Annotated in this window: 88 protein-coding genes, 2 pseudogenes and 1 riboswitch (2 of these 91 running past the window's edge); of the genes and pseudogenes, 23 read left to right on the forward strand and 67 right to left on the reverse strand. The window is 46.8% G+C overall.

From position 1 onward, the window contains the following. Positions 1-255, reverse strand: partial view of a 2,3-diphosphoglycerate-dependent phosphoglycerate mutase gene (gene gpmA, locus NST33_RS26770; RefSeq protein ID WP_339179506.1) — the beginning only. The gene continues 489 nt to the left of window position 1, outside the view; only the first 255 of its 744 coding nucleotides appear in the window; it begins with the start codon at positions 253-255; its stop codon lies off the left edge, out of view. Between the two features lie 73 nt (positions 256-328). Further along, on the reverse strand, positions 329-901 hold the full coding sequence (locus NST33_RS26775; protein WP_017692198.1) for a DUF420 domain-containing protein: 573 nt from the start codon (positions 899-901) through the stop codon (positions 329-331). A gap of 376 nt (positions 902-1277) precedes the next feature. Between NST33_RS26775 and NST33_RS26780 the strand changes: the two genes are divergently transcribed. Both NST33_RS26780 and NST33_RS26785 read left to right on the forward strand, forming a co-directional pair. Next, the gene (locus NST33_RS26780) at positions 1278-2468 is read left to right on the forward strand and encodes a cation:proton antiporter (RefSeq protein ID WP_221820726.1); all 1191 of its coding nucleotides are present in this window, start codon (positions 1278-1280) and stop codon (positions 2466-2468) included. A 153-nt stretch (positions 2469-2621) separates the two neighbouring features. After that, positions 2622-3284, forward strand: a pseudogene (locus NST33_RS26785) (transcriptional regulator). Between the two features lie 107 nt (positions 3285-3391). Here NST33_RS26785 and NST33_RS26790 read toward each other — a convergent pair. From NST33_RS26790 to NST33_RS26835, 10 genes are all read right to left on the reverse strand, one after another. Beyond that, positions 3392-3877: a DedA family protein gene (locus tag NST33_RS26790; protein ID WP_221820722.1), complete on the reverse strand. Its 486-nt coding sequence runs from the start codon at positions 3875-3877 to the stop codon at positions 3392-3394. A 13-nt stretch (positions 3878-3890) separates the two neighbouring features. Beyond that, complete coding sequence (gene pssA / locus NST33_RS26795; protein ID WP_221820721.1) at positions 3891-4436, reverse strand: CDP-diacylglycerol--serine O-phosphatidyltransferase; 546 nt, start codon at positions 4434-4436, stop codon at positions 3891-3893. A 21-nt stretch (positions 4437-4457) separates the two neighbouring features. Continuing rightward, a complete protein-coding gene (locus NST33_RS26800; protein ID WP_339298161.1) occupies positions 4458-6206 on the reverse strand; it encodes a HAMP domain-containing sensor histidine kinase in 1749 nt (582 codons plus the stop codon). After that, positions 6203-6883, reverse strand: a complete 681-nt coding sequence (locus NST33_RS26805; RefSeq protein ID WP_221820719.1) for a response regulator transcription factor — start codon at positions 6881-6883, stop codon at positions 6203-6205. The genes NST33_RS26800 and NST33_RS26805 overlap by 4 nt, the downstream gene beginning before the upstream one ends. A gap of 250 nt (positions 6884-7133) precedes the next feature. Further along, a complete protein-coding gene (gene thiD / locus NST33_RS26810) occupies positions 7134-7946 on the reverse strand; it encodes a bifunctional hydroxymethylpyrimidine kinase/phosphomethylpyrimidine kinase (RefSeq protein WP_221820716.1) in 813 nt (270 codons plus the stop codon). Positions 7947-8051: 105 nt separating this feature from the next. After that, a complete protein-coding gene (locus NST33_RS26815; protein ID WP_339305678.1) occupies positions 8052-8750 on the reverse strand; it encodes an ABC transporter permease in 699 nt (232 codons plus the stop codon). Further along, positions 8743-9666 carry an ABC transporter ATP-binding protein gene (locus tag NST33_RS26820; RefSeq protein WP_221820711.1) on the reverse strand — a complete coding sequence of 308 codons (924 nt, stop codon included), beginning with the start codon at positions 9664-9666 and terminating at the stop codon, positions 8743-8745. The genes NST33_RS26815 and NST33_RS26820 overlap by 8 nt, the downstream gene beginning before the upstream one ends. Positions 9667-9792: 126 nt before the next feature. Then, positions 9793-10725, reverse strand: a complete 933-nt coding sequence (locus NST33_RS26825) for a sensor histidine kinase (RefSeq protein WP_339305680.1) — start codon at positions 10723-10725, stop codon at positions 9793-9795. Continuing rightward, positions 10722-11438: a response regulator transcription factor gene (locus tag NST33_RS26830; RefSeq protein WP_339305682.1), complete on the reverse strand. Its 717-nt coding sequence runs from the start codon at positions 11436-11438 to the stop codon at positions 10722-10724. The genes NST33_RS26825 and NST33_RS26830 overlap by 4 nt, the downstream gene beginning before the upstream one ends. 152 nt (positions 11439-11590) lie before the next feature. Continuing rightward, positions 11591-12442: a DegV family protein gene (locus NST33_RS26835; RefSeq protein ID WP_076212843.1), complete on the reverse strand. Its 852-nt coding sequence runs from the start codon at positions 12440-12442 to the stop codon at positions 11591-11593. Positions 12443-12746: 304 nt separating this feature from the next. On the opposite strand from NST33_RS26835, the pseudogene NST33_RS26840 reads away from it, so the two are divergent. The 4 genes and pseudogenes from NST33_RS26840 to NST33_RS26855 all read left to right on the forward strand — a co-directional run bounded on the left by NST33_RS26840 (position 12747) and on the right by NST33_RS26855 (position 16084). Continuing rightward, a pseudogene (locus NST33_RS26840) lies at positions 12747-13522 on the forward strand (ABC-2 family transporter protein). Then, a complete protein-coding gene (locus NST33_RS26845; RefSeq protein WP_339305684.1) occupies positions 13519-14319 on the forward strand; it encodes an ABC-2 family transporter protein in 801 nt (266 codons plus the stop codon). The pseudogene NST33_RS26840 and the gene NST33_RS26845 overlap by 4 nt, the downstream one beginning before the upstream one ends. A gap of 22 nt (positions 14320-14341) precedes the next feature. After that, a complete protein-coding gene (locus NST33_RS26850; protein ID WP_339308777.1) occupies positions 14342-15310 on the forward strand; it encodes an ATP-binding cassette domain-containing protein in 969 nt (322 codons plus the stop codon). A 96-nt stretch (positions 15311-15406) separates the two neighbouring features. After that, positions 15407-16084, forward strand: coding sequence for a succinylglutamate desuccinylase/aspartoacylase family protein (locus NST33_RS26855; RefSeq protein ID WP_076212848.1), 678 nt, complete (start codon positions 15407-15409; stop codon positions 16082-16084). A gap of 88 nt (positions 16085-16172) precedes the next feature. Here NST33_RS26855 and NST33_RS26860 read toward each other — a convergent pair whose 3' ends face one another. The 7 genes from NST33_RS26860 to NST33_RS26890 all read right to left on the reverse strand — a co-directional run bounded on the left by NST33_RS26860 (position 16173) and on the right by NST33_RS26890 (position 22204). Next, on the reverse strand, positions 16173-17264 hold the full coding sequence (locus NST33_RS26860; RefSeq protein ID WP_339305687.1) for a serine hydrolase domain-containing protein: 1092 nt from the start codon (positions 17262-17264) through the stop codon (positions 16173-16175). Between the two features lie 122 nt (positions 17265-17386). Further along, the gene (locus NST33_RS26865; RefSeq protein ID WP_221820703.1) at positions 17387-17788 is read right to left on the reverse strand and encodes a MerR family transcriptional regulator; all 402 of its coding nucleotides are present in this window, start codon (positions 17786-17788) and stop codon (positions 17387-17389) included. A gap of 26 nt (positions 17789-17814) precedes the next feature. Beyond that, the gene (locus NST33_RS26870; RefSeq protein WP_339308779.1) at positions 17815-18357 is read right to left on the reverse strand and encodes a prolyl oligopeptidase family serine peptidase; all 543 of its coding nucleotides are present in this window, start codon (positions 18355-18357) and stop codon (positions 17815-17817) included. A 21-nt stretch (positions 18358-18378) separates the two neighbouring features. Next, entirely contained in the window at positions 18379-19302 is a 924-nt protein-coding gene (locus NST33_RS26875; RefSeq protein WP_339305689.1) for a hypothetical protein, read from the reverse strand. Between the two features lie 170 nt (positions 19303-19472). Beyond that, positions 19473-19916, reverse strand: coding sequence for a FixH family protein (locus NST33_RS26880; RefSeq protein WP_221820699.1), 444 nt, complete (start codon positions 19914-19916; stop codon positions 19473-19475). Positions 19917-19935: 19 nt separating this feature from the next. Next, positions 19936-20385 (reverse strand): disulfide oxidoreductase, encoded by a 450-nt coding sequence (locus NST33_RS26885; RefSeq protein ID WP_124118173.1) that lies wholly within the window; start codon positions 20383-20385, stop codon positions 19936-19938. A gap of 190 nt (positions 20386-20575) precedes the next feature. Next, positions 20576-22204, reverse strand: coding sequence for a copper amine oxidase N-terminal domain-containing protein (locus NST33_RS26890; RefSeq protein WP_313771438.1), 1629 nt, complete (start codon positions 22202-22204; stop codon positions 20576-20578). A 330-nt stretch (positions 22205-22534) separates the two neighbouring features. Between NST33_RS26890 and NST33_RS26895 the strand changes: the two genes are divergently transcribed. Both NST33_RS26895 and NST33_RS26900 read left to right on the forward strand, forming a co-directional pair. Next, positions 22535-22741, forward strand: a complete 207-nt coding sequence (locus NST33_RS26895; protein ID WP_017692174.1) for a hypothetical protein — start codon at positions 22535-22537, stop codon at positions 22739-22741. Between the two features lie 199 nt (positions 22742-22940). Beyond that, entirely contained in the window at positions 22941-24050 is a 1110-nt protein-coding gene (locus tag NST33_RS26900) for a hypothetical protein (RefSeq protein WP_339305692.1), read from the forward strand. Between the two features lie 120 nt (positions 24051-24170). On the opposite strand, the gene NST33_RS26905 is transcribed toward NST33_RS26900, so the two are convergent. The 3 genes from NST33_RS26905 to NST33_RS26915 all read right to left on the reverse strand — a co-directional run bounded on the left by NST33_RS26905 (position 24171) and on the right by NST33_RS26915 (position 27716). After that, positions 24171-24827: a hypothetical protein gene (locus tag NST33_RS26905; protein ID WP_221820697.1), complete on the reverse strand. Its 657-nt coding sequence runs from the start codon at positions 24825-24827 to the stop codon at positions 24171-24173. Positions 24828-24862: 35 nt separating this feature from the next. Then, positions 24863-25915 (reverse strand): hypothetical protein, encoded by a 1053-nt coding sequence (locus NST33_RS26910; RefSeq protein ID WP_339305694.1) that lies wholly within the window; start codon positions 25913-25915, stop codon positions 24863-24865. 85 nt (positions 25916-26000) lie between these two features. Further along, on the reverse strand, positions 26001-27716 hold the full coding sequence (locus NST33_RS26915; RefSeq protein WP_339305696.1) for a DUF6138 family protein: 1716 nt from the start codon (positions 27714-27716) through the stop codon (positions 26001-26003). 293 nt (positions 27717-28009) lie between these two features. On the opposite strand from NST33_RS26915, the gene NST33_RS26920 reads away from it, so the two are divergent. After that, positions 28010-28255, forward strand: a complete 246-nt coding sequence (locus tag NST33_RS26920) for a hypothetical protein (RefSeq protein WP_339305698.1) — start codon at positions 28010-28012, stop codon at positions 28253-28255. 219 nt (positions 28256-28474) lie between these two features. Here NST33_RS26920 and NST33_RS26925 read toward each other — a convergent pair whose 3' ends face one another. From NST33_RS26925 to NST33_RS26935, 3 genes are all read right to left on the reverse strand, one after another. After that, positions 28475-30127 (reverse strand): extracellular solute-binding protein, encoded by a 1653-nt coding sequence (locus NST33_RS26925; protein WP_339305700.1) that lies wholly within the window; start codon positions 30125-30127, stop codon positions 28475-28477. A 120-nt stretch (positions 30128-30247) separates the two neighbouring features. Continuing rightward, positions 30248-31840 carry a response regulator gene (locus tag NST33_RS26930; RefSeq protein WP_339305701.1) on the reverse strand — a complete coding sequence of 531 codons (1593 nt, stop codon included), beginning with the start codon at positions 31838-31840 and terminating at the stop codon, positions 30248-30250. Next, entirely contained in the window at positions 31815-33575 is a 1761-nt protein-coding gene (locus NST33_RS26935) for a histidine kinase (RefSeq protein ID WP_339305703.1), read from the reverse strand. Before NST33_RS26935 ends, NST33_RS26930 begins: the two co-directional genes overlap by 26 nt. Positions 33576-33878: 303 nt before the next feature. Between NST33_RS26935 and NST33_RS26940 the strand changes: the two genes are divergently transcribed. Both NST33_RS26940 and NST33_RS26945 read left to right on the forward strand, forming a co-directional pair. Then, complete coding sequence (locus NST33_RS26940; RefSeq protein ID WP_260632716.1) at positions 33879-34814, forward strand: ABC transporter permease subunit; 936 nt, start codon at positions 33879-33881, stop codon at positions 34812-34814. A gap of 12 nt (positions 34815-34826) precedes the next feature. Continuing rightward, positions 34827-35705 carry a carbohydrate ABC transporter permease gene (locus NST33_RS26945; protein WP_339305705.1) on the forward strand — a complete coding sequence of 293 codons (879 nt, stop codon included), beginning with the start codon at positions 34827-34829 and terminating at the stop codon, positions 35703-35705. A 45-nt stretch (positions 35706-35750) separates the two neighbouring features. On the opposite strand, the gene NST33_RS26950 is transcribed toward NST33_RS26945, so the two are convergent. The 6 genes from NST33_RS26950 to NST33_RS26975 form a co-directional block, all read right to left on the reverse strand. After that, positions 35751-35942: an aspartyl-phosphate phosphatase Spo0E family protein gene (locus tag NST33_RS26950; RefSeq protein WP_221820680.1), complete on the reverse strand. Its 192-nt coding sequence runs from the start codon at positions 35940-35942 to the stop codon at positions 35751-35753. Positions 35943-36189: 247 nt separating this feature from the next. Next, positions 36190-37209 carry a hypothetical protein gene (locus tag NST33_RS26955; protein ID WP_339305707.1) on the reverse strand — a complete coding sequence of 340 codons (1020 nt, stop codon included), beginning with the start codon at positions 37207-37209 and terminating at the stop codon, positions 36190-36192. A gap of 23 nt (positions 37210-37232) precedes the next feature. Further along, positions 37233-38231 (reverse strand): hypothetical protein, encoded by a 999-nt coding sequence (locus NST33_RS26960; protein WP_339305709.1) that lies wholly within the window; start codon positions 38229-38231, stop codon positions 37233-37235. A gap of 28 nt (positions 38232-38259) precedes the next feature. Next, on the reverse strand, positions 38260-39180 hold the full coding sequence (locus tag NST33_RS26965) for a WYL domain-containing protein (protein WP_339305711.1): 921 nt from the start codon (positions 39178-39180) through the stop codon (positions 38260-38262). A gap of 83 nt (positions 39181-39263) precedes the next feature. Further along, entirely contained in the window at positions 39264-39452 is a 189-nt protein-coding gene (locus tag NST33_RS26970) for a hypothetical protein (RefSeq protein WP_074096524.1), read from the reverse strand. Positions 39453-39768: 316 nt separating this feature from the next. Beyond that, positions 39769-40092 (reverse strand): helix-turn-helix transcriptional regulator, encoded by a 324-nt coding sequence (locus NST33_RS26975; RefSeq protein ID WP_036606795.1) that lies wholly within the window; start codon positions 40090-40092, stop codon positions 39769-39771. A gap of 205 nt (positions 40093-40297) precedes the next feature. Here NST33_RS26975 and NST33_RS26980 point away from each other — a divergent pair, with 205 nt between their 5' ends. After that, positions 40298-41665 carry an MFS transporter gene (locus NST33_RS26980; protein ID WP_221820672.1) on the forward strand — a complete coding sequence of 456 codons (1368 nt, stop codon included), beginning with the start codon at positions 40298-40300 and terminating at the stop codon, positions 41663-41665. An 82-nt stretch (positions 41666-41747) separates the two neighbouring features. Here the strand turns inward: NST33_RS26980 and NST33_RS26985 are convergent, their stop codons facing one another. From NST33_RS26985 to NST33_RS27095, 23 genes are all read right to left on the reverse strand, one after another. Further along, complete coding sequence (locus tag NST33_RS26985; RefSeq protein WP_339305714.1) at positions 41748-42770, reverse strand: BtrH N-terminal domain-containing protein; 1023 nt, start codon at positions 42768-42770, stop codon at positions 41748-41750. Beyond that, positions 42767-43330, reverse strand: coding sequence for a hypothetical protein (locus NST33_RS26990; RefSeq protein ID WP_339298192.1), 564 nt, complete (start codon positions 43328-43330; stop codon positions 42767-42769). The genes NST33_RS26985 and NST33_RS26990 overlap by 4 nt, the downstream gene beginning before the upstream one ends. Positions 43331-43362: 32 nt before the next feature. Continuing rightward, positions 43363-45129 (reverse strand): ABC transporter ATP-binding protein, encoded by a 1767-nt coding sequence (locus NST33_RS26995; RefSeq protein WP_339305716.1) that lies wholly within the window; start codon positions 45127-45129, stop codon positions 43363-43365. Then, complete coding sequence (locus NST33_RS27000) at positions 45126-46871, reverse strand: ABC transporter ATP-binding protein (protein ID WP_339305718.1); 1746 nt, start codon at positions 46869-46871, stop codon at positions 45126-45128. The genes NST33_RS26995 and NST33_RS27000 overlap by 4 nt, the downstream gene beginning before the upstream one ends. Positions 46872-46882: 11 nt before the next feature. Next, a complete protein-coding gene (locus NST33_RS27005; protein ID WP_339305720.1) occupies positions 46883-47356 on the reverse strand; it encodes a hypothetical protein in 474 nt (157 codons plus the stop codon). Further along, entirely contained in the window at positions 47343-47612 is a 270-nt protein-coding gene (locus NST33_RS27010; protein WP_221820660.1) for a phosphopantetheine-binding protein, read from the reverse strand. The genes NST33_RS27005 and NST33_RS27010 overlap by 14 nt, the downstream gene beginning before the upstream one ends. Beyond that, entirely contained in the window at positions 47613-51245 is a 3633-nt protein-coding gene (locus tag NST33_RS27015) for an amino acid adenylation domain-containing protein (RefSeq protein ID WP_339305722.1), read from the reverse strand. 109 nt (positions 51246-51354) lie between these two features. Further along, on the reverse strand, positions 51355-52614 hold the full coding sequence (gene fabD / locus NST33_RS27020; RefSeq protein WP_339305724.1) for an ACP S-malonyltransferase: 1260 nt from the start codon (positions 52612-52614) through the stop codon (positions 51355-51357). Between the two features lie 30 nt (positions 52615-52644). After that, complete coding sequence (locus NST33_RS27025; RefSeq protein ID WP_339305726.1) at positions 52645-53670, reverse strand: HAD-IIIC family phosphatase; 1026 nt, start codon at positions 53668-53670, stop codon at positions 52645-52647. Then, on the reverse strand, positions 53667-54824 hold the full coding sequence (locus tag NST33_RS27030; protein ID WP_260632714.1) for an acyl-CoA dehydrogenase family protein: 1158 nt from the start codon (positions 54822-54824) through the stop codon (positions 53667-53669). The genes NST33_RS27025 and NST33_RS27030 overlap by 4 nt, the downstream gene beginning before the upstream one ends. A gap of 80 nt (positions 54825-54904) precedes the next feature. Continuing rightward, the gene (locus NST33_RS27035; protein ID WP_076212934.1) at positions 54905-55147 is read right to left on the reverse strand and encodes an acyl carrier protein; all 243 of its coding nucleotides are present in this window, start codon (positions 55145-55147) and stop codon (positions 54905-54907) included. An 83-nt stretch (positions 55148-55230) separates the two neighbouring features. Continuing rightward, on the reverse strand, positions 55231-56076 hold the full coding sequence (locus tag NST33_RS27040; protein ID WP_221820648.1) for a 3-hydroxyacyl-CoA dehydrogenase NAD-binding domain-containing protein: 846 nt from the start codon (positions 56074-56076) through the stop codon (positions 55231-55233). Between the two features lie 47 nt (positions 56077-56123). After that, positions 56124-65231, reverse strand: a complete 9108-nt coding sequence (locus NST33_RS27045) for an SDR family NAD(P)-dependent oxidoreductase (protein WP_339305728.1) — start codon at positions 65229-65231, stop codon at positions 56124-56126. Positions 65232-65245: 14 nt separating this feature from the next. Then, positions 65246-69274 carry an SDR family NAD(P)-dependent oxidoreductase gene (locus tag NST33_RS27050; RefSeq protein ID WP_339305730.1) on the reverse strand — a complete coding sequence of 1343 codons (4029 nt, stop codon included), beginning with the start codon at positions 69272-69274 and terminating at the stop codon, positions 65246-65248. Between the two features lie 13 nt (positions 69275-69287). Then, complete coding sequence (locus NST33_RS27055) at positions 69288-76994, reverse strand: SDR family NAD(P)-dependent oxidoreductase (RefSeq protein WP_339305732.1); 7707 nt, start codon at positions 76992-76994, stop codon at positions 69288-69290. A gap of 19 nt (positions 76995-77013) precedes the next feature. Continuing rightward, positions 77014-80820 (reverse strand): SDR family NAD(P)-dependent oxidoreductase, encoded by a 3807-nt coding sequence (locus NST33_RS27060; RefSeq protein WP_221820641.1) that lies wholly within the window; start codon positions 80818-80820, stop codon positions 77014-77016. Between the two features lie 4 nt (positions 80821-80824). Next, a complete protein-coding gene (locus NST33_RS27065; protein ID WP_339179603.1) occupies positions 80825-81694 on the reverse strand; it encodes a phosphopantetheine-binding protein in 870 nt (289 codons plus the stop codon). Between the two features lie 25 nt (positions 81695-81719). Continuing rightward, on the reverse strand, positions 81720-82436 hold the full coding sequence (locus NST33_RS27070) for a thioesterase (protein ID WP_179088547.1): 717 nt from the start codon (positions 82434-82436) through the stop codon (positions 81720-81722). Between the two features lie 14 nt (positions 82437-82450). Further along, a complete protein-coding gene (locus NST33_RS27075; RefSeq protein WP_221820636.1) occupies positions 82451-83446 on the reverse strand; it encodes a ketoacyl-ACP synthase III in 996 nt (331 codons plus the stop codon). Positions 83447-83741: 295 nt separating this feature from the next. Further along, positions 83742-84260: an antiterminator LoaP gene (gene loaP / locus NST33_RS27080; RefSeq protein ID WP_221820635.1), complete on the reverse strand. Its 519-nt coding sequence runs from the start codon at positions 84258-84260 to the stop codon at positions 83742-83744. Positions 84261-84560: 300 nt separating this feature from the next. After that, positions 84561-85010, reverse strand: coding sequence for a nuclear transport factor 2 family protein (locus tag NST33_RS27085; protein ID WP_074096526.1), 450 nt, complete (start codon positions 85008-85010; stop codon positions 84561-84563). A gap of 212 nt (positions 85011-85222) precedes the next feature. Next, positions 85223-85630, reverse strand: coding sequence for an Rrf2 family transcriptional regulator (locus NST33_RS27090; protein ID WP_017692155.1), 408 nt, complete (start codon positions 85628-85630; stop codon positions 85223-85225). Positions 85631-85736: 106 nt separating this feature from the next. Next, entirely contained in the window at positions 85737-86576 is an 840-nt protein-coding gene (locus NST33_RS27095) for a helix-turn-helix domain-containing protein (protein WP_339179614.1), read from the reverse strand. Positions 86577-86694: 118 nt separating this feature from the next. On the opposite strand from NST33_RS27095, the gene NST33_RS27100 reads away from it, so the two are divergent. Next, positions 86695-87699, forward strand: a complete 1005-nt coding sequence (locus NST33_RS27100) for a Gfo/Idh/MocA family oxidoreductase (RefSeq protein WP_339305735.1) — start codon at positions 86695-86697, stop codon at positions 87697-87699. Positions 87700-87719: 20 nt separating this feature from the next. Next, positions 87720-88667 (forward strand): aldo/keto reductase, encoded by a 948-nt coding sequence (locus tag NST33_RS27105; protein ID WP_339305737.1) that lies wholly within the window; start codon positions 87720-87722, stop codon positions 88665-88667. Between the two features lie 126 nt (positions 88668-88793). On the opposite strand, the gene NST33_RS27110 is transcribed toward NST33_RS27105, so the two are convergent. Next, positions 88794-89813 carry a Gfo/Idh/MocA family oxidoreductase gene (locus NST33_RS27110; RefSeq protein ID WP_062836369.1) on the reverse strand — a complete coding sequence of 340 codons (1020 nt, stop codon included), beginning with the start codon at positions 89811-89813 and terminating at the stop codon, positions 88794-88796. A 55-nt stretch (positions 89814-89868) separates the two neighbouring features. Further along, entirely contained in the window at positions 89869-90645 is a 777-nt protein-coding gene (locus NST33_RS27115) for a sugar phosphate isomerase/epimerase (protein WP_339305739.1), read from the reverse strand. 375 nt (positions 90646-91020) lie between these two features. On the opposite strand from NST33_RS27115, the gene NST33_RS27120 reads away from it, so the two are divergent. From NST33_RS27120 to NST33_RS27140, 5 genes are all read left to right on the forward strand, one after another. Continuing rightward, positions 91021-91851: an AraC family transcriptional regulator gene (locus tag NST33_RS27120; RefSeq protein WP_221820625.1), complete on the forward strand. Its 831-nt coding sequence runs from the start codon at positions 91021-91023 to the stop codon at positions 91849-91851. A 236-nt stretch (positions 91852-92087) separates the two neighbouring features. Next, a complete protein-coding gene (locus tag NST33_RS27125; protein WP_339179622.1) occupies positions 92088-92789 on the forward strand; it encodes a response regulator transcription factor in 702 nt (233 codons plus the stop codon). A 20-nt stretch (positions 92790-92809) separates the two neighbouring features. After that, on the forward strand, positions 92810-94252 hold the full coding sequence (locus NST33_RS27130) for an ATP-binding protein (RefSeq protein WP_339179625.1): 1443 nt from the start codon (positions 92810-92812) through the stop codon (positions 94250-94252). 103 nt (positions 94253-94355) lie between these two features. Further along, positions 94356-95114 carry an ABC transporter ATP-binding protein gene (locus NST33_RS27135; RefSeq protein WP_221820619.1) on the forward strand — a complete coding sequence of 253 codons (759 nt, stop codon included), beginning with the start codon at positions 94356-94358 and terminating at the stop codon, positions 95112-95114. A gap of 11 nt (positions 95115-95125) precedes the next feature. Next, complete coding sequence (locus NST33_RS27140; RefSeq protein ID WP_339305742.1) at positions 95126-97519, forward strand: FtsX-like permease family protein; 2394 nt, start codon at positions 95126-95128, stop codon at positions 97517-97519. Between the two features lie 85 nt (positions 97520-97604). On the opposite strand, the gene mmuM is transcribed toward NST33_RS27140, so the two are convergent. The 8 genes from mmuM to NST33_RS27180 form a co-directional block, all read right to left on the reverse strand. Then, positions 97605-98672, reverse strand: a complete 1068-nt coding sequence (gene mmuM / locus NST33_RS27145; protein WP_221820616.1) for a homocysteine S-methyltransferase — start codon at positions 98670-98672, stop codon at positions 97605-97607. After that, positions 98650-100062 carry an S-methylmethionine permease gene (mmuP, locus tag NST33_RS27150; protein ID WP_339179634.1) on the reverse strand — a complete coding sequence of 471 codons (1413 nt, stop codon included), beginning with the start codon at positions 100060-100062 and terminating at the stop codon, positions 98650-98652. Before mmuP ends, mmuM begins: the two co-directional genes overlap by 23 nt. Positions 100063-100154: 92 nt before the next feature. Next, positions 100155-100256: riboswitch (SAM riboswitch) on the reverse strand. 70 nt (positions 100257-100326) lie between these two features. Further along, a complete protein-coding gene (locus NST33_RS27155) occupies positions 100327-101535 on the reverse strand; it encodes a Ger(x)C family spore germination protein (protein WP_221820611.1) in 1209 nt (402 codons plus the stop codon). Further along, positions 101532-102632: a GerAB/ArcD/ProY family transporter gene (locus NST33_RS27160; protein WP_339179636.1), complete on the reverse strand. Its 1101-nt coding sequence runs from the start codon at positions 102630-102632 to the stop codon at positions 101532-101534. The genes NST33_RS27155 and NST33_RS27160 overlap by 4 nt, the downstream gene beginning before the upstream one ends. 34 nt (positions 102633-102666) lie before the next feature. Then, positions 102667-104379 (reverse strand): spore germination protein, encoded by a 1713-nt coding sequence (locus tag NST33_RS27165; protein WP_221820608.1) that lies wholly within the window; start codon positions 104377-104379, stop codon positions 102667-102669. Positions 104380-104528: 149 nt separating this feature from the next. Then, entirely contained in the window at positions 104529-105449 is a 921-nt protein-coding gene (locus tag NST33_RS27170) for a PAS domain-containing methyl-accepting chemotaxis protein (RefSeq protein ID WP_339305744.1), read from the reverse strand. Positions 105450-105526: 77 nt separating this feature from the next. Continuing rightward, positions 105527-105751: a hypothetical protein gene (locus NST33_RS27175; protein ID WP_221820602.1), complete on the reverse strand. Its 225-nt coding sequence runs from the start codon at positions 105749-105751 to the stop codon at positions 105527-105529. 300 nt (positions 105752-106051) lie between these two features. Then, complete coding sequence (locus tag NST33_RS27180) at positions 106052-106495, reverse strand: VOC family protein (RefSeq protein WP_076213007.1); 444 nt, start codon at positions 106493-106495, stop codon at positions 106052-106054. A gap of 87 nt (positions 106496-106582) precedes the next feature. Here NST33_RS27180 and NST33_RS27185 point away from each other — a divergent pair, with 87 nt between their 5' ends. Beyond that, positions 106583-107548, forward strand: coding sequence for a YafY family protein (locus tag NST33_RS27185; RefSeq protein ID WP_339305747.1), 966 nt, complete (start codon positions 106583-106585; stop codon positions 107546-107548). A gap of 38 nt (positions 107549-107586) precedes the next feature. Here the strand turns inward: NST33_RS27185 and NST33_RS27190 are convergent, their stop codons facing one another. Further along, on the reverse strand, positions 107587-108768 hold the full coding sequence (locus NST33_RS27190) for an MFS transporter (RefSeq protein WP_339305749.1): 1182 nt from the start codon (positions 108766-108768) through the stop codon (positions 107587-107589). 151 nt (positions 108769-108919) lie between these two features. On the opposite strand from NST33_RS27190, the gene NST33_RS27195 reads away from it, so the two are divergent. Both NST33_RS27195 and NST33_RS27200 read left to right on the forward strand, forming a co-directional pair. Next, the gene (locus NST33_RS27195) at positions 108920-109819 is read left to right on the forward strand and encodes a LysR family transcriptional regulator (protein ID WP_339305751.1); all 900 of its coding nucleotides are present in this window, start codon (positions 108920-108922) and stop codon (positions 109817-109819) included. 21 nt (positions 109820-109840) lie between these two features. Further along, positions 109841-110515, forward strand: coding sequence for a hypothetical protein (locus NST33_RS27200; RefSeq protein WP_339305753.1), 675 nt, complete (start codon positions 109841-109843; stop codon positions 110513-110515). A 43-nt stretch (positions 110516-110558) separates the two neighbouring features. On the opposite strand, the gene NST33_RS27205 is transcribed toward NST33_RS27200, so the two are convergent. Then, the gene (locus NST33_RS27205; protein ID WP_221820591.1) at positions 110559-110924 is read right to left on the reverse strand and encodes a MerR family transcriptional regulator; all 366 of its coding nucleotides are present in this window, start codon (positions 110922-110924) and stop codon (positions 110559-110561) included. Positions 110925-111053: 129 nt separating this feature from the next. Between NST33_RS27205 and NST33_RS27210 the strand changes: the two genes are divergently transcribed. Beyond that, positions 111054-111704 carry a nitroreductase family protein gene (locus tag NST33_RS27210; protein WP_221820590.1) on the forward strand — a complete coding sequence of 217 codons (651 nt, stop codon included), beginning with the start codon at positions 111054-111056 and terminating at the stop codon, positions 111702-111704. Between the two features lie 396 nt (positions 111705-112100). Here NST33_RS27210 and NST33_RS27215 read toward each other — a convergent pair whose 3' ends face one another. Continuing rightward, positions 112101-115343 carry the final stretch of a non-ribosomal peptide synthase/polyketide synthase gene (locus NST33_RS27215; protein ID WP_339305756.1) on the reverse strand. 15732 nt of this gene lie beyond the right edge of the window, so the window shows 3243 of its 18975 coding nt (coding positions 15733-18975); the start codon falls outside the window, past its right edge; the stop codon is at positions 112101-112103.

Consider the following 115343-nt stretch of genomic DNA (forward strand, 5'->3'; position numbering starts at 1 on the left):
CAGCTTCCAAGTCTTCGTAATGGGAATCCACATGAGGTCCATTTCATCCAGCGCAATATCGAGTGTTCGGATAGAACGTTTCAGCACGGATGCATAGGCGTAATCAAAATCAAATCCCTGTTCCTTCATGATCTTCCCTGCTTTGCGAGCTTCTCCGTAACCATCCGTCGTCAGATCCACATCTGTCCATCCGGTAAAACGATTCTCTACATTCCACATGCTCTGTCCATGGCGAATCAAAACGACTCTGTACATAAACGTGAACCCTCCTTCCATGGAAACATTACCCGCAAGTCAAACTAATTAGCACAGTGAAACGTTCATTACATTAATAATATGGTGCCATCATGAGATATACCACAACACCTGTAGAACTGACGTACAGCCAGATTGGCATCGTCCAACGTGCAATTTTGCGGTGTTTTTTCAATTGATTCGTCCAACCCCAGACAAGTGTGAACAATGCCAATGGAACAATCAGGGCTGCCAGTATACTATGGGTAATCAGAATGAAGAAATAGATCGAACGAATGATGCCCTCGCCGCCGTATTTGGACGTCTCTGGTGAGAGGTAATGAAACGTCAGATAGGTCACAAGGAATAACAGTGTCGTTGAGAATGCAGCAAGAATAAATCGTTTGTGCAGCTTCACATTCCGCTTGATAATAGCAATAAGCGCTGCGAGCAGGAAGATGAAGGTAAAGCTGTTAAACACGGCATTAAACCGCGGCAACACCGTAATATCAAAGGTTACATCACCTTTGTAACCAATCGACGGTGCGAAGAACAATAATAAAATAATGACATTAGCGAGAATGGAAATGGTGATAATGATGCCTGCGAAATTTTTATTACTCGTCGGGGATGGAATGTTCGGCTCCCCTTTGTTATTTTTGCCCAATGCAAAATCCTCCTCATATCCTAACTTCTATGTTCTATATCATTATATCTCGGCAATTCCGGGCTGTTAAGTGACAACACTCTGAACAAAAACCTTAGTACTACATGATAAAATGCCCCTTTACGGCTATTTTCAATCAAATCCAAACCAGCTCCCATTTACCCAAGTCCATATTTGTGGTATAATTATTGCAATTAATCACATACGCGTTGAAACTGGAGGAGCCTGTCACCAAGGGCCCCTCTTTGTCTTTTTTAGGCACAGAACGGCACTTTTCCTAATGCCTTTCTGTGCCTTTTTGTCTTTTTTAAGCTGAGAATGGATCGCCCTTGGGCTGGTTAACCTATAGACGCTACTACTGGAGGGGAGTAAACCTATGGAATTTATTTTGGTTCTTGCACTTATTTTAATCTTTACCAAACTTGCTGGTGATCTATCCGTAAGATTGGGTCAACCATCGGTTTTAGGAAAGCTGATTGTGGGTGTCGTCCTCGGGCCTGCAATTCTCGGTTGGGTTCAGCAAAGTGATTTCGTGCATTATATGGCTGAGATCGGGGTATTGCTGTTAATGTTCATTGCCGGACTTGAAACCGATCTGGAGCAATTAAAGAAAAACTGGAAGGCGGCCTTTGCCGTAGCAGTCGGTGGTATTATTTTGCCTTTTATCGGAGGGTACGGTTCCGCCATGGCCTTTGGTATGTCACAGACACACGCGCTGTTCTTTGGACTTTTATTCTGTGCCACTTCCGTCAGCATTTCGGTTCAGACACTGAAAGACATGGATCAACTCAGCTCTCGTGAGGGTACAACAATCCTTGGAGCAGCTGTAGTTGATGATGTCCTGGTCGTTGTCATTCTTGCCGTTATGATGAGCTTGCTGGGTACTGGTGGAGGAGACACTTCGATCTCCTTGCTTATTGGTAAAAAGCTGTTGTTCTTTGTGATCATCATCGCTGCCAGCTGGTTCCTTGTTCCACGCATCATGAAGTGGATGGCACCACTGAAAGTAACCGAGACCGTCATTACTGCGGGATTAATTATTTGTTTTGGCTTCTCGTACTTTGCAGAGTGGATGGGTGTTGCTGGAATCATTGGAGCATTTGCCGCGGGTATCGCCATCTCCCAAACCAACTTCAAACATGAAGTCGAAACCAAACTGGAACCGATCGCCTACGGAATTTTTGTTCCAGTGTTCTTTGTAAGTATTGGCTTAAATGTCACCTTTGATGGTGTGGGTTCACAAATTTGGTTTATTGTTGTTATCAGTCTTATCGCTATTATTACCAAACTTGTCGGTGGTGGAGCTGGTGCACGACTGACCGGATTTAATATGACATCTTCACTGGCCATTGGTTCAGGAATGATATCAAGAGGTGAAGTTGCTCTCATTATCGCTTCAACGGGACTTGCTTCCGGATTACTTGATCCGGAATACTTCACGAGCGTCGTGATCATGGTCATTGTGACTACACTGGTTACTCCACCACTCCTCAAAATCACCTTTGCACGCAAAAAAGGGGAAAAACAAGTCGAACGAGGAATTGAAGAATCTCATTTAAGTGGTTAAGGGCATGTCACCGTTCAAAACTTAACAGTCCGCTTTGATCCATTTTCCCTTCAACGCGAAGGTTGGAAATGGTCGGAGCGGCTTTTTGTATTTTCACATGACGACCTGAAGCCCTGTTCACGTGCTATTTTATTTTTAGAGGAGATGAAAACGATGAGCATTGATTTTGATGAGGCTTACGAATTCTGGATGCACTCCCTTTTGGAGGAAGAAACGAACCCTAGAGTGCTGTCCAGACTAGAAAATGGACTTGAACATGGCACATTGGAATTTTTGCGTTCAGTCAGGTTTCCCGTGATGAAAAACTTTAACCATTTGCAACCCCGAATGGGAAGTTCGAGACTTTCATAACGGCTTATTGTATCTGGTTCTTGCTTACATGCCAGGTAAAGGCGTTAAAGGAGGTATTGAGATTCAAGGATACGGACCACATGCCCGTGATCTGGATGTAAGGCGTTTTAAAGATTTATGCTGGCGGCATTGTCTGCTAACGCTGGATGATTGGATTTTCTGCCGATCGCGTATCTCTCCATTAAAGACGAACCGAAATGGTGCCAACAGCTTGTGCTCTCTTTTATGGGGAAATTCATTGCTACGAACGTTCCCACATCCTTAAATTGGCTTGAAGCCGAGACTGTACGTTATGCCAGACGCATCATCCGTCCATTTGCCCCCTCGGAACTAGCAACACACCTGCGAATCACGGATCAGCATGCTCGAAGAGTTCTTCACAGCCTGATTGATCAACAAGTATTACTTGAAATAGCTTGCGGGCTAGTTTACAGCTCCAAGGGTAAGTTGCTTGTAGTCGATTAAATTACTTAGAATGAGGTCTCCTACCATATATAGAAAAACAAAAAAAGACCACCTTACACTCAAGAGGTCTTCGATCTTTGCCTGTTGTTGCAACAGGCTGTCCCATTTTAAGTTAGTACACCGACATAAAAACCAATGGAGATAAAGGCAACACACCATACAAAAGCACCAATGCCCGATACGAGGACGTACCTGCCGATGGCCATCTTGCTAATTCCGGAGAAACAACACATCAGATGACGAATGCCTGGAATGAAGTAACCCAGGATGATGGACCAATATCCATATTTGAGAAACCACGACTCCACCCTGCTGAATCGTTTGGCGTTGACGCCGACCCACTTGCCGTATTTTTCAACCAGCGGCCTGCCCGCCTTCTTGCCGATCATGTAGCTGAGCAATCCGCCGGTAAATGCCCCACCGAAACTGACGGCGATGGATACGGAGTAATTCAATACCGAGATGGAGGCGAGATATCCGACAAAAGTCATCATCACCTCATCCGGAATCGGCATGCCAATAACGCCAAGAGCCAGTAGTCCGTATATTGCGAAATAACCATATTGACCAATAAATTCTTTTGCAAATTCCATACTGACTCGCTCCTTATTTCGGTTCCACAATATCCTTCTCATGTGAGGCTAACACTTGTTTTAGAGACGGGAATCGGATTTGGCTCACCATGAGACCGGATAATACAATAATGACAAGATAGGCTACACCCTGTGTGAAATAAGGACTCCAGAGTGCGAAAAAGGACATCAGACCTCCGGCAAATGTAATCGGCATCCCTACAAAACCACTGCTTCCTGTCTTCTGACAGTTATAACGGGCCAGACGCAAAGCACCACAAACCGGAAACAATGCAGTCAGGGCCATCCCCAGCACACTCACTTCAAGCATGGAATTCAGGTACAGAATCAGCACGGGTGCTGTTCCGAATGAAACTACATCCGCAAGTGAGTCCAGGGACTTGCCGAACTCACCCTCACAATGCAATTTACGAGCCGCATACCCGTCAAACAGATCAAAGAACATCGCTACCCATATCATCATCACAGCCAGGGCAAATTCACCATGAATAGCCATAATAACTGCCAACATGCCTGAACTCAGATTCCCCAAGGTTAAAATCGATGGTAAAGACTTCATAAGATTTGACTCCCTTTCGTACTAGGCTTTAGGAAAAATAATATAAAAACGGACTCCATCCGGTGTATTCTCCACTCCATAACTGCACCCATGCAGATCAAGAATCTGCTTCGCAATGGCCAGACCAAGCCCGGTCCCCCCCATTTTACGATTACGTGAGCGCTCTACCCGATAGAACCTCTCCCATATATACTGCCGCTCAGCTTCAGCTATCTGCTCGCCCTTGTTCTCAATGGAAATATGGACAAAACCTTCACGCCTGCTAATCTCAATAGTTATATCGGTATGTGGTATCGCATGACGTATAGCATTCATCATGATATTGAAAATAACTTGCTCCAGCTTGCTTCGGTCACCCTCAACCGTCTGTTCTGTTGTGGATACAAGCACCACATCCAATCCTTTGTCCTTCAGTTGCGGACCCAGACGGCCGGCGATATCTTCAATCATGTCAGCAAGTGCAACAGCATCCGTATTCAATTGAACTGCTGAGGATTCCAGTCGCACCAGATCCAGCATCTCTTCAACCATCGTTTCCATTTTGATCGCCTCATCGGCAATGATCTCAATGTAACGCTCCCGTTTGCTCTCACTCACGCCATCCTTCAGCCCTTCAGAATATCCCTTAATAATGCTGATTGGTGTCTTAAGTTCATGTGATGCATCGGCAAAAAACTTGCGCTGACGCTGTTCAATCTCCTGTTTCATTTCCATATCTGTACGCATCTGCGTGTTGGCCTGCCTCAGTTCTTCCAGTGTCTGACCCAAAGTTCCCGACAAGGCATTGAGGCTGTTAGACAGACTGCCGATTTCATCATTGCGCCGGATGGGTGATTTCACCGTGAAATCCAGTGTAGACATTTTCTTGGCGACATGGTTCAAGGCCAAGAGCGGCTTCGTTACAATTCGGGACAGGAGTAACGCCAGCAACAGAATCAATATAAATGCCCCTATGCCGAAATACGCATAGAACAAACGGGTTGCCTCATTCGCTTCCCTCATCTCCTGTAGAGAGGTGAGCGAGAAGATCAGTTGTTGCTCAGGTCCGGAACGATGCACTGGAGCAATGGTGATGACATTGCGAACACCGCTCCAGCTATCCATCCACTCTTCATTGAGCATTTTGCCATTCGCCAAGGCCAGTTGGTCTTCGGTGGACAAAGGGAACCGGCTATCCAGTGCTTGCACCAGCAGGCCCTGCCTCTGACTCCACGTTGCCAGATTGGGAAGAACTACTTCGGTCAATACGCCTGACCATTCCTTTACCGGTTCAATTGATTCCTGAAAGCTTTCTGTTCCCCATGCGGCAGAAGTGGCATCCTGGATTTTGAATGGATAGACCATGGACTCGCTGGCCGGACCTCTCACCGTCAGTTCTTGCCCATATTTCAGATGGGATGTAATCCAGCCAGCATTCTCACTATTGATAAACAAGGACAAGGACACCTTCACGTGACTTCCATCTTCCTGAAGCAACGTAATGTGGAACGGGTCATTAACCAGTCTTCCGGTATTCGTCAGAATGACCAGATGTGACTGATTCTGACGCATGAATTTCCCGGTCTCCTTGGCTAGCTGTAAATCACTCCAATGTCCATTGGAATATTGCTGTTCGAACTTGGACAGCTTTTTCTTCATACTGCTGACCTTTTGATGCTGATAGAAGTCGGGGAACCAGACCAACTGGGCAAAAACCGTCGTACCATATAGAAGAACCAGACATCCTGCCATGACCAGGAAAAGCTTCATCGTTACGCCATTTCTTCTCATGCTTCTGCCTCGAAACGATATCCAGTGCCAATCACCGTCCGGATACACTTGGCTTCATCACCCAATTTGCTGCGCAACTTCTTGATGTGAGTATCCACAACACGTGAGTCACCTTCAAAATCAAATCCCCAGATCCGATTCAAAATGGCATCCCGGGACAACACAATGCCTGCATTACGTACCAAATAAAGCAACAGATCATATTCCTTTGGTGCAAGTTCCACTTCAATTCCGTCCTTCTCCAGGCGTCTGGCCCATGGATCAAGGGTTACCTGTCCGAAGCGAATCACACCCTGCTCTCGTCCAATTGCACCTTCAACACGCTTCATTAATGTCTCTGCACGTGCAACCAGCACACGTGGACTAAACGGCTTGGTAACGTAATCGTCTACGCCCAGCTGAAATCCATGAATTTTATCGTCATCCTCGGACCGTGCAGTCAGCATGATAATAGGTACGGTGGATTGGGATCGAATATGCCCACATAACGTCCATCCATCCATTTCAGGCATCAAAACATCCAGAATAACCAGATCCACCTCATGCAGAGCCAACAGTTCCAGTGCCTGTACTCCATGTTCTGCTTCTATGACGTTCCATTGTTCTTTTATGAAATAATCGGCCACAATCTCACGAATGCGGCTTTCATCTTCCACCAGAAGCACTGTTCTGATCATGGCCGACTCTCCTTTTTAGATTTCTGATGTTAACATACCTATTCCATGTGTCGTTCATGTGTCCATACATGTTTTGGAATGCTCCCATGATATATACGATTAATATAAGCCAAAAGTTACTAATTTTTATAAAAATTCGCATGAAAAAGAAGCCATCAACGAGCAAGTTCCTGCTCATTGACAGCTACTTGAATGAAATCGAAGTGTGTTATCCAGAATTGATGCGCTACTGCGCGCTCCCTGGTAACACTTAGCGTTGTTGCTCCAGACGGTGTGCCACATGCAGTGTCGGACCAACAAAACGGTTCAGCGGGAATCCGCCAGCAATCGCTTTGGTCACAAAGGCTTTACCTTCACGAACAGCCTCTTTCACTGAAAGACCACGAGCCAATCCAGCGGTAATCGCCGCAGACGTCGTGCAGCCCGCACCATGCGTATATCCGGAGCCGACAACATCGGCTTCAAACCATTCGTAGTTGGTTCCATCATAGAGTAGATCCATTGCTTTACCAGGGCTAATGACACCTCTGTCCTTGATCAGGACATGTTTCGAGCCATGGGCATGAATTGCTGCTGCCGCTGCTTCCATCTGTTCCTTGGAGCGAATCGGTCCACTCTTCGCCAGTTGGGATGCTTCGAACAGATTAGGGGTAACCAGATCAGCACCTGGCAACAGGAATTCGATCATCGCTTCCGTATTTTCCGGTTGCAGCACTTCGTCTGTACCTTTGCAAACCATTACCGGATCGATAACGATCTGTGGCAGACCGCTGCGGCGAATATGTTTTGCTACCAGTTCAATAATATCTACAGAACCGAGCATACCTGTCTTCATGGCATCGAAACCGATACCGTCCAGAACAGTGCGAAGCTGCGCTTCAACTACATTTAAATCAACAGGAAAGACCTGGTGATCCCATGTTTCGGGCTCCATTGCCACAACCGTAGTCAGTACGGTCATGCCATACACACCCAGCTCCTGAAAAGTTTTCAAATCAGCTTGAATACCTGCACCGCCGCTCGTGTCCGAACCAGCTATTGTTAATGTTTTTGGAATCGTCATGGTAGTTGCATTCTCCTTCGTGTCTCAGTTGACATTATCCTATCCCTTGTACGAGCGGATGTCAATGGCATCTGAAGCCATACAGAGCATGGTTTTCCGAATGTTTCAGTTCACATCTTTTGTCTCCAGACGAACCATGGACATTGAAGCAATCCATATCCCTACTGCTCCAAGGGTCAGAGGGATAATAATAAGCGAATGAATGGAAACTTCCGACCCGTTGAAGCCAGAGCAGACAATCAAAACCAGCAAAATGGACGAGACCATCGTAGTGGTAACAGAATGCTTACGCATACCGAAGAATAGGGGAATGAGTGCCATACATGCAGCCGATAGAGAACTCATACTGTACTTCACCAGAAGTCCCAATATATCCTGATTTGTCAATGATCCGGGAATGAAGGAGTAGAAATGATTAACAATCAACAACAGTGAACCCATCAACAGATCGGTAACCATAATCATCACAAATGTAAAACCAAACACGATAATCAATTTTGCAGCAATGATTTTATGACGCTGGATGGGATAGGTGAACATGACGTTCATCGTTTTATTTCTATACTCACTGATCACCAGCTTGGATATTAAAGCTCCGGCAAATATGATAAAGGTCGCTCTCACAAATGTATCGATAATCATAAAGGCGGTCTGGTAATCGGCATAGGCATAATCTTCTGCTCCCACATCCACGAATCCAATCATGATCAGGAAAAGAAGAATGGCTAAACTGGCAATACCTGCACCTGCAAAATTACGTGCAAAGCGGTGCTTCCGCATCTCAAGTCTGATGAGTTTAAGCAACGTCTTCATCCCCTTTCACAAGCTTCATGAAGTGTTCTTCCAGGGAATGAGCCCGTTTGGATATCGATTCGATCTCAATACCATGCTGAATCAGCTTGGTGGTTAATTCCGATGGAATAATTCCCGGATCATAGATGCGTAACGTTTGGTCATCAACCAGTTTATAATTACTCAAACCAAGCTGATGTTCAATGACATAGGTCGCTTTGCGGATATCTACTGCCTGTAACTCGATGTACTCATTTTGACTTCCACGAATGCTCTCCATCGATACCTCTTCCACCAAACGACCGCCGCGAATGACACCAACCGTGTCCGCAATCTGCTCTATCTCACCAAGAATGTGACTGGAGACCAACAGGGTGATCCGATACTCATTACTAAGTCGCTTGAACAAATCTCGCATTTCCCGGATCCCTACCGGATCCAATCCATTAATCGGTTCATCCAGAATGAGCAGTTCAGGTGTGGTTATGAGTGCACGAGCCAATCCCAGCCTTTGCTTCATGCCCAAGGAGAAGTCTTTGATCGGTTTCTTGCCCGTATCCTTCAGCCCTACCATTTCCATCGTGTTGTCGATGATCTTTTTGTTGTAGAATCCCATGTATTCACAGTGAAGCTCCAGATTCTCGCGAGCAGACAACCTATCGTAGAAAAAAGGATATTCAATAATACTGCCCATTCGCTTCAGCACTTCATAGGAGGTCGGCGTAAGCTTCTCCCCAAACAGTTCAATCTCTCCTGTGGTTGGTTTGACGAGATTGGTGAGCATCTTCATGATGGTTGTTTTACCTGCACCATTCGGACCGAGGAATCCATAGATCTCACCTTGCTTAATATTCATATTGACGTTGGATACAACCTCCACCCCTTCATATACTTTGGTCACATCTATTGTTCTTGCGATATAATTCATCGTCTTGTTCTCCTTTACGTCCCCTGTCCGGGTTCCTATATCTATATTGTAAAGAGAAAAGTCTTCTTTTTTATTAATCAAATCTTACAAAAACCTTAAGTCTGACCGGACACGCCAACGCAGGGTCTACCGAGCCTTTAAATTAACCGAAAATACAGTCCGTTGATGTGGCACACTATGCAAGTGAATACTTCCACCCATCCGCTCAATTAGCCGTTTCGTAATGGTCAGACCCAGGCCGCTGCCTTGATAGAGTCGATTGCGGGAATCCTCCAGTGTATACATGCGTTCAAACACACGACTATGCTCGCTCTCCGGAATCCCTTTTCCCTGGTCCCAGATCTGTACCGTCACAGGTCCACCTATCGAATGATCCAGTGAAAGCCCCAGTACCTTACCCTCTGCCCCGTATTTCATTCCATTGGTGATGAGATTATCCAGCACACGGTCCAATGCTTCTTCATTCGCTTGCACGAAGATATCCCCATCAGGTATCTCCAGCTCCACGTGCAACCCGAGATTCGTCAACATTTCATAAAAGGAAAGCATCTTCAACCGGCATAATTCGCTGATATTCACTCGACTAAGTATCAGTTCCGTATCTCCAGATTCCAGCTTCGCCAGATCAAAAAAGGAATGGATCAAACGCAGCACTTCCTGCGCCTTATCCTGTATTTTCTCCGTCATCATCTTCCGTTCCTGATCGGTCAATGATGGGCTGTGCAGCAAGGTCTCACTATAACCCAGCACTACCGTGAGTGGCGTTTTCAGATCATGCGAAATGTTGGAGAGCATATTACGCATCTCCTTCTCCTGGTTTGCATACCCTGCTTTGGCGCGGTGCGCATGATCCAGCAGCTGGTTCATGTCTTTCAGAAGCTGACTGACTTGGTCATCACTATTGAATACAAGCAAACGCTCAAAGGTGCCTTGATCCAGAATAGCGGATATTTTCTGATGAATATAGGACAGGTGTTGGGTGCGTTTCTGCAATCTCATCCACAATCCAATGACGGCAATGGCCAAAATAGCTGTTGTACTGGCAAAAATCAGTGTCATCCCTGCTCCGCCTCCAGCTTATACCCGATGCCCCAGAGTGTCTTGATATACTGGGGAGCCGAAGGATCTGCCTCCAGTTTCTCACGCAGACGACGCATATGTACGTTAATGATATTTTCGTCTCCATAATAATGATCGTTCCAGACGGAAGCGTAGATCTGAGCCTTGGTGAACACTTTGCCAGGATGGGTAACCAACAGCTTCAGAATTCCAAATTCCTTGGATGTCAGCTTGACGGGTGTACCTTCACGCTCCACCTCGTACGTCTCCATATCAACTACGAGTCCTCCAATGTGAATACGCTGATCTGTAGCCACTTCAGCCACAGACGGAGTTGTATAATTGGCGCGGCGAATCGCAGCTTTGATGCGGGCAGTCAGTTCGATTAATGAGAACGGTTTGCTCAAGTAATCATCTGCGCCGAAGCCCAGGCCTAACGCTTTGTCCACCTCCCCATCCTTTGCAGACAGAATGAGCACAGGTACCAGACTGACTGCCCGAATGGTTTGCAGCACATCCATCCCACTTTTGAGGGGCAGCATCAGATCCAGAATAACCAAATCATACCCGGGTTGGGACTGGCTGAACTGACGTTCTGCCTCTAAGCCGTCATATGCATAAGTGACGTCGTAGCCCTCTTTTTCCAAGTATGGCCCGACCATCTCACTAATTGAACGATCATCTTCAACAAGCAACAAGCGGTGACTTAACACATGTTTCCCTCCAACAAGAACAGTTTTCTTTATTACCTCACAGTTTGTTTGAATTGGCAATGACATACGAAAAAACCTGACAGGATCAACACTTTGACATCAAGTGTGTTTCCTGCCAGGTCTATGAGAGTCTATAGATGAATGCTGTGCGTCTAATCTCTGTATCCGTTCTCGCTGTGTATCCAGCACAGTCCAATGGTTCCTGCACCTGCATGGATACTTACCACAGGGATAAACGGCATGATTTCGGTCTTTAATCTAGGCAGCAGAGCTGCAATCTGTTTTTTGATTGTAACAGCTTCTTCCTGATTGTTGGCATGCATAATGCACACATGCTTTACTTTCTCCATATCCAGCTTGAGCATATCGAGCATGCGCTCTTTTGTCCGCTTGAACGTGCGGATCTTCTCATTCACAACCACTTTGCCCTCTTCAAATCGAAGCAGCAGATGGATCTTGAGCAGTTGACTGATGATCAGCTGTGTACCCGACACCCGTCCACTGCGATGAAGATGCTGAAGACTGGCAGGTATGAGGTAAAAGGACATGTTATCAATCATCTGTTCAATGTTTACTTTGATCTCGGCAGCTGAACATCCCTGCTTCTGCCATTCCAGTCCTTGCATAATCATCTCACGGTGAGGATAGGCACCTGCCTTTGAATCAATTGCGGTCACCGTCACTCCTGCAATCTCTGCAGCCTGCATGGACGTATGCAGCGTTCCGCTAAGCTCTGTAGAGCAATGAATCGTAATAATCTCATCGTACTTGTCTTTGAGCGACTCATACAGTTCAATGAATTCGCCAATGGGTGGCTGCGAACTGCTCGCACGTGAAGCCTCCGCAAGTTTCTCATAGAACATTTCAGATGTAATGTCATCGGTCTCCCGGTAACATTCCTCTCCAAATACGATGCGCAGCGGTACGATATAGATATGATTTTGCTCCGCAAAAACGGGATCCAGTGTACTGGTACTATCGGTGACCCATGCAATTTTCTTCATGACATCCTTCTCTCTTGCCGGATTGTTCATTCTGTATCCTAATCGTCAAGCACAAGCCCGGCGGTTTATTTAAAATTTGAATATTTCACATTGTAAACGTTTGCGATATTACCTCTCAATTATAAAGGAACGGACAGACCGTTGTCTTGTGGCGCAATCATGAACACCCCTGTTAATACCATTATTAGCTAAAAAAATGTCTTGCCTGTGAAGGAATAAATTGGTATGCTGTTGTCCTTCTCTCTTTTTCGCCTTGACTGAAGTGAACGGAAACGCCGTTCAATCCACTTATCGGAGGTGTCACATGCTTTATTTCACTCTGGCTTCCAAAGCCTACTCCCGGAATCTGCAATACCGCGGGGCACACATGGTACATAACCTGGCAAGCGCCATGTTTGGTTACATGTATGCCTGCCTCTGGATCGGCATCGGGGCCGACCATACTCTCGGAGAATACGGGACACAGGGGATGATCAGTTACATTGCGTTCACGCAATCCTCTCTCTGGATCTCGGGTTTTCTCACGAACGGATTGGGTATTCCTTATCCGTCAGGACAGGGCAGATCGCACTGGATCTGATGAGGCCTGTTCATCTATTCACCCACCTGATGGCACGCGAATGGGGGCAGATTGCCTACCAGTTTGTGTACAAAAGCATTCCGATCTACCTGCTCTTCTCCATTGTCTTTTCCCTGCATTGGCCCTCAGACGTTTCAACACTATTCTATGCCGCACTTGGTCTAGCCGGCGCTGCATACCTATCCATCTGCATGAACTACATCATTGGTGCCACGTCGATGTGGACCACGGAGTCCTCCTGGCTTCACTGGGGCAATCACGCGATGATGAATCTGCTGGCTGGTTTTTTCATTCCGCTGGAGTGGCTACCGAACTGGCTTGAACAACTTGCCTGGATATCACCCTACCCTTTCCTGCTCTATGTACCAACCCGAATCTATCTTGGTTTCGAAGATGGCTCCTTGTTATGGGGAACCTTGCTTTGGTGTGTCTTCATGACGTTGATCTGTCTTGCGATCACTCAAGTGTTACGTCGTAAAGTGGAGGTGCAGGGCGGATGAAACGGACTTCCTGGTTCAATTTATATAAAATGCTCATTCGAACAAGCATCCGCAGCCGGATGCAATACAAGTTTAATTTCATCATGGCATCCGTACTCGCCGCTTTAATTCAAATCTCCGAGTTTCTGATGGTCGCTCTCGTGCTGCACAAATTCGGAGCAATTAAAGGCTGGTCCCTCCATGAGATCGGTTATCTCTTTGCCATCATGACGTTATCCAAAACACTGTACCGCACATTCGGCAATGAGGTTCACCATCTGGAAAAATATCTGGTTAATGGCGAGCTTGACCAACTGTTAACTCGTCCCATGCCCGTATTGCTCGCACTGCTGCCGCAAAACTTCCGCATCATGACTGGGGAAGTCCTGCAAGGCGGGTTCATTCTCTGCTGGTCTTTGGCAGGCATGATGCATAGCGGACAGATTGGCTGGATAGCCATTCCCTTCTCCCTGCTCATTATCCTGACGGGCGCAGTCATTCTCTTCTCCATCGGACTTGCTACCGCCACACTCGGATTCTGGACCACACGTATTGAGGAATTACAGACGATCACTGAAGATGCCGCACGAACGGCTGCCCAATATCCGCTAACGTTATATCCCAAATGGATGTCTGGCATTCTGCTAACGGTCATTCCGGTAGGATTCGTCAACTACATTCCATCACTTTACCTGCTACGGGGTGAAGGAGGAGCGTGGACTCTTGTTGCTGTTGCGGCGGTTGCCGCACTGAGCTTGGCTGCAAGTCTGCGTTTCTGGCAATTCGGCATGACCAAATATCAAAGTACAGGTAGCTAAGGAGGCGGTACGAATCATGAACATGATCACAGCAAGGCATCTGCAAAAGGAATTCAAAACTCCTGTTATTCGCGAAGGACGTTTCTCCGGTCTACGTACGTTATTTTCACGTGAATATGTGTCCAAGGAAGCGGTACGTGATATCAGTTTTGATATCGGCCCAGGGGAATTTGTGGGCTATATCGGTCCGAACGGAGCTGGCAAGTCTACCACGATCAAAATGCTGACAGGTATCCTTCACCCAACCTCGGGTGAGGTACGACTTGGTGGTATGAACCCGCATCAGGACAGACGCAGAACAGTTGGTCGACTGGGCGTTGTGTTTGGACAGCGCAGTCAGCTCTGGTGGGATCTGCCTGTGAAAGATTCATATGATATTCTGGCCGAGATGTACGGCGTCCGTGCCGAGGACAAAAAGAGACGGCTGTCCCAGTTCGCTGAGCTGCTGGACCTTGAATCGTTCTGGGCCACGCCTGTCCGCAAGCTCTCGCTTGGACAACGCATGCGTGCAGATCTCGCAGCTTCCATGCTGCATGATCCCGAACTGCTTTTTCTCGATGAACCAACAATTGGACTGGATGTGAACGCAAAGCGGAATATTCGTCAATTTCTACGTACACTAAATGAAACGTTTGGCAAAACGATTTTGCTGATCACCCATGACATGGACGACATTGAACAGTTATGCAGCCGGGTCATGGTAATTAACCATGGTCAACTAACATATGACGGCACGATCTCGTCACTTCGCGAAACCATCGGACTACCTACGCTGATTCGGGTAACATTCCGGGGAGCGTTTCATATCCCGGATGTTGTGTCGTCCGCGATACATATTACTGGAGTGGAAGGACAGATTGTCACCGTCGAAGTGAACCGGAAGGAATGGAGCACAATGGACATTCTGAAACAGTTGGAGCACTGGGGTCAGATCGAAGATGTAGAGATGAAAGAACCGGATTTCGAAGATATCATTCATCGGGTGTATTAGTCGGCCCATTTTGTGAGGAAATAGGATGAAGACCTGTTCTTACGCCGTTACATGAAAGAGGGACATGGCGTACTGTAATAACGGAGGTGAAGTGTCATGCTTGTAACCAAACATGTCCTTGCAGCATCCAGCGCACACGCTACTCCCTACTTCATCGTACGTGGCATGATGCCGGGACCCGTGATGTTCATTACATCCGGGGTTCACGGGAATGAAACGGCGAGTATGGCCGCTGCGCAAAAACTCGCAGATGATATTGCGACAGGTCGTCACGCCATTCAGCGAGGGCTGTTAATTATCGTGCCACGCGTGAACCAGCAAGCCTACGCTAAGAAAATCAGAGGCAAGCCAGATTTGAATCGTACGTTTCCACGTCGTATGTCAGGCAAGGCCAAGCATCCGCTCGCTGCGGCAGTTTTTCAGCTGGCGCGTGAACATCGGGCCGACTGGTGGCTTGATCTGCATGAAGCCAACGGCCTGTCTCAACTGAGTTCACGAGTGCTTGGACAGACGTTGATCACCAATCCCGGCAGTCGGACAATTCCAGCTTGCAGAAGAGTTATCGAACGGATGAATCGGTCGATTGCCATTCGTAATCGTCATTTTAACCTCAAACAGCATGAATTGCCGGGATCTGCCCGTACAGCGGCTTCAAGACTATTACAAGCCCGTTCCGTCACGGTGGAGACCTGTTGGAGTCTGAAACGCTCAACCCGTATCAAGTATCAGACGAAGATTGTGCACCATTTTCTGCGTGAAGCGGGTATGTCATGATCAAGACGATTAAGATAGAACTAAAAGAAACCTCGAACAGAAAGCGCCCGAAGTACATCCCCAGGTGTTCTCTGTTCGAGGTGTTTTTTTATCTCTGCATCATGGCTTCCAGTATTTTATTACCCACAGGGTCTAGCGGCATGAGTGGATAAAGGTCTTTTTTAGTTATAAACTTGAATATCGTATCCAGATACTCATCCACAATAGAGGCTGATCCAAAACAATAATTGGACAATAATACGACCCCTATACTCTGTTCCTTATTTATAGCCAAATAACTGGAGAAACCAAATGTGCCACCGTTATGCCAGAGAATATTCTGATCTAACAGCTTCTCCTTATGCCATCCTAAATATAAGTCCGAGTCTCCAATCATTATAGGAACATGACTTTTTTGTATTGCAGAGGCTATCGGATGATCATCATTAAGGTTGGCCTGAACAAATAAACTCATATCGTGAACCGATGACTTGATCGCCCCAGCCCCTGCATGTACACTAAGATCCCAGTGAGGGACTTTTTTCCCCGTTGACGTATGTCCATCCACAAATCTGTCATTCTGTTCTGCATTCAGCATAACAGCTGTCTCCGTCATGTTTAATGGACCTGTGATATATTTTTTCAGCAGATCTTCATATGTACTTCCTGATACTTTACATAGGATATAACCCAGTAAGCCCACGCCGGTATTAGAATACTCAAATGAACCCATCTGATCCGTAAAGTCAGCATCCGCTAAAAAAGCAAGTAAATCATCCTCGGTATAATCTGAATACGGATTCAATCGGTTTTTCGTGGGGTTGAGATTTGTGGCAAGTCTAGGTAATCCAGAGGTATGCGTCGCAAGACTTTTTAAGGTAACCTTATTCAAATAATCGTTTTTACCATTGTGTATGTACCTGCCAACCGTGTCATCCGTGGAAAGCTGCTGTTGACGTTCCAATTCTAATAGAAGGATAGATGTAAAAAGTTTGGTGACAGAGCCGATTTCGAACAACCTATGTTCAGCAGTAGCAACGCTCTTCTTTTTGGGATTGCCCAATGAATGATATTCGATATCTTCCTTTGTAATAACGCCAATCTCAAGATGCAGATGTTTCTTTCCTTTGATGTAATCGGATACAAAACCTTGTAAATCCCTCATAGAAAATGTTACTCCTTTTGTTGGTGTGAATTTCATTATTGAAACCACGTTAACCACCATTATGTATTGGCAAACTACACTATGTATTCTTTCTAAATCTCCGATTCCCTGCTCAATAGTCCACGCCTGTTTTCTCTTAAACAGGAAAAGAGCCGCGATTACGGCTCTTTCTTCTGCACCCTGAACGATTGAATATAATTATCGATATCGTCCTCCGGTGTATGCAACAGTCGTGCCAGATGAATCTGCATCTGTTCCAGATGGTCAATATGTGTCTGAATGTCAGCGATGCGTTCGCGTACAAGGGTTTTTAACGTATCCTTTTCCATGTCTTCCTGGCTGAGCAGTTGCAGGGTCTCTTGTATCTCCTTTAAGGAGTAACCCAGCAACTGGGCATCCTTAATGAACTTAATTTTGACCAGATAATCCTCGGTATACACCCGATATCCGTTGGAGGAACGACGGGGAGCAGGCAGAATTCCACTATCTTCGTAATAACGGAGGGTTGCCATACTTACACCGGTACGCTTAGCCAGCTCTCCTCTTGTCATGGTTTCCATGCCTACGCCTCCATTCTTCTGCAGATTTATTGTGTTTCTTCGTTGCGTATCTTAGTATATGTGGCATCATAGGTGGCCTCGGGAAATTGCACTGAAGATTCTTGCAGCACTGGCTGCTCTTCCCCTTTCAGATAACGGTCAAAGAATGCCAGCGCATAGGATCTTGTTATATCCACATTATGTTCTGGCGTCATGCCTCTGGCAAACATTTTTGGTGAAATTAACGAAATATCCGTAAAGCTTTGATGAAATAAATTCTCCACTGTCAGATAATAGGTATCATTAAGACTGTTTGACATCACCCGATCCAAATCAGGCTCAAACTCGGGATAAAATACTTTATCCTTGGCAGTGGCGTCCGGGTCCAGACTTTTGGCTGTCCCACCCGACATGATATACATAAACGGCTGTTTCAAGTCTGTTGTGGATACTTTACCCCAGAAACCGCCTTCCAGGCTAAGTCCTGCTTTGAAACGGTCATCTTGTGCCAAGGCTTCCGCTGTCGTAGCTCCACCATAAGAGTGACCCATGATGCCGACGTGATCGAGATCAAGCTTGCCTTGCAGCAGTTGATTCGGATCATGTGAATTTCACTGAGTAAGCGTATTGAGAACAAAGCTTGCATCATCTGCACGTATGCCTATGCCTTCTACATTATATTGATATAATTCCGCTGACGTTGCAAATTCAGGATCAGCCTGATAGGAAACTGCACGTCCATCGGGAAATGTCACTTGTGCTGACGTATAAGGGTGATCTATCCCCACGACAATGTAACCGTGGCTAACCAGCTCCTCAATCATCGTCATGCTCTGAAAACGGGCTGAGCGGATACCCGGCGAGAATAGCAAAACCGGATACTTGCTTTGGTCGGCGGACATCTCAGCTCCTTGCGCCACATGTGTTGGAATGGTATCCAGATAACTGAACACCTGAGACGGAATGCCAAACACCAGACTGATCGCTTCTCCCAGTTCACTAGGGTAATGCTCCAGCGGCAACCCTTGGGCGGCCTTCTGATCTACCGGGTACCACACATTAATCATAAGTTCACGCTTGTCTCCGGCCTCGGGTGTTTTGGTCTCTTCACGAGATTCATCCACCAGGTGTTGAGAGAACGTGCCAATGGCAAAGGTACCGGTTGGTTCAGGCATCGTAAAAGCAGGTAACAGCCAGGTTAGAATGATTGAACCTGCACTGAAGGCCGGAACCAGAATCGATATCAGCGTCATCTTTATTCTTGAAAGACGGTTGGGTCTCCGCACGCTCTGAACATAACGATCACCGCGGTATGATTTCATGAGTTGAATGATTAACGTAATGAATAATACAAGTGTAACGATATAGGTTGGTATCATCTGCACGCGAAATGAATTGATCAAGCCATGCAGAAGTACTGACAGAACCAGAGCTGTGAGTATGCCCACTGTTATTGCCCGGCGCTTCGGAAACACTAGCATGAGTACCGTAGCAGCTACGGTTACCAATACTAAAACCCATTCTAAAATTCTCATTATTCAGCCTCCAATATTTCTTGATAAAAAAAGAATAAACCTTGAAGTATACTTCAAGGTCAAGGCTGAATATATGACGAAAAATCGTAGACACACTGAAACACCCGGTAAATATGCCATACCGGCTTGGAAGAGCTTGCACGGTATATTCATCGGGTGAACTACAACGATTACTCCACGGTTACCTTTGTTCTAGGCATGGTATGCATCGCTCCTGAGGTTACATGCGCCTGAACGACATACACTCCGGATTCCTGAAATGCATGTTTTACTTCATATATACCATCGCCTATAGATACAGCTTTCGTCGCTCCCCGAGATTCAAGTTCTTCGGCACTCATCATTCCTTGATCGAATGAAGGAGCTTCAGGCTCATCCTGCTCATTCCATACCTGAAACTGTACATGATCCGCATCATTTACAGGCTGTTCTCCCTGTGTCAGCTTGATCTGCAAAGCGACTTCTTCCTTGGCAGATACCTTATCCGGAATCATAAGTTTCACTTTGATCATCTCTGGCATCTCGCCCGATTGTGACTGTTCCTCATAAGAGCATCCCACCGTCAGGAGGAGCAGAATAATGAAGGGCATGAACCACCGAGCTTGTCCGCTCATCACCATCTATCCTTTCTTATTAAGAAGATTTTGGTGTTTTGCCGATGCCCCACAGCATCACGATGATGATAATAAAGGCGATCAGTGCCAGTAATGGAATCGTGATGAAACCAAACCAGTTCAAATAGTCGGTATAACATGGAACCTTACCGCACGCGACGGCATTACCTGTAGCCGAAAAAATACGCTGGATCGTTACATGATACAACGAAATGCCGCCACCGACGAAACTAAGTGGGAGTACGTATTTGGTGATGCCCACGTCATCCTTGAAGTAGGCAATGCCCAGCAAGATGGTTAGTGGATACATGAATATACGCTGGTACCAGCATAGATCACATGGAAGATATCCCTTAATCTCACTGAAATAGAGACTCCCCCCTGTTGCAATAACGGAAACGGCCCAAGCAACAAATAACCGGGTATCCACATTTCTCGCTGGACGCTCCGATTTTGATGATGTACTCATTCCTCTGTCCCCCTCTTCATTTTGCTTATACCAAATTATCATACATCATTCTAGACTCCATCGGCTATTCAAGCTGTTATGTAGGTCATTACTCTCGATAATTATACCAAATATTTGAACTTTTGGGTGAATACAAAAAAGCTGCCGTATGGGGCAGCCCTTTTGTTTGATTCATATATAAAACGTTGGATTACATCGATTTAGTCAGCGTAATGGAACCATCTTTTTGTGCCCATTTCACGTCCCAGTTCAGAAGTTCAGCAATGAAGCGCAGAGGTACTTGCGTACGTCCATCTTTGTTTACAAATACAGTAGCACCCACATTTTTCTTCACGCCGTTTACTTCCATAACGTTGTTGTTCACCCAGAATTCAAGAGTATCATCGCCAGCCATTACCGTTACTTGTTGTGCTTTTTTGTCCCATTTAACCGTTGCACCAATACCTTCACTCAGGAAACGCAATGGAATGTAGGTTGTGTTTTTCCAAAGCACTGGTGTAGTATCCATGTTGGTTGTTTTGTCGTTAATTTTCAGCATTTTGCTGTTCAGTTGCATCCACACCGTTGTCATTTCTGGCGCTGGTGCAGGTGTTGCTGGCTCTTGGAATTTGTCGTTGAATTGAGTCACGATGGCATTACCAAGGGCTTGACCTACACCAAACATCACTTTGAAACCTTCACGATTTGTTGTGTAAGAAGCATCATAGTTACCTGCTGCATATTGATTCAATACGTTTTGCACTTGATTTTCATGTGTTGTCAGCGCTTGTTGTCCTGCTGCTTTTGGCAGATTGCCAGCTGTTGCTGAATCCAGGAATGTAGCGAATTCTGTTGTAAATCCATCAATACGTTTCTCTACTGCCGCTCGAGCCGCAGCATCGTTGTTTTTAACAGCTTTTACATAATCGCTTTGTGCATTAACATGGTTCGTTACCCAAATTTTCTCGAAAGCATTGGCACCATCGTTACCGTAAACGGAAGCAATCGCTGCTTTGAAGTCAGCTGTGTTTCCAGCTTCAGCTGTAATCAGTGCGTTGGAAGCTGCTGTACGTCCATCAAATTCCTCTTGCATTTGCAGAGCCGAAAGTGCAAAGTGCTCGGAAGCCAAGTGGTTGAGTGCAGATCTCAGATCAGCTGCTTTTGTATCCGCTTTGGTATTTTCGAATTTCTCAGGCATTTGTGTCGTAATTGCTGTGGAGAGTGCTTTACTTACGTCGAACATTTCTTTGAAACCTTCACGGTAAGCCTTGTATGCATCAGCGTAATCTCCAGCTACATACTCATCAAATACTTTTTGCACGAGATCTTCATGTACTTTCAACGCCTGTTTGGCTGCTGCTTTTGGCAATTTGCCTTCGGTTGCTGTGCTCAGGAATGTGGAGAACTCATCCACGAAACCGTTGATGTTTGCCTGTGCTTGTTTGATTCCAGCCTGGTTGCCCATTTTGGTTGCTTTCACCAGATCATCTGTATATTTGTTATGAGAGCGGAAGATGCGTTCGAATTCTTTGGCACCTGCGTCACCATATAGGGAGGCGATTGCCGGTTGCATATCCAGTGCATTCTGGTCGAGTGCTTTGTAGGCTGCGTCTGCGTCTTTTGCTCCGTCATATGCTTTGGCCATTGCGGTTACTGCGAGTGCAAAGTGCTCGGACAGCAGGTGATCCAGGTTCGCTCTCAGGTCAGCCGCCGGTGTGTTCACGGATGCTTTCATCATGGTCATTGGTGTTTGTGGTGCGGAAGCTGCTCCAGCGATCCCCGGCATCAACAGTGTTAAGCTAAGTACAGGTGCGATAAACTTCTTCATCTTCATTTTCATTACGTGTTCACTCCTCGATTATGTTTTGTGTATAATTTCTTTCCTCGTCGTCGTCTTCATAGGGTGTAACGCAGGGTTCTCTCTTCTGGATCACTCTGTGGGCAAAAAAAATTCACAGCCTTCAGTAAAGAAAGCTGCGAATGCCTGTTGTATCAAGGTTTTTTTGAATTAAAAAAATATAAAATTGTAGTGATCTTTCCGATCCAAGATCACATACATACTGTAATATAGATACTTCGTTTTCCTTTATTTCTCAACTAAAGCTTACATCAAAGGTTATCCTGAAGTACAATAAGGACATATCATATTATTCGCGAAGGAGGTCCATTCATGACCTGGTTGCCTTATGTTTTAATTGTGGGTATCGCCTTGTTTGGAGGTATTGCTACCATGATCATCGGAAATTCCAAAGCCAATCAGACCAGCAACCCCGAATATGACCGCCGCACAAAGCAAAACCTAAGCAAACTTTCCTATGTATACGTTGGTGCGATTGTCCTTGGTTTTGGCGGACTCATCCTCTATCTTTTTAACTAAAATGTTACGATTCGGCAAAGAATACGTTCAACACACCAAGCAGTTTCAGTGTTCGTTCTACATTCTCCGTATATATACACATGTTTACAAGTTGGAGATAATTCAGAATTATTCTGGATATGTTCGGGGTTTAATATAAAGCCATAAGGGACAGCGAGCCCATTAAATAAAACTAACCCCCAACTTGAAGGAGAGATATATGATGAAAAAAAACATGAAGAAATCCGTAGCATCGATGATGGTACTGGGCATGACATTAACAGGAGCAACGGGTGTATTTGCCGGAACACAACTGGAGAAAATCTCCGCATACCTTAACCATGGAATCAGCTTTAATGTCGATGGCGCGGCTTACTCACCAACGGATGGCAATGGCAACAAACTTGCGCCAATTACTTATAACAACTCTACTTATCTGCCTGTACGTGCGCTTGCCGATGCACTGCATGTACCCGTATCCTATGACGGCAAAAAAGGACAGGTCATGATCGGCCAAGCAACAAGCAATCCATCAGCTTTGACAAATGTAACGTATAGCGCAGCACAAAAAGAGGCGATTCAAAAAGCTTTTGCACAATTCGATGGGTTCGAGACCGCTTATGCCCCTCAGCAGATGATCGCAGGTGACACGTTCAAAAGTGTAGGTGCGGGTGGCGACGGCGTCAGTTTTGTCTTCAACCATATGAAAGTGGATGTGTCTCCAAGAGATTATTCGGACGGTTATACGAGCAAAGACGTGAAACTGTCCAATGGCGTGATCGCCAAATGGTACACACCAGATCAAACGGGCATGCTCACGTTCCAACTGGATGATCGCTACGTTACCCTTAGCTCCCTGGATCATAAGCTGAGCCAAGCTCAGTTGCAACAAGTCGCTGTCTCTGTTCAGAAGGCAACTGGCAACAACGATCAAGGGACCACTGCATTTGCTGACGTGAACTATAGCAAACAACAATTGGATAATATTCGCAAAGCATTTGCGAAGTTTGACGGTTTCACAACAGCCTATGCCCCACAACATATGGTTGCTGGAGATACGTTCAAAAGCGTAGGTGCAGGCGGTGATGGTGTAAACTTTGTTTTCAATCGTATGAATGTAACGGTATCCCCTAAAGATTACTCGTTCAGCTATGATGGCAAAACAGTAAAACTGCCTAATGGCGTATCAGCCAAATGGTACACACCAGATCAAACGGATATGCTCACGTTCAAGCTGGATGATCGTTATGTAACTGTCAGTTCACCGAATAACCAATTGACTCACACTCAACTGGAGCAAATGGCGGTATCTGTACAAAAAGTGAAATAAACAAAATAAACACACATCATTTCGGTCCCACTCTATGAGTTGGGGCTGATTTGATGTGTGTAACGTATGCTCAAACTCTGCACAAAGACCTCTTCCTGTTCGTCCCTCCCTATCCTGCAATTAACTCTCTGCCTTGTTCATGACCTGGCGAAGCCAGTAATACCGATGCAAGTCCATGATAAAATGAAATACCACAAAAGCCAGCATAATGTATACACACATTAGCACAACAGCCACAGTTTGCTGTGTAACAAAGGCCAGTGAAATATTGGCCAGAAGATATGCTCCGCTCGTAATCATCGTTATTGTGGCAACAGGCACACCCGTGCTTTTATCCCCTTTTTTACGCTGAGGGGGCTGCTTCAGCTTACGCAAATGAAACTTCATGTACTGGAACAAGGCAAAACCATATACCACAAATGATCCAATGCCGTACCAAGGTGTCGACAGACCAAGTGTCCCGTAGGCAAACTTCTGAACAATCACCATAAATCCCACAGAACAAACGATGCCAAATACGCCTCGGAACAATACATAATTCAGTTGAAGTCTGCGCGGGGCCGCAATCAGGGCAATAGCCCATATATTCATAAAGCCCAGCGGTGGCACGAGAATATACGCATACAGCGATTGGAACGGGACACTGAACACGGGAATAAGCAGAAATACGTTAAGAAAAAACAGGACAAGTATGCCTGCACTCAGCCGAATACCATCTACCGCATAGACGACATAAGGTGAATCTTCATAAGGTTTTGAACGTTTATTATTCACCATTATAACTCTTCCTTGATAGATTCATTTTGTCATGACTACAATGCCATTTCCGTTAAACGAATAACCCTGCGATAGACCATCGCATCCATCACATCCTCCCAGTCGAGTTCACTGGCATTAACGTCTCGATAATACACGGCAGCAGCAGGCAAGGAACCAACCAACTGGCCTGTTCCACCACATATCAGGCTACCGCCGTCTCCGCCTTTGGGCATCACATCTCCACCCGAATCGAGTGTAAGCTCATACTTGTAGGGGTCTCCGGCAAATTGCACTCCGAAGAAATTTGGCATTTCCAGATCATAAGGACGATCATCCTTTTCTTCACCCCGTGAAGAGGCCATCTCTGCCGATCCACCCACAATCTCATCCACGCCTTCCAAACTTCCAAAGTGCTTTAATCTCATCGTATAGTCGAAGCTGTCACCCCAGGGAAATAACGTGCGACAACCGCCGCCATAGATATACTCCCATTCGTCTTCGGTTAGTAAACCAAAACCCGCTGCAGCTTCCTCCCTCACAACATCTTCCAACTCTATTCCTTCGTTGAACCACAGGATTCGGACTTCATTCTCACTTTGGCGAATCAGACGAAATTGTTGATGCAATTCATATTCACGGATCTCCGATTGCTTAAACTGCTCCAGTGCTGAGGGAAAATCAGGATCTTCTTGCGCGTGTGCTTCCTCCTCAGACACTTCAATCCAGCCAAGTGAGATCAGTTCGCATTCAACAAGCATCGGCGCAATGTTGACCGTTCTTACAGGTGACATTTGACTCGCCAGAAAAGAATCCACGTCCTCCACACCATACTCACTGACCGTTTCATGCAGGTCGGCTGAGGTCTCTTCGTTCATACCATGCTGCCAACGATCCCAGCCGAGCGTTACCCGATCCCCAGGCACAAACAAAAATCTTAGCCCTTCCTCCGTAAATACACCTGTCTCCATCCGCTGACCAAATCGTTCAAATGTCTCGAGACCCTTATATACCATACCGTCTGGTAACTGACGAACAAGCTTACGCATCGAAGCCTCTTTGTCCTGAGCATTCAACGCCTGCCACATGTCTCGACTCCATGTTTCCATAACTCTCCCCACCCTTCCTTATACACTCTCACTTCTCTAAAATGCTTTACTGGATGACACAGTACAATCTAACTTGTTCACATTTTTATTTCCCTGCGGCCTGCAACAGTTCCAGCAATAATTCCTTCCGTCTTCCCTCCGCTTTGCGAGCGAGCGTTGAGAGCTTCTCCACCTTGCCAAAGATCGGATAGATTACACGTTCCGCTTCATAATGCTCAAGTTTTTGAATCTGTCTAACCAACAGTTCGAGTATTTCCTCATTCTCCAGTTCGGGCTGAATCTTTAGCTTCAAACTATCGGTGGAACGACGCAAGCTGGCGACTAACGCAGGTATGGATTGAGCCTGTACACCCTGTTTTTCTACTAACGCCGCAATGAACTTATCCTGGATCAACTGATGCTCATCATCCACTTCGCCCATGTAATATTCAACCAGCGGGAAATACTGCTCATCCACAAGCCCCAGTCCAAAGGTTGCATAACTGCCCGGCATACAGCTTTTCTCTCCCTCGGTATCCTCGTAGAACTCAAACTCCTGGATAGCCTCACGCGCATACTCTTCCAGAAGTGGATGCAGCTCCGGGTACTCCAGTGCATTGGCAAAGAATCGGTGGGTATCCGACTTCGCGAGTCCTTTGATCGGCAAATACTGCTTTACGGCAGATTTTAGCTTGACCTTATAACCTTTCGGAAAGCCCTGTTTCAATAAATGAGTGATAAAGGTAAGTGCCTGCTGATAGGCACTTCGCTCTTCCTTACGAATGTGAATGGTCATCAGTGCAAATACATCATTTGCTTTGCATTCTACTTCTTCCGTTTTCACATGAATATCGTCCTTCGCATACGTTCCGCTACCTTCTGTCATCATCCGTGCCGCACGTTTGCTACCAAGCTGCTTCGCGAGTTCCAGAAAAGTCACACCTTTGGGTTTGCTATAACTCGGCTCAAAACGTAGAATCATGACCGCTGCGTATAACAGCAGATCGATTGGTTGAGTCTCGGATGTTTGCTGCTTCCCGTGCTCGTCCGAATGATGGCCTGTCTGTGTTTTAATGTTCGATTGAAGCGTTGCTCCGGGCTTAAGTGAATATTCATTGGTACGATAAGGCGAAGACTGAACATCATAATACTGTGGCAAAAACTGATTCTCCGCCCATGTCGTCACCGCACGAGTAATCTCACCACGATGTTCCGCAAGTGACTCTGGACGACCCTGATTCAACGCTTGAATCCGGTCATACTGCCTGATCGTCCATGCTACATCCAACTCCGGGAACAGCTTTGGATCGAGCAGATGACTCGTCAAAAAGAAGGATTCCAATGGCTTCGTTGGGTATGTACCGTGTTCCAGCTTCTTTTCTACGTAGGTATGAATACGCTCAAGGAGCAGCTGTCTTTTCTCTTCGTTTATCCATTCCAATAAAGTCAATTGCAGCTTGCCTTCGGTTGTTGGAAATTTCCCGCGGAAAGTGAAGCGGTAGTCAATCAACGGAGTATCTGCCAGCTTGTCCAATCTGCCCTGAACAACCTCAACAAGCTTAGGCCCGATCTCGTTCCGTACCTGTTCCTCGGTAAAGGCTCCTGCCTGCTTTGATTTCACATCATCATCCAACCCCAGATCCAGGCTGTCTATCGTGGTCCGTCCAGGTCTGTAATCAAGCACAATATCATTAAAAACACCCATTTGCAGTGTAGTTCGCTTCACAACACTTTCCAAGTCATCCCGCTTGTCCTGTTCATCAAACCATTCATGAATCGTCGTTATCATCTCTTCCATCGCCTGATCATAAAGTGTACTCATCTAATCTCCTGCCTTCCCATGCATCTTAAGATGTTCATCAACCACACTTGAACTTCTATGAATCCCGGACCAGTCCGAGGTATCTATGTTATACATACGTATTGATGTTCGTATATTACCTATTATTTTACTCTCTCAAGTACAATCGGAACAATAAGGCTTACGCACGGTTGTTCGCTAGTCAAAGAGATCTACGGATTCCTTTCATAACTATGTACGCTCTTGGCATGCCCTCGCTATCATCATCCCTACGTTGTATAATCATTGTATTCCTTTTCAGGAGGTCTGACGAAATGAGCTACAGCAAATACTTCCCCTTGGAAAACTATTTGAATCAAGTTTCAATCACCCTTACATATGCAGAGCTTGAGGAGATTCTCGGATTTACTTTACCCCCTACAGCGTATAATCGCGAACAATGGTGGGTGAATAATTCCAATAATCATACACAGGCACTATCCTGGTTAAATGCCGGATGGAAGGTTGAGAATGTGATTCTAGGAAAACAAGTAACTTTTGTGCGCTGCGAGTCTAATTGATTATGTACTTACTTGCACTGATGGTACTCGTCATTTCAGGTTCAGTGTGCTTAATAGATATTTTGTTCGGTATAAAAGATTCGGGTGAAGGAATCCGATTATTGGTTACGACTTCAAAGGCTCTATTTTTCTTATCCTTGTTGTTTTTTATCATTAAAATGCCTAATAAAAAAGCAGGGTAGATCCGATGAATTCATCAGTTCTCCCCTGCTTTATTGATTAATTAACTGTCTTATACCACTCGTTCACTTCGGCGGTAATATCATCCCCGCCCATGGATTTCCACTTAGTCACAAACGCATCAAATTCCTCAATGCCCACCTGACCATAGATGATCTTGCTGAACGTATCCTTCTCCAGCTTGTCGATCGCGTCCTTCTTCATTTTCATCGTCTCGGTTGGTGCCCCGGTGAACTTGTTTTTGATCGCATTATCTTTATTTGCAACGACGACTTCAGCGGCGACAAATACTTCCGGTTTGTTGGCAATTTTCGTATTTTTCTCAAAAGGGGTTTCCGGCTCTTTGCCCTTCGCAAGTTCCGCCAACGTATCCATCATGAGGTTCGGAATCCGTGCACCGTCATACGTAATCGTATATTTGAGTGGGGATACGCCATCTTTCACTTCAGCTTCACCAACCACTTTGCCGTCCACGATGTCATAGTCGTATCCTTGAGCGAAGCCATGTTCGAACTCGCTGCCCACTTCCGGATTAGCAAAGTTGTCAAACAGATAATTTTGATACGTGAAGAAAATCTCCGGGTTCGCCATATCCTTATTAATCAGCACCACCCCGTTACTTGCACCAGAACCATGTTGATGGCTCTCGCCTGTTGGCCCTGTAGGTAAGGCAATGGCCTTGTACGTGGCACCGTCCACATTTTTCTTCACATCATCAATCGGCCAGTTTGGCATCCAGTGTGGTCCCACAATAATGCCTGCTTTACCTGCGGTGAACAATTCTGCTGCCTTGATCTCGTCATAGACACCCGCTTCTTTGGGTAGATAACCTTTGGACAACCAATCTTTCATCGTTGCAAGACCTTCCTTCACACCTGGCTGAAGGGAGCCATATTGCAGTGTTCCGTCTCCGGCATCATTCCACTGTCCAGGCATCGTGTTGTACATACCGAAGATCCAACCGGATTCCGTCATCCAGGTATTGAGCGCATTTTTCATGCCCACGGTCAGACCATACGTATCTTTCTTACCGTTCCCATCGGGGTCCTGATTCGTAAAAGCATCCATGACCGTAACCAGTTCATCCATGGTTTTTGGTTCTTCCAGTCCCAACTTCTTCAGCCAGTCTTCCCGAATAAACATGACCGAATCGCCGTTGTAGGCATAATCGAAGATTGGAATGCCATAACGCTCGCCCTCATACATGTACGGATACCATTCCTCCGGTGCTGATTCAGAAGCCTGTTTCCATGTGTCCGAAGCATACTTGTCAAACAACTCACCTGCATTCGCAAATTTGCCGGACTCAATTAATTCCCGGACCAGATTGTAGTCTCCCCGAATGGAGACGATATCCGGCAGTTCTTCGTTAGCGGACAGGGACAAGCGTAATTTCGTGTAAAATGCATCATTGGTCACTGATACGGCCCACGGTGTGGTCAGATCGATGCCAAGTCGTTCCTTGGCCCATTTGGTATGCACATTGTTCTGTGCCGTTTCCCCGTTCTTGAATTTCGTATCATCATTCCAGGCCCGCAAATAACTCATCTGTACCGCCGGTTCATACTTCCCGTCTTGCAGAGCAAGTGGTGCAGCGGCTTCCTTCGCCGGTTCTTCCTTGGCCCCCGAACTACATGCCGTTACAGCAACCATCGTGATTGCGAGCAATGTTGTCATCATTTTTCTATACATAGACTAACCCCTCCTCAGGTAACTTGGATACCCTTATGTGCCAAATGCACCTTACATGAAAAGGATAGTGCAGCCAGGGAGGCAAACATATATCACAATTTCAATGTTCATATTGATTTGTTAACCGTTCCGAAAATCCTGCGGGGTCAGTCCATAATGTTTGCGGAACACCTGAATGAAATAAGGCGTGTTATTGTACCCCACTTCCTGACCGACTTCATAGATCTTCATCGCCGTATGCTTGAGCAAATGAACCGCACGTTCCATTCTGGAACGGATAATATAATCACTAATGCCTTCACCTGTGGATTGTTTGTACATTTTCGACAGATACACGGGATGCAAATGCACCTCTCCGGCAATGACTTGCAACGATAGATCCTCGCCTAGATGATGGTCAATCCATTGCTGCACCTGCCGAATCAGCGTTGATCCGGCATCCTGCCCCGCATCGCTTGTGCTCTCTTCCCACTGCTGCATCACAGACCGAGTCCACGTTTCCAGACTACGCAGCGAGATGCCATAACCATCCTTGAGCAACTGCTGGTACTGCTCGCCAAGCACTTCGGCTAACTGTCTTCCTTCCCGGTGAGCCATATAGGAGAATGCCGCCGCCAAATAATGAAAAGCCACATATACATGTTCCGGAAACACACTGTTCGACAGTTCGGCAAAGATCTGATCAATCTTACGGTGTGCATCCTCCATGCGCCCGGCTTCCAGTAACATCGTCAGACCTGGCGGTTCATACAGCGCTGCAAGTGATTTCAAGGTAGCCCCATTGGTTCCTGCCGCCGCATTCAGATGTAATCCTTTGCCAGCCTCGGCTTGCTTGCGAAGCGCACTCACAGCTTGATGATATAGTTGCGGCACCTGATCTGGGAAACGCCCCATACGACTAACAGACAGGGAAATGGTCGCGTTCAGATATTGCCTCACACTGTGGATTAACCGTTCTCCAAGCCGTCCCATTAGCATTTCCGGTTCAGCTTGGGTTTGTTTGGGACTGGCCATGAAGACCAGATCATCATAGGCGTCATCCGTATGACAGAGATGATAAGTACTGCCGTAGATCTCTTCCACCACATTGGAGATGGCATACTTCATCAGTCGAAACGCTTTATGTGTGGGTTGATGGTCATCATACCGGATGAGCAACAGTTGCATTTTATCCTGTGGACGGAACCCGATCTCCAGTTGCTCCAGCTTGCCTTGGAGTTCTGCATCCGCAAATTTATGCCCTAATAATACATCCTTCATCAGCTCCGCCCGCTTCTCGGGCAGATGTTCCCTCACCGAATACATGGCCCGCTGATGCAGCATTTGTTTCTCACCCTCTAGACGAATCTGCACGGCGGCCTGCTGCACGGATTCGATCAGTTCCTCATCTCGGACCGGCTTGAGCAGATAACTAACCGTCCCGTGTTTGAGCGCCTGCTTCGCATAATCGAAGGAGGCATGACCCGATAAAATAATACATTTCGTCTGTTCCCACTTTTGCCTGATGTGACTGACCAGATCCAGACCGGACAGACCCGGCATGCGGATATCCGTGATAATAATATGGACCTGATGTGATGCCATATGTTCCAAGGCTTCTTTGACCGAATAGGCTTTGAATACCTGACCAATCCCGTGTTCTCTCCACGGTATGGAGACAGCGATCGACTCTACTGCCGAATGTTCATCATCCACGACCATCAGATTCATCATGCGGTTGTTCCTCCTCAAACCATCGAATTTCTACACTAAGTCCACCATAGGGAATCGCTCCAAAATGAAGCCCCGACGACAGCCCATATCGCGTAACGAGACGCTGGTGCACATTCCACGTGCCTGTTCCAATCTCTTCACCCATTGGTTCATTGATCTCCCGTTCCAATTCGGCAATCTCTTCCGCTGTCAGCGTGACACCATCGTTATCAACAAACAGGCTATATCTTGTATATTTCCGACCCTCTATATGTTCGGGTACCGCCATCCCCGTTACGACGACATGCCCACTGCCCTCCATCGGCTCAATGCCGTGGATCACCGCATTCTCTACGATCGGTTGAATAAGCAGTCGCGGTATATGAAGCAACATCAGTTGCTGCGGTACGGCAATCTCGTAGGTCAGCCGGTTGGTCCGCATCTGTTGAATGGACAGATAATGGTCCAGCAGCCGAATCTCTTCTTCCACTGTTGTCATGTCATTCTCGCCTCGCGTAATGTAGCGATAGTAGTCACCCAGGCTTAGCGACATGGCAATAACCGCTTCACGGTTGCCGAGCTGGGTCATATTTTTAATATAAAACAGGCAGTTGTACAGGAAATGTGGATTGATCTGTGATTGCAGATGTTTCAATGTCGCTTCCCGTGAACGGATCCGTTCCTCGTATACCTTCTCGATCAGTTCCTGAATCTGCTCTGCCATATGGTTGAAGCTCTGGGTGAGATACGCGAATTCATCACGGGAGTGATCGACCGGAATCCGTGTGGACAGCTGCCCTTTGCGAATCTGTTGCAGCCCTCTCATCAAACGATGGATGGGCACCTGAACTTTTCGATACAAAAGCAGTGCAGCCCCGATACTCAACACGAGCAGTAACAAAATGGAGGTAATAAACATATTTCGACTCTTGTCCATCGGGGTTAACAAATCATCCAATACCACCGGGTTCACGTATACCGCTTGCAGTTGTTTGGAGTGCACGTAACTGACCAGATATTGTTTACCGCCCACCTCCAATTGATGATTGCCTTCCCTCTCCGGCCCGTTAAAAGGCATATCACGCATAATCGCTTCGACCAGTTCGGGGTCCGCCGTACGGTTCAGCAACGGATCGTTACCTGGTACCAGCAAGAAGGGATCTCCGCCCTGCGTTTCTTTAAAATCATCCAACATGGCAACCACGTTCATCGGGTCAAAATTAATCTCCATCACCGTTCGTACACCTGTGTTTACCGGTTTTTCATTCCACTCGTAGTTGTCCGTGAAAAAGTAGGTGAAACCCCCCTGCTCCAGCTGCCATTGACCCGGTTGCGGAAACGTCAACATCTTCTCATCGTAGACCGTCCGGCTGGACATGGTGGATAACACAAGTTCCGCTTGTGGCAGCACAATGGTAATATCGTTCTTCCAGCGGCTGGTGGACTGGTACAACGATAATTTGTCGAGAATATCCAGATAGATACTGTTCTTCTCATATTGGCTGGTTGAGTCCGTCATGTAACGGTAATGCAGGATACTCGGATCTCGCAGCAATGTCAGGCCATATAGTGAGAGCTGCTCGATATTTTTATCCACCTGGGAACTGAAATAATTGAACTGGTTCAGACTCGACTGCTGTTTCTCCTCCACCACCATGTCCACATTTGCCTGGTTCGCGTATGTATACAGCAGCAGAATGGGTACGAGCAGGCAAATTAAGAGAATGACCGTCTTCGCAAATACTGTGAATTTCATCGTTTCACCCTGTTCCTGAATTTGAAGTCGTTCTACACCGAAGTCCTATTTTATATTGAAAACCCTTACATTTCTATATGATTTTATGTTCTCCGGCTTTCCTGTGACTTGAAATCCTATGTTTCCATCAACAAGTTAATATTTCAACATCCGCATTGAAATGTTGTTCTATAGTCCACCCTTTTCCGTTGCTATAATTCAGTTGCTCCACTCTGTGCAGAGGTTTGCTCGCCTCATGTTGCCCGGGCTGGACGAGATAAAGGAGGGACCCTGATGGCTATGGAACAACCGTTAACAACCAATATGCCGGTGCGAAAAATGACACCCCATCCACGCAAACGTACCCGCTGGAATTTCAAACGCACATGGCCGCTGCATCTAATGCTGCTGCCTGCTGTACTGCTCACATTACTGTTCGCCTATGTGCCCATGGGCGGCATTATTATTGCTTTTCAAGACTTCAAACCGTGGCTGGGATTCACTGGCTCCAAGTGGGTGGGCTGGGACAACTTCCGGTTCATGTTCGAATATCCCGACAGCGTTCAGGTCATCTGGAACACGGTGCTGATTGCTTCGATGAAAATTGTGGCCGGACTTGTGGCCCCTGTGGTGTTTGCCATTTTGCTGAATGAGGTTCGGAACTCCACGTTCAAACGTTTCTCACAGACCTTGGTGTATCTGCCCCATTTCCTGTCCTGGGTTGTCCTTGGTGGAATTCTGCTCGACATGTTATCACCGGAAGGTGGGCTGGTAAACCAGGTGTTAGCCGCGGCTGGCGTTGAACCGATCTTCTTTCTGGGAGATGGCGACTGGTTCCGTGTAACGGTGGTTGTCAGTGATGTGTGGAAGGAATTTGGATTCGGGACAATTGTATTTCTGGCAGCACTTGCGGGCATTAACCCGGCATTGTACGAGGCTTCGGAGGTAGATGGGGCAACGCGACTTAGACAGACATTGCACATTACCCTGCCTGCACTCGTGCCGATGATTATCGTGGTAGGTACGTTATCGCTGGGCAATATCCTGAATGCAGGCTTTGACCAGATCTTCAACCTGTACAATCCGCTGGTATATGAGAAAGGTGATATTATCGATACCTTTGTCTACCGGATGGGGATTCTGAATGGCAAAATGAGCTTTGCAACCGCCGTTGGACTATTCAAATCATTTGTCGCGATGTTCCTCGTCATCTCTGCGTACCGGATGGCGTACAAAATCGCCAATTACCGTATTTTCTGAGGAGGAATCAAGGTGTATCACAAAACAACCGGGTACCGTATATTCAATGGTTTCAACCTGCTATTCATCGCGGCCGTCTCGATCCTGTGCATCCTGCCGCTGGTCCATATTCTGGCGGTTTCCTTCAGTGGTAAAGCGGCAGCATCCGCCAATCTGGTGACACTATGGCCCATAGATTTTACGGTGGACGCCTATACCAAAACATTTGGTAACAGTAACTTTCTGAGTGCACTCTGGATTTCAGTCCAACGTACGATTCTGGGCACACTGCTCAGTATGACACTTGTCTTCCTGACGGCTTATCCGTTATCCAAGGAGAGTCTGCATTTCAAGGGACGCTCGTTATATGCGTGGTTTTTCATCTTCACGATGCTATTTAGCGGGGGATTAATTCCATCCTATATTTTGATCCAGAAGCTTGGATTGATGAATACGATGTGGGCTCTCATTTTGCCAGGCGCGGTGGCTGTCTGGAACCTGATTCTCATGATGAACTTTTTCCGCAACGTGCCAAAAGAGCTGGAAGAAGCCGCATTCATTGATGGAGCCAACCATATCACAACTCTGTTCAAAATCTATCTGCCTGTATCCATGCCCGCCATTGCCACGATCTCTTTATTCACCATGGTAGGTCAATGGAATTCCTGGTTTGACGGTTTGATCTATATGAATGATGCTTCCAAATATCCACTCGCCACGTTAATGCAGACTATAATCGTACAGCAGGATTTCTCCAACATGAACGTGGATGCAACGCAGCTCCAGAATATGTCTCAACGTACGGTGAACGCGGCCCAGATCTTTATTGGCGCTCTGCCGATTCTGCTCGTATATCCGTTCTTGCAGCGTTTCTTCGTTAAGGGAATTGTGCTCGGGGCGGTAAAAGAGTAAGGCAAACACACGGAATTCCTTCTTGGAATTCTTTGTTCAGAAAGGTTATGATTTCAGCTGATTCGTGATCGTTCTCCCACGAGTTGCGTTGTTATATTCATTAATTAACTCATCCAATACCATGGATTGGCGAATAACCTCCGGATGCCATAGTTCCGGGTATTGAGCTGCAACCTGGTAGAGCCTTTGCCGTGCATGTTCGATACATTCCTGAATGGTTTCCGGATTATGTACCATACTCCCGCCCCCTGTTGTCCTTGAATATCATCATCCAAAAAAGACCATCTAATATAATATTCGGAACAAGAGGGGATTTGGATTACCCCAAAATTAAAAATTTTGTTTATTTTTTCTTGTAAAAGTTATGATTAGCGTGGATCACATGGGCTGATGTGTATATGTTCAATATAAATAAACCGGATGGGCTGTAGCCTGTCCGGTTTTATTCCTGCTGAGTTTTTCAATTTTCTCTGTCATGCTCCAATTATCTTAATCCAACATCCTTAAAACGATTGCCTATCGTCTCTGGAAAGACACGTTTAATGGCATCAATGGCACGTTGTTCCGTAGCCCCTGCCTTCCCTATAAGCTTAATTATCCTTTGTACACAATCTGGTTCCTTCGTATTCCATGAGATTGAATCATTAACTACATCAACAATCTCCGAATACAGTTCTGCGAGCAATGCATACTCACGCATGACATGAACCATCCGAGCTGATAGGTACTCCAGCCCTGCAACATAAGAGGCAATGTCCAGTCTTGATCTGGCATAATAGCGCAGTACAGTTGCCGCTTGTTCTGTGTCATATGTTCCAGACTGCAAAGTAGCTGCCATAACCGTATACGCAGCCGATCCACAGGCATAATCCTGGGACGGCAGCATGTAGTCATGGGTTTCCCATTTGTATACGGCCTGAATTAATGATTCCTTGCAAACTTCCCATAGATCCACAGATTCATGAGATTCCAGCACCTGATAGTACCAGTATGGCGTACTGTTCCTGCCAAATGAATCATAGGGCAGACGAATGGCTTCATGTCCTTCACTTTCTCCAATAAACAGCACCTGCTCCTCATCATCATATCCGGCAGCAATGACAAATTGATCATGCCAGAGAATCGCACCTATTCCCCGGTCAATGGACGCCTTGATGTCAAGCACTGACTGCTTCTGATAGAGCGGAAAAGTCGGTTCAAATGAAAATCCACCATGTTGTCCCGTTGTTACGCCAAGGAAATCAGCCGCCACAAAGTTCTCTGCCATCCAGTTGTATGCCGAGATTGATTCTGCGGTCAGACGCCGATCCACCACTAATCGGAATGCACTTGCCGTCATACCTGCAATCATGTGACGCGGGAAATCCATCCACTGTGTGTGCAATAAAATGCGGTACATCGCATCTGTATACGAACCCACACCGTTCCGTGATAGGTGTGCATCAGCAGAGGTTGGGGCTCGCGGGAAGCGAATCAAATCCTGCAATACTTTGGCTGCCATCATCCGTCACTCCTTCCTCCCTCATTCTATCGTGCGGAGTGTGCTCCCCACCTTGGTATAGTGGACCTTTTACGGTCAGGATACTTCCTGGATATCACTCGAAAATAATCAATAGCCTGATCCTCCAGTGCTTTTGCCTTCACTAATACCTGTGCTAGATCTTCTGTGGTGTCTGGTCGCAAGACACGTCTATTCTCCTGCTGAACCATATATCCTTTCATTTGGTCAATTAACGTCCCAAGCTGTTCATAGCATGCACAAGCGTGGTCCAGTTCGTTCCATATCCCTCGAACACCCTGCAAATACATTCGTATTTCGGATCGCGAATGGCAGAAGGATTCCAAAATATAACCTGCACCGGATTCATCGAAATCCCCACTCCGCAGGGCCTCCACCCACACATCATATGCCTTTTTACCTGAAGCAATATTCTGATCAGGTAACAGACGATAGGGAATATCCCAATCCTCAATCGCCAGTCGCAGGGATTCCAGCAGCATCTGTTGTTCAGGGATGCGAACCTGATCACCAAACACCTGACAATACCAAAATCCGGTAAAGTTTAAGCCGAAATTGTCATACAACAAAATCTGCGGTTCCTCGCTCCATCCGTCTTGCACATAAAAGATGCGATCACTGTCATCATATCCATGAATAACACCGAACTCAGGAATCCAGTAAATTACACCAGTGCCTTCATCAATACTCCGTCTCACCCAGTTCACTGCATCCTGTTGGTAATAACCGAACGTGGAATGACGTGTACGTCCCCCATCCCAGATCGTGAATATCCCCAGGTTATCGACTCCCGGACGATGTGCTTCCCCCCACTGTCCATACGCTGTAACCGACATGGGAAGTAGTCTGCGATGCACCGACAGCTTGAAAGCCATGCCCGTATATCCGGCAAGTACAACCTTGGAACCTTGAAACTGGCCCGTATGGGTTAGTATCGCATGCAGACTATCGACGTACGATTTGGACTCCCGCTTCATGATGAGGTTATCTAAAATATTCTCAGCCAAGGACGGATCTTCTCCTCTCTATGCTGCTTTATTCCACGTTTTGCTTACGTTGTATCGAGAGCCTGTCCATTAATCCTTCCGCGCTTTGCTGAAGCTTGCGCCTAAGCCACCCAGGAGACAATAGTTCCTCCCATTCGCTAATAAACAAATGCTGCAAGAAAGCATCCGTGTCATAAAATTCAATTGAATAGATCTGATCTTGCCTAGACTGGATACGATACCCTTGCCATAGGTCCATTTGCTGTAATTCTTTCAAGCGAATCTCAGCTACAAACGGTTTACGCACAGGCAGTGGTTCTTCCCATACACCTAGGAGGGTATCTGACCTGTACTCAAATCTCTCATCCAAGATTGATACATGAACAATGCCCTCCAAGCGAATGGCCACTTGCTGTACAGGGTCTGCTTCATAACCCACCACGTAATCGGCGTTAAACTGGGATATCATCTTTAATGGACAAAAGGAAAACTGCCGTTCTCCATCGTGATCCCTGTAATGAATATGTACTCTGCGCAAGTCAGTTATGGCATGGGACAATAATTCAAAGAATTGCAGTTGCTTCGGTTGCGCCGAAAATACCGGAAGCTCGCTACTTCCCACCTGCTGTTCCTCCAACGTAAAACGCTCCAGCAAATGTGCTACACGTTTCACCGCGTCCGATTGATCATAATCGTAATGTCGATAGCGATGCGCCAGATATTTCAGCACACGCTGCTCTTCTTCGGTCATATACAAATGGGGCAATCGAAAAGTCTGATCCTCATAACAATAGCCCCGATATTTTGCCATATACACCAAAGGGGCTCGCAGGGAACTTGCCATATATTCAATATCACGCTGAGCTTGACGACGGGAGATTTCAAACTCACGGGCAAGCCAGCTGCTATTCGGAAAACGTCCACCCCGAATCTGTTCGTCAAACCAGTGAATTCGATGCATGTTACTCATCTTCCCGCCCCCATCTCATCCATTCCTAATATATTCGATTATATCAAAAGACATGGCCCGTTCCGAAGAACAGGCCAGTTATGTTATACATGTGCCTTATCCACTCTGGATTGCACGGCTTTGAAGCATTTCTTGCATACTTTAAGACTTGTACCGTCTGTTTTTGTTTGCGTATACAACAATTTAATTCGGGTACTGCTGCACACCGGGCATGTTCCCCGGCCTCTGGAAGGAAGACTCCACAAAACGCGTCCTCTTTTAGTTTTTGCCAATGGTTGTGAACCTCTTTTCGATATGGTTTGTGTGTTCACCGTTATTATATAGGGCAAGGTACGACACAGAATGTCGCATCAGTTTTAAAGGTTGTTCAAAAAGTCCCCAATTGATCACGAAGTAGCCCAAGAAGCGAACTCGACATCGAATCTTGCGTTCACCTTCGGAGTCCGGTGCTCATGTAGGTTTGCCTACACTTCGCTCCTCCTCCTTCAGGTTCTCGCAACCTTCTCGGTGCTGAATCGTTAACTTTTTGAACATGCAGTAGCAGAAAATAAAAAATGTCCCCTCTTCGACCTGAAGAAAGGACAACATTTAGGAAGGATCTGTGCTCGACTGAGCTGCGGCCTGCAGTAACGGTTGCAGAAGTCCTGGAAAGCGCGTTTCCAGATCATCGGACCGCAGGGTGAGAAAATGCTGTGTGCCCTGTACTCTGACCCGAATAACTCCGGCTTCCCGCAGAGTGCGAATGTGGTGCGACATCGTTGACTTCACAACAGGTGCATGAAAATGACTGCACGGCTGCTCCCCACTTCTGGCTGCTTCCGCAACAATCCCAAGACGGGTCGGGTCGCTTAACGCATACAATACGGAGGAAAGTTCAATATCTGACACCTGTGGATGATGTAAAATTTTCATACTGTAGTCTCCTTTTCTCAGACTATCCATTGTATTTTAACACAGATCCATGATATATTTCTAATGTTCGACACCAATCGAACTTTAATGATTTCGTTATGTAACCCCTGCTGTTAGGCACGGGATTGACATCATATTACATTTTGCAAATGTTACACACCGTTTCTGAAATGTTGCGAAATACACATCACTTTAGGAGGTTTTTATGAACAACACCGCAACCGCATCATCAGGGGAACGGACCGGAATACAGGAAGGATTAATTGTAAGCTTGCTTGGCTTCACCGTTGTACTCGTTGTTATGAATACAATGATGTTTAATCTGGCCCTGCCCAAAATTGCTGCCGAATTTATGCTTACATCCGTCGCTTCCTCATGGATTGTTACAGGATATTCCATTGTATTTGCCATTTCCTCGATTACGTTCTCACGTCTATCGGATTTCATACCTATTCGTACATTATTCACGACCGGGCTTACGTTACTTGGTGCGGCATCCGTTCTCGGGTTCTTCAGTAATCATTTCATCATTTTGCTCATTGCACGTCTGATCCAGGCTGCGGGTGCTGCTTCGGTTCCCGGGCTCGCTATTGTACTGATTACCCGATATATTCCCAATGATCGCCGGGGTAAATCGATGGCTGTCATCATGTCCGCGAGTTCACTGGGGCTTGGACTTGGTCCCGTCATCGGCGGAAGTATTACTCAGTTTTTGGGATGGCATGATCTGTTTATCGTTACGGGATTAACGTTATTCTTGATTCCTGTATTCTTTAAACTGCTTCCTCGGGAAACACCGCAAAAAGGTTCATTTGACCTGCTCGGTGCCGTGCTTCTTGCCATCGGTACTACAGGTGTGTTGTTATTCCTGACTTCCCGTCAGTGGTACACGCTTGTTATCGGTGCTGCGGCACTGCTTCTGTTCTGGCTCCGAATTCGGCGCGCGGCAGACCCGTTTGTTCAACCTGCTTTGTTCAAAGACAAAAAATATATGATGCTCAGCTCGTTGGGGATTGTATCGTACATTAATAACTTCTCAACGTTGTTTCTGTTACCGCAAATTTTGGCACATCTATATGGACTCACACCTGCTCAATCGGGACTTGTCATCTTCCCGGGTGCAGTCGTGTCCATGCTGCTGTCCAACCGAATCGGCCGCATGATTGACCGACATGGCAATACGTTGCTGCTGAAGTTTGCACCATGGCTGCTACTGGCAGCTGCCGGGTTATTCGCCTTATTTGCAGACAATAACATCTACGCCATTATGGCTGTCTATGTCCTGCTCAGCGTAGGCTTCTCTTCCCTAACCACCAGCGTGTCCAATGAATTGTCTGGCAATCTGACCATGGATCAGGTTGGTGCAGGTATGGGATTGTTCCAACTTAGTCAGTTCTTCAGCGGTGCTTTCAGCGTTGCTGTCACTGGTGTAGCGTTGACTGCGATGCAAAACATGCCGCTATCCTCAGCGTATACTAATATTTTCTGGGGCATGACTGTAGTCGCAATCGCATCGGTTATTTTCTCTCAAGTGTATCTAAGAATGCAGTCACGAAAAAAAGTTGCTGCTTAATATGAAGCAAATCATCAAAAAGGCCCGTAAAGCGACGTTTGCTTTACGGGCCTTTTTGATTTTCGTAAGATTAGTGATACCCTTAACTGGCAACAAGATGTTTGACCAAGTCATGGGCCTCTTGTTCCAGAGCTATAATTTCTCCGATTTTACCCAGCACTCGATCTAACATATGATATCTACGATCCAGATCCAGGTATTGACTTTTCAATGTCATATTAGCCGCGAGATTCCATCGTTGCGCAGCATATTCATACGTCTCCACCAGTTGAGAAATATCAGGATTGTACGGTATTCCTTCTCTTAGGAAATGGCCATACAAATATCTGTTATTACTTATGCCCGCCAAGTCGCCATACATATTGTCCAGATATTCTTCCGTCAATGCGGATGAATCTTGCATATGCTGACGTGTAGCGTCGATATACCTTTCAATGGCAGGCAAACCAACATACGGATTAACCAATTCATACCACTCAACCTGTTTGGTTAGCTGCCCGGATATTCCATCCATGATTTCATGATTTTGTTGAAGCATTTCGTAGAACTCTCTCTCTTTCACCTGCTCAACGGCATTCCCAACATCTAATGTAGCATAACGATAACGCGTACCCTCACGAATTAATGGCGTCTGACCTAGATCAAGCGCTTCAAATAACGTCTGTTCATCCATATTACCTTTCAAATGATAAAAATCATCAATAAACTCAAACTGTCCATCTGCATAGTCGGACAAGACAATACAATGCGACGAATGAAGTAATTGATAAAGTGAATTGTACTTCATGTAATATACATCAACCCATACAATGACTGCTTCGTTTTGCTGAAGCAACGTCATGATTTCCTGGATAACCTCGATCCGTTCGTTTGTTCTGACGATATTCAAATCAATATGATGAATGCGTTGAAACTCATTTTCAACAGTCATATAAGTAGGGACAAGTTTCGGGGTGCCTCTCTCCGGGTCTTCATGGTACATCATCCCGCATTGCTTCCATACCGCCAGGAAGTTCGTGATTTCTTTATAGTTGAGAATGCTGCTTACACATAGGGTAAAGCAATCTTCACCTTCTGTATGTGCTTCTCTTGACTGAATATTCATATATTCCACTCCTTCCCTAAGGTTAGTGCAAAGATATGCATGCATGGATTGTCTGGCAATAGGATCTTGTCAAATGAAATGGGTTCTTCCAGCGTAATCTGCTGGAACCAAATAATAGGCTGTTTGGATGTCAGTAAGATACCCTTTTGTGTACACATCCCGCTACATTGAAACATAATTTCTTCATTATAATGTGGGCTCGTCTCGGTCCAGTTTGTCAGATCCAATGACGCTCTTCCCATCCGCTCTCCGGCTCGTTCAAAATCAATGAATTCATGGTATGAACCATTATCTGCCGCACCCAGAATATATAATGTCGAATATAGATCCAATGGTACCGGAATGCGCTGCCTATCCAGTTCTATATTATTAAATGCCTGTCTGCGTAAAGGAAAATGAAACGGAACATCCCGCCATTGCACATTCTCCTGATCAGGAAGTTCGTCTCCAGGGTATGAGGAACCAAAGGTCGTGAAATTCCCTATCTGGTTTGTATCCAGATAGCTAAAACCATTGTTGTTATAGTGCTCTTCCAAAGGTAGTGGACAATAGATGGTCATGTCATTAACCTCCTAGAATCATTCTATTTACGTCAGGTGACAGTTGACCCGACACCTTGCCGCTGCTCCTTGAACAACGTGTCATACACCTCATGCCGCCCGGCCAGTTCCAGATGAGTGCCCGTAGCAACAATCTCTCCCTGATCGAGCACAATGACTTGCTCGGCATCCTGAATAGCTGAATACCGGTGGGCGATCACAAGCACCGTCATATGCTGTGCGATCCTACGGATCACCTCATTTATTTTCCGTTCCGAGTCATTATCCAGTGCAGAGGTTGCTTCATCCAGAATAAGCATTCGGGGTCTTGTTAACAGCACCCTCGCAAGCGCCAAACGCTGCTTCTGGCCTCCGGACAGCTTAATACTTGACTCACCCAGAACCGTATTATACTTGTCAGGCAATTCTTCAATGAAGTCATCCAGCAAAGCCATGCGGCAAACCTCTCGTATCTCTTCTTCTGTAGCCCGTGGCTGTACGAGTCTGAGATTATCCATGATGGACATACTGAACAAGGTATTCTCCTGCATAACCACCCCTATATGTTGATAAAGGTAGTCTGATCCCAAGTCACCAATGGGCTGCCCGTCAACGAGAATAGCCCCTTGCTGTGTTTCATTCTGCCCTAGAATAAGTTTGATTAACGTGCTCTTACCCGAACCACTTCTGCCTACGATCGCTGTATAATCACCAGGCTGGATGTTCAGATTAATCTCATGCAAGACATCACTTTGATTCTCCTGATAACGAAAGGAGACATCCTTGAATTCGAGATGCCCTTGGAACTCTGGCTGTAGTCCGAGCTTTCTCTGTGGTACAACGGGTAGTTCCAGCAATTCAACGATCCGTTCAATGGAAGGTGTCACATCATGAAGTTGAACATTGGAGGCATTAATTTCATTAATGTTGTTAATCATCTGTTGATAGTATGTCAGAAAAACAAGCAGTCCCCCGATTGTTAATTCTCCCTGAAAAATCAGCAACCCGCCGATAAAATAAAGATTCATCTTATTAATAAAGTCATCCTGAAAGGTGTAGTACAGCTCATTGGCATACGTATATGCCAGATGTCGGAATTTGATTTTGCCAAAACGTTTCCAATATCCCACAAACTTGATGGATTCTTTGCGTTGCATATTCAGCGCCTTGATTTCCTTCCAGTGTCTGAAGCTGTTCGATATCCATGTCTCATATTCTCCGGTAGTCTGGCGGAATTCAGAGACCAGTACTTTGGCTTTTTTGCCCAATCGGGAACTGATGACAAAGGAAATGGGAAGCATAACAAAACCCAGCAAAGCCATCTTCCAATTCAGCGATAACAGAATAACCACATACGCCCCTACGCTGATCCATTTGAACGTATAATCAATCAAATGCAAAAAGATAAAGTCTTTAACCAGTGTGACGTCTCCATCCAGCCTATTCTTCAGATCTCCCGCACTATAGCGCTCATATAAAGTTGGCTTCATGCGCACTAATTTTTTCCACATGTTCAGCTGCAAATCGAGCTTGGTCCGACCTAATAACCGGTTACTGAACAGCGTTTGTAAACCCAGAGCGGTTGTCTCCAACGCAAATAAGCCCAGGTATCCAGCAAGGATATAGGGTAACATTCCAAGCTCCCGTCCAACCATGACATGATCAATGAGCAGCTTGTACAGATAAGGGATCATGAGCGCAATAGCAGTCAAGGCCAATTTCAGTGTACCTAGAATGAAGATTTGACGGTTCGCATTTTTGATAAACGGCTTAATCTGTTTAAAGAGTGCATACCGGGAAGTTGACGGTGTCTTCGTCACGACATCAGTCCCTCCTTCCGGATGAAATCTTCTGCAAATAACTCACGGTAGTGCTCGCTATTCTCCAGCAGATATCCATGCGTGCCTGTAGCCACAATGCGTCCCTGATGTACAACAGCAACCCGATCAGCATTCAGGATGGAGGATAAACGATGGGCGATGACAATCGAAGCACGATCCTTGCTCAATTTCTGCCAGGAATGCTGGACCGCTTGTTCAGCTTCATAGTCCAAAGCGGAAGTGGCTTCGTCGAATATAATTAATTTGGGTTGCTTCAGAAAAATGCGGGCGATAGACAGACGCTGCTTTTGTCCACCGGAGAACTCCATTTCCCCTGCACCAATAACGGTGTCCAGACCCTGAGGAAGAGAACGGATAAAGTCTCCAATATAGGCCTGATCACATGCCTCCAGCAATTGATCATCATCCGCGTGAGCGCTGCCAAGCATCAGATTGTAACGGATGGTTTCATGGAACAGAATGGCCTCCTGCTGCACAATTCCTACTCTCTTGCGCAGTCGAGACAGAGAATAGTCATCTATATGCCTGCCACCAATTCGAATCTCCCCTTCCTCCGGGGTGTAGAAACCGAGCAGCATGTTCACAATCGTTGTTTTGCCCGAGCCACTCTTACCTACAAGCGCAACAGATTCATGAGCACCGATCTCCAACGTGAGACCGTCCAGCACATAGGGACCCTGTTCATCATACCGAAATCTCACTTGCTCGAATGACGTCTCCCCATTTTCCATCTCAACTTCAGATTGACCACCGCTCCTCTCCGTCTCTTCATCCAGAAGATCAAAGACTTTGCGGGACTGTACCGTCAGCTTGGGCAGATTCACAACCGCCTCGTAGATCATCATCATGGATTGATTATTCTTGGTCAGATACGACATAATGGCAACAAAGGCTCCTGCCGTAAGCTGTCCCTGAACAATAAGCACACCCGCAATGGCATAGATACACAGATCTGATAGCAAAAAAATAAATGCATTAGAGCGGGTAGACATCCATTTCATGACTTCTGTCTGATTGTCGAGACGAATAACGTCTGCGCTCTGTCCCGTGAACAGTGTAGTGACCCTTCTGCCACTCCCCAACAAACGAATATCTCTCATGCCTTGAAGCATCTCCAGCATCCAGCTGACAAAATGGCCGTATTTCCCACGCAAAATGGTCTGCTGCTTGGTCATCTTACGATTAAAATACTGTGATACCCAGACCGAAACCGGAACCAGCACCATCATGGCCAGGGCGATATACGGATTGAGATAAAATAAAAAAACAAACGAAACCAGCAATTTCGTAAATGGAGCTGCCATCTGAAAAATGATTAACTCTATTAACTGCATGACAGAATCCGTGTCTCTTGTTAGACGTGTGACCAGATCACCGGTCTGGGCTTTTTGAAAATAAGATGCTTTAAAATGAAGAATGCGATCAAATAAACTTTTTCGAATATCAAATAAAAATTTAACATTCAGGTAGATCCAGATGGATTTAATGATCCAACTTAGAGCCCTTACACCTACATACAAAGCAATATAAGTCAAAATAACATAGCCGAAGAAATGAAGATTACGGTGATAGAATACTTCGTCGATCAAGATGGCAAAAATAAGCGGTCCAATCAGATCCACCACCACCATGATTAGCTCGCAGAACAACATGGTAATCAAGCTGATTCGGTAGGGTTTGGCGAATGTACGGATTCGTTTGCTCAGTGAAATATTCTCCATGCCATCCTCCTCTAGGATATCCAGCTCTCAAGTACGGTCTGGCTCTGGGATTGTACCTCGGTAACAATCGAGAACTCGGTTGTATGGGATAACTTCATCCGCTCCGCCAGCTTTTCATTCCATACACCTTCAGCTGTAATTCGAGTCGTAGATGATGTGGGGTCCTGGTTAACCTCAAGGATCTGGGCAGCGTAACGTTTACCTTGTTCCTCTGTGTACCAGATCAAGGAGTCACCCTTCTGAAACCCCGTAATAGGCTCTTCTGTAAATTCAGCTATAATGTGTACTTTGACATCCTCCCCTTGCAGTGATTCAGACCCTGCAGTTGCCGTTGCCGTCTCACTGCGCAGATAGGAGGTCGTATGGAATTGCATGGCTAACGTCACTAATGCTGTCACAGTTAATCCAATAATGATAAGTGCAGCCACGGGTAATTGAATCGAAAGCCGGAACCAGATCTGTCCTATTCGTTTAGTCCGGCTCATGTTCCGAATCTCCTTCAATGAGGCTGACCAGGTAATCCCTGAAATCGGCTATGGTGTCGGTTTGCACAAATGCCAATTGATCATCGTCTATCTCAATGTTGAATACTTTCTCCATCTCCACCACAATTTTAATGTAATCGAGTGAATTCGTTCCAAGTTCCCCCCAGGCTTGATCCATCTGAATATCCGTTCCATACTCCATAACCTTGTCGATGACCTGTATTATTTGAGTCTCCAATGTCATGATTTCACTCATTCAGATCCTCCCCATCATGTGAGATTTAACCAACTCATCGTAATACTCCCGTTCAAGCACACTTATATTTCTGTATATCTCAGGGAGTTTATGAAATGATGTTGGTTTATATGAAGAAGTAAGCACATACTTGGCCAGAACTGCGCGAATGTCACTCCACTCCATGACAATGCGCTCACGAATATGTGTCAATCTGGAATCCGCGCCAGTTAGATTGGCACAACGATACACCTCGGCCTTTTTGGCACTAATCAATTTATGAAGCGAAATGACCCAATCCTCCGCTATGGAAGACACCACATGTTGATCCTGAACAACGGCCTCAAACTGTGGCACACTCTCCTCCAGTCTTGCCAGACTGTTCTCTATCCGCTCCTGTTGCTCTTCAATATGATCCACATAGATCTTCCAGTAAGCCTCCAACTGTTTCGAACTGGCATCTCTTTGATGTATCACCGGATAATGCTTATTGTAGAACGTATAGAAGGTGTGATTTTCCATATTAAAATGCTCGATATAGCCATGATAGCTATCCGACAGATCCTGGTAACTAACAATTCGTTCTTCATACGACAAGTTATCATGATGCTTATGCTCCATCACGGTAAACGTCTGGTTGATCGGATCAGCACCGTATACAAGCCAGGTATGTGGAATATGCTTTTTGAGATACGTATCATTGCGTATGGATGTGTAGTAGACGTCAGCCCAGACAATAACCGGTTTGGCATTCAGAACCGCTCGACTGACATCCTGTATAATGTCCTCGCTAGCTTTTACCATTTCATAACCAATGCCCAGATCGCCCAGAATGTCTGTATCCTTGCGACAGGAGAAGAAACCATTCACAAGAAATTGCTTATTCTCAGACCATAGATACTCATCCACATGATGGATGAAAAACGGATGTATGCTTTTGTTCTGTTGCAATACAATGGGAAATAGAGAGTTATAGAAGCATAATTTGAAAAAGACTTCGTTAAAAGGCTGATATCCACCGGAATGGGCTAGCTGTGAATGCTCCATACCCAATGATGAAGACGTCTTGTTAATCTTTACCACGCCAGATGGCTGTCCGTTATTTTCACTTTCATATGAATCGGCAAGCCCGGGATTCTCTTCCAGAACTGCTGCAAGCATCCTTATGGTGGGATTGTCATACAAAATGGAAGGCAGGACCCGAATACCGAGATTCTCCAGTTCAACCTCCATTCGGATCACAAGCAGGGAGTGCCCGCCAAGCTGAAAGAAGTCGTCGTCAATACCGATCCGTTCCATCTCCAGCAATGTACGCCAAACTTGCACCAGTTGGTGCTCCAGCTCATTCGTAGACGGTGCATAGTTCATGCCAAAATGTAATGACTGCCTCTGGTTCAATAACTCTCGTGTATCTATCTTCCCATGGATCGTTCGCGGCATATGTGATATTTGAATATATCTTGAAGGCAGCATATATTCGGGCAACAATGACATCAGGTATTGGCGAATATCCATGACATACAGTTCCGTATCGGCCACAATATAAGCGGTCAGCACCTTCTCACCTTCGACTCCGGTCGTCAGTACAACACATTCGTCAATTGGACCGTAACGGTTCAGATGTCGCTCTACTTCTGCCAATTCAATCCGATGACCCCTGACCTTAACCTGCTTGTCCATCCTTCCCAGAAACAACATGCGGCCTTCCGCTGTCCACATTCCTATATCCTCTGTGCGAAACATCCGCTCTCCTTCAACAAACGGTGACTCGACAAACTTCTGATCTGTCAATTCCTGCAATCCTATGTACCCGCGAGACACCCCGTTGCCCGAAATACATATTTCTCCGGGTACGCCTACGGGCAACATTCGTCCATGACGATCTCCAATGTACACAAAATAACCTTGAATAGGGCGCCCCACTGGAATCGGATCAACAGTCTCTGATGACAGCTTCTCATAGAGTGCACATACCGTCGTCTCGGTGGGGCCGTACGTATTGTATACATTGGTATAGGTGAGCAGATGTCCAATATCCGCTATCTTCAATACATCTCCACCGCTGATAATGGTGCGAACACTCGCAAGATTGGGCATCCGGTTAAGTTCCCTCAGGATATGAGGTGTAGTGCTGACAAGGGTGACCTTGTGTCTGTCCAGTAACTGCACCAGTCCGTGGATATCCAGCAGTTGTTCTCGTTGAACTATAACCAGTGTTGCCCCGGCAGTTAATGCAGGAAACACTTCTTCCATATAAGTATCAAAGGTACTCGCTGCTTGTTGAAGCACCTTGTCTGTTGAATTTAGTTGAAACTCGGCTTGAAAAGCGTTCACGTATGCACTCAGATTTCGTTGCTCTACTCCGACCCCTTTGGGCTCACCCGTTGAGCCGGACGTATACAGAATGTAGGCTAGACCATTCATGTCGGGTACGAAACTTAAACCACTTCCATCTTCTATTCTCCATGGGGCAGCATCCAGCTCAATCATTTCTATGCCTGAGCCTGAAGGCATAGCCAATGTCATCTCCTCTAAAGCTCGATGTACATTCGTTTCCAACAGTCCCGTAAGAATAATGCGGGCATCCAATTCCATTAAAATATGGCGTATACGCTCCATGGGATATTCAGGATGAAGAGGAATATAGGTTCCTCCTGCTTTGAACACCGCCAGGATTGTAATGATTAACTCCATGGAGCCTGCCATCATAACGGGGACTGGACTCTTCGCAGTCACCCCAGAAGCAATCAGGAGACGGGCAAGCTGATTGGATTGCTCCTCCAGAGACTGATACGAAATCTGGCGATCTCCCTCTATAACCGCAGTCTGGTTGGGTATTCTGTTTACTTGTTCAAGAAATAGAGCACAGACAGAACGTGCCTCCGGCAGGAACAAACGTGGACTCCTGTTCCATCTTTCCATGATTTCATTCTCCTCTTCCAGAGAAAGGAGCTGACTCATGGATAGCGGTTGGTCTGGTAAGGCTGTTGTCTGTTCCAGCAATCGTATGTAGTGGGAACATAAACGCTCAGGTTGGCTGGATTCAAGGGATATGGCACCATAACGGAGAGTCATCTGAAGTCGTTGATCTACCCGGTCAAACGCCAGTGAACAATGGGCTCCTTCATCCAGAATAGGTTCCTCATGGATTCCTTTCATATACAGGACCGTCTTCAACTCGCACTCCTCGGGAAGCCGCCCCAGCTTCTCTGCCATCTTATCGTAAGGAAAATGCCAGTACGTTCGGGCGGACATGACTTCAGATTTGGTATGTAATACCAATTGTCTGAACGATGCTGTCTCGTCTACTTTTCCACGAATTGCGAGCAAGTGGGAACTTCGAAAATCTTCGACTTGTTCTGGAGTCAGGGGCATACCCAGCAACATATCTTGATGTCCATAATAACGATACAACAGATGTTGAAATCCCGATAAGAGCAATATATACAACGCCAAATTTGACCCCCCACTCATGCGGATCAATCTTGCGGACAATTCATCTGGAAAGGATAAGGAAAGGATCTGTACGTTGGGTTCTCCAGTCTGTATCGAAGGTTGCAGAATTCCATCAAACAACGTTCCAATATGAATATCGCCATCTAGTTGTTTCTGCCAATACGCTCGTTCTTCCTTAAATTTATCACTCGACATCATAACATTAAGTAGATGGATATCCATGATCTCACCCCGAATACATAGTAAACCGGCACAACAAGTGTTGATCACACCTGTCCTGCCGGTTGATTGTTGTACACGTGCTTGTTTATGCCGTAGTAACTTTCAGGTCACTCCACAAATAATACTGCCCCGTCTCGTCCAGGATCTGGTGGAACCAGTCATCCCGTTCTTCCTGCTCTACTTGTTTGGTTTCGAATATCGTTCCGAGCCATTCCAGCGACTGTTTCATCTGCTCCGTAGTCGGGGCCTGATCCGCCGCCTCAAGCTCCTCTTGAAGCTGTTGAATCTGTTTATATGGCTCAACGACTCCTTTTTGATATTCCTCCTGATCCCAATTCCGATTAGGTGTAGCTACAGCCGCAGCCATACATTTCGTTACTACCGTTGGTCTCGGTCTGGATACAACAGCCTGATCCAGTAACTCTTTCAGTGCTTTACGATCCTCTTTCTGTCCGTAGGCAAAAGACTTCATACCGAGCTTATCCATTTCTACCAGTCCGCTCAGGACATTTTTGGGTCCAAGTTCAATCGTCAGCGTAACTCCATGCTTCTTGAGATATTGCATCGTCTGTGCCCACTTGACCGGCTGGGACAGCTGCCTTTGGAGAAGTCCCGTAATTCGCCCGGCTTCGGTGTATGGCGTGGCGGTAACATTGGATACGACAGGCCACTTGAATGGATGGAAACGATAATTGGCAAGTTCCACCCCAAGCTGTTCACCAGCCGACTCCATCAAGCGGCTATGGAACGGCGCACTCATCATCAACGGGGTTGTCTGGGCATCCTGGTCCAGCAGGATGGATTCCACTTGTTCAATCGAATCCTGATGACCGGATATGGCATACTGGCTCGAAGCATTGTAACAGGAAATCGCAGACCAAGCCGTATCGGTTGACACTTGCTCGCAGGCTCTGCGGATCATCTCCTCATCGGCACCATCAATGATGGTCATGGCTCCATCTGCTTCATCTGTGATAAGTTCCGTCAATTCTCCGCGTCGCTTGGTGATCCGCACAGCATCACCAAATGTCATAGCACCGGAGCACGCTAGAGCTGCATACTCACCCAGGCTGTGGCCTGCGCAGAATTGCGGGTTGATCCCGATCTCCTCCATGTAGACACGATAGGCAACCACACTCGCTGTCAACAATGCCGGCTGCATATTGGAAGGTTTGTTCAGATCAAAAAGGCTGCCTTCAAAACTCAATTTGGCCAAATCAAAGCCCAGAATATGGTTGGCTTCTTCATACGTTTGTCTTGCAATCTCGTACTGATCATAGAAGTTTTTCATCATCCCTACATATTGAGAACCTTGCCCTGGAAACAGAAATGCTATTTTTTCCATTGATTAAACACCTCGCCTCTTAGATTGGAGTTACGCGATAACTTCCATGGACACATATGCAGGCTGATCCTGGATCATGCTTAGATCACTCTCAAACAAATAAAAATCTCCGTTCTGCTCAATCTCACGGAATCCGGCAAATTTGTAAGTGATCATCATCGTACGATTGCGATCTGTTGATACAAACTCGGCCTGCAAACGGACATTCGCTTCTTTAGCCATACGCATCACATGATGCAGCAGCAATGTACCTGCTCCTCTGGACATGACGCGGCAGGACACCAGCAGCAGTTTCAGTGTCCACACTTCGTCATTTAATTCGAGCAACGCCAGGCCGATTTTGCCATACGTACCGTACTTGTCTTCCAGTCCTGCAATCAGCAGTTTGTGGCGTGGAGAATACCTGAATTGATCGAGTTCCTCGTAAGAGTAGGTATAGCCTGTGGCGTTCAGTTGATGTGTTCTGACCGTCAGTTCTTCTGCACGCTGTAGATCCCCTTCCTTCACTTCAGAGATCGTGAAGATCATGCCAAGGGAGGCCAGGAATTCATCCTGAGTACCTCCGAACTCCTCCTCCTTCTCATTGCGGGCAATATCATTCATATACATCTTTCTGCGTAAGGCAGAATCCTCGGTAATGAAACGTGGCTTCATCTCATCCATATCTGTTAATTCAAGATAGGCCATCGCATCGATACAGAGGACGTCGGGGTGAGTGAATAATACTTCCTCACGTTCGAAAGGCTGATCATCGATAAAAGCAATCGTGTCCATTCCGATATTGATGGATTCCACGATGGTTTTCACCGATCGGGATTTGGCATTCCAATTGATTTGTGGATAGATAAAATATTCGCGTAGACCGAATTCTTCCAACTTGGCCATCGCCAGTTCATGATCGTTACGGCTGGCAATCGATTGCAGAATTCCTCGTTCATCCAGAGTACAGATAACTTCCACAATATTTTCTTTCAGCGTGACCTGTTCATCCTCCAGCAAAATTCCGTTCCAAATCGTATGGTCCAAGTCCCAGATTACACATTTTATTTTTTTCATGACAGAACAGCCTCCTCTTGTACGGATTCATAGGTACTCGCAGCATATGAAGCAATAACCATTTCATGCATTTGTGTGGTGCCCTCGATAATCTCATTCACACGAGCATCCCGGTAAAATCGCTCCACCGGATACTCCGCACTACAGCCCTTGGCTCCATGAATCTGTACCGCACGGTGCGCTACCTTGTTGACCATATCTGCCGCATAGTATTTCGCCGTCCAGGTTTCCATAATGGAATCCGGGTCCATCACTTCTTTCAGATATCCGGATTGATAACATAAAAGCCGCGCCGCTTTCACATCCACTATGATCTCCGTCAGCATTTTCTGAATTAACTGATTTTCCTGCAGGAGGACTCCGAACTGATGGCGGCTGCCTGCATAACTCAGCGAAGCATCCAGACAGGCTTGTCCCAGTCCAACACAGCCCCAAGCTACGGTATAACGACCATAATCCAAGCAATGCAAGGCCACCATAGAGACACCTATACCTGAACTCCCCACCATACGATCGGATTCAACGTAAACATGCTCCAGATGCAGTTCCGCCAGCATCGAGCCTTTAACCCCCAACATCCCATTGATCGGCTGTATCTTCAATCCTGGGTTGTTCCGTTCCACCAGGAACGCGGTTGGTTTATCATTCACCTGGGCAAAGATGAGAAATAGGTCAGCAAGCTGACCCATCGTGATCCACTTTTTCTTCCCGTTCAACACATATCCTTCGCCATTGAATTCGGCTACGCTCTCGATGCTTTTGGCATCACTACCAACTCCGGGTTCGCTCAAACCAAAGGCTCCAATGACTTCACCCGAGGCCAGACGTGGCAACCAATAGGAACGCATCTCTTCAGAACCAAACTTCTGAATGGCTATGGCAACCATACCGTGAACCGTAAGCAGACTTCGTACGGATGAACATCCTCTTCCGATCTCCTCGTTCAGCACCCCAACCGATATCGGATCAAGCCCCATACCTCCATATTCCCGAGGAATCATAGAACCCAGATAACCTGAGGATTTCAGCGAGTCGATCACCTCTGGATGAAGCCTTTCTTCTCTATCGTGCAAGCCTGCGTACGGGACGATATATTGATTGGTAAATGATGCAGCATCCTGCTTGCAGTGTAACTGCTGTTCGCTCAATTCCATTTTCAACACGTTAACCTCCTATAATGGGACCGGATGAATGCACATTTTTCACACTGTACTGGGGAGAGAATCGGCGGCTTTTAGGAACTGACCGTCTTGCTCTCAATAAGCTCAACGATGGCATTAATGGACTTGAAGTTCTGCAAATCCAGATCTTTATTGTCGACACGAATGGAGAATTCCTTCTCCAGAAACATAACCAGCTGCATCGCAAACAACGAATTCACAAAACCAAGGGCAAAGATGTCCTCGTCGTCCTGAAGCTCATGCTTTTTGAAAAAACGACCCAAAAACTTGCGAACTCTACCTTTAACTTCTTCCATGTGTATAACTCCCTTTCCCTCATTAAAATGGTTTTGAATACGCAATAAAGCTTGTTTATGCCATGAATTATTCATGTCGTTGATTAGTAACTATAGAAACCTTCCCCTGATTTTCTTCCGGTCTGTCCTGCGTGCACCATCTTTCTCAGTAAAGGACAACAACGGAATTTTGGGTCCTGGTAGCTCTCATACAGCACATCAAGAGAATCCACAACGGTATCCAAGCCAATTAAATCCGCAGTTTCCAAAGGTCCCATCGTATGGCCGTAACATTTAACAAAAATATCATCCACCTCACGTGCTGTAGCCACCTGATCCTGAAGAACAAAAGCAGCTTCATTCATAAACAGATGGGAAATGCGGTTTGAGACAAATCCGGGATAGTCGTTAACCAGAATCGTCTCTTTACCGATCGATGACAATAGTTCAGTTACTTCTTCAATGGTACGTTCCGAGGTATGCATCCCCTTAATCACTTCAACGGCTGATTTCAAGGGAACCGGATTCATAAAATGGGTACCAATGACCCGATCAGGCCGTTTAGTTAATGCCGCAATTTTGGTAATCGAGATACATGAAGTGTTCACCAGAAATATGCATGCCTCATGACAAATCGAGTCGATCCGGCCGTACACTTCCTTTTTGATGTCCCACTGTTCATTCACATTTTCAACGATGATATCCGCTTCACGAAGCATCTCCAGTTCCGTCGTCATATGGATGCGCTCCATAATAATCTCCGGGTCTTCCAGTCCCTCTACTTTCTTGAATAACTTCAGCATTCGGATATTGTTATAGATCTCTTCTCCGGCGATCTCCAGCACTTCATCCTTGATGTCCACCAAGACAACTTCATGACCTGTCTGTGCAAAACTCTGGGCTACACCGCGGCCCATCACCCCTGCTCCAATTACCCCGATCTTCTTCATCGTCCCTGTTCCTCCTGTTTGTGGGGGAGAAGCCGTGCTCTCCCTGATCAGAAATTAAAATCAAGATCTTCTGCGGCTGAATCGTAAGAAACCAGCATATGCTTGCTGCTTTCCAGTTCAATCTCACCAAGCTTCTGTTCCGGATGAAGCAATAACTGTTGCAGCAGCGCTACATAATCGTGAAGCATCTTCTCCGCCGTTTCCCGTTTGAAGAGCTTGGTCCGATACTCCAGATTAAATCGCAGCTTGTCATGTTTCTCGATGATTTCGAGATACACGTCATAACGGCTTTCCGCAGCTCCAAACTCATACGGAGTTGTGGTGAATTTGCCGACTGTAACGTCCACTGTACCTACATTCTGAAGTGCAAACATCGCATCAAATAAAAGATTGCGGTGTCTGTCTCTGTTCAGGTTAAGCTTCCGCACCAGATCCTCGAACTGAAACTGTTGATTCTCGTAAGATTTCAAGGCAGCTTCCCTAACTTCAGCCAGCAGTTCCAGGAATGTTTTCCCGGATTTTGGTTTGGTACGAATCGTGATGATGTTAATAAACACACCAACAACATCCTCCAGATCGGCGTGAGATCTGCCCGCAATGGGAGAGCCTACAACGATATCATCCTGATCTGCATATTTAGAAAGCAACACGTTGTACGCTGCAAGCAGCAACATAAACAAGGTTGTTCCTGTCTTGGCAGCCATGCGATCCAGATCCATAGTCAATGTTTCATTGCCGATAAATACAACCTGATCTCCTTCGAATTCATTAGCCAAAGGACGAGGATAATCGGTAGGCAATTTGAGCTGCGGGATAGAATCCTCATACAGATTCAGCCAATACTCTTCCTGTTTGAGCAGAGCACCGGAAGAGAGCAAGGCATTATGCCACACCGCATAATCTTTGTACTGGATGGTGAGTGGTTTCAGCTCACGCCCTTCATACAGATCTATGATCTCCTGCATAATGATGTCCATCGACATGCCATCCGTAATAATGTGGTGCATGTCAAAAAATACGGCGTGTACACGATCATCAAGCTTAACCACCTCAAAGCGGAACAAAGGCGCCTGATCCAGCTCAAAAGGTTTCACGAAACCAAGGAGCTTCTCGGTGAGTTGTTCCCGAGTGGACTCCGAGTAACCGACGTTGAAGTCGACCTGGTCCCACACCTTCTGATATGGAATTCCGTCCAGAAATTCAAAGGAAGTCCGGAAAGATTCATGACGTTGAATCAGCTTGCGAATGATCTGTTCAAATGCCCCGTGCTCAAAATCTCCCTCCATGATGGAGGCTCTTGGGATGTTTGCATTGGTATTTTGACCCTCAAGCCGGTCCAGAACTACGAATCTCTTCTGCGCAGAAGAAACCGGGTAATACGGTTGGGGCTCCACACGAGTCAGCACAGGCAGTGCTCCCTCGGAATCTCCGCTGATGGAGACACCATAAGACTCTTCCAGATAAGCAGCCGATTCCGCAATGGTTGGATACATCAGGATCTCTGCTGTATTCACCAGGATCGACAACTCTTTGGTGAGACCATTGGCGATCTTGAGACCCAAGATGGAGTCTCCACCCAGCTCATAGAAATCATCATAAATACTGAGTTCATTGACCCCAAGTGACTTACTCCATAATCGACCTAAGGCGCTCTCAATGATGGAATAATCTTCGTCTGTCCTGCCCAACAACTTCATGTCGCCCGATTCTTCCTGTGCACGACTGGCATTCCCCTTGCGTCCGGTTTCAATAGCTTCGCTAATGTCAGAAGAGAACAGCATGAGCGGCATGTCATCAGAGACATGCTGATAGATTCCCTCCCGGTTAAGTTCCCCGATCAGAACCTGGGTTACATCCTTGCCCATGGCTTCTTGCAGTCCCTGTATACCTCTGGCCGTCGTAATCGCCTTGAATCCCCCATCTGAATTGGCATGAAAATCCCGGGCCATGCCGGTTTCTTTCCACGCGGTCCAGTTCACGGCAAGGGTGGACAGACCTGCCTGCCTGCGATGTGCCGCAAACGAATCCATATAGGCATTGGCAGCAGTATAGTCTCCTTGTCCAGGTTCACTAAAGAACGTTGTAGCCGTTGAGAACATGACAAAGAAGTCCGGATGGTCCGCACGTGTCAGTTGATCCAAACTCCATGTCCCCAGCACTTTAGGCCGCATGACACGTTCAAAGGCTTCACGTTCTTTGTTCATCAGGAAACCTTCTCCAGCCACACCAGCACCGTGAATGATACCAGACACGGGTCCGTGCTGCTGTCTGATCTTGCTTAGCACCGATGCGAGCTGAAGAGGATCAGCAATATCTACGCTGTATAGATGTACTTCTGCGCCCCGAGCTTCCATCTCTTTGATCCGCCCAATCTGAGCAGTTAACTTGATTTCCTCACCTGAGGACAGCACATCTTCCCATGTTGCCCGTTCTGGAAACGGTGAACGATTCATCAACACAAGTTTGATTTTCTCCGGCGCTAAAGATAATGCACTCGCCGTCTCCAGTCCAATCCCGCCTGTCCCTCCAGTGATGAGGTACACACCACCTTCACGCATGTGTATCGGTTGGTCGGGCAGCAAGGAAATTGGGATTTCACCCAGCTCCTGGACATATCGACGCCCCTTACGATAAGCGGCAAGATATAACGTGTCAGGATCACGAATTTCCTGCAACCATTGATCTAGTGGTGTCTCGTCATCGATATCAATGCTTCGACAGCGGAATTGATTCATCTCATGGCAGATAGTCTTGCCAAGCCCAACCATGGGTGCATGCTCTGGACGAATGTACGGCTCACTGCCTGTAACGCTTTGTGTACAAGATGTCACCAGTACCAGATCGACTGGTCGTTTGAAATGAATCTTGGACATCGCTTTGGACAGATAAAACAGACTATACACGCCGCGATCAAGCGACTCCTCCAATTCGCCCACAGTACCTTCATCCGCATGCTGCTCCAGTGCAAAGAAATGAAGGAGCTGCGAGATTTTATAAGGCTCTACCGCTCGAATGAACCGTTCATAATCTTCTTCACATGATCGAATGGTAAATTCGGCGTTGGCTTGATTGGTATAGGACTCTCCGCGGTAAACCTTGATCACGAGCCGCCCTTCCGCTTCCAGTTTCCCGGCTACGGATGAGGCAATACCACTTCTATCCATCAATATCACAACCGGCTCTGTATTGCCTCCATGCTGATCCATTGATATTCGATTCATTTCTTTCCACATAGCCGCATAATGCAGTGGAGCCGCGGCCTCTTCTATAGAGACCTCACGCAGCTGTGGACGTTCGGGAATATGGATCCAGCAGCGCTTCCGTTCCAGCGGATACGCGGGCAAGCTGACTTTGCGAGCATGTTCACCTGCGTACAGTTCTTCCCAGTCCGCATCTGCTCCCTGTACATACAGATGGGCAATCTGCTTTAACAAATACTCCGACTCGCGTCCATCCTGTACAAAGCTCTGAATGGCCGAACGCATTAATTGGCTCAGACCCAATTTTTCCGATTCGGTCATTTCACCAGCTGCCCTATCCTTCTTACTCTTGGGAACAGTACGATGTTCACCGAACTCAACTCCCGGCAGTGCAATGGATTGGAATGATCTGTTCTCCAGCTGTCTCAGCGTATTCAGCAAACCTTCCGTATCCCGTACCATAAGTGATAACCGGAACGGGTAATGCCCCCGTCCTGTGCTTGCTGTACTGCACATATCTACGAGTTCATATCGCTCGTTTCGGTCCAGCAGACGAACATATTCAGCAACCAGCCGCTGAAGTGCCTCTTCGGATCGAGCAGACAATACCAGCAAATGAGGACGTGCTGGTGCAGATACAGGTTTAATCACTGGTGGTTCTTCCAGGATGACATGACAATTCGTTCCACTGATGCCAAATGCGCTGACACCGCAGCGACGAGGTCCGTCCTTCACCTTCCACGGTCGTAATCGTGTATTCACATATACAGGCGAAGCATGAAAATCAATATTTCGGTTTGGACGGTTAAAATGAAGATTCGGCGGAATCACACCATGCCTGACAGCAAGTGCCGCCTTGATCAGGCTGATCATACCTGCTGCCTCAGAGGTATGACCCAGATTGGTTTTAATGGAACCGACCGCACAGAATTGACGTCGATCCGTGAATTGTCGGAACGCATTTTGGATGCCTTTAATTTCAATTGGGTCACCCAGTGCGGTTCCTGTGCCATGCGTTTCCATGTACGTGATCGTTTCGGGATGAATACCTGCCTGTTTCCAGGCCTTCGTAATGACTTCCTGTTGAGCCGCTGGATTGGGAGCCGTAATGCCGGCTGAACTGCCATCCTGATTCATGGCAGTGCCTTTGAGAACAGCGTACACCTGATCCCCATCCCTAAGCGCGTCCTCCAGTCTTTTTAGCATGACTACTCCGATGCCTTCACCAAGCCCGGCACCATCAGAGTCATCATCAAATGCTCTGGTCTTTCCGTCACCAGACTCCAGACCCTGGAGCATGTTTTCGTTCTTTTTGGTGATCGGCATGGTTGAGATTTTGATTCCACCCACTGCGGCCATGCTGCACTCTCCGCTTAACAGGGCACGCGAAGCAATATGCACCGCTGTAAGGGATGAAGAACAGGCCGTATCCACCAACATGCTTGGCCCTTTCAAGTTCAGTAAATACGATATGCGAGCAGGAATAATGGATGGTGTGTTACCCACCACGGCATCCGGCAGAGCGCCCAAATCCGTCTCATATATAAATCGTGAATACATATCAACCGTGTTTGTTGAATAACCCAAATAGACCCCGGTATCCGAACCGGCCAGTTTCCCGCCGCCGTAACCCGCGTCCTCAATGGCCCTCCACACGGTCTCCAGGAAGAGACGCTGATTGGGATCTGTCAGACTCGCTTCTTTCGGTGATAATTTAAAGAATGAATAATCGAATAAGTCAATGTCTTCTATAAAAGCTCCCGCTTTGGAATCCAGTTCCGGGAGGTCCAGCCTTGTATTTTGCAAATACCAGTCCAGATCTTGTTGTCGTCGTTCCGGGAGAGGACGGATATGATCCACCTTGCCTTGAATATGCTCCCAGAATTCGAATACATCGGTTGTGGAAGCCACATTCAGAGCCATCCCTACAATGGCTAAATCCCCGGACAATGGCCCGGAAGCCGTCTGCCCTGTATGCTGCTGATCTTGAGGACACGTCTCTGCTTGCTTCGCATTTTCCGGTGATGTCTGTTCTTCACTGGTTGCAGAAGCATCCATGTCGCCCAGTACAGTAACCGTATCTTCTTCCGATTCACCATGTTCCTTGAATATATATTCAGCCAGCTTGTGAATCGTCGAAAATTCAAACAAGTCCGTTACGGCAAGAACGCCAGGGTATCTTTTGGAAAGTCCCGCGTGAATTTTCAACAGCAGAATGGAATCAGCACCAAGCTCGAAAAAGTTCTCATAGATATCGATCTCGTCAAATCCCAGAACTTCTTTGCATACGCTGGCGACATGCCGTTCAGTAGCCGTATATCCTCCCTCGATCTTGCCTGATAATTTCACTTCACCGCTTGAAGTACTTCCAGCCTTCTTGGTCGACCTCGTTTTGGAAGCAGCACTTTGCAGATATTCAGCCACTTTGCCACTGAGTTCTGTGGACAATCGAACCTGCATTTTATCCAGCAAACGAACGCCGCCGCCACTGAAGTTCAGTTGCCCGATCAGCACCCTTCGAATGGAGGAGTTCATGGCTTGTTCCAAACCTCTTATCGCCTGGGCTGTAAGGACTGTTTTGAAGATGGTATCTGCGGTGAAACCAGCATCTACCGACATGCCCGTCTCTTTCCATGTTGTCCAGTTCACGGTGAGTGTTCGTTTTCCTCTCAAGGAACGTTCATCGGCGAAGGCATCCAGGTAGGCATTAGCCGCCACGTAGTCTGCTTGCGTTACGCCACTGAACATCGTCGCTACAGAAGAATACATCACAAAGAAATCCAGATCGTCACTGTGAGTCAGTTCGTCCAGATTCCAGGTACCATATATTTTGGATGCCAGCACTTCGCTGAATCGTTCTTCACTTCGATCTACCAGAAGTTGATCTCCACCGACACCCGCACCATGAATGATTCCATGAATAGCACCATAACGTGTACGCATATCCCGAATTACCCGATCCATCGCTTCCCGGTCAGCCACATCCGCACTGTACCAGGAGACTTCCGAACCTGCGGCCTCCAGCTCCGTAACAGCTGTAATGAAACGGCAAAGCTTGGCTTGACCGGGCTGATTCATCAGGTTATCCCAATGTACACGCTCCGGTATCGGGGTGCGATTGATCAGAGCCAGACGCACGGGAGCTTTGGAAGCCAGGAAACGCGCTGTTTCCAGACCAATACCACCGCCACCACCTGTAATCAGGTACACGCCCTGAGGGCGTACAGATATTGGCGTATCCCCTGCAACCTGCACACGCGTAAATTCTTCAACGTAACGTTGTCCACCACGATACGCGATCAGATAGTCCCCCTGATCTTCTGTCCCCAGTGCTTCCTCGATCCAGACATCTGCAGGGGTATCAGCATCTATGTCAAAGGAGCGGAAAGAAATGGACGGATGCTCACGGTTCAACACCTTGCTTAAGCTCAGGAATGGCGCATGTTCTGGCCGCTGAGCGTATTCATCTCCCGTAATATGGTGAGCATTCATTGCAATCAGTGTCATACCAGCAATCTCGGCAAAGTCACTTCTCATCAGAGCACGTACCAAATAATACACACTGTACACACCTCGGCGCTGACTGTTCTGCAATTCATTCAGACTTTGAATACCCGACTGCCCGGTATCCAGAGAACAGCCAACATGAATGATGTGATCCACCGACTTGCCCCGAAGGCTTGCAAAGAGAAGGTCATAATCTGACTCCTGATCACCAAGTGTATATCGATTATCACTCAAGTCTGCATAAACAGAGCCCAGGGCTGCCCGAATCACCTTCACTCCAGTACGTGCAAGCACATGGGCTACAGAATCAGCTGCACCGGACCTGCCTTCCATCAACAATACCGTTCCCGGTAAAACGGAGATCCCGCTACCTGTACGTTTCCACTCAGCAGTTCTCCATTGCATCGTATAATGAAATTCTTCTGTGTCTTGTTCAGACACTGCCGCGCCTCTGTCGATACGACTGGATACCAATTCGTCAGGGAGATCAATCCAGCAGCGATGAGATTCGAAAGGGTACACAGGTAGACTGACCCTACGCACCTCCGTACCTTTGTACAGTTCCACCCAATCCACATCGGCCCCTTGGACGTATAACGAACCAAGTTCGGATACGCCTGCCTCATCATTCCACTCGGAAAGGTTAATGCCTTGTGTAATCTCCTGTACCCGTCGATCGAGCTTCTTCCGTGACGCTGCTGTCATGTCACCAGGTTCCAGCTGTGATTTGCTGGCAGGTACAATCTTGTGCTCCCCATAGCTGAACCATGACTCAGGTTCATTCCACGTTTCCGCCAAGGATAGCACTTGCAGCTTCAGTCCCAGATCCGCAAGATTCGCTGCCACTATAGCCAATCTGAAGTTATAGTGTCCTCTGCCAACACTCGCGGTATAACACAGATCCTGCAGATGGCAGGCGGGCGGTTTTTCCTGTATTAAACGGCTATATGTTGTGACAAGGTCCCGCAGAGCTGGCTCAGACTTGGCGGACAACACGACCAGACCTATTTTCGCATAAGAAGCGTCAGCAACCGTGGCAACCGGTGCTTCTTCCAGCACCAGATGGCAGTTCGTTCCGCTAAAACCAAAACTACTGACCGCACAGCGCATCGGAGATTCTTTTCCTTCCCATTTGCGGAGCCTGGTGTTGACATACACGGGCGATGTCTTGAAATCGATCTGTCCATTGGGCCTGTCAAAATGAAGTGACGGCGGGATTTCACGGTTTTTGATAACCAGTGCCGCCTTGATCAGACTGACCAGACCTGCCGCTTCATAGGGATGACCCATATTCGATTTCACAGTACCAATCGGACAAAACTGCTTCTTATCCGTGTACTTCTGAAAAGCAAGCTCCAAGCCTTCAAGTTCCAGCGGATCTCCCAGTTTAGTACCCGTTCCATGGGTCTCAATGTAGGACAAGGTCTCGGGGTGAATTCCCGCCTGATCCCACGCTCTAGATATCACATCAGCCTGGGCCTCCGGATTGGGAGCAGTGATTCCAATGGAAGCTCCGTCCTGATTAATGGCGCTGCCTTTGATGACTGCATAGATCTGGTCCTTGTCCTTGAGCGCTTTACTCAACGGTTTCAGTAATACGGTAGCAACCCCTTCGCTGATTCCAGCCCCATCCGATGAATGATCAAAGGCTCTGGTCCGTCCATCCGATGCTTCAAGTCCCCCGCGGTAATATTCCGTATCCAGAGGCATCAGGTTCACACGCAATCCACCAGCAAGTGCCATATCACAGTCACCATTCCGAATGGACTGGCAGGCAAGATGCACGGCCACCAATGAGGATGAACAGGCGGTGTCCACCACCATCGAAGGGCCTTTCAGATCCAGAAGATACGAGATTCGTGCAGGCATCATGGCAGAAATATTGCCCACAGCCGCATCCGAAGTTAACTGGATATCAATATCCTGGATCATTCGCAAGTAGCTGTCCTTAATATTGCTGGCAAATCCCAGGTACACACCTGTCCGGCTGCCAGCCAGGCTTTTCCCACCATATCCCGCATCCTCAAAAGCACTCCAGGCCGTTCGCAGGAACAGCCTCTGAAAAGGATCCATTAGTGCCGCGTCCCGTGGGGGTATCCGAAATAATTTGTAATCAAATTGATCGATGTCTTTCAGATAGGAACCATCACTATATTTGATGTCCTCTCCATAGCCCGCATATCGGAGGTACGCATCAATATTTTGACGACGAGAGTCTGGAAAATTGGCAATGGAATCACAGCGATCACGGATGTTGTCCCAAAACTCGCCGATATTATCCGCAGACGGAAGCATGGCCGATATGCCAACAATGGCGATTCCCTCAGAGTCGCTTCGCTTCCCCTCCGATTTCAATCCTTTGAGCAGTTGGGCGGCAACTTGCTTATCAATCTTGCCCGCAGCTGCATTCTCAATAATGATTCTCAGCATCTGGCTTGTTTGGTTCATCGGGTTCTCCTTCCTCAACGATCCTCGAAGCTCTTGACTGCATCGTCAATGCTCAGGTTACCAGCTTCAATATCCTTAAACAGTTGTTCAAAATCATCCACCGGTGGGGCTGGCTCAGCAGCCGGTTTTATATCCAGCTTGGTCATGACAAATTGGGATAGTGCATGTACACTGGTGTACGAAAACAGATGGATTAGTTTCATTTTGCCTGGATAGACTTCTTCGAGCAGAGAGAATAACCGATTTAACAGAATAGAATCTCCGCCCAGATCAAAAAAGCTATCGTGGATATCCAGCTCTTCAAAACCAAGCACTTCGTTATACATGCCTGCAATCTGCCTTTCGATGCTGTTGTAATCCTCGCCGTCTTTTCCTTTGAGTTCAACATGTGCATTCGCCGATTTGTTTCGTTTAGCTGCAGCAGGAGCCACCTGACGCGACTCTTCCAACTTCTCGGCTTCTTTCAGTCTGTTCGTCATCTCTTCGGAGAATCGGAATGGAAATTTGGTCAACAGTGCTTTGGCAAACCGTGGGTGGTATGTAAATTCCCCGATCAACACACGCGGCACCTCTTTGTTCAATGCTGCAAAAAATCCGGCCGTTGCCTGTTCGGTCGGAAGGGCTTTTGTAATGGCGTCCACATTAAAACCATAATCCACAGACATGCCCGCTTCTTTCCACGAAGACCAGTTAATAGACAAGGTCTTCAGGCCGCTTTTGCTGCGCGAGTAAGACAAAGCATCCAGATATGCATTGGCCGCTGAATAATCTCCTTGTCCAACCTCACTTGACAGCGACAGACCGGAAGAGAAAAAGACCAGGAAATCAAGCTCATCCTGACGGGTCAGTTGGTCCAGTATCCAGGCTCCCTGCACTTTTGGATGAAGGACTTCGTCAAACGTTTCCTGCGTTTTGCGGATCAAATATCCAACCGCCGGTACACCTGCACCGTGGATCACTCCTGTGATGGACCCATGCTTTTCCCTGACATCGGCCAGTACATCCTGCATCGCTTCATAATCCGATACATCCGCTGCATAACAGGATACTTCTGAACCCTGTTGTTCAATCTCCAGGAAATTGCGGAGACGAGCAGCCGTCTTGGATTCAAGCTCAGGGTCATTAAGCAGTGTCTCCCATTCCGATCTTGCAGGCACTGGGGTACGCCCAATTAACACAAGTTTGACCTCTGCTTGGGAAGCGAAAAATTTTGCCATTTCCTGACCAATCCCGCCTGTACCTCCAGTAATGACATACACACCACCCTGTTGAATATGGACAGGAGAATCTGTCAGCTCATCGGCTTGAACCTCACCCAATTCCTCGATATAACGGACCCCACTACGATAGGCAGAGGTATAACTCTGATCTTGGGAACCCATTTCCTGAAACAGTTCATCTGCCCCTGCGCTTTCGTCCAGATCAATGCTTCGACAGGTAATATGCGGATATTCCAAGGCGAGCACTTTACCCAAACCGTATAACGAGGCCGCTTCAGGAGAAAGTCGACTCTCATCCGTTGTAACTTCGTAGACCTGTTCGGAGACCAGCATCATATTCAGTGCGTTGTCACTTCCGTGTTCAATGAGTGCACGAATCAGATAAAACAGGCTATATACGCCCTTTTGCTGACTATGTTCCAAGTCCTGAAGTGTATGAATTTCCGCAGAACTCGGCACCGCAAAGAGATGTACAATGTCACTTATGGATGTATTCCCCAGCGCTGCAAATAGCTCCGCAAAGTTGCTTTCCGAACCATTCACCGTGAACGAACCGTCAGGTTCATGCTTGAAAGATTCTCCGTAACGCACCTCAATTACTTGGCGCCCTGACTGCTTAAGGCGTTCAATCAATGCGCTTCCCCGTTTACCCTCATCCTTCAAAATCAGAACTGCACCTGTTCCCTGAATCGGTTCTGGCTCTGTTAGATCAGCTTTCCTCCAGTTCATCCGATAGAATCGGGCTGGCGTCGGTTCTTCCGAGACCGCACTGCTGCAATTTGCGGTAGCGGCAGTACGAGCGCCCTCGGGAACTTCAAACCAGCAGCGAGTCCGGGTAAATGGATAGGTTGGCAGACTTGTTTTGCGCAGTCCGTCTCCTGTGTATAGAAGCTCCCAGTTCAGTTCAGCACCTTGTACATAATGCAGTCCAATCTGGTCCAGTATGTCCTGTACAGCATGCTGACCCTTACCCATCTTCGCCAGTTCCGGATTCAGACTCATAGTCCGATGGCCCTTATGGCCATCTTCGCCACCTGTAGCTGGTGAATCTGGACGATTTTGATCGTTGCTAACCTTGTGATAACCGTAATATATCCCTGGACTTCGATGTCCACTGGGTCCACTACTTTTGCTTAAATTCTCATCGGCTCCGATCATTCGTCCAGCTTCATTTAATCGAAGCAAGAGCTCTTCCGCATCCTGCCCGGTGACCAGTAAACGGTAGGCGTAGTGCCCCCTCCCTGTGTTGGCGGTATAACACAGAGAAGGTACATTCTGAGTTTCAACTTGAGAGAGAACGTAAGTATATTCCGTAATCAGCGTCTGGAGCGCTGCCTGCGTTTTGGCCGATACGGTTAGAAGATGTTCTCCGCGTATTTCCAGCTCTTTAACCGTAGTGGTCGGCGCTTCTTCCAGCACAATGTGACAATTGGTCCCACTGATGCCAAATGCACTAACACCGCTACGTCGTGGCGTGGCCGCGTTATCCCACTCCCGCAACCGGGCATTCACATAGACCGGGGATGCCGCAAAATCGATGGCCCGATTCGGTCTGTGAAAATGTTTGGAGGCAGGAATCTGTTTATGTTTCAGTGACAAGGCCGATTTGATCAAACCCACGACACCAGCCGCCTCTGACAGGTGACCGATATTCGTTTTGACCGAGCCGATTCCGCAAAATTGACTTTTACCCGTGTGACGCCGGAATGCCTGCTCAATCCCTTGTACCTCAAGCGGATCGCCCAGCATGGTGCCACTGCCATGAGTCTCAATATAAGAGACCGTCTCGGGATCGATACCCGCATCCGCCCAGGCTTGAAGAATCGCTTCCGTCTGTGCCTCCGGGTTCGGGGCAGCGATACTGATGGATTTACCGTCCTGGTTTACGCCATACCCTTTGATAACAGCGTAGATCTGATCCCGGTCTTCCAACGCTTTATCCAATGGTTTGAGCATCACCACCCCTGCGCCTTCACCAATACCCGATCCGTCCGAATCGTCATCAAACGCTTTGGTTCTCCAATCGGTGGACTCAATCCCAATTTTGATATGATCACTCTTTAGCGGAACCAGATTAATCTTGATTCCCCCAACGAGCGCCTGATCGCATTGCCCTTCCTTGATCGCCTGACACGCCAGTGTAATGGCCACCAGAGAGGATGAACAAGACGTATCCACTACCAAGCTCGGCCCTTTTAAATCCAGTAAGAAGGATAACCGACCAGCCGCTACAGAAGCCAGATTACCCACAAGCGAGTACGCAAAGGATTCCGGTTCCGCATCGTAGATAAAACGTGAGTAAAGATCCCGAATATTGTTGGAAAGGCCTAGGTATACCCCCGTGCGGCTGCCAACCAGTTTCCCTCCCCCATACCCTGCGTCCTCGATCGCTTTCCATGCCGTTTCCAGAAACAGCCTGTGATTGGGGTCCGTCAGACTGGCTTCTTTGGGTGACATTTTAAAATAGGCATAATCAAATTTATCAATCTCATCCAGATAGGCATTTTCGTTGAATTGAATCTCGTCTGGCGACATACCTAGATATTGCAGATACGAATGAATGTCCGGCACTCTGGATGCCGGAAAGGAACGAATGCTGTCCGTACCACTGACGATATTGTCCCAGAATTCTTCGGGAGAATCAGCTTGCGGCAATTTCAAAGCCATGCCCACAATGGCAATATCTTTGGAAGTATTGGTTGACCCGGACGCAGTATAGGCGTCCTCCTCCGATTTGAGTTTTTTGAGCAGCTGCACGGCCACTGTTTTGTCCAAGCTTCCGTCTTGCAGATGTTCCATGACAAACTTGTATACACTCTCCACCACAGTTCCTCCTTTACAGGTTAATCAGGTTATTCAAAGCCTGCTGCAGCGTAACGTCGCCACTTTCCATCTGGTCGATTACACGCTTCAGATCCTGCTCCATGTCTTGTGGCTTCGAAGTAGCCTTCTCATCCATAAACCGAGCCAATCTGCTAATATTGGAGTTCGCAAACAAATCCGTGACTTTGGTCAAACCAGGAAACTGCTGATCAATCCGGGCCTGAACCTGTATAAGCACAATGGAATCAGCACCCATCTCGAAGAAACTGTCCCCTACATTAATCTCATGAAAACCAAGCATCGTTCGACAGATGGAAGCGAGTGCCTTTTCAGTTGGTGTATAGGATGCGTCTGATTTACCTGTCAAAACCACTTCTCCGTCACGTTCCTCTGATGAGGATACCCGGAGACGCTTGTTGGCCATTTGCTTCATCCGTTGGTCCAGTTGAACGCGAATAGCGGAAGAGAGATCAAACGGACTTTTGGCCAGTGCCGATATCAATTGACCCTCATAATGAATCTGACCAATAAGTACTCGGCGAACCGATGATTGCCGCATCACAAGAGATAATTGATTCATCGCTTGTTCCGTAGGCATGGCTTTGAACAACGTATCCACAGCAAACCCGTGCTCTGCTGACATACCCGTTTCCTTCCAGGTAGACCATTGCACAGTCAGCGTGCGCTTGCCCATCATTGATCTGAAGTCAGCATATGCATCTAGGTAGGCATTGGCAGCAATGTAATCCGCCTGTCCCGGGGCGCTGAATACCGAAGCGATCGATGAATATAGCACCATAAAATCGAGATGATCCTGTTCGGTAAGTTGATCCAATACCCAAGTACCATGTACTTTGGGAGAGAATACCTCGGTGAATCCCGCCTGTGAACGGCTTGTGATCATTTCCGAGCTTCCAACCCCTGCGCCATGGACAACCCCTTTAATTTTCCCGAACGTTGCCCGAAGCTGATCCAGAACTACACGCATGGCATCCAGATCCGACACATCTGCAGCATGGCAACTAACCTGATGTCCCCGGCTCTCCAGTTCACGAATAACTGTAATTTGATGAATCACCTTGAATCTCGATTGTTCTGCAACAATGGCATTCCATTCCTCACGTGCAGGCATCGGTGTACGGCTGATTAATGCTAGGTTCACTGGAGCGTCGGAAGCCAGATATCGCGCGGTTTCCAAGCCAATTCCACCGGTACCACCAGTAATGATGTACACACCATCGTTGTCAAAAATAAAGGCATCTTCAGCAGGTGCAGATTCATTCAATGCTCTGAACTCCTGAACATACCGTGTTCCATTACGATAGGCCACCTCATAATAGGAAGATGTTGTACCGATCTCTTGCAACAACTGCTCCAGAGAAGAGTTCTCATCCATATCTATACAACGGCAATGAACCTGTATGTTCTCCTTGCCTACCACTCTGCCCATTCCAAAGGCAGAAGCCAGATGAGGCTTTATCCGTTCCGTACCGGTAATGCAATTGACCTCACGGGACACCAGAACTAACTCCATGGGCTGGCTCAGAGAACTGGACAACAGCGCTCGAATAAACCGGAAGAACCCATATACACGTTCATCTAGAACAGACTCTAATGATTCCATGTCACTAGATACACTTGCTGCATGTTCATCACTACCCACACCGTTTAGATACACCACTCTGGAAAGTTGGTCTAGGCCCGCCTGTTGCAGCACACGCTGATAGACTTCCACCTGTTCCAGATTTCGACTGTCCGGGTCAGATTGCAGAACATCCGCCTGAAGTACGGTATATACCTGCATCCCCGACTGTTCGATACGTGCTGCTATCTCAGCTGCATAATCGGACCCATCCAGAAGTACCAGTGTAGTACCATGGCTCGCTTCGATCGGCTGATCGGAATCCTCTTTCGCTATCTCTTTCTGCTGCCATACAAGCTCGTAGGCTTGCGGTACCGATCTGGTGCTCGCTTGTGCATACACTGAAGACTGCTCGGGAAGATCCACCCAGCAGCGTGTATTATCGTATGGATACAATGGAAGACTGATTTTACGAATTTCCTCTTCCCTGTACATCAGGCTCCAATCCACGTCACTGCCTGTAGTGTACAGTCTGCATAATTCATGTAATAAACCCGGATCTGAAGACTCCATGTATCGGGATAGGCAATCTCTGCCCTCCTGCTTCAAGATGGACTTCTCCTGCCCCGTCAATTCGTGGTCTTTCCCTTTGATCTTCTCTGTGACTACTTTATGCACGCCATAATAGAGCTGATGCTCACCTGTGGATTCGAGACCTGATGTAGCGAGTAGCCGCAACTTCATGAGCAGATCGGATGTGTCCGTCACTCCAAAGGCAATCCGATATACATGATGCCAGCGCCCCGTATTCGCGGTATAACATATGTTTTTGAGCGAAAGTTCCTGCTGACGTTCCGAGATAAAACGGATATAGTTATCAACCAGCGCAAGTAATGACTTGCGGCTCTTGGCACTTAGCGTGAACACTTCCACATCTCTGGTAATCTTCCGTTCCTGGATCACAGGCGGCTCTTCCAGTACGAGATGGCAGTTGGTTCCGCTAAATCCAAAGGCACTGACTCCGCAGCGAAGCGGCTCGCCGTTCCCGTCCCATGGTCTCGATTTCGTGTTGACATACAACGGCGAATCCTGGAATGAAATGGATGAGTTAGGCTTATCAAAATGAAGCGTAGGTGGTAATACCCGATGCTTCAAGGCCATAGCCGCTTTAACCAGACTGCCTACACCAGCTGCTTCAAACAAATGGCCTATATTGGACTTGACCGAGCCTATAGCAACAAACTGATGCTTGTCTGTATATCGGCGCAGCGCTGTGGTAAGTCCATCCATTTCAATTGGATCGCCGAGCTTCGTCGCTGTACCATGCGTCTCCACGTAACCAATGGTCGAAGGATCAATACCGGCATCCTGCCATGCCTTCACAATGACATCCGTCTGTGCTTCAGGATTCGGAGCGGTAATGCCAATCGAAGCTCCATCCTGATTAATGGCACTTCCTTTGATCACCGCATAAATATTGTCTTTATCCGCAATCGCCTTGCTTAGTGACTTCAATACTACGGCGGCTCCACCTTCACCAAGCCCCGAACCATCTGCTTCTTGATCAAATGGCTTGGTTAATCCATCCGAAGATTCAATGCCGACTTTCAAATAATCATGATCCAACGGACTGAGGCTGATCCGTGCACCTGCGACAATCGCCATCTCGCAATCACCATTACGAATGGCCCGGCAGGCCAGATGGGTAGCGACAAGTGATGCAGAACATGCCGTGTCGATCACCATCGTAGGCCCCTTGAGATCCAGTGGATAGGCAATACGAGTCGGCATCATGGCTGTGATGTTCCCGACAATGGACATCGGATATTGATAGGGGTCCAGATCACAGATCATTTTGAGATAAGAATCGTTCAGGCTACTTGCAAAACCCATATAGACACCTGTATTTGTTCCTTCGATGCGCCCTCCGTAACCTGCATCCTCTACCGCATGCCATGACGTCTTCATGAATAACCGCTGAATCGGGTCCGTTAATCCGGCCTCCTTCGGAGACAAACGGAAATACTTATAATCAAACTGATCAATATCATCCAGAAATGCACCCTGAAGGTACTGCACTTCTTTGTCCGCACCCAGCTTGGCATTCATCCATTGATGATAGGCATCCATGTCTTTTTTGCGTCCCTCTGGAAAATCCGTTGTACAGTCCACACCGTTCAAGATGTTGTCCCAATACTGCTCTGCCGTATCAGCCATTGGCATTTCCGCAGCAATCCCAATAATGGCGATGGCCTCATCCTGTTCAACGATTGGTTTCTTTTGCTCCAGAGGAGCAGCCGCTTTTGCTTTTACAGCCGTGCCGTTACCCTGGTTCACATGCAGAGCCAGCTTATGGATAGACGTATGTGCAAATAAATGAGCAATCTTCACTTTACCCGGAAACTCCTCGTTCAGCCTCTCATGCATACGGATCAGCATAATGGAGTTGCCCCCGAGATCGAAGAAATTATCATAGATATTGATCTCCTGATAACCCAGAATCTCACTGTATATGCGTGCTACCTGCTGCTCGGTTTCCGAATAGAGTCCCCCTTCATTCCCTGAAAGATCTACGGGCCCCGTATGCTTCTCCTGTGGTACGGTCCGGTTGGAACGATTCGATGCTCCCTGGTCAGCGATTTCCTTGCTCCGCTTCACTCCAGCTTCCAACTTATCCGACAAACGGAACGGGAACTGCCCGAGTGCAGCGAGATGTTTGCTTCCATAATTCATCGCACCGATGAATACTCGGGAGAGTCGTCTGCTCATGGCTGCTTCCATCGCTGCAATGCCATCCGTTGTAGGAATAGTCTTGAACATGCCATCCACATTAATACCAAATTCCACGGACATTCCGGTCTCTTTCCACGATACCCAATCAATGGAGAGTGTTCTGCGTCCCTGCCCCGTCCTCCATGCCGCGAAGGAATCCAAATAACAATTGGCTGCCGTATAATCACCTTGTCCAATTTCACCGATCACAGATATACCGGAGGAGAACAATACCATAAAGTCCATGTCTTGATCTCGCGTCAGTTTCTCCAGAATCCAGGTTCCCTTCACCTTGGGTCCAAGAATGGTCTGGAATTCATCATCGCTTTTGCGATATATAAATCCGTCTCCGGGAATACCTGCTCCATGAATAACACCATGTATGTTTCCATAGCGGTGGGTGATATCCTGAATCACTTCCGTCATGCCTACAACATCGGCAAGATCCGCATTGTAATAATGAACGGTTGCGCCCAATGCTTCCAGTTCAAGGATGCCTTGCATCTTGGGACCGCGGGAATCTTGGCCTGCTTCCAATATGTCTTCCCATTCCTCCTTTGCCGGGAGAAGTGTCCGACCAACAATCGCCAGCTTCACTTGCTCCGAAGAAGCCAGAAACCGTGCTGCTTCCAGACCAATACCACTTGTACCGCCTGTCACGAGATATAAACCGCCTGGACGCACCTTGAAAGGTACGCTCTCATGTTCATTAAGATCCATCTCTGTAAAGGTCTCCGTATAACGCTGGCCTTCACGATACGAAACAGCATAAGCTTCACCGTTGATATGTCTTTCCTTGAGGATATCCTTCGCAGATATGGACTGATCCACATCTATAAACTTGCCCCGAATATGTCCATATTCCTGCTGAATCACTTTACCAAGTCCCATTAAGAGTGCATTATGAGGGGTAATCCTCTCTTCTCTTCCTGTGACTTGTCCAGCGTACTCAGCAATCAGGTTCAGATGAATTTCTTCAGCAAAGCCTTTGCTCATAAGCGCCTGAATCAGATAGACCGGTGAGTAGAAAGCTTCCTGTTGTCTGGCTTCAATAGTTGCCAAATCTTCAGGATATAATGAATTACCCATCATGGATAAATAGATGATTTCAGTAATTTCACCGTCTGTGAACATGTTTAACAGCTCAGTATAGGCCGCCGGAGCAGCTCCGCCGACTTCGTATTGATTCTCCGATATTTGCCGGAACTGGTTACCCGGTCTCACATGGACTACCCGCTTGCATTCGCCCTCCAGTTCTGCCGACAGTTCCTGTTCCAATTCGGTACCATTACCGATCATCATGACTGTGCCTGAAGAGGAAGGCACCGAGGTATGCAAAGTCGTATCCCCATCGTCCTCTATCCAGCGCACCGTATGAAAATAGTCCTTTAACGACACAGCAGTTGGGTCTTGAATATCAATCCAGCATCTGCTGGGCTCAAACGGATACGTAGGTAAACTCAACTTCCGTACCTGTCTTCTTTGATATAGCTGCCCCCAATCCATCGTTGCACCCTCGGCATAGAGTAAAGCCAGCTCCCGAAGTGCTGATTCATCCCATACAAGAGGACTGGAAGCAAGTTCTTTGATCCGTTCCTGTGCCTGAGACGATTGACGTCTGGTGCGCTCACGTTCTTCCGATCCCATACGCTCGGCTCCTGTAGGCTTAGGAGCGGGAGCACCGGTATAGACTCCCTCTTGTGCCTTCAATTGGGTCCACGGTTGTTCCAACAGGTGAATCAGTTGAGCCGTGTCTTCCACAAGCAGGGACAGACGATGTTCATAATGCCCACGACCTGTAGCTGCCGTATAACAGACATTCGCAACAGGAACTTCACGATTCTCCTTCAGGAAACGCTCATACCGTTGGAGCAATCGAATAAGCGCTTCTTCCGTCTGAGCCGAACACACAAACAGCTGCTTGCCTAAAGCCTGATCCTCTCCTGGGTCTTGAGCAGTAACGGCTGGAGCTTCCTCAAGCACGACATGACAGTTGGTTCCGCTGAATCCAAAAGCACTGACACCACATCTGCGCGGGACTCCTTCTTCCGCTTCCCAGGGTCGGAGTTGTGTATTCACATACACTGGCGTTTGCTCAAACCGGATGTTGCGGTTGGGTTTGGCAAAATGAAGAGACGGCGGCAGCTTCTGATGTTTCAAGGCCATCACTGCTTTGAGCAGCCCAGTTACGCCTGCACATTCATATAAATGACCGATATTGGATTTCACAGAGCCAATCGCGCAAAATTGTTTTTTGGCGGTAAACTGTTCAAAAGCATTGGTAATCCCTTTAATCTCAATCGGGTCTCCCAGCTCCGTCGCTGTACCATGGGCTTCAATATAACGGATGGTCTCAGGGTCAATCCCCGCTTCTTCCCATGCCTTCACGATCGCTTCGGATTGGGCACGCGGATTCGGTGCAGTCAACCCAATAGAGGTTCCATCCTGATTGGCAGCAGTTCCCTTAATGACGGCGTAGATATGATCCCCATCCTCAATGGCCCGACTTAACGGTTTTAGAAGAATGGCGGCCACACCTTCACCCACACCTGCCCCATCTGAGGCGTCATCAAATGTCCGCGTCTCCCCGTCGGAGGACTCAATGCCAAATTGCTCATATTTATTAAAAACAGGGAGCGTATTCACCTTCACCCCACCCGCTATGGCTGCATCACACTCACCACTTCGGATCGACTGACAGGCCATATGAACAGCAACAAGAGATGATGAACATGCAGTATCCACCACCATGCTGGGGCCTTTCAAATTCAGCAAATAGGATATTCTCCCCGCCAGTACCGCAGTCACATTGCCCGTTACCGAGATGGAGATGGATTCCGGTTCTACATCGGCGATAATATTGGCATAATTGTCTCGGGTGCTGCTGTAATACCCTACATACAATCCCGTATTGCTACCGGATAACTTTGCGCCTCCATAACCTGCATCTTCCACCGCTTCCCATGCCGTCTGGAGAAAAATTCTCTGGTCAGGACTCATCAGGGCTGCTTCTTTGGGTGTCAGCTTAAAGTAGCGATAATCAAATTTGTCCACTTCATCCAGGTAGGAACCTTTAATAAAGCTCAGCCCATCTTCATCCTGCTGTTTGAAACGTACATATTTCAGCACATCCTCTTGTCTCGCTTCAGGGAACTCCACAATGGAATTCACTTTGTTCTCGATATTGTTCCAGAACTCCTCCACATGATCAGCCATGGGCATATGCGCAGATATGCCGATAATGGCAATATCTTCACGAGTGTTCTTTTTCTGCTGTTTCAACAGCGTAATCATATCAATCGCCGTTTTTTTGTCGATTTTGCCACCAGATGTATTCTCAATAATGTATTTAAGCAACTGTTCCAATGTATCGTCCCCTTACATATCAGATATGTTTTAATCCTTTGAGCATATCCTCCATGCTGATCTTGCCATCTTCCAACTGATCAAAAAGAGAATGGACTTCCTCGTCCAGCGCAATTGCACCACCTACAGGCTCCTCTACCTGTTTCTTCTCCCGTTTGTGGCCTGTTTTATCAGCGAGATATCCACCCAATCGGTGCACAGACGGATGTTCGAACAGATCTGCAACAACGAGTACCCCCGGGTACTGACGGTCAAGTTGTGCATACATTTGTTTCACCAGAATCGAGTCAGCTCCAAGTTCGAAGAAACTGTCATGGATATCAATTTCATTAAAGCCCAGAATAGCTTGGCACACTTCGGCAACCTTTCTCTCCCATGGTGTGTATTCTCCGTCATCCGCACCATTCAGCACGGTATCCTGCCGGGCTACACTTTGCGGGGTCACTGGCGCTGGCGCCTTCGGTGATGAAGTTCTCTGTAGACGTGAATCAATCCAGCTCTCCACTTGAGGAGAAAGTCTAAACGGATAGTTGCGAATCATCTTCAACATGCCACGGTCTGTCGACATCTGTCCTATCAATACACGTTCAATCTGACGTCCTTCCACCTGATCCAGCCAAGTCAGAGCCTCTTTATTGGTCATTGCTTTGAAAAGGGTGTCTACTCCGTAGCCCGTTGCGGCAGCTGCGCCTGTTTCTTTCCAGGTTGACCAGTTGACCGTCATCGTTCCGTCCATCTCTTGGTTGCGATAGGCTGCGTAAGCATCCTGATACGCATTGGCAGCAACGTAATCGGCCTGTCCCGGTCCGCTAAATAACGTTGCAATGGATGAAAACATCACAAAAAAGTCTGGATTGTCCTCTCTGGTGAGTTGATCCACGACCTGGGTTCCTTGCACTTTAGGGCATAATACACGTTCAGCTTCTTCTATCGTTCTATCCTTAAGTGGATGATCTCCACCTACAGCGACCCCTGCTCCATGAATGACACCTGCAATGCGAACGTATTTCTGACGTAATTCACTCAAAATCATTCGCATGGAAGCTTCATCTGAAATGTCTGCTTGGTAAGGAAGAACTGTCGCACCAGCAGCTTCCATTTGTTGCACAGATCGGATTTTCTGAGCTAACACTTCGTTGGAATGTGTAGCAAGAATGCTATCCCACTCTTCTCGTGCGGGAAGCGAAGTTCTGTTCACCAGTGCGAGTGTAATTCCCGGGTATCGCTCCGCGAGTTGTAATCCAAGCTCCAGCCCAATGCCGCCCAGTCCGCCAGTAATGAGATACAATCCGTCATTGCGAATGTTGTAGTTCCATTTAGGATACGCACTCGGGTCCAGCGCTCCAAACTGCTGAATGTAACGCGTACCTGCACGATAAGCTACACCATAATCATCACTTTCATGATCCAGTTCAGCCACAATATCCTGGAGCGAAGTCTCCGCGTCCACTTGGATGGATCGGCATTGCAGGCGTGCATCTTCTTTTCGTCCAGCCAAACCCAGACCAAACATCAGGGCAGCCTGAGGAAATACATTTTCTTCTCTTCCGGTGATGGAATGGATTGGATTCGTCAACAACACCAGGTCAACAGGCTCCAGTGATTGGGCACCTATCATCTCCTGAAGGAGATAGAAGAATGGATGAAAGGACTGATCCTGTTGAATATAGATAATCCGGGTGATCGTCAATTTTTCCAAATGAGCCCACAATTGTTCCATGCTCTCACGATGGTCTGAAATGACATACTTCTCGGAAGATACTTGAAGGAACGAAGGTCCATCAAACACTTCAATAACCTGATGCCCCTGCTGCTGTAGTGTCTTACGAAGAGATAGATCTTCTCTTTTTTCCTCTCTTTTTTCGTCCATAAAAATAACGATATGACCTTCCGATAACTTCCGATCGAAATTACGTTCCGGTTCAGGAACCCAACCCAACTCATAATGGTGAATGTTCTCCATAGCGCTGGCATCCGTCTTGGTTTGGGACGGAGGAGCAGATAGCTCAATCCAGCAGCGATGAGCTTCAAATGGATACGTCGGGATGCTGATTCGGCGAACATCCTCACCTGAATACAGGCTTGGCCAGCTTACCTCCCCACCCCCAAGATAGGTTTCACAATGAGCGGTTAAATGCAGCTGACTGGACTCCGGGATTGACTGCTCTCGAATGGATTCCAATCCGCCTTCTTCAAGTTCGGTCAGTTGGGCGAGCAAATCCTCTTTGCTGGAAGCAATCCGTACCAGACGGTGTTCATAATGGGTTCGGGAGGTGCCTGCCGTGTAACATATATCAGCTAACGTGTGATCGGTTGTTTTCAGATATTTCGTATATTTGGATATATATTGTTGCAGGGCTTGAAGCGTCTTGGCTGAAAGAGGGAAGAGGTACTCCCGCGTCTCAGTCTCGCTGTTGGTTTCCATTGCACCCGCCTGCTCCAGAATGAGATGGCAATTGGTTCCGCTGAATCCAAATGCACTGACACCCATTCGTACAGGTTCACCCTCAGCAGGCCAGATTCGGTTACGTGTATTTACATACACAGGTGTTCTACTAAAATCAATATTGCGATTCGGACGATCGAAATGCTGCACCGCAGGTAAAATTCCTTTTTTTAAGGACAATACGGATTTAACAAGTCCTGTAATCCCAGCACTTTCATACAAATGTCCGATATTGGACTTCACCGAACCGATCGCACAAAATTGCCTCTTATCGGTGTATTGCTCAAATGCTCCCTTAATGCCATCGATTTCAATCGGATCTCCCAAGACAGTCCCGGTTCCATGGGTTTCAATATAAGCGATACTTTCCGGATCGACCCCCGCAGCTTTCCACGCCTTCACAATGACCTCACTCTGGGCTCTGGCATTCGGCGCCGTAATCCCCATGGAGTTCCCGTCCTGGTTAATGGCACTGCCCTTAATGACTGCATACACCTGGTCCTTGTCCCTGATAGCATCCTGAAGTGGTTTCAGCATAATGACTGCCGCACCTTCACCTATTCCGGAACCATCTGAGCTATCATCAAAGGGGCGTGTCATGCCATTCGATGATTCAATGCCCATTCGGTAGTAATCCTTGTCCAGAGGAAGAACGTTGAGTTTTACGCCTCCTGCCAGCGCCATGTCACACTCACCCAAACGAATGGCATTACAAGCATGATGCACTGCAACCAGAGATGAAGAACAGGCAGTGTCCACCACCATACTCGGCCCTCTCAGATCAAGAAGGTATGATAAACGGCTGGGTAAAATGCAGGATAGATTGCCTGTGACCGAGATCGGCAGAGACTGTGGCTCCACATCATGAATCATCTCTTTATACCGATAACCTTCCAGATCGGATACCAGTCCAACGTATACTCCTGTATTGCTTCCCGCCAGCTTCTCACTGGTATATCCTCCATCTTCAAAAGCGGCCCAAGCTGTCTCCATAAAGATACGTTGAGCCGGATTCATTAAACTGGCTTCCTTTGGGGTAAATCTAAAAAAGGGATAATCAAAGGTATCGATATGTTCCAGATAAGAGCCATCCAAATATTTGGTGTCTTCACCAGGGTTCATTTTACGAGAGATGTAATTATCGGCATCCTGGCGTCGCTGCTCCGGCAGATCCCTCGTACAATCCAGACCATGCAACAAGTTATTCCAGAATTGCTCCGCATCATCTGCCAAGGGCATACGAACACTGAGCCCAACGATCGCGATATCACCCGGACGGATAGTAGCTGGAGTTGCCACTGGAGGTAGCTGACTAGACGACTCCGTCTGAGCTGTGTCACGAATACCCAGTTCACTGAAATCCATCAGTTTGTTTTTCATTGTTTTATCCCCTTTCAGCCGCTGAGCGGAGACTTTCAATCACTTTGGCAAGCATTTGATCATAGGTTCTGAAAAAAAGGTTCCATTGAACCGTATTCATTCCGGGTTTACAATACAGCGTTACCACCATATTTCGTTTTTCATTCTGAATTTCACAGATGACATCAAACAGTTCCTCCAGCGCCCCCCTGCCTCCACTGACATAATCTGCCTCGTAAAATAGCGGACGGATGGCGTCATGCTGTGATCTCATCCCTGCTCTAACCAGATCCTGGATATGATGACCAGGCTGTTCGTCTGCTGTATGTAAAGCTTGTTTAGCTAGGGCAAACAACTCATTGAAATCCTGCACCTCTTGCACATCCAGCGGAATGGAACTGATATGATTCATCCGATAAATCAGTGTATAGACCGTGAGTTGCGGCTGATTGCCAATCTCCGTCAACAGATATGCAAACAAAGACCATAACCATTCTACAGGCGTGCAGCCTGCCGTTTTGGACAAGTTCCTGATTTCATTAAAGCGATCCTTCTCGATCCGGAATTCATACCGATGGTCTTGAAGGGCCTGTCCACCATTCTGCATGTAATCCAATGGAACAGGGTATGCTTCCAGTTCCATGCCTTCCTGGTCTGCGATGAATTTAGCAAGTCTGGAGATCGTAGGATAGGCAAACATATTGGTTAACGTAATTTGGGCTGGATATAATTTTTCAAGTTGATTATAGACCTGGGCAAGAAGCAGAGAATCACTCCCTAAGTCAAAAAAATTAATCGTGGTTGTGACTCCCGCATCAGCTCCCAGCACAACATGAAATACGTCCAGAATAGTTGTCTCTAGCTGTTCAATTGAAGTAATCTGCCGTTGATTCATTGGACACCTCACCTCCGTATAGGATCTACTCCATATAACTTGTTAATGTCTGATTGATCATGCTAGTCACCCGATGCATACTGCCTTCAAATAAATAAAAATGCCCCCCTTTGTATATCCGGGCGGCACTTCCTTGTTCCGTATAACCTCTCCAACGTTCTGCACAATCCAGAATGTAACCTTCATCCTCTGCTCCGTTCAGTATCGTGATATCACATTGCAGCTTATAAGGCTTCTCTTCGTAGGTATACGTCTCATTCATCTCCAGATCCTTACGTAATATGGGGATAAACATATCCATCAGTTGCTGGTTTTCAAAGAACTCATCCGGGGTACCGCCCATTTCCTTAATGCGGTCGATGAACTGTCCTTCGGGCAAATGGTAATAGACCTGTTCTTTTTTATAATCCGGCGTCTCTCGCCCCGAGAAAAACATGTGTATGGGTTTCCTGAACTGCTCTTCATGCATTTTGTTATACAGTTCATAGATAATCAGACTTCCGAGGCTATGTCCAAATAGGGCATATGGCTCCTCATCTGGTAAATCGCTAGATATATAATCAAATACATCATCTACACTTTGCTGAATACTCTCATAGAGCGGCTTGGAGAATTTCAATCCACGTCCTGCAAGTTCAACCGGGTTCAGCACAATGGATTCGGATAACCCCTTTTTCCATTTGTTATATATTGATGCTGAACCACCTGCATAAGGGACACAATATAATCGCATCTTGGTCATAATCTCCTCTCCACTTACACGACTTCTCCCCATCTAATCGCTGTAGCGCAATAATACGTTCCAGCCCCGGCCCCAACCAACACAACACGATTACCTGCTTTCAGTGCCCCTTGCTTCACAGCCTCGGTCACCGCAATTGGCAAACAGGCGTTAGAGGTATACCCGTATTTTTCCATCGTCATATAGGCTTTTTCTTGTGGGATGCCCAAGGCAACGGCGAGTTCTCGAATCAGATTACTGTTCGTTTGCGGGAAAATAAACAGATCTACTTCCCCCATATTCCATTTTACTTTGCGTAAAAGACGGTTCACGAGCCGTGGAATACCTCGGACCAATTGTTCATATAAATATCGGCCATTGGACGTATAGACGGAAACAGATCCGTCAGGAATTTGTCCATAATGAACAGGCAATGTTCCATAACTAATATCTTCCATATTCTCGTGATGCATGATTCCGTTCAAAAAAACGCTGTGATAAGAGTCATTTTCATCTAATTCCTGTAAGACAAATGCCCCTGCGCCGTCTCCCACACTGGAACATGCTGCCCGATCCTGCCAATCCGTTACTTTCGAATAGGTATCCGCGCCGATGACTAGAATATTGCTTATATCTTCTTCAGCCTGGAACGTATAATACGCATTCAATAATCCATAGCTGAACCCGGCACAGCCCGCGCGAAGATCCAGACAAATGGCTTGGTCTGCTCCAAGCTTTTCCTTCACAAGAGCGGACGGATGTGGTATTAAACGATCCGGTGTGAAGGTCGCCATAATGATCATATCAATATCCTCGGCATCCATCGCAGCCTGCTCTATAGCTTGTCTCGCAGCTTCCAATGCCAAATCACTGGTATACTCATGCTTATGGGAGATTCTTCGTTCGCGGATTCCAAGGTTATGGTAGATCCAGTCCGCATTGGCGTTAATGTCCATGGCCTCCAGCCCCTGATTCGTCAACACGGATTCCGGCACATACATGCCGATACCGCGAATGGTCATTTGTCTCATGCATCACGTCTTCCTTTCCTGAATCCAAGGTGAGCAGCCCTCTCTGAAAACAATAAATTTCCTGAAGACAAAAAAAAGAACAGTTCAGCCGCTTGTTTGCGCTTTACTGTCACAGAAATACCTTATTCAACAACATGTAGTGATGACTGCTCAACGTACATGGCTTCGCCCTGTTGATACACAATGTGTATTTCAGTGTTTATGCATATGACTCCTTTGGTTGCAAAATGTGCCTAAGCTTCATTCTGCTCCTCCGGTTTTGGTTGTCGTATGTGACCATAACATGTCTGAGTACTCATTTTTCTTGTGTTGCATATAAAATTTCAACACCCAAATCAACTAATTTGGGTTCATCGTAGCCTGTTAGATGAAGCCACACCTTTGCTCTGCGTGTATGCTTGTCAATCTTCTTAATGATGCCTTCGTTTCCCATCAATGGGCCATCCAGCACCACAACTTTGGTATTTTCCATATATACGGTTGAATAATCGATAATATCTTCCGGATTGATGAGGTTAAGCAATGTGGTCATTTCATGATCCGGGATTGGCGTGCAGCTTGCATTAGTTCCCAGCATTTTAATGATATGAGGAATAGAACAGATTAAGTGGTATGTTTCGGCGGACATGTTGACTTGAATTAATACATAACCAGGAAAGAGTTTTTTGGTACAGGCTTCAAAAATACCTGATTTCTTCTCCGGAACTTTTCTCTTGGGGATTAAAACTCGGATGGAGGTTCCTAGATACATATGTAGGTATTTCCTAATGACTTCTTCGCTTCCTGTATGTACAAACAATGCGTACCAGTTCATGGCATCATCCTCTGATTAACAAATTAGCCAAGCGGAAATATACATAAAATAAGAGAGAATTAAATCCCTAAGTTTCAATTTGTGTAATAAAATGTAATTGTTTTATTGTGAATATCTTAACCCATGACTTTTGGAACGTCAATGCTATTAATTCAATTTTATGTAAAATAATCTTACAATTCACATAAAGCACTCACATTTTGTCTGATATCGAATTTCGGAACAATACTCGTTTCCATGGTAACCAAAAAATCACTTACAGCACCGAACCTCTGTAAGTGATCTTTATCCATCCTTATCCTATTCAAACAGGTCCAAACGAAGACGTTTCAGACTTGTATGTTTGATGTACCACTGGCCGTCGATTTTGACAAAAGTTTCGTGGTAATGCCCAAATCCGTGGAAGGATTTGTTCTCATTGCCCTCCGGGAAAGTGACCCAATCTTCCATTGGGGAGATGACCTTTGCTTCGTTCTCGGATACAAATTCAACTTCGGCGCTATGAACATGATGCACGGTTACGGCAACATCCACCAGATCACGGAAGACTTGTACGATCGTATCTCGGCCTGTTAATACCGGAATTGGATTGCCTTCTGTGCTGAAATCGGCCACAGCATCCGGAGCGAATACGTCACCCAAGGTATCCCACTGCTTCGTATCAATATAGCGGCAATAACGCGCCTTGGTATTCCGAATGTTTTCAAGCGCGAGCAATTGTTCCAGTCCTGTGATCGTTGATTGGCTCATGTGTTGTCCCTCCAGAGATGTAAAATGTGATGTAAGATTTGGATCATGTATGTATGCATACTATACCTTCCTTATTGTACCATTCGGCTTCTAATAGGTACAACGATACAAAAAAATCTTTCCTTACCTCTCGCGAGGTTGGGAAAGACCTGGATATACCTATGTGCCAGACGAGTTAACCGCGTCCATCGAAACTTCACTTCTAGTGCAACTTACAGGGAATGTGCACCCTTCATCTGGGAAGCCAGTTCTGACATTTTTTTATTGTTCAAAAAACTTTCCATCTCTTCTTCCGCCTGCACCATCACCTGCTGGATCAAACAGCCTGCGTTATGATTCTGGGAACATTCGAACAGGGACGCCTGACCTTCAATCGCATGAATGATCTCCAGGAAAGAAGGATCAGGATTTTTACGACTAAGCCGGTAGCCACCATTGGCGCCAGAAGTCGATTCGATCATGCCCGCCTTAACCAATTTGGTCAAAATTTTGGACAGATAGGTTGGTGATACCTTCTGCAATTCTGCAAGTTGGTGTACACTAACCAGCTGCTCAGGAGCAGTACTTACAAGATGAAGCATCGTATGCAAAGCATAGTTTGTCGCTTTTGAATATTTCATGAGGGCACCTCATTATACACGGATTTAATTTATCCATAATAGACTTGATTGAGCTCTGTGTCAAACCACTATGCCTCAAGCGCTGGCAACATCGAAAGGATACGGGTTAATTGTGATACAATCCGCGATAATCCGTAGGTGTCATCCCCTCATGGGCCATGAACTGGCGGTTAAAATAACTGGCATTGGGATATCCCGCTTCCTCCGCGATTTGTCCAATGTTGGCCGTAGGCCGTTCGAGTAACCATTGCTTCGCCATCTGTAGTCGTGAACGAGTGATAAACTCCATGGGTGTCATCTCCACAGCACTCTTGAACATTTTGCAAAAGTAATACGAACTCACACCTGCGAGATCCGCCCAGTCCTGTAACAGGAAAGGTTGGCAGGCCTCCTGCTGCATCTGTGGAAGCAGCGCAAGAACCCGACTCTCCGTCTTGCTGGTAGTGCGTGTGCTCTTTAAAGGTACCGCATGCTGCACGAACTCGGCGAGTACGGCATAAGTCAGTGTGGATAGCTGAGCCGGACGCAGCATCGTGTTCTGTTCCGCCTCAGTGAGCAAGGCCAGATGAGCCTCTTCCCAAGAGCTGCGTTGCCGCAGTGTCCACAATAGATTGCGATGTAACCCCCGCTCGATCATATAATCATGCAGACGTTCACCGTAAAAATGAAGCCATCTTACATCCCAGGGATCATCTTCACTACTATAATAATGCTGCCGCTGCTGCGGGAAATAGAGAACCGCCTGACCTGCACGAAGCTCATGCACCACCCCGTCCACTTCAACATATCCCTTGCCCGAAGCAACGTAGTGAATATTAAAGTTGTTCAGTGCGCCAGCCTCACGCAACACGGAATGCTGGACGTGGTCCATATAATGTCCAACGGACTCGGGATAACAAAAATATGGAATATCCTGTAGGGTAAGCAATACGGATTGTCTCATCATAGCCGGTTCTCCTTAATCAACAATATTGTGTTAACTAATTTCAATATATTATCATTTTAATTCATTGGTCTATTCTTTATAATCACAATATACATTCATACACAGGAGGATACAACACATGAATTCAGTTCAAAAATTGCGTTGGGGCATTCTTGGTAGCGCTAGCATTGCTGTGGAATCCGTCATTCCAGGCCTGCAGCAATCTGAGCTAAATGAAGTAACCGCGATTGCCAGTCGGGACGAAGATAAAGCCAAACAGACGGCTGATCAACTTGGGATCGACAAGGCTTATGGTAGTTATGAAGCTTTACTCGCAGATGATTCCATTGATGCCGTATATATCCCATTGCCGAATCATCTGCATCGGGAATGGACGATCCGTGCTGCTGAAGCAGGCAAACATATTTTGTGCGAAAAACCACTGGCTCTGACAGAACAGGAAGCTCAGGAGATGGTTCAAGCTTGTGCAGATGCAGGTGTGCATCTGGCTGAAGCATTCATGTACCGCCATCATCCAAGATATGAGCAGATTCGGGATATCATTGCCAGCGGTGAGATTGGTGAGATTCGTGGTATGCACAGCACATTTTCATTTAATAACTCCAATGCATCCGGCAATGTCCGCTTTCGGCGGGATTGGGGCGGAGGTGCACTGTATGATATCGGATGTTATTCCATAAGCGTAGCACGTCTGCTGCTTGGTCAAGAACCAAGTGCAGTTACCGTTATTGGCATGTTCTCCCCACAGCATGATCAGGTCGATATGATGGCTTCCGGACTGCTGGAATTCGATAATCACGTTGGCGTGACGTTTGACAGCAGCATGTGGGCAGCCTTCCGCAACACGCTGGAGGTATTGGGATCCGACGGGATTATTGAAGTACCTTCTGCATTTATCAGCGGACAGGACCGCAGTTCCAACTTCTATGTAACGGCTGGTGGTGAACGCAGAGAGATTGAAGTCCCGCAAGTGAACCACTACTCTCTACAGGGAGATGATATGGCACGTGCTGTACTTCAGAGCAAGGATCTGCGCTTCGCCCCTTCCGATGCAGTAGCTAATATGAAAGTACTGGAAGCTTGCCTTCGTTCAGCGGAAGAACGTACACGAATTACACTATAATTGAGAGGATGAACTGACTTATGGAATATATCGAAATTGCTGGTGCAGGTAAACGTGTCTCCAGATTGATTAAAGGAACCGATTATTTCGTGCATGATGCCTACGATAAAGCAGCTACGAACATGGATGCTTTTCTGTCGATTGGTGGTAACACTGTAGATACAGCACATATCTATTGTGGTGGACAGAGTGAAGAAGTCCTTGGTCGTTACATGAAGGAACGTGGTAACCGCGACCAGATCGTCATTCTCACCAAAGGCGCGCATCATGACCAGAATGGACCACGTGTGAACGCTGATGCCATCCGCAGTGACTTGATGGAAAGTCTGGAGCGTCTGCAGACAGATCACGTAGAGATGTATGCCTTGCACCGGGATGATCCCAATACCCCTGTCAGTGTTATTCTTGAAGCACTGAACGAACATATTGAATCCGGTAAAATCGGCGCAATTGGCGCCTCCAACTGGACCTGGCAGCGGCTCGAGGAAGCCAATGCATACGCTACGGCAAATGGCCTGAAGGGCTTCACATTCAGCAGCCCAAATCTCAGTCTCGCCAAAGCAAACGAACCTTTCTGGGAAGGCTGTGTGTCAGCAGATGCAGAGACACTGGCATGGCATGAGCAATCCAAGTTGCCCTTGCTATCCTGGTCCTCCCAAGCACGTGGTTTCTTCACTGGAAGATTCACACCTGAAGTTCGGGATAACGAAGATCTGGTGCGTGTATTTTACAGTGATGGCAACTGGGAACGGTTGCGCCGGGCTGAACAATTGGCGAATTCGAAGAAAACAACACCGATCCAGATTGCACTCGCTTATGTATTGAATCAGACGTTCCCAACCTGTGCCCTGATCGGAGCCCAAAATCAGGCGGAGCTGCTCTCCTGTGACGAAGGTTCCCGCATCACGCTGACTCCTGCTGAAATAACATGGCTGGACCTAGGTAGTGAAGTGCCGGCCGGCATCTAAAGAAAGTTAATTATTCATCAACAAATACAGAAGGACTTACCCCAGAGCACATCTCTGAAGGTAAGTCCTTTATGTCATAGATTAAGCCATATAGAATGTTAGAAATTGCACTGTTATTCAGTTGAATTACAGCTTAATGATCTGACCTGTTTTCTCGGATTCGAATGCTGCCAGGATCACTTGCAGGGAACGTAATCCCTCTTCTCCGGAAATCGCTGGAGGTGTTTGGGTTACAATCGACTCTACAAATGCGTCAATTACACCACTCGGCACTTGTTTCTCATTGGTAGCCATGGCACCAACTTTGTACGTCTCAACTGTACCATTGGTCAGTTCAACGATAACTTCATCGCCTTCCACTGTTCCGATCTTCATAACGCCATTCTCGCACCACAGCACTGTACTGTTGTCTCCAGCTCTGTATTGTGTCCAGCTCGCTACGAGCGTTCCGATTGCTCCGCTCTTCATACGCAGCAAACAAGTTGCGTTATCGTCAACTTTAGTGCCTTCCTTGTGCAGTGTGCTGATGAAACCAGCCACTTCAGATACTTCATCATTTAGCAAATAACGGATGAAGTCTGATTTGTGTACGCCCAGGTCGCCCATCGCGCCCATAATCGCTTCTTCTTTACGGAAGAACCAGCTTTCAGCTCCGTCCACACTCCATGCTTCCGGACCTGGGTGACCAAACGATGTACGGAAATTCAGGACTTTACCGAGTTTGCCGGAGTCGAGAATTTCTTTTGCTTTTACGTGAGGAGGCATCAAACGCTGGTTGTGTCCAACCATCAAGTACACGCCATTTTTCTTGGCAGCTTCGATCATTTGCTCGCCTTCCTCAGTGGATACTGCCATTGGTTTCTCAACCAATACATGCTTGCCCGCATTTGCAGCAGCAATCGCCATTGGCGCATGCAGATAGTTTGGTGTACACACACTAACGGCATCCACCGTTTCGTTTGCAAGCAATTCTTCGTAACTGGAATACGCTTTACCGCCGTAAGTCTCGGCCATCTTCTCCGCACGCTCCACAATCGGATCGGCAAAAGCGACAAGTTCTACGTTCTCATTGGCAGCGTACTCTGGAATATGTCTGCGCTCGGCAATGGCTCCACAGCCGAATACAGCAACTTTAATTTTACTCATGTACATAAGTCTCCTTTGACAAATAGATTCACATTTTTCATGGTTTGATGGTCCATTAGAATTGATTCAGGTAGTTTTCTTTCAACCAGTTGTAGCTGTTGGATACGCTCTCAAGCGGAGGGTTCTGACATACGTCTTGTTCCACGATCAGCCATTCCACACCTGCATTCGTAGCGCCTTCAATAACAGCCGGCAGGTCAACTGAACCTTGTCCCAATTCCAGTGTTTTCATCTGGCCCTGTTCGTCTTTGCTGAAGTCCTTCAGATGAAGCAGCGGCAAGCGACCCGCATATTTATTAATATACTCGATCGGATTTTGTCCCGCAAATTGTACCCAACATACATCCATTTCCACTTTTACCGTTTCCGGTGATGTTTGAGCAAACATGGCATCAAAGGCATTGGCATCACCAACCTGACCGTGGAATTCAAAGTCATGATTATGGTATCCGAAGATCAAACCTTGCTTCGCCGCTTCAGCTCCATATTGTTGTAACTCAGCGAACAGCTTGGTCCAACCTTCTGCATTCTCAGGACGATCTTCTGGCATCAGGTAAGGACAAATGATATATTGTGCACCAATTGTTTTCAGGTAATCGAGTTGTTTTTGCAAGTCTTCGCGCATCGCATGTAGTGGAACATGGCTGCTGAATCCTTTCAATCCAAGTTCATCTAGTAGCGCTTTCATTTCTTCGGCTGGAATGTCACCATATCCGGCAAACTCCACGCCTTCATATCCAAGGGCCGCTACCTTACGCAACGTACCACGAAAATCTGCTGCAGTTTCATCACGGAGTGTAAACAATTGCAAACCAATATTAAGTTTTTTCATGTAGGATACACCTCTGTTCTCAAATTTGCTTTCATTGCTCTATCTGGTATCATCCTACCGCAAAACAGGCTAGAATGAACATATACAATATAGTCAGAACATGAACTATCTGATCAAATTTTATTTCCATCATTTTGCATCTATTGAATGTAGCTAATTTCAACTGAAGATATTTACACTGGCACTCCGATGACAGAACAACCTTCCGATCGCTGTTATCCCCAGATTTTTTTGATTTCCTTTTCAAAAGGATAAAATCCGGAGATAAAGGCGAACACTTCGTTTCTTCAGGTTCTTTCTGTCCTCTCCGTTTTCGTGTAAATGTTAAGTTAAACTTATGATGTAAAAGGATGTACATATTGGGGGATTTTATCTTTGGATACGTTAGAGACATCTGTACTGATCTGTGACTACTCATACCACTATAAGGCGTTCACTCATAATATGAAGGGCGAGCTGCAAACCTACCTGTTCCGTCTGCAGACCGAAGGCTCATGCAAAGTATATGTACAGGATGAGGAATTCAGGATGACGAGCGGGGACTTGCTGCTCTTAAAGCCTGGTGACGACTATCATCTCGTGGTCGATGAACCACATAAGGAAGGACGCTTGTCTAGCGGAGATTATTATCTGTTCTGCGAGGGCAGCTGGATCGAGAACTGGTGGAAACGGCAGCATCGATCTACCGTGAGCCGGATTGGACTTGATGACAAGCTCATCAGCCTGTGGAGAAATATGTTACTTGAGAAACGTCGCGGACCTCTTGAGGAGAATGCGGAGCTAAAGGATGCGTTACTGCGCGGATTATGTCTGTATATTGACCGGGCAATTAAAGAGAATATTCAGACTGATCGGGCAGTGTCCTCTGCGCTGAAGTTAAAACGTTTTATTGAGGAGCATGCCACGGTTACGTTCAAGCTTGAGGAAGCGGCTCGTTATGCGGGGCTCAGTCTGTCACGTGCAGTCCGTTTATTCAAGGAGCACTACAATCAGACCATGATTCAATATGCGATTGAGATCCGTCTGAATGCAGCGCTGGAACGAATGAAATACAGTGAAATGACACTGGAGCATATTGCGGAATCCTGCGGTTTTGCAAGCTACTCCTATTTCCACCGGGTATTCCGGGCGCACTTCGGTGTGTCTCCGGCGGAGTATCTCAAATCCAAGCAGCATGAGCCTATCGATGATCTGGAGCATGTATGATGTTAAGTATCAGAAACCCATGACCTTAAAGAGGTTCATGGGTTATTTTAATACATTGAACTATGATCAACTCTCAGTACGACTGGAAGTCAGAACGTTTTATATAAGAATGAAGTACACTTCAATATTTTTTCATGTGACTCCAAGAGAACAAGACTGTACAATTATAAAGACTGTCACCTTACCTAATTCATATATCTCATTGAATTCCCATCTATCATACTGGAGCGATACATATGCTAACCCACCAGCGCAAAGTCCTCATCATCGAGGATGAATCAGATATTTCGCGCATTCTGCGAGATTATTTAACCAAAAATCAATATGAAGCCGCCGTGGCAGCCACTGGACAAGACGGGCTTCAGATCATGGATCTTATTCAACCAGACTACATCATTCTGGATATTATGCTTCCGGACATGGACGGGATCGAGGTCTGTCGAGAGATCAGAAGGCGCAACAATATCCCCATCCTCATTCTAAGTGCCAGAGGCAGTGATACCGATAAGGTACTTGGTCTTGGCTTTGGAGCAGACGACTATATGACCAAGCCCTTCTCGCTGAGCGAACTGTTAGCACGGATTAATGCCCACTTCAGGCGTTATGACAGCATGACATCCGTTGGAGACAGAACAGATCTGCTGCATCTTGGAAACCTGGTGATTGATAAAAAAGCCTATAAAGTTACATTAAACGGATCGGAAGTTTCTCTGTCTGCCAAGGAATTCGAATTACTTCATTATCTGGCAAGCCATAAGAATCAGGTATTCTCCAAAGCCCAGTTGCTCGATGCCATCTGGGGATATGCAACCTACGGCGATGAAAATACCGTAACCGTATACATTCGCAGACTGCGTGAAAAAATTGAGGCAGATGCCTCGCATCCGACCGTTCTGAAGACTGTATGGGGTGTCGGTTACAAATTCAATTACGAATAAGTGAGATTGGAGGCTCCCACATGTCATTGAACAGCTGGTCCAAACGCTGGTTGTTAACAACACTTGGGCTTCTCATGATTATCGTTTTAAGTATTCTTGCACTGTCGATGATGCTGTTACAAGATCAAAATTCAGGCGAATCCAATCTGTCCCTGAATCAGGTTCGACTCAAGGTCAATCCGATCTTACTCGCTTTGGAGCAAAATCATCAGTATCTTAATGAACAAAATATTCGTAAAGACATACGTTCCACCGCCAGAGAGACCAGAGTTCTGCTTACCTATCTAAACTTGGATGGAAAAGTCATTCTGTCCTCCGACCCCACCTCTGAAGGAACGCAAGTTAATCTGCGTACAACTCTTCATTATGATCTGCATCATGCCACGCAGGCGGCGGGCGGTAACGATTTGCTTGATATTGCTTTTCCCGTGATGGATGGACCGATGGGAAGTCAGATCGGCAATGCCATCTTTTCCATCCCCCAAGCTATGGTTACGGTTCAGCAACCGATGACTTTTCCGGTTATATTGATTAGCGCACTCATGCTCCTGTCCCTGATTCTGAGCTTATTTCTATTTTGGATGAAACGAAAACTGGACAAACATCTGCTCTCTCCCATCCATCAATTGAAGCAACATGCGGAATCCATGCTTAAAGGCAATTATGAAGAAAAAATCCAGTACAACCGGAACGATGAATTGCTCGAAGTATATGCCATGTTTGATCTAATGCGCACGGAGATTAAACATATGAGCGAGCAGCGTATTCAGCAGGAACAAGCACAAAAAGAACTCATCACCAATATATCTCATGACATTAAAACACCAATTACCACGATAAAAGCATACATAGAAGCTATTGAGGAAGGACTATGCAACGATCAGGAGACGCTGATGGAATATATGGGAGTCATGCGGACCCATACGGATAAGACAGCCCGCCTTGTGGAGGATCTGCTGGTTCATGCACTTCAGGAATTGGGGCAAATTTCGGTGGAAACCCGTGAAATGTACAGTGGGCCTATACTGGAGACGATGTTGAAACCTATTGAACATGTTGTCCTAACAAAGGGGCTTATCTATAAAGGGCCCAACTACATCCCCAATGTGTTAATCGCTATCGATCCCACTCGAATTGAACAGGTGATCTCCAATCTTGCCGCCAATGCCCTCAAGCATACAGCTCCAGGAGACACGATCCGTATTGATATGGAACTGGAATCCGGGCACTTGAAAGTGACGATTGCCGATTCGGGTCAGGGAATACGTGTACAGGACATGCCGTTTGTTTTTCAGCGTTACTTCAGAGGCCAGGCGAGTCATGCAGAACAACGTGTTCAGGAAGGTACAGGGCTGGGCCTTTCCATCTGCCAAAGCATTATTGAAGCACATGGAGGCCATATTTCCTTTACTAGTAAAGAAGGACAAGGCACAACTTTCCGGTTCTATCTGCCGATCTGCTGAGCCTACACTCAACAGCTGTAATACTTTATTCATAATTTGATAAGGCTTCCTCAACATCCCTCCTCTAGAATGAATCCTATACTGCACTCGGGAGTGATTCGACTTGTCCAAAAAAGTGATTATCCGTGCACAGAATCTGTGCAAAACGTACAACAGCGGAAGTGAACAATATCATGCCATCCGTAATGTTGATCTCGACATCTATGAAGGAGAATTCACGGTCATCATGGGTAACTCTGGCTCTGGCAAATCAACTCTCCTATATCTGCTAAGCGGACTAGATCAGATCACAGCAGGTGAGGTCTATTTTCGCAACCAACGGATTGACGTTTATAGTGAACGGGAAATGTCCGACTTCCGCACCCGCCGGATTGGTTATATCTATCAGAGCATCAATCTGGTCCCAGACCTTTCCATCAAAGAGAACATTGCTTTACCGGGATATATCGCTGGAAACAAAACGAAGGACATCCAATCCCGCGCTGCTGAGCTGATGAATGCCATGGATATTGATGGACAGCGTGACCGCCTCCCCTCCCAGACATCTGGAGGACAACAGCAGCGAGCTGCCATTGCACGGGCTTTGATCAATTCACCGGATATCATTTTTGCGGATGAACCGACCGGAAGCCTGAATATGGAACACGGCACAGCTGTTCTCAATATCCTTACAGACCTCAACCGAAAAGGACAGTCTGTTGTTATGGTGACGCATGATATCAAGGCCGCCTGTCGGGCAGATCGCCTGATCTACATTTTGGACGGCAAGATTGGCGGAATCCTTGAGTTTGACACCTATGACGAACATCAAATTCAGGATCGTGAAGCGATTATCTTCGCTTTGGTTACGGGGAAGGAATAACGATGGCTGTCATGTTTAAACTTAGCTTGTCGTATCTGAACAGGAACAAAATACAAAATGCGCTGATTGCGCTGCTCCTGCTACTCTCGACACTTCTTGTATCTACAGCTATTGTCATTCTGGCGAACACAGGCAATCAGTTTTATGAAATGCATACCCGAACCCATGGATCTCATCAGATCCTGACGTTTGAAAAAGGGCTCAATGACCCTGACGCTGTGCACAACTGGTGGGCTTCTCAGGATGGAGCTCAGGTGTCCCCTTTGCTAACGTATCGTACATTGTCAGGCATCATTTTGAATGAAACTCACATCCCTAACATCTACCTGTACATGTTTAATACGCCTCCACCGCCCTGGGGTGTGGATGAACTAATTTTCTCAAGTGGAACGCCCGACACAGTGCCCGAACAAGGCTCCGTCTGGATTCCAACGTCCATGGCAAATACCTATCATATTTCGGTAGGTGATACCATTGGCTTCAAAACCGGCTCAAGCACACTCGAATTGAATGTATCGGGTATTGTGATCGATGTACCATACGGGGCACCCTTCTCCAATACAGCACGGGTCTGGATGAATCCTACCGATTATCAACATGATCTCGCTACACTTACTGGCAACGAGAATCGTATGATGGGCATCCATTTTAACGATTACAGCATGAATTCGGTGTATTGGGAACGATACAATCGTGAGACAGGTATTCCGTTTCTGGAATCCAAAATGGAGTTCGAGGCGATTGCCTCTTTCTATCTGATCATCAATCAGGTTATTGGATTCATCATGATATTCATGGGTGTTGTCATGCTCTCCATCGCTTTGATGACCATCGGGTTTACGATTGCAGATGCCATCCTGGCCAATTACAGAACGATAGGAATCCTCAAATCACTAGGTCTGACTTCCCGAAAAACGATAGGCACCTATGTTATTCAATATGCAATGTTATCCATCGTAGCCATTATCCCAGGACTTGCACTCAGTATATGGATATCCAAATGGATCATTAATATTTCTGTATCCTCTCTTCGAGTGGGGAATCAGAACATTCCAGTCCATGGATTGGATGCGGCCATACTGTCCGGCGCACTACTATTTGCTCTAGTGATTCTGTTCACTGTGTTATATGCCAAAAAGGCACGCAGCATACAGCCCGTGCAAGCTATTCGTTATGGTATGTCGGAGATAGATCACGGCCGGATGGCTGGCAAAATGAATTCGCCATTGGCCCACTGGATCGGCTTCACACGACTGCCTGTGACCGCCGTGCTTGGATTCCGACATGTGTTCAAAAACACCAAAAGCTCTGTTCTAACACTCCTGCTAACCACCATGGCTTCTTCCGTACTTGTTCTGGGTTATGTTCTGCTGACCAGTATAACCGGAATTGAACAGACCGCAGCTAAATGGGGGTATGACAATGCCAATATCGCAGCAGTGGTCGTGAACAAAAGTAACGTTCCAAAGACTGAATTAAAACAAACGTTAGAAGAGGATTCAAGGATTAGCAATGCAGGCTGGCAAGGGAACACAACGGGTGTAATTAGCCCGGAGTCTTCGGCAACAGTCAAGGGCCAATCCATCAGCATCAACTTGAATGTACTGGACGGGAGTTATCAAGAACTTGGATTCGAAACGTTAAAAGGGGTTAACCCACAACATGCGAATGAAATTGCCCTTGGTGTAAGTGTAGCCAACACATCAAATAAAGATCTCGGTGATCTTATCGATATCTATATTGAAGGAGAAAAGCGTACATTCCTCATTACAGGAATCTATCAGGCAATCGCCAACATGTCTGTTTCAGGCAGAATCACCATTGATGCTATGAGAAGTGTGAACCCCAGTTATAGTGAATTTGATGTTATCTTCATCAATGTGAACGATATGGCACAAGCGGATAAGGTTGCCTCGGAATTAAATGAGCAATTTAAAGATTTCGCTTCGGTAGTTACTCAGAAGACATTGCTTGATTCCGTTTACGCGGAAGCTGCTAACATCCTGATCTATCCGATGAGCCTCATTGGATTGTTGTTTATTACTGTGACGTTCATCATTATTTTCAGTACCTGTAGAATCAATATTCGTAAAGAAAGCAGAACGTACGGGATATACAAATCGCTGGGAATGACATCCCGCCAAATCAGGTTATCGCTCACCATGGGAATGTTCATACTGTCCTCCGTGGGAGCCATACTGGGTATTTTCGTCGGCGTATATCTGCTACCTCTTCTACTCGAAATGGTCCTTTCCGGTTATGGTATCGTACAACTTCCACTGATCCTGCATTGGGGTGGCATGGTACTGTTCACCTGTCTAACCATCATTGCAGCCAGTCTTGGCTCATGGTTCTCTTCAAGAATCATTCGGGAAGCATCGCCACGTATGCTGGTTATCGAATAATGTAATAAGGATGCCTTAACACAATAAAACAAGCCCTTCCATACCTCTATAGGATGTGGAAGGGCTTGTTTTATTGTGTTAAGAACTATTTCCGCCACTTCTTCGCAAGTTCACCAATCTGATGTGGGGTAGTGCGGCAACAACCACCAATAATTTGCGCGCCCGCCGCAACCCACTGCTCAGAAGCATCACTCATACTGCCACATGTACCCTGTCCGCTCCACGTCTTCGTTGCCGCATCGTATACTTCTCCTGAGTTCGGATACACAATAACAGGTTTATCGCTGGTACGGCTCAAAATACCCACTGCTTCCCTCACCACTTCCATCGGAGCACAGTTCAGGCCAATCGCCGCAATCTGCGGCTCAGAGCCAAACTTCTGTGCACATACCTCAAGCGGTGTGCCCTCGCTGATGCTTGTCCCGTCTTTTAAAGAAAAAGATAACCAGGCATACGCATGAGGAAACTCCTTCAGTACATCAACCAGCACCTGTGCTTCCTGCAAGGAAGGAATCGTCTCAAAAGCCAGAATATCTGCACCTGCTTCAAGCAACGCTGCCATACGTGGTCGATGGAAAGCAGCCAACGTCACATCCGACACGCCGTAATGTCCCACATACTCTGAACCATCCGCCAGATAGGCGCCGTACGGCCCAACGGACCCGGCAATAATTGGACGTGGACGAGCACAATCTCCTTCATGATCTACTGTACGATCTGTTATTTGCTCCTCATTCTCCACCGTCTCGGCACGTACCGGAGGAGCTTCTACAAGCTGACCTGTTGAGCTTTCTCTCCCTACTAAATCACTCTGCACTTCCACCCATACGGCATCTCTCGCTTTTGCAGCCAACTCCACCGTCTTGCGGATCAGCTCCAGTGCTGCCTGTTCATCGATTCCTCTCTTGCTGAAGCCATCCACCGTCGCCTGATAACTGGATGTAATTGCACAGTCGGCTCCTGCGCGGAAATAATCCGCATGGACCTGAACGATAACATCCGGATTCTCAAGCAACACACGAGCCGACCAGAGCGGATCATCCAGATTACATCCATGCTGTTCAAGTTCCGTTGCCAACGCTCCATCCAGAATCATGACTGGATGTTCACGCAGGATCTGTTCTATCGGGTTAGTCTGTTGTGCTTGCGTCATGTACTTGTCCTCTTTTCTTATTCACACGTTCTGTCAGATAATAAGCAGCGTAACATAATGCGATAAACGGAACCCCACAATACAGCGCAATTCGCTGTGTCGGGTCAAAGGCAATACCTATGCATGAAGCCAGGCATAATATAAATGAAACAATCGGTACCACCGGATAGAGTGGTGTGCGGTACACCAGATCTTTGACCGCATGGCCTTCACGGATATATTGTCTGCGGAACATGTATTGGGAGGCACTGATGCTCATCCATACTGCAACAACAGCCAGACCTGAAATGGAAACCAGTGTTATATATACGGTACCTGGCGCAATGATGCTGGACAGCAAGGCCAGCGCACCACCTACCATGCTGATCAGAAGTGCATTCAGTGGTACCCCACTTTTGGTCAATTTGGCAAACCACGGAGAGATCGTTCTTTTGTCAGCCAAAGACCAGAGCATCCGTGAAGATGCATACAAGCCCGAATTGGCAGCAGAGAGAATCGCCGTCAGAATAACAAAGTTCATAATGTCTGCTGCATAGGGTACACCCACCCGTTCCATTACCGCTACAAACGGACTTTCCAGTACACTGGCATCCGACATGGGCAGTAAGGCCGACAAGATAATGATCGTTCCGATGAAGAAAATAACTAAACGCCACAGCGTTGTATGAATAGCCTTCGGTATCGTCTTTTCCGGGTTCTCCGTCTCACCGGCAGCAATGCCGATTAATTCGGTGCCTGAGAAGGCAAAGTTTACAGCAAGCATGGTCATCAATATCGCTGTAGCCCCATGAGGGAACCACCCGGATGCGGTAATGTTCGATAGAAACGGCGCTGGTTCAGCATCCGCCATCGGAATGAACCCAAACATGGCTGCGCCACCGATAATAATGAAGATTACGATAGTCACTACTTTTACAGATGAGAACCAGAACTCGGATTCCGCAAATAATTTCACCGTTAAAGCGTTAAACAGAAAGATCATCAGGGCAAAGAGCGCGCTCCATATCCATACGTTCACCGATGGGAACCAGCGCTGCATCAGCAATCCGGCGGCTGTGAATTCGGAGCCAAGCGCAACAGTCCAGGTTAACCAGTATAACCAAGCCACCGTGTAGCCTGTTGCTGGTCCGATATATTTGGCTGCATAACTATGAAATGCTCCCGTCTCTGGCATATGAACAGACAGTTCACCAAGACAGAGCATCACCAGATATACAACGATGGCTCCGATCAGATAGGACAGAATGGTACCCAGTGGTCCCGCTTGCTGAATGGTGTAACCTGAGCTGAGGAATAATCCCGTTCCAATAACTCCTCCGAGAGAGAGCATGACCACATGCCGTGCCTGCATTTTCCGCTGAAAATGCCCTTTGTCGTTGTTGTTCTCCATACCTGCTGCTCCCCTACTTCTTCATCCAGAAAAAACAAAAAAGACCCACTCTGCCTAAAGAGTGCGCCGTTACTGACAAATAAAAACAAACGCTCCTATCTATCAGGCTTTCACCCGCTGGAATTAGCACAGTATCCTTCAGATCTGTTGCTGAGGTTTCTAAGGGCCAGTCCCTCCACCTCTCTGGATAAGAAAATGATTTTTTATAAATATAGCGATCTATCATGAATGTGTCAACATTTAAATCATAAATGAAACACATCGCTATTCGGTGGATGATCCCGGATTGGTAATGCTAATCTTCACATCGTACGTAATTGGCACGGTACTAAAAATGTTATCCCAATCATCTTTGACTTTCTTCCATGTTTTGGGCTCTTTAATACGTAAGCTATCCCGAAAATCCGCAACATCCACTTTGTAGGTATGCTGCAGCTTGTATAACACCTGACGAATCTGTTGTTCCGCCAGTTCAGCAAATTCTTTTTCCAGTTCCCCGCGATAAGCCCCTTTTTCCTCTCTTTCGGGAGCACGCCAATCCTCCATTAACCAGCCTTCGGATTCGGTCTTTACATGGAATGAAATATCATTGCCAACAACCTTGGGAATTACTTTTGTTTTCTTCTTTTTCATTTCATATACAACAGTGAATCCCTCTTTGTTGTAAGTCTTCAAGACGCCTCCTCTTTCCTTAGGCCTGAGCCACGATAAACCTTCCAGATCCGTTTGACTTAGTTCTCCAATAAACTTGGTTGTTTTCCCATCGAATATGCTGCCACCTGAGAACTTGCCCTCTCCATTGGAGTACAGTACATTCTGGAGCAAGAAACTGGAACCAGATTGCATTTGGGCATCTAATTTGGAGAGCAAAACAGGGTCAAGGATTTTGTTGGACAAGTATGAATTACCGGTAATTCCTGTTAGATAAAATGCTGGAATCCGAGAGGGATCATCCGAAGTCAGGACATCCACGGCGCGATGATGACTTATCAGCACCAGACAATTTGGACGAATATCGTTATCCCGAAGTACAAAATCCAGCAGCTGGTCCAGACCATACTTTTTGGCAATATCCTTGGAGACAACGATGACCTTTAGATGATGTCCGATAAGTGGACGGTCTCGCCTTAGTGCAAACTGACGAAAGATTTGCAGCAACGAATCTCCAGTAAGCTGTTCATTGGAATAGGAAGTCTTTCCCGAAGCAGGTGAACCGGATTGTCCGCCCTGTTTACTGTTCGAACCGCCCGTCCCGGGAGCAATCTGCACGGTAGCCGTTATATAATTATTCTTTGGATACTTTCCTCCCTGGGCAGCGATGTCCTTCTCAAATTCTGTTTCTTTCGCGATATCGATCCCGAGACCAACATAGACACTTAGTTCCTCGATCTCCCTACTGCTCCAGCATCCGGATATTACCAGAAGAACGGACAAAGCAAAGGCTACACGTAAAAGCATAAAAATACGAATCATGCTTGCTTGCCTCCCTTTTTGCGAATCAGACTTATTAACAGCAGCAACAGAGGTAAAATGGCAAAAAGAAGCACGGATAGATTGCCCAACATATCACCCAGTGCAAAAGTTTCATCCACGGTTTTCGGCATTAATGCTGTTAGATATATTACTGGCAGAAAGGCGTACATAATGACCTTGATCTTCTTCGTACGAAATAAATCCCGAATGCCCACCGAAGCGCAATAGTGTGTGATCGTGAAACTCGAGAAGATCTGCATAATCCAGATGACCAGTAGCAGGGATTCGAACCGTTCAAAGATCAAACCTTGAATCTCGAAGCTTCTAACCAGATCGAGCGTGGGCCAAGTACGTGTTTTGATGCCGTCGAGTGACAGACTGCCTACAACCATCACAACAGTAATCAGATAAATCATAGTCGATATGATGATGCCCCAGCTCATGGCTACATTGCTCTTTTTGGGATTTTTCATATAAGCAGTCATGACAAACATGACTTCGTACCCCGTGTAAGCCAGCAACGAAGGTTTCAAACCTTTGAGGACTGGCATGATACCCTCTCCGAGTACGGGTCTCAGATTGCCGATCTCAAATAACTGATTACTAAGCAAAATTTCAATCACAAATATAATCAGTGTAATCGGCAAAATAATCTCAAATACACGCACAATAACAGCAAGTCCGCCGGAGATCAAATATATGCCAATCCACATAAACACCATCACAATGGCCCATGTCGGAGTACGCTCTAGCAAATACATGCCTGTCACTTCAGCCATGACCCTGATTTCGAATGCGGCAATCACCATAAAGTACATAATCATGGCGAATCCCAATATGTAAGCAATCCAGCTCCCCGTAATCTCACGGGTGAACTGGAACACTGTTTTCTCCGGAAATCTGCGACACAGGGTAACCAGAATAATTCCGACACCCGTGATAATCAGTCCCGACAGAATGATGGAGATCCAGACATCCGGTGTTCCGACAGCTTTACTCGTCGTTCGGGGGAGGGTCAGGATCCCAGCGCCAAGCATGTAATTAACAATAACTACGACGGCCTGCCTTGTGCTAATATTTCCTTCAGAACCGTTCACTTCATCCCACCTCATACCTCGTGATTTGCTTGATTTATTTTTTGCGGTCTTTATCTATTGGATTAGACATCTCGGGACGCTTCCTCATCATATTTAGCGGAGCACGGATAAAGAAATCCTTCCATTCCCCAAAGTGATAAGGAACGGCCGGTGCAACATAAGGTAGGCCAAAGCTCGAGAGTCTCGCAAGATGGGTACATATAAGGAGAAAGAACATAACCACGCCAAACAATCCGAGTACAGCTGCGCTAAACATGGCAGCAAATCGCAGAATTCGCAGTGTGATGCCGGCACTATAGACAGGGATCGTAAAGGAGGATATGGCGGTAACCGCAACAACGATGACCAGGAATTGGCTTATAATTCCTGCCTGTACGGCTGCCTGGCCGATAATCAGACCTCCAACGATACCTAGCGAGGGTGCAATCGGCTTAGGTAAACGAATGCCAGCCTCCCTCAATATCTCGATCGAAAGTTCCATGATCAGTACTTCGATGATTGAAGGAAACGGCACTCCCGTCCGCGTTTCAATGATCGTCAATACCAGCTTGGTTGGGATAAGTCCCGGATGGAACGAGATAAAAGAGATATAGAGCGCAGGAGCGAGCAAGGCCAGCATGGCGGACATAAAGCGCAGCATTCGCAGGAATGTTCCAGGAATCCATCGTTCATAATAATCCTCGGGAGATTGGAGCAACATGCTAAACGACACTGGCACAATTAAGACAAATGGCGTCCCATCCAATAAAATAGCCACTCGCCCTTCCAGTAAAGCACCCATCACCCGGTCTGGTCTTTCTGTATTCAACACTTGTTGAAACGGACTGAGCGTATTGTCTTCGATGAGCTGTTCAACATACCCAGATTCCAACATGGAATCCATATCCATCTCTTCAATTCGCTTTTGGACTTCCGCCACGAGATTAGGATCAGCAATATCCTGAATATAGGCAACAGCCAAATCTTTCTTGATCCGTGAACCTACTTCATACTTCTGAATAAAGAGGCTCTGATCACTACCATACCGACGTAAAATACCTGTGTTATCACTTAACTGTTCAGTAAAACCAATTCGGGGGCCACGGAGCAACCCCTCTGACACCGGTTCATTCACACCACGTGTTTTGATCTTATGAGCTCCAATTAACAGAGCCCCCGGCAATCCATCGACCAACAGTGCATTTTTGCCAAAAAGCACGCCAACTGCGACCTCTTGGAGGGACTTGGTCTCCTCAACCAGACTGACAGGTAGTAATTGCTCTTGCAGGTAGGCCGACAGTAAATGCGCATTATCCGGATGCAGGAACCCCTCCCGCTTAAGCTCTGGAACGCCTTCCAACATTAACGGTGTAATCAGGTGATCATCGATTAAGTCTTGATCTACCAGGCCTTCGGTATATATGACAGCTGCCCTTGTATTGGTACCTCTAATGGTAAATTCCCGAATGTGAACATCAGCATTTTGACCAAAGCTTTCTCTTACACTGGTCAGATCCGTATTGTACTTGCCGGTTAATTTAATATTGGCATATTGGCCTGTTTCGGTTCCCTGACCCTGACCCGCGGTAGCAGGAGAAATATCTTTCGAGGATATGGAGGGTTTCTCGGAACGAGAGAAGGTTCCACGCTTAATGGCGGCATTGATCCACCGCATGGTTACTGTAATGCCGATCGGTATGATAAGGACCAAGAATGCCTGAATCCATATGGTCCAATCCGGCACGTAGGATACAATTGTTGACCACATGTTCCCACCCCAACATTTCTCTGCATGATGAAGCTGCAGGTATTCCCAAGTATTGTGTCCCCGTTTGATCACAATAATTCCCGTTTTTTTGTGTACTGAACGACAAAAAAAACGGTTCCTGTGTAAGGAACCGCTATTACTATATATTCTTATACGATTCTGGTCACATGCTCCGCTTTGGCATCCAACAAGTGAGCCGATGCAGCAATTGCTGTAAAATCATTCAGAGCGATCTCAATCTGCTTCTGGCTCTGCTCGACATATTCTTCTACTTTTTTGGTACCGCCTGTGATATTACCTATCTCCTTTGTTATTCCGGTAACGCTATCACGAATCTCGTTAATCGAACTCTCCACCATTGCGGATAGTTTCTTAACTTCTTTAGCCACGATATCGAATCCTCGTCCAAATTCTCCTGCATGTGCAGCCTCAATGGCAGCATTCAACGCGAGCAATTGCGTCTGAGACGAAATCTCGCGTATCGTTCGTACCACGCCCTGAATCGATCCGGCCTGTTCCTGCAAATGAGTCAGCGTTGCACGGTTAGTAGCGGACACCTCTGAGATATAGGAGATACTGGACATTAATTCCTGGCTCCGTTCAATGCCTACATCTGCCTGCCCATTTAGTTCATGAGACATCGCTTTTAGCTCATTCACTACGACCGAAATGTTGTTCTGACGGTTGGTAATGTTGGTGGCGATTTTGGAGACACCCAATATCTTCTGATTTGTCTCATCGTACACCGGCATATATGTCGCCTCAAGCCATACGGAATTTCCCTCTGCATCCTTGCGTTCAACCTTGTCCTGGAAGCTGACACCATTAAATATGCTATTCCAAAAAGCATCATAGTCCGGGGTATTTGCAAATTGACCGAAGCATAGTTGCTGATGCTTCATGCCGTACATCTCATCTACCGTATATCCCATCGTCTGGGCAAAGACTTCATTCACGTAGGTTACCCGGCGATCCAGATCGAATCGAATGATAGCAAGACTTTTCTCCATCGCCTTGATGACCATTGCATCGGTGACAACATCTTTCTTTTCCATATCTAATACAGACACTTGATAACCCCCACAGTTCATTCCATAATAGACAGCCTTTAACTAGCAAAAAACGATCATAACAACATATGTATCCATCAGGTTCTAGATGACTCTACTATTGATACCCGATTTGCAGCATTTTGGATCACCTGTTGTCGTTTATTTTTTCTAAAGAAAATCTGCTCCACCTCATCCGCTGGCAATGGCTTGCTGTAGTAGTATCCCTGCACTTTATTGCAACCTTGTTCAGTCAAAATATATAGTTGTTTCTGCGTTTCAATGCTTCTGCAATATCCTGGATAAAAGGCTTCCATCATCATACTTTTGGAGCATATTCATCGTCCAGAAAAGAGATGTTATAACTTATATTATCCGTAAAATATCTCTGTATCTACTTGTACGTATCGTAACATAAGGCAAAAAAGGATACACTTCTGCACTTGTAACGTATTTGTAACATAATTTCTGTTTTGTAGTAACTGTTTAGCGCCTTTATACAAGAAAAACAGAGAAACCGAAAAAAAGAAGAGCGCATGATATTCATGGCTCTTCTTTTTTGATGTTTTTAAGTTAGTTACAGGTTTACATACCGAGTGCTTAACCGAGGGCCTGAACTCATTTTAAAAATCGTGCACAGTGACACACAGCTGAATCGCAATGCCAAATGGGTCCCGTACAATGCCATAACCTGGGCTGAATTCATTTTGTTCGTACGGCACCAGTACCTTGACACCCTCATGTTGTATCAGAGAATGATACAGTTGATCGATTGTATCTTTGTCCTTGGATTGAATACATAGGGACGTGCTGTTCCCCAGCTGCCAAGCTCTCTCCGTGTCCATTGCTTCTTCCGCAATCATGACCTTGTTAACCCCGATCTCCAGCACCGAATGTGTAATATACTCATCTTGACCGGCAGGGTACTCGAAGCCCGGGTTCATCTCCTTCATCTCTTTATAACTTTTCTTGAATATCACCTTGGCGCCCAGAAACTCCTCATAAAAAGCAATGGCTGCCGCCGCATCCCCGTTCATCGACAAAAATGGTATCACTTCAAAATTCATTATATTGCCTCCTTGTTCCTATTGGATTACACTTATCACTATAACAACGAAAGGTGCCAATGCATGGCACCATTAAGAGGGTTTGATATGAAAAAATCAGAACGTATGAACCAGATGCTGCGCTTCATTAATCAAAAACAACAGTTCACTCTGCAAGATCTCATGCAGGAGTTCCAGATCTCCAAACGAACCGCGTTAAGAGATATCGCTTCATTGGAAGAGTTAGGTGCGCCCATCTATGTCGAATATGGACGCTACGGCGGATATCGACTGTTGCAACAGATGCAACTGCCTCCCATTTCGTTTAATACGGGTGAGCTTCATGCCCTTTATTTTGCTATGCAGGCTCTCCGCAGCTTCTCCAGCTTACCCTTTCAAGTCTCTTTCCGTACCATTCATGAGAAATTTATGAGCGCGTTATCTGACAAACAGCGACAGGATATTGAGAACATCCAACACCGGGTTTACTTCCAACATACCGAGCAGATCCGCGACAGTGCACATTTGGAGTTTCTGCTGATGGCTGCTGTTCAGAGTATAGTGATCCAGATTACGTACGCTAATCAGCGTAGATCCTCTGATCAAAGGTCATCTTCTGCAAACACCATCCGCACCATTCAACCCATCGCGCTCTATGCCAGGAAAGGCTATTGGTATTGTCAGGCCTATGATCTGCATAAACAAGCTTATCGTGTATTCCGCTGCGACCGCATCATTTCAGCCGAAACAACGGAGATTGAACCTTTAACTCATGTAAAGGAACTCTATTCACAGGATGCCCAATCCCTATGGAAACCATCGGAACAAGCCATTCCATTCAAATGCCTGATTGACGAAGCCGGGATGGAGCTATTCCAGCAAGAACATTTTCCATCTATGCAGATCATCGAGAAGATGGGACACATGTATCTTGTCGGTTCGTATGAACCTCACGAGCTTGATTTCATAGTGAGATATCTTGCAGGCTATGGTAAATCGATTAAGATTATGGAGCCCATCATCTTACAGAAAGCATTAAGGCAGTACTATCTGGACTTGTTAGATCATGTATAAAGATCATATCTCTATATCCATTTTACTTTACATGCCTTTTAGCTCTGCTCCTGGCTAACTTTCAAACTTTTTTTATTGCCAATAGCCAATTGAACGATAATCTGCAACACGATGATGATAGCCAAACCATAAAATGCTTGCACGAAGCTGCCTGTTAGATCTCGGAGCCAACCAATCGCCAGCGGCCCAAGTGCTCCAAGAATGTAACCACCAGATTGAGTCATAGCGGACCAGCTGCTAGCTTCCTGAGCATTGTTTGTCTCATCAATCGGCAACATGAGTGCAATCGGGAACAGTCCACCTGCACCAATACCGAGCGGGATCGCCGCGAGCCACGGACTGACAGAGAGATTCAGCATCAGGACACCTATTAACTCCAACATCGCACAGCCAACAAGCCAGAAGACACGCCTTTGGTATCGGTGTACAAGCATGGGAATGAATAACGTTGAGGGCAGTGATATCAATGTAAATAACGTTTGGATGTTGCCAGCAGTCTCTTGGCTATATCCATGGCTTTGAATGGCTGGCGCAAGCCACGCGGTTAATGAATAGAAGATCGCGGCCATCAGTCCGAAGAACAGTGTCAGCACCCATGCACGCCTGTTCTTCACCGGAAGTGGGGCATGAATGACAGCCGAAGTTTGTCCGGATTGTCTCTCTGTACGCGCAGACCAAGCTAATTTTAACCAGATCGGCAATGCAATGGCTGCGAGTAATGCCCATGTAGCCAAAGAACCTCTCCAAGATCCACCCAACATCTGCTGAAGTGGAACCGATAACCCTACACTAATGCTGGCCCCCATCACCATTGCTGTAGAGTAGATGCCGACCATGGCTGCCACTCGGTTAGGGAAATACTGCTTAATGAAGCTTGACAACAGCGGCCCTGCCAATGCAATCCCTACACCTGATAGAAAAGAAGTGAACATCATCAACGGAGTTGCACCTACGAACAATCGTAATCCTGTACCTATCCCGATAAGGATTAAAGCCAGCACAATGGCTCCTTCATTCCCCCACCTTCTACTTAGTCTTACAGAGAATGGAGCGAATATGCCCATACATAATACCGGTAGTGTAGTTAACAGACTGGCGGTCATGCCGCTCAAATCCAGATTATTCTGTATGGTACTCATCAGAGGAGAAATGGAAGTAATCGGTGGTCTTAAGTTAAGTGAAGCCAGAATAAGCGCCAATACAATATAAAAAAGTTTCATTATGGATCACCTCATGGTAGTAGTATCGTTGCCTTCACCAAAGATCCCATTTGTTAATGACAAGATCTTCGGGTGGTGCACGAATTAAGTATAGGATCATTATAATGATTGAACAATACTATTGTTTCTATTAAAATGATTACTAAAACCAATGATTAGAGGTGAATTCATGGAGATTCGTCAGATGGAAAACTTTATTACAGTGTGTGAGGAGCTTCATTTTACACGGGCAGCGGAGAAACTTGGCATTTCTCAACCTACGTTGAGTCAACAGATACGTGGATTGGAGGATGAACTTGGTGTTCCTTTGTTTGACCGTGTCGGCAAAAAGATTGTGATGACCCAGGCAGGCACTCTGTTTCTGGAGCACTGTGTACAGATGATCCGGCATTTACAGAATACCCAAGATGCGTTGGCTGAATTTCGGAATGATCAGCGGGGACGATTGGTGATTGGTGTTCTTCCATCCGATTTGGATTACCGTATCACTCCGCTGCTCGTAGATTTTCATGCCCGATTCCCCAAAGTGCAATTGAAAGTTATCTCTTCGATCTATGTCGTAAATCAAGTGTTGGAAAATGAAGTCGACATCGGCATCGAGATCACGTCTGCCCCTGATAGACGGCTTGTACGCATTCCTTTGTGCAGTGAAGAATATGTACTCGTCGTTTCCGAGAATCATGATTGGGCTGAACGAAGCACAATTGAAATTCAGGAGCTGCGTGATATCCAAACGGTGATGTTTCCCGAAGGATTTACGGGCAGAGAATTGGTCGATGGCTATTGCCGTAAATATGGATTCACCCTAAATACCATCATGGAGACCAGTTCTGCAACCTCCATCATTAGCTTGGTCAAAGCCAACGTCGGAGGAACACTGCTGCCTTATCCTCTGATCAAAGCCATGAATGAGCCCACGCTACGTTGCATCCGAATTACAGACGATCCGCCCTACCGGCACTTTGAGATCATCCATCGGTCCGACCGTTACCTGACGCAATCGGCCAAGGCATTTATTGAGAAAACAATCGAGTATTTCAATCAAAGGTGAGATTAAAAGGAGGATATTGAAATGATAATAAGAGAAGTTGGTTTGTTGACACATCAGGTCGAGGCCATAAAAGAGTTTTACGGTACACTACTGGAATTGAATCTTGTGGAGGATAATGCAACATGCGTTTCATTCCGTGCGGGGAACTCAGTCCTATCTTTCAAGAAGGCGCCAGAACAAGAGAAGCCCTACTATCATGTAGCGTTTACGATTCCAACGAATAAACTTGCTGATGCAAAAAGGTGGGCTCAAGACCGTAACATTCCATTGCTCTCGAAAGATGGACAGGATGAATTTTATTTCCCCTACTGGGATGCAACAGCCTTCTATTTTTATGATCCAAGCGGCAACTTGATGGAATTTATCGCTCACCATTCACTCGATAACGCAGTCGATGAAGCTTTCGAAGTGAAGCATCTGTTATGTATTAGTGAAATCGGTCTGCCTGTCGATGATGTTCCTGAGATGATGAACACATTGAATAGGCATTATCAACTTGAACCATTTGCCGGAGACGGAAAACAATTCTCCCCCACGGGTGATGCAGAAGGCATGTTTATTGTCATTGATAAACAAATGCCCTGGTTCCCAGACGGGCGTATGCCTGGTGTATTTGCCACGGAGGTAAAAGTTGAAACTGGGCAGCCCGGTAGTCTACGTATGCAGGACGATATGTACTCGATTGAATCGATATGATGTAAGAACGTACTGAATGAAAACCTATAGAGGGACTTCCGGCTTAATACTTACCAAAACCATCCTCACACGTGATATCCGATTTAAGAATTTCGTACAGATTTTGTTTGGAATTCTCTAATTTATTTTGTGTTTCTTCAATTTCTGATATTTTCGCTTGGATAATGATTGCTTGATCATTACTTGAAAACCCATGTTTAGAGATCATAGATTGGATCTCATGGATCGTAAAACCAACAGCTAAACATTGTTTGACCACTTCCAGATGCTGAATAATGCTCTGCGCATATATTCGATAGTTATTATGATCTCTCAGCATATGTTCATCCGGGATAATACCTATTTTCTCGTAGTAACGAATCGTGGATATCGGAAGGTTTACATGGTTCGCTACTTCACTAATCTTCATATGGATTTCCCCCGTTTCTTCTTCTTGCTATAAAGTATACTTCATAGTTTACAATCCTCATAGTGAGACAGATGGAGATATAATTTATACCCTACTCTCACCAATATAGATATGAGGAGAGATTTCAATATGAACACAATTACCGGTCAATTCAACAAAACAAATGATTTTGATACCATCGTCTTGGAGCGCCATTCCGTTAAAGCCTACGACCCTGAAGTGAAGATCAGCCGCGAGGAGATGACCGAAATACTGGCGAAAGCTTCACGTGCCCCTTCGGCCATTAACATGCAACCTTGGCGTTTTCTTGTTATCGACAGTGCTGAAGGCAAAGAGAAGCTTGCACCACTGGCCTCTTTTAACCAGACACAGGCACTAACGTCTTCCGCTGTCATTGCCGTGTTTTACGATGCCAACAACGTTGAATACATGGAAGAGATTTTCAGCAAATCAGTGGAACTTGGGTACATGCCCCAAGACATCATGGATATGCAGATGCAGCAGGTAAAACCTTATTATGCGAACATAAACGCATCCGAATTGCGTGATATGAACCTCATTGACTCAGGCCTCATATCCATGCAACTCATGCTCGTTGCCCGTGCTCATGGTTATGATACCAACCCTATGGCCGGTTATGACAAAGGTCAGATCGCCGAAGCGTTCGGCCTGGATAAAGAACGGTTCCAGCCCGTCATGTTGATCTCCATAGGGAAAGCAGCCAAAGAAGGCTATCCTTCCTATCGTCTCCCGGTTGAAACGATTACAACTTGGGCATAATCAACAGCTACTCTCAATGAAGTAATATCTCTTGTATTAAATAGTTAAGTGAATATAACAACTATAAGTAAATACTAAGTCTGAAAAATAGATAAAAATTACTGTGCATTCCATAATACCAGAGTACTCATCCTATATCAGTTAAAGGCTTTCATTATAATAGCCTCATACTGATTCGGACATAGGAACATTAATTATACGTTCATAAACAAAGGGTCCTGATGACAACTGTCATCAGGACCCTTTGTTACATAACTTAAATACTTTTGTCAGGTGATAAAAAGTCGTGAAACCACCACAGATTACCACAAAAAGAAAATTACGACTTCCTCAATATACCGAATGTCGCATATAACGTGCTTAAATGATCCATTTTCACCCAAGCCGGGTAAGGGATTAGAAAATAATATCAATAACCTCTAGCTCATCTTGCTCCTGTTCAGTTTGGCCATTCAGGGAAATATCCTTTAACATTACCGAAGGCTGTTCGGCAATTTGGTTGATGATCACGAGCAGGTCTTGAGCGAAATTGTCGATCAGATTGCGCGTAAACAACTTCGTCGCATATTCAAACTGCCCGTTCATTCCCTCATCCAAGAGCGAAATGACCAAGGTAAGGTCAAATTGGGAAACCGCATGCGTTTCCGGATAAGATTCGATCTGGATTTCCCCGAAGCTTTGAACGTTATCTTCCTTCGTTTCCAGTGTAAACATGACATCGAATACAGGATTGCGACTTTGATCGCGCGGCACCTGCAGCTTTTTCACAAGTTCTTCAAACGGATAATCCTGGTGGTCGTAGGCCCCCAGCATCGTTTCTTTGACTTCGTTCAAGTAAGCGAGGAACGTCTTCTCCCCGGATGGATAATGACGAATCGCCAACGTGTTGACAAACATTCCGATGAGCGGCTCCAGGTCGGCATGTGTGCGGCCCGAAACCGGTGTGCCTACAATGAAGTCTTCTTGTCCCGAGTACTTGCTGAGCAGGATTGAATAGGCCGCCGATAACACCATATATAGGGTAGCACCATTCTCATCGGCAATGCGTTGCAAGCTGTCGGTCATCTGCTTGTCGATACTGAAAGGCAGCACATCTCCCTCAAAGCTGCGAGTGGCAGGTCTGACAAAGTCCGTAGGCAACTCAAGCGTTGGCAGTTCACCTTCCAGCATGTCCAGCCAGTAGGCTTCCTGGTGTTTCAGCCGTTCTTTTACAGGTTCGGACTGCTGCCAAGCGGCGAATTCCTTGTATTGAATCCGAAGCGGTTTCAGCGTTTCACCGTTATACAGGCGCAGCAGTTCTTCGATGAAGATACCCATCGACATGCCATCCGTGACGATATGATGGATGTCCAGCATAAGCAGATGACGTTCCGCTTCCCATTCAACTAAGCCCACACGCAGCAGCGGCGGCCGCTCCAAATCAAAGACACGTACAAAGGCATCCGCAATGCTTTTCGTTTCACTTTCCGTCGCTTTTGTATACTCGATGGCAAACTCCAAGTCCGAATAAACCCGTTGTACCGGTTCGCCGTCAACCATTTCGAAGCCAGTTCGCAAAACTTCATGACGAGCGATTAATCCTTGGAGCGCCGCCTCGAATTGATTCCGCTCCAAGCGCCCGACGAGAACCGTCATGCCGGACATATTGTAGCTAAGCTCGGCGCCTTCCATCTGCTGCTGGATGTACAGCCGTTTTTGCACGGAGGAAAGCGGATAATACTCCCTTTTATCCAGAACCGGAATGGAGAGGAATTCCTGCTGCTCCAATCGGCTAATCACTTCAGCCATCGCTTCAATAGTCGAGTACCGGAATACATCGCGCAGCGGCAGGTCCACGTGCAGCTCTTTGTGCACCTTGCTGACCAGCGTTGTCGCCCGCAGCGAGTGACCACCGAGGTCGAAGAAGTTGTCCGTCACACCAATCGTAACTGACCCGAGCACGTCCTGCCAGATAGAGACCAGTTTCGCCTCCAGATCGGTGCGCGGCGCCACGTATTCGCGCCCTGCACTTACTCCCTCTTCCGGTGCTGGCAGAGCTTTCCGGTCGATTTTCCCGTTTGGTGTCAGAGGTAAATGCTCCAGCTCCACGAAGTACGACGGGATCATGTAACCCGGCAGCTCGCTGGAGATTGCTCGTTTCAGGTCGGCCGCCGTCAGTTCGATATCCGTTGTGTAGTAGGCGCACAGCGCCTTTTGCCCATTCTCATCACTTCGAACCAGCACCACCGCTTCGCGTATACCTACCACCCGCAACAGCTGTGACTCGATCTCACCCGTCTCTATCCGGTACCCCCGGATTTTCGCCTGATTGTCGATCCGCCCGCTGAAGTCCACGTTGCCGTCCTCCATCCACCGCGCCAAATCTCCCGTGCGATACAACCGCTCACCCGCGTTGAAGGGACTGTATACAAACTTCTCTTCCGTCAGCTCTGGACGGTTCAAGTATCCGCGCGCCACACCGACTCCGCCGATAACCAATTCGCCCAGCACCCCGACCGGCACCGGGTTAAGATGTGCGTCCACGATGTAGAACTTCGCATTTAACCACGCTTTGCCAATCGGCACATGGCCTGTCTGCGGCAGTTTCTCCAACTCCTCGTCATAGAAACTGGAGTCGATTGCCGCTTCCGTTACGCCGTAAGCGTTAATAATGCGGAATGACGGGCCGAACCGTTCCTGCAAGGTACGGTAATCTGCCACACTGCAGCTGTCCGAGCTAGTGATCAACAGCTCCATACCGCTCAACTCCAACCCCTGCTCATGCACGTACTCCATAAACGGCACGATCAGTGCTGGTGTTGATTCAAAGATTGACACTTGCTCCCGCTCTATCCAGTAATGCAGACGAGACGGATCGATCCGGTCGTCCTTCGGTACAATGACCATGGTACCGCCGTTGTACAGTGTCCGCGCAATGTCACCCACGAACACGTCAAACGAGAAGCTTGCGAGTTGCAGTAGCCGCACCGGGAACTGATCCAACTGGTATTCCCGTTGGTAACCCGCCGCCGTGTTCACCAAGCTTCGGTGCTCGATCATCACGCCTTTTGGCTTGCCCGTCGTTCCCGATGTATAGATGACGTACGCCAGATCCTCCGGACGGGCTTCATGGAAGCTGTCCCTGTCCATACCGACAACATCAACATCATTTGGATGACTCTCGCCAACACCGTTCACAGCCCCCGTTAGCTTGCCGGGGGCTATACCGGAAACCGTACCAGTGCCCAACGGGGCATTTGCCCGATCTTCGCTGTACGACGCTTCATCGTCGAGATACAGCACCTTCGCCAGTGCCAGCTCCTCTTCGCTGAGCCAGGCTTCGGCACGCTCTCGCAGCGGCGTTTGCGCCAGCAGCACCTTCGCTCCGCTGTCTTCCAGCATGAACCGCACACGGTCCGCCGGATAATCCGGGTCAAGCGGTATATACGCCCCTCCCGCTTTCCAGACGGCCATCACAGCCACCAGCAGGTCCACCGAACGCTCGGCGAGAATGCCAACGATTGTCTCCCGACCAATGCCGCTTCCACGCAGCGTAGTCGCCAAGCGATTCGCCCGCTCGTTCAGCTCCGCATATGTAAGCCGATCGTTCTCGTAGACGACGGCTACCGCTTCCGGCGTGTGTTCCACCTGTTCCTCGAA

Origin of the sequence: Paenibacillus sp. FSL L8-0435, assembly GCF_037965655.1 — a bacterium.
Taxonomy (GTDB): domain Bacteria; phylum Bacillota; class Bacilli; order Paenibacillales; family Paenibacillaceae; genus Paenibacillus.

What these genes read in the sequence shown, in the direction of transcription:
- NST33_RS26780 (WP_221820726.1), top strand. Translation starts at nt 1,278, where the DNA reads ATGGAATTTATTTTGGTTCTTGCACTTATTTTAATCTTTACCAAACTT.
- NST33_RS26790 (WP_221820722.1), bottom strand. Translation starts at nt 3,877, where the DNA reads ATGGAATTTGCAAAAGAATTTATTGGTCAATATGGTTATTTCGCAATA.
- pssA (WP_221820721.1), bottom strand. Translation starts at nt 4,436, where the DNA reads ATGAAGTCTTTACCATCGATTTTAACCTTGGGGAATCTGAGTTCAGGC.
- NST33_RS26800 (WP_339298161.1), bottom strand. Translation starts at nt 6,206, where the DNA reads ATGAGAAGAAATGGCGTAACGATGAAGCTTTTCCTGGTCATGGCAGGA.
- NST33_RS26805 (WP_221820719.1), bottom strand. Translation starts at nt 6,883, where the DNA reads ATGATCAGAACAGTGCTTCTGGTGGAAGATGAAAGCCGCATTCGTGAG.
- thiD (WP_221820716.1), bottom strand. Translation starts at nt 7,946, where the DNA reads ATGACGATTCCAAAAACATTAACAATAGCTGGTTCGGACACGAGCGGC.
- NST33_RS26820 (WP_221820711.1), bottom strand. Translation starts at nt 9,666, where the DNA reads ATGAATTATATCGCAAGAACAATAGATGTGACCAAAGTATATGAAGGG.
- NST33_RS26825 (WP_339305680.1), bottom strand. Translation starts at nt 10,725, where the DNA reads ATGACACTGATTTTTGCCAGTACAACAGCTATTTTGGCCATTGCCGTC.
- NST33_RS26835 (WP_076212843.1), bottom strand. Translation starts at nt 12,442, where the DNA reads ATGAAGAAAATTGCATGGGTCACCGATAGTACCAGTACACTGGATCCC.
- NST33_RS26845 (WP_339305684.1), top strand. Translation starts at nt 13,519, where the DNA reads ATGAAACGGACTTCCTGGTTCAATTTATATAAAATGCTCATTCGAACA.
- NST33_RS26850 (WP_339308777.1), top strand. Translation starts at nt 14,342, where the DNA reads ATGATCACAGCAAGGCATCTGCAAAAGGAATTCAAAACTCCTGTTATT.
- NST33_RS26855 (WP_076212848.1), top strand. Translation starts at nt 15,407, where the DNA reads ATGCTTGTAACCAAACATGTCCTTGCAGCATCCAGCGCACACGCTACT.
- NST33_RS26860 (WP_339305687.1), bottom strand. Translation starts at nt 17,264, where the DNA reads ATGAAATTCACACCAACAAAAGGAGTAACATTTTCTATGAGGGATTTA.
- NST33_RS26865 (WP_221820703.1), bottom strand. Translation starts at nt 17,788, where the DNA reads ATGGAAACCATGACAAGAGGAGAGCTGGCTAAGCGTACCGGTGTAAGT.
- NST33_RS26875 (WP_339305689.1), bottom strand. Translation starts at nt 19,302, where the DNA reads ATGAGAATTTTAGAATGGGTTTTAGTATTGGTAACCGTAGCTGCTACG.
- NST33_RS26880 (WP_221820699.1), bottom strand. Translation starts at nt 19,916, where the DNA reads ATGAGCGGACAAGCTCGGTGGTTCATGCCCTTCATTATTCTGCTCCTC.
- NST33_RS26885 (WP_124118173.1), bottom strand. Translation starts at nt 20,385, where the DNA reads ATGAGTACATCATCAAAATCGGAGCGTCCAGCGAGAAATGTGGATACC.
- NST33_RS26890 (WP_313771438.1), bottom strand. Translation starts at nt 22,204, where the DNA reads ATGAAAATGAAGATGAAGAAGTTTATCGCACCTGTACTTAGCTTAACA.
- NST33_RS26895 (WP_017692174.1), top strand. Translation starts at nt 22,535, where the DNA reads ATGACCTGGTTGCCTTATGTTTTAATTGTGGGTATCGCCTTGTTTGGA.
- NST33_RS26900 (WP_339305692.1), top strand. Translation starts at nt 22,941, where the DNA reads ATGATGAAAAAAAACATGAAGAAATCCGTAGCATCGATGATGGTACTG.
- NST33_RS26905 (WP_221820697.1), bottom strand. Translation starts at nt 24,827, where the DNA reads ATGGTGAATAATAAACGTTCAAAACCTTATGAAGATTCACCTTATGTC.
- NST33_RS26910 (WP_339305694.1), bottom strand. Translation starts at nt 25,915, where the DNA reads ATGGAAACATGGAGTCGAGACATGTGGCAGGCGTTGAATGCTCAGGAC.
- NST33_RS26915 (WP_339305696.1), bottom strand. Translation starts at nt 27,716, where the DNA reads ATGAGTACACTTTATGATCAGGCGATGGAAGAGATGATAACGACGATT.
- NST33_RS26920 (WP_339305698.1), top strand. Translation starts at nt 28,010, where the DNA reads ATGAGCTACAGCAAATACTTCCCCTTGGAAAACTATTTGAATCAAGTT.
- NST33_RS26925 (WP_339305700.1), bottom strand. Translation starts at nt 30,127, where the DNA reads ATGTATAGAAAAATGATGACAACATTGCTCGCAATCACGATGGTTGCT.
- NST33_RS26930 (WP_339305701.1), bottom strand. Translation starts at nt 31,840, where the DNA reads ATGATGAATCTGATGGTCGTGGATGATGAACATTCGGCAGTAGAGTCG.
- NST33_RS26935 (WP_339305703.1), bottom strand. Translation starts at nt 33,575, where the DNA reads ATGAAATTCACAGTATTTGCGAAGACGGTCATTCTCTTAATTTGCCTG.
- NST33_RS26940 (WP_260632716.1), top strand. Translation starts at nt 33,879, where the DNA reads ATGCCGGTGCGAAAAATGACACCCCATCCACGCAAACGTACCCGCTGG.
- NST33_RS26950 (WP_221820680.1), bottom strand. Translation starts at nt 35,942, where the DNA reads ATGGTACATAATCCGGAAACCATTCAGGAATGTATCGAACATGCACGG.
- NST33_RS26955 (WP_339305707.1), bottom strand. Translation starts at nt 37,209, where the DNA reads ATGATGGCAGCCAAAGTATTGCAGGATTTGATTCGCTTCCCGCGAGCC.
- NST33_RS26965 (WP_339305711.1), bottom strand. Translation starts at nt 39,180, where the DNA reads ATGAGTAACATGCATCGAATTCACTGGTTTGACGAACAGATTCGGGGT.
- NST33_RS26975 (WP_036606795.1), bottom strand. Translation starts at nt 40,092, where the DNA reads ATGAAAATTTTACATCATCCACAGGTGTCAGATATTGAACTTTCCTCC.
- NST33_RS26980 (WP_221820672.1), top strand. Translation starts at nt 40,298, where the DNA reads ATGAACAACACCGCAACCGCATCATCAGGGGAACGGACCGGAATACAG.
- NST33_RS26985 (WP_339305714.1), bottom strand. Translation starts at nt 42,770, where the DNA reads ATGAATATTCAGTCAAGAGAAGCACATACAGAAGGTGAAGATTGCTTT.
- NST33_RS26990 (WP_339298192.1), bottom strand. Translation starts at nt 43,330, where the DNA reads ATGACCATCTATTGTCCACTACCTTTGGAAGAGCACTATAACAACAAT.
- NST33_RS27000 (WP_339305718.1), bottom strand. Translation starts at nt 46,871, where the DNA reads ATGGAGAATATTTCACTGAGCAAACGAATCCGTACATTCGCCAAACCC.
- NST33_RS27005 (WP_339305720.1), bottom strand. Translation starts at nt 47,356, where the DNA reads ATGAGCCGGACTAAACGAATAGGACAGATCTGGTTCCGGCTTTCGATT.
- NST33_RS27010 (WP_221820660.1), bottom strand. Translation starts at nt 47,612, where the DNA reads ATGAGTGAAATCATGACATTGGAGACTCAAATAATACAGGTCATCGAC.
- NST33_RS27015 (WP_339305722.1), bottom strand. Translation starts at nt 51,245, where the DNA reads ATGATGTCGAGTGATAAATTTAAGGAAGAACGAGCGTATTGGCAGAAA.
- fabD (WP_339305724.1), bottom strand. Translation starts at nt 52,614, where the DNA reads ATGGAAAAAATAGCATTTCTGTTTCCAGGGCAAGGTTCTCAATATGTA.
- NST33_RS27025 (WP_339305726.1), bottom strand. Translation starts at nt 53,670, where the DNA reads ATGAAAAAAATAAAATGTGTAATCTGGGACTTGGACCATACGATTTGG.
- NST33_RS27030 (WP_260632714.1), bottom strand. Translation starts at nt 54,824, where the DNA reads ATGGAATTGAGCGAACAGCAGTTACACTGCAAGCAGGATGCTGCATCA.
- NST33_RS27035 (WP_076212934.1), bottom strand. Translation starts at nt 55,147, where the DNA reads ATGGAAGAAGTTAAAGGTAGAGTTCGCAAGTTTTTGGGTCGTTTTTTC.
- NST33_RS27040 (WP_221820648.1), bottom strand. Translation starts at nt 56,076, where the DNA reads ATGAAGAAGATCGGGGTAATTGGAGCAGGGGTGATGGGCCGCGGTGTA.
- NST33_RS27045 (WP_339305728.1), bottom strand. Translation starts at nt 65,231, where the DNA reads ATGAACCAAACAAGCCAGATGCTGAGAATCATTATTGAGAATGCAGCT.
- NST33_RS27060 (WP_221820641.1), bottom strand. Translation starts at nt 80,820, where the DNA reads ATGAAAAACAAACTGATGGATTTCAGTGAACTGGGTATTCGTGACACA.
- NST33_RS27065 (WP_339179603.1), bottom strand. Translation starts at nt 81,694, where the DNA reads ATGAATCAACGGCAGATTACTTCAATTGAACAGCTAGAGACAACTATT.
- NST33_RS27070 (WP_179088547.1), bottom strand. Translation starts at nt 82,436, where the DNA reads ATGACCAAGATGCGATTATATTGTGTCCCTTATGCAGGTGGTTCAGCA.
- NST33_RS27075 (WP_221820636.1), bottom strand. Translation starts at nt 83,446, where the DNA reads ATGAGACAAATGACCATTCGCGGTATCGGCATGTATGTGCCGGAATCC.
- loaP (WP_221820635.1), bottom strand. Translation starts at nt 84,260, where the DNA reads ATGAACTGGTACGCATTGTTTGTACATACAGGAAGCGAAGAAGTCATT.
- NST33_RS27085 (WP_074096526.1), bottom strand. Translation starts at nt 85,010, where the DNA reads ATGAGCCAATCAACGATCACAGGACTGGAACAATTGCTCGCGCTTGAA.
- NST33_RS27090 (WP_017692155.1), bottom strand. Translation starts at nt 85,630, where the DNA reads ATGAAATATTCAAAAGCGACAAACTATGCTTTGCATACGATGCTTCAT.
- NST33_RS27095 (WP_339179614.1), bottom strand. Translation starts at nt 86,576, where the DNA reads ATGATGAGACAATCCGTATTGCTTACCCTACAGGATATTCCATATTTT.
- NST33_RS27100 (WP_339305735.1), top strand. Translation starts at nt 86,695, where the DNA reads ATGAATTCAGTTCAAAAATTGCGTTGGGGCATTCTTGGTAGCGCTAGC.
- NST33_RS27105 (WP_339305737.1), top strand. Translation starts at nt 87,720, where the DNA reads ATGGAATATATCGAAATTGCTGGTGCAGGTAAACGTGTCTCCAGATTG.
- NST33_RS27110 (WP_062836369.1), bottom strand. Translation starts at nt 89,813, where the DNA reads ATGAGTAAAATTAAAGTTGCTGTATTCGGCTGTGGAGCCATTGCCGAG.
- NST33_RS27115 (WP_339305739.1), bottom strand. Translation starts at nt 90,645, where the DNA reads ATGAAAAAACTTAATATTGGTTTGCAATTGTTTACACTCCGTGATGAA.
- NST33_RS27125 (WP_339179622.1), top strand. Translation starts at nt 92,088, where the DNA reads ATGCTAACCCACCAGCGCAAAGTCCTCATCATCGAGGATGAATCAGAT.
- NST33_RS27130 (WP_339179625.1), top strand. Translation starts at nt 92,810, where the DNA reads ATGTCATTGAACAGCTGGTCCAAACGCTGGTTGTTAACAACACTTGGG.
- NST33_RS27140 (WP_339305742.1), top strand. Translation starts at nt 95,126, where the DNA reads ATGTTTAAACTTAGCTTGTCGTATCTGAACAGGAACAAAATACAAAAT.
- mmuM (WP_221820616.1), bottom strand. Translation starts at nt 98,672, where the DNA reads ATGACGCAAGCACAACAGACTAACCCGATAGAACAGATCCTGCGTGAA.
- mmuP (WP_339179634.1), bottom strand. Translation starts at nt 100,062, where the DNA reads ATGGAGAACAACAACGACAAAGGGCATTTTCAGCGGAAAATGCAGGCA.
- NST33_RS27155 (WP_221820611.1), bottom strand. Translation starts at nt 101,535, where the DNA reads ATGATTCGTATTTTTATGCTTTTACGTGTAGCCTTTGCTTTGTCCGTT.
- NST33_RS27165 (WP_221820608.1), bottom strand. Translation starts at nt 104,379, where the DNA reads ATGTGGTCAACAATTGTATCCTACGTGCCGGATTGGACCATATGGATT.
- NST33_RS27175 (WP_221820602.1), bottom strand. Translation starts at nt 105,751, where the DNA reads ATGATGATGGAAGCCTTTTATCCAGGATATTGCAGAAGCATTGAAACG.
- NST33_RS27180 (WP_076213007.1), bottom strand. Translation starts at nt 106,495, where the DNA reads ATGAATTTTGAAGTGATACCATTTTTGTCGATGAACGGGGATGCGGCG.
- NST33_RS27185 (WP_339305747.1), top strand. Translation starts at nt 106,583, where the DNA reads ATGAAAAAATCAGAACGTATGAACCAGATGCTGCGCTTCATTAATCAA.
- NST33_RS27190 (WP_339305749.1), bottom strand. Translation starts at nt 108,768, where the DNA reads ATGAAACTTTTTTATATTGTATTGGCGCTTATTCTGGCTTCACTTAAC.
- NST33_RS27195 (WP_339305751.1), top strand. Translation starts at nt 108,920, where the DNA reads ATGATTAGAGGTGAATTCATGGAGATTCGTCAGATGGAAAACTTTATT.
- NST33_RS27200 (WP_339305753.1), top strand. Translation starts at nt 109,841, where the DNA reads ATGATAATAAGAGAAGTTGGTTTGTTGACACATCAGGTCGAGGCCATA.
- NST33_RS27205 (WP_221820591.1), bottom strand. Translation starts at nt 110,924, where the DNA reads ATGAAGATTAGTGAAGTAGCGAACCATGTAAACCTTCCGATATCCACG.
- NST33_RS27210 (WP_221820590.1), top strand. Translation starts at nt 111,054, where the DNA reads ATGAACACAATTACCGGTCAATTCAACAAAACAAATGATTTTGATACC.